Source organism: Solimonas fluminis (assembly GCF_002930645.1).
Lineage (GTDB): Bacteria > Pseudomonadota > Gammaproteobacteria > Nevskiales > Nevskiaceae > Solimonas_A > Solimonas_A fluminis.
In genome coordinates this window covers 1-108,255 of the sequence record NZ_PSNW01000012.1, presented here as the reverse complement: position 1 = coordinate 108,255, position 108,255 = coordinate 1, and the positions used below count along the sequence as shown (strand labels likewise).

Annotated in this window: 115 protein-coding genes (1 of these 115 only partly in view); 71 read left to right on the top strand and 44 right to left on the bottom strand. The window is 68.3% G+C overall.

What is annotated here, in order from left to right; all coding sequences use genetic code 11:
• The 5 genes in view from C3942_RS18425 to C3942_RS18405 are tightly spaced (at most 44 nt apart) and all read left to right on the top strand, a layout consistent with a single transcriptional unit that may run on beyond the window.
• Window positions 1-594, top strand: the 3' portion of a protein-coding gene (locus C3942_RS18425; protein ID WP_104231834.1) for a cytochrome P450. 588 nt of this gene lie to the left of the window's left edge; the window shows 594 of its 1,182 coding nt (coding positions 589-1,182); its start codon lies beyond the left edge, outside the window; the stop codon is at window positions 592-594.
• A gap of 44 nt (window positions 595-638) precedes the next feature.
• The gene (locus C3942_RS18420; RefSeq protein ID WP_104231833.1) at window positions 639-860 is read left to right on the top strand and encodes a DUF1161 domain-containing protein; all 222 of its coding nucleotides are present in this window, start codon (window positions 639-641) and stop codon (window positions 858-860) included.
• 32 nt (window positions 861-892) lie between these two features.
• A complete protein-coding gene (locus C3942_RS18415) occupies window positions 893-1,117 on the top strand; it encodes a DUF1161 domain-containing protein (RefSeq protein ID WP_104231832.1) in 225 nt (74 codons plus the stop codon).
• Between the two features lie 34 nt (window positions 1,118-1,151).
• Window positions 1,152-1,922 (top strand): ABC transporter ATP-binding protein, encoded by a 771-nt coding sequence (locus tag C3942_RS18410; protein WP_104231831.1) that lies wholly within the window; start codon window positions 1,152-1,154, stop codon window positions 1,920-1,922.
• Complete coding sequence (locus tag C3942_RS18405; protein ID WP_104231830.1) at window positions 1,919-2,722, top strand: ABC transporter permease; 804 nt, start codon at window positions 1,919-1,921, stop codon at window positions 2,720-2,722. The genes C3942_RS18410 and C3942_RS18405 overlap by 4 nt, the downstream gene beginning before the upstream one ends.
• A 149-nt stretch (window positions 2,723-2,871) precedes the next feature.
• Here C3942_RS18405 and C3942_RS18400 read toward each other — a convergent pair whose 3' ends face one another.
• The gene (locus C3942_RS18400) at window positions 2,872-3,393 is read right to left on the bottom strand and encodes a nuclear transport factor 2 family protein (protein ID WP_104231829.1); all 522 of its coding nucleotides are present in this window, start codon (window positions 3,391-3,393) and stop codon (window positions 2,872-2,874) included.
• A gap of 114 nt (window positions 3,394-3,507) precedes the next feature.
• On the opposite strand from C3942_RS18400, the gene C3942_RS18395 reads away from it, so the two are divergent.
• Together C3942_RS18395 and C3942_RS18390 are read left to right on the top strand one after the other, a co-directional pair.
• Window positions 3,508-3,972, top strand: a complete 465-nt coding sequence (locus C3942_RS18395) for a DUF1801 domain-containing protein (protein WP_207766144.1) — start codon at window positions 3,508-3,510, stop codon at window positions 3,970-3,972.
• Window positions 3,969-4,415, top strand: a complete 447-nt coding sequence (locus C3942_RS18390; RefSeq protein ID WP_104231828.1) for an HIT family protein — start codon at window positions 3,969-3,971, stop codon at window positions 4,413-4,415. Before C3942_RS18395 ends, C3942_RS18390 begins: the two co-directional genes overlap by 4 nt.
• Here C3942_RS18390 and C3942_RS18385 read toward each other — a convergent pair.
• Both C3942_RS18385 and C3942_RS18380 read right to left on the bottom strand, forming a co-directional pair.
• The gene (locus C3942_RS18385; protein WP_104231827.1) at window positions 4,410-4,625 is read right to left on the bottom strand and encodes a hypothetical protein; all 216 of its coding nucleotides are present in this window, start codon (window positions 4,623-4,625) and stop codon (window positions 4,410-4,412) included. The genes C3942_RS18390 and C3942_RS18385 overlap by 6 nt on opposite strands.
• 32 nt (window positions 4,626-4,657) lie before the next feature.
• Window positions 4,658-4,846, bottom strand: coding sequence for a DUF4169 family protein (locus C3942_RS18380; RefSeq protein WP_104231826.1), 189 nt, complete (start codon window positions 4,844-4,846; stop codon window positions 4,658-4,660).
• A gap of 112 nt (window positions 4,847-4,958) precedes the next feature.
• Between C3942_RS18380 and C3942_RS18375 the strand changes: the two genes are divergently transcribed.
• The 3 genes from C3942_RS18375 (at window position 4,959) to C3942_RS18365 (ending at window position 7,307) form a co-directional block, all read left to right on the top strand.
• The gene (locus tag C3942_RS18375; RefSeq protein ID WP_104231825.1) at window positions 4,959-6,071 is read left to right on the top strand and encodes an S-(hydroxymethyl)glutathione dehydrogenase/class III alcohol dehydrogenase; all 1,113 of its coding nucleotides are present in this window, start codon (window positions 4,959-4,961) and stop codon (window positions 6,069-6,071) included.
• A complete protein-coding gene (gene fghA / locus C3942_RS18370) occupies window positions 6,068-6,904 on the top strand; it encodes an S-formylglutathione hydrolase (protein ID WP_104231824.1) in 837 nt (278 codons plus the stop codon). Before C3942_RS18375 ends, fghA begins: the two co-directional genes overlap by 4 nt.
• A gap of 121 nt (window positions 6,905-7,025) precedes the next feature.
• The gene (locus C3942_RS18365) at window positions 7,026-7,307 is read left to right on the top strand and encodes a hypothetical protein (RefSeq protein ID WP_133164361.1); all 282 of its coding nucleotides are present in this window, start codon (window positions 7,026-7,028) and stop codon (window positions 7,305-7,307) included.
• A 272-nt stretch (window positions 7,308-7,579) separates the two neighbouring features.
• Here C3942_RS18365 and C3942_RS18360 read toward each other — a convergent pair whose 3' ends face one another.
• On the bottom strand, window positions 7,580-8,452 hold the full coding sequence (locus C3942_RS18360; protein WP_104231822.1) for a metal-dependent hydrolase: 873 nt from the start codon (window positions 8,450-8,452) through the stop codon (window positions 7,580-7,582).
• 133 nt (window positions 8,453-8,585) lie between these two features.
• Between C3942_RS18360 and C3942_RS18355 the strand changes: the two genes are divergently transcribed.
• On the top strand, window positions 8,586-9,311 hold the full coding sequence (locus C3942_RS18355) for a TetR family transcriptional regulator (protein WP_104231821.1): 726 nt from the start codon (window positions 8,586-8,588) through the stop codon (window positions 9,309-9,311).
• A gap of 72 nt (window positions 9,312-9,383) precedes the next feature.
• Here the strand turns inward: C3942_RS18355 and C3942_RS18350 are convergent, their stop codons facing one another.
• Window positions 9,384-9,647 (bottom strand): hypothetical protein, encoded by a 264-nt coding sequence (locus C3942_RS18350; protein ID WP_133164360.1) that lies wholly within the window; start codon window positions 9,645-9,647, stop codon window positions 9,384-9,386.
• A gap of 67 nt (window positions 9,648-9,714) precedes the next feature.
• On the opposite strand from C3942_RS18350, the gene lexA reads away from it, so the two are divergent.
• The 3 genes from lexA to C3942_RS18335 all read left to right on the top strand — a co-directional run bounded on the left by lexA (window position 9,715) and on the right by C3942_RS18335 (window position 12,009).
• A complete protein-coding gene (lexA, locus tag C3942_RS18345) occupies window positions 9,715-10,362 on the top strand; it encodes a transcriptional repressor LexA (protein ID WP_104231819.1) in 648 nt (215 codons plus the stop codon).
• Between the two features lie 136 nt (window positions 10,363-10,498).
• Window positions 10,499-11,410 carry an NTF2 fold immunity protein gene (locus tag C3942_RS18340; protein WP_165797532.1) on the top strand — a complete coding sequence of 304 codons (912 nt, stop codon included), beginning with the start codon at window positions 10,499-10,501 and terminating at the stop codon, window positions 11,408-11,410.
• A gap of 47 nt (window positions 11,411-11,457) precedes the next feature.
• Complete coding sequence (locus C3942_RS18335; protein WP_104231857.1) at window positions 11,458-12,009, top strand: DNA-3-methyladenine glycosylase; 552 nt, start codon at window positions 11,458-11,460, stop codon at window positions 12,007-12,009.
• Here C3942_RS18335 and C3942_RS18330 read toward each other — a convergent pair.
• The 3 genes from C3942_RS18330 to C3942_RS18320 all read right to left on the bottom strand — a co-directional run bounded on the left by C3942_RS18330 (window position 12,006) and on the right by C3942_RS18320 (window position 13,281).
• Window positions 12,006-12,410 (bottom strand): hypothetical protein, encoded by a 405-nt coding sequence (locus C3942_RS18330; protein WP_104231817.1) that lies wholly within the window; start codon window positions 12,408-12,410, stop codon window positions 12,006-12,008. The genes C3942_RS18335 and C3942_RS18330 overlap by 4 nt on opposite strands.
• Before the next feature lie 117 nt (window positions 12,411-12,527).
• A complete protein-coding gene (locus tag C3942_RS18325; RefSeq protein WP_104231816.1) occupies window positions 12,528-12,908 on the bottom strand; it encodes a hypothetical protein in 381 nt (126 codons plus the stop codon).
• Window positions 12,909-12,999: 91 nt separating this feature from the next.
• Window positions 13,000-13,281, bottom strand: coding sequence for a GIY-YIG nuclease family protein (locus tag C3942_RS18320; protein WP_104231856.1), 282 nt, complete (start codon window positions 13,279-13,281; stop codon window positions 13,000-13,002).
• Between the two features lie 119 nt (window positions 13,282-13,400).
• On the opposite strand from C3942_RS18320, the gene C3942_RS18315 reads away from it, so the two are divergent.
• Together C3942_RS18315 and C3942_RS18310 are read left to right on the top strand one after the other, a co-directional pair.
• Window positions 13,401-13,781, top strand: coding sequence for a glycine zipper 2TM domain-containing protein (locus tag C3942_RS18315; protein ID WP_104231815.1), 381 nt, complete (start codon window positions 13,401-13,403; stop codon window positions 13,779-13,781).
• A gap of 206 nt (window positions 13,782-13,987) precedes the next feature.
• Window positions 13,988-14,542 (top strand): C40 family peptidase, encoded by a 555-nt coding sequence (locus tag C3942_RS18310; protein WP_165797531.1) that lies wholly within the window; start codon window positions 13,988-13,990, stop codon window positions 14,540-14,542.
• Here C3942_RS18310 and C3942_RS18305 read toward each other — a convergent pair.
• Together C3942_RS18305 and C3942_RS18300 are read right to left on the bottom strand one after the other, a co-directional pair.
• On the bottom strand, window positions 14,539-15,780 hold the full coding sequence (locus C3942_RS18305; RefSeq protein ID WP_104231813.1) for a GGDEF domain-containing protein: 1,242 nt from the start codon (window positions 15,778-15,780) through the stop codon (window positions 14,539-14,541). The two genes, C3942_RS18310 and C3942_RS18305, sit on opposite strands and share 4 nt — an antisense overlap.
• A gap of 100 nt (window positions 15,781-15,880) precedes the next feature.
• The gene (locus C3942_RS18300) at window positions 15,881-16,270 is read right to left on the bottom strand and encodes a hypothetical protein (protein ID WP_104231812.1); all 390 of its coding nucleotides are present in this window, start codon (window positions 16,268-16,270) and stop codon (window positions 15,881-15,883) included.
• A 191-nt stretch (window positions 16,271-16,461) separates the two neighbouring features.
• Here C3942_RS18300 and C3942_RS22420 point away from each other — a divergent pair, with 191 nt between their 5' ends.
• Window positions 16,462-16,902 carry a hypothetical protein gene (locus C3942_RS22420; RefSeq protein WP_165797530.1) on the top strand — a complete coding sequence of 147 codons (441 nt, stop codon included), beginning with the start codon at window positions 16,462-16,464 and terminating at the stop codon, window positions 16,900-16,902.
• Between the two features lie 60 nt (window positions 16,903-16,962).
• Here C3942_RS22420 and C3942_RS18290 read toward each other — a convergent pair whose 3' ends face one another.
• Entirely contained in the window at window positions 16,963-18,501 is a 1,539-nt protein-coding gene (locus tag C3942_RS18290; RefSeq protein WP_104231811.1) for a lysyl oxidase family protein, read from the bottom strand.
• 317 nt (window positions 18,502-18,818) lie between these two features.
• Between C3942_RS18290 and C3942_RS18285 the strand changes: the two genes are divergently transcribed.
• The 8 genes from C3942_RS18285 (at window position 18,819) to C3942_RS18250 (ending at window position 28,501) form a co-directional block, all read left to right on the top strand.
• The gene (locus tag C3942_RS18285; protein WP_133164359.1) at window positions 18,819-19,598 is read left to right on the top strand and encodes a peptidyl-prolyl cis-trans isomerase; all 780 of its coding nucleotides are present in this window, start codon (window positions 18,819-18,821) and stop codon (window positions 19,596-19,598) included.
• On the top strand, window positions 19,598-20,569 hold the full coding sequence (locus C3942_RS18280; RefSeq protein WP_104231809.1) for a HupE/UreJ family protein: 972 nt from the start codon (window positions 19,598-19,600) through the stop codon (window positions 20,567-20,569). Before C3942_RS18285 ends, C3942_RS18280 begins: the two co-directional genes overlap by 1 nt.
• A gap of 8 nt (window positions 20,570-20,577) precedes the next feature.
• Window positions 20,578-22,854, top strand: coding sequence for a DUF3604 domain-containing protein (locus tag C3942_RS18275; RefSeq protein ID WP_165797529.1), 2,277 nt, complete (start codon window positions 20,578-20,580; stop codon window positions 22,852-22,854).
• A 91-nt stretch (window positions 22,855-22,945) separates the two neighbouring features.
• Window positions 22,946-23,803 carry an SDR family NAD(P)-dependent oxidoreductase gene (locus tag C3942_RS18270; protein WP_104231807.1) on the top strand — a complete coding sequence of 286 codons (858 nt, stop codon included), beginning with the start codon at window positions 22,946-22,948 and terminating at the stop codon, window positions 23,801-23,803.
• A gap of 63 nt (window positions 23,804-23,866) precedes the next feature.
• Window positions 23,867-24,928: an MBL fold metallo-hydrolase gene (locus C3942_RS18265; RefSeq protein WP_104231806.1), complete on the top strand. Its 1,062-nt coding sequence runs from the start codon at window positions 23,867-23,869 to the stop codon at window positions 24,926-24,928.
• 142 nt (window positions 24,929-25,070) lie between these two features.
• Window positions 25,071-26,132 carry a class I SAM-dependent methyltransferase gene (locus tag C3942_RS18260; protein ID WP_104231805.1) on the top strand — a complete coding sequence of 354 codons (1,062 nt, stop codon included), beginning with the start codon at window positions 25,071-25,073 and terminating at the stop codon, window positions 26,130-26,132.
• Window positions 26,129-26,857 carry a pseudouridine synthase gene (locus C3942_RS18255; RefSeq protein ID WP_104231804.1) on the top strand — a complete coding sequence of 243 codons (729 nt, stop codon included), beginning with the start codon at window positions 26,129-26,131 and terminating at the stop codon, window positions 26,855-26,857. The genes C3942_RS18260 and C3942_RS18255 overlap by 4 nt, the downstream gene beginning before the upstream one ends.
• A 273-nt stretch (window positions 26,858-27,130) precedes the next feature.
• Complete coding sequence (locus C3942_RS18250; protein WP_104231803.1) at window positions 27,131-28,501, top strand: cytochrome P450; 1,371 nt, start codon at window positions 27,131-27,133, stop codon at window positions 28,499-28,501.
• Here the strand turns inward: C3942_RS18250 and C3942_RS18245 are convergent.
• Both C3942_RS18245 and C3942_RS18240 read right to left on the bottom strand, forming a co-directional pair.
• Window positions 28,498-29,397, bottom strand: a complete 900-nt coding sequence (locus tag C3942_RS18245) for an NAD(P)/FAD-dependent oxidoreductase (RefSeq protein WP_104231802.1) — start codon at window positions 29,395-29,397, stop codon at window positions 28,498-28,500. The two genes, C3942_RS18250 and C3942_RS18245, sit on opposite strands and share 4 nt — an antisense overlap.
• Window positions 29,387-29,842, bottom strand: a complete 456-nt coding sequence (locus tag C3942_RS18240; protein ID WP_104231801.1) for an Rrf2 family transcriptional regulator — start codon at window positions 29,840-29,842, stop codon at window positions 29,387-29,389. Before C3942_RS18240 ends, C3942_RS18245 begins: the two co-directional genes overlap by 11 nt.
• Window positions 29,843-30,013: 171 nt before the next feature.
• Here C3942_RS18240 and C3942_RS18235 point away from each other — a divergent pair, with 171 nt between their 5' ends.
• From C3942_RS18235 to C3942_RS22750, 3 genes are all read left to right on the top strand, one after another.
• Window positions 30,014-30,364 carry a hypothetical protein gene (locus tag C3942_RS18235; RefSeq protein ID WP_104231800.1) on the top strand — a complete coding sequence of 117 codons (351 nt, stop codon included), beginning with the start codon at window positions 30,014-30,016 and terminating at the stop codon, window positions 30,362-30,364.
• 100 nt (window positions 30,365-30,464) lie between these two features.
• A complete protein-coding gene (locus C3942_RS18230) occupies window positions 30,465-31,523 on the top strand; it encodes an NAD(P)-dependent alcohol dehydrogenase (RefSeq protein WP_104231799.1) in 1,059 nt (352 codons plus the stop codon).
• On the top strand, window positions 31,406-32,089 hold the full coding sequence (locus tag C3942_RS22750; protein ID WP_114409777.1) for an NYN domain-containing protein: 684 nt from the start codon (window positions 31,406-31,408) through the stop codon (window positions 32,087-32,089). The genes C3942_RS18230 and C3942_RS22750 overlap by 118 nt, the downstream gene beginning before the upstream one ends.
• A gap of 22 nt (window positions 32,090-32,111) precedes the next feature.
• Here C3942_RS22750 and C3942_RS22130 read toward each other — a convergent pair whose 3' ends face one another.
• Entirely contained in the window at window positions 32,112-32,348 is a 237-nt protein-coding gene (locus C3942_RS22130) for a hypothetical protein (protein WP_133164358.1), read from the bottom strand.
• 32 nt (window positions 32,349-32,380) lie between these two features.
• Here C3942_RS22130 and C3942_RS18220 point away from each other — a divergent pair, with 32 nt between their 5' ends.
• The gene (locus C3942_RS18220; RefSeq protein ID WP_133164357.1) at window positions 32,381-35,080 is read left to right on the top strand and encodes a BACON domain-containing protein; all 2,700 of its coding nucleotides are present in this window, start codon (window positions 32,381-32,383) and stop codon (window positions 35,078-35,080) included.
• 64 nt (window positions 35,081-35,144) lie between these two features.
• Here C3942_RS18220 and C3942_RS18215 read toward each other — a convergent pair whose 3' ends face one another.
• The gene (locus C3942_RS18215) at window positions 35,145-36,398 is read right to left on the bottom strand and encodes a DsbA family protein (protein WP_104231796.1); all 1,254 of its coding nucleotides are present in this window, start codon (window positions 36,396-36,398) and stop codon (window positions 35,145-35,147) included.
• 113 nt (window positions 36,399-36,511) lie between these two features.
• On the opposite strand from C3942_RS18215, the gene C3942_RS18210 reads away from it, so the two are divergent.
• The 3 genes from C3942_RS18210 (at window position 36,512) to C3942_RS18200 (ending at window position 39,868) form a co-directional block, all read left to right on the top strand.
• Complete coding sequence (locus C3942_RS18210; protein WP_165797528.1) at window positions 36,512-37,615, top strand: glutathione S-transferase family protein; 1,104 nt, start codon at window positions 36,512-36,514, stop codon at window positions 37,613-37,615.
• 142 nt (window positions 37,616-37,757) lie between these two features.
• Complete coding sequence (locus tag C3942_RS18205; RefSeq protein WP_104231794.1) at window positions 37,758-38,879, top strand: glutathione S-transferase family protein; 1,122 nt, start codon at window positions 37,758-37,760, stop codon at window positions 38,877-38,879.
• Window positions 38,876-39,868, top strand: coding sequence for a glutathione S-transferase family protein (locus C3942_RS18200; protein ID WP_104231793.1), 993 nt, complete (start codon window positions 38,876-38,878; stop codon window positions 39,866-39,868). The genes C3942_RS18205 and C3942_RS18200 overlap by 4 nt, the downstream gene beginning before the upstream one ends.
• A gap of 71 nt (window positions 39,869-39,939) precedes the next feature.
• Here C3942_RS18200 and C3942_RS18195 read toward each other — a convergent pair whose 3' ends face one another.
• Window positions 39,940-42,084 (bottom strand): DUF1302 domain-containing protein, encoded by a 2,145-nt coding sequence (locus C3942_RS18195; protein WP_104231792.1) that lies wholly within the window; start codon window positions 42,082-42,084, stop codon window positions 39,940-39,942.
• 141 nt (window positions 42,085-42,225) lie between these two features.
• On the opposite strand from C3942_RS18195, the gene C3942_RS18190 reads away from it, so the two are divergent.
• Window positions 42,226-43,629 carry a DUF1329 domain-containing protein gene (locus C3942_RS18190; RefSeq protein WP_133164356.1) on the top strand — a complete coding sequence of 468 codons (1,404 nt, stop codon included), beginning with the start codon at window positions 42,226-42,228 and terminating at the stop codon, window positions 43,627-43,629.
• A 117-nt stretch (window positions 43,630-43,746) separates the two neighbouring features.
• Here C3942_RS18190 and C3942_RS18185 read toward each other — a convergent pair whose 3' ends face one another.
• The gene (locus C3942_RS18185) at window positions 43,747-44,379 is read right to left on the bottom strand and encodes a TetR/AcrR family transcriptional regulator (protein WP_165797527.1); all 633 of its coding nucleotides are present in this window, start codon (window positions 44,377-44,379) and stop codon (window positions 43,747-43,749) included.
• Window positions 44,380-44,564: 185 nt separating this feature from the next.
• Here C3942_RS18185 and C3942_RS18180 point away from each other — a divergent pair, with 185 nt between their 5' ends.
• Complete coding sequence (locus tag C3942_RS18180) at window positions 44,565-45,392, top strand: alpha/beta fold hydrolase (RefSeq protein WP_104231789.1); 828 nt, start codon at window positions 44,565-44,567, stop codon at window positions 45,390-45,392.
• Window positions 45,393-45,493: 101 nt separating this feature from the next.
• Window positions 45,494-45,865 carry a glutaredoxin domain-containing protein gene (locus tag C3942_RS18175; protein ID WP_104231788.1) on the top strand — a complete coding sequence of 124 codons (372 nt, stop codon included), beginning with the start codon at window positions 45,494-45,496 and terminating at the stop codon, window positions 45,863-45,865.
• Here the strand turns inward: C3942_RS18175 and C3942_RS18170 are convergent.
• Window positions 45,848-46,516 carry a hypothetical protein gene (locus tag C3942_RS18170; protein ID WP_104231787.1) on the bottom strand — a complete coding sequence of 223 codons (669 nt, stop codon included), beginning with the start codon at window positions 46,514-46,516 and terminating at the stop codon, window positions 45,848-45,850. The two genes, C3942_RS18175 and C3942_RS18170, sit on opposite strands and share 18 nt — an antisense overlap.
• 36 nt (window positions 46,517-46,552) lie before the next feature.
• On the bottom strand, window positions 46,553-47,356 hold the full coding sequence (locus C3942_RS18165; protein ID WP_104231786.1) for an enoyl-CoA hydratase/isomerase family protein: 804 nt from the start codon (window positions 47,354-47,356) through the stop codon (window positions 46,553-46,555).
• Between the two features lie 141 nt (window positions 47,357-47,497).
• Between C3942_RS18165 and C3942_RS18160 the strand changes: the two genes are divergently transcribed.
• The gene (locus C3942_RS18160; RefSeq protein WP_104231855.1) at window positions 47,498-48,103 is read left to right on the top strand and encodes a type 1 glutamine amidotransferase domain-containing protein; all 606 of its coding nucleotides are present in this window, start codon (window positions 47,498-47,500) and stop codon (window positions 48,101-48,103) included.
• A 45-nt stretch (window positions 48,104-48,148) separates the two neighbouring features.
• On the opposite strand, the gene C3942_RS18155 is transcribed toward C3942_RS18160, so the two are convergent.
• Entirely contained in the window at window positions 48,149-48,496 is a 348-nt protein-coding gene (locus C3942_RS18155) for a zinc ribbon domain-containing protein YjdM (RefSeq protein WP_104231785.1), read from the bottom strand.
• Window positions 48,497-48,578: 82 nt separating this feature from the next.
• Window positions 48,579-49,220: an FABP family protein gene (locus C3942_RS18150; RefSeq protein ID WP_104231784.1), complete on the bottom strand. Its 642-nt coding sequence runs from the start codon at window positions 49,218-49,220 to the stop codon at window positions 48,579-48,581.
• Window positions 49,221-49,374: 154 nt separating this feature from the next.
• On the opposite strand from C3942_RS18150, the gene C3942_RS18145 reads away from it, so the two are divergent.
• Window positions 49,375-52,200: a penicillin acylase family protein gene (locus C3942_RS18145; RefSeq protein ID WP_165797526.1), complete on the top strand. Its 2,826-nt coding sequence runs from the start codon at window positions 49,375-49,377 to the stop codon at window positions 52,198-52,200.
• A gap of 15 nt (window positions 52,201-52,215) precedes the next feature.
• On the opposite strand, the gene C3942_RS18140 is transcribed toward C3942_RS18145, so the two are convergent.
• On the bottom strand, window positions 52,216-52,932 hold the full coding sequence (locus C3942_RS18140) for a hypothetical protein (RefSeq protein WP_104231782.1): 717 nt from the start codon (window positions 52,930-52,932) through the stop codon (window positions 52,216-52,218).
• Window positions 52,933-53,078: 146 nt separating this feature from the next.
• Between C3942_RS18140 and C3942_RS18135 the strand changes: the two genes are divergently transcribed.
• The 3 genes from C3942_RS18135 to C3942_RS18125 all read left to right on the top strand — a co-directional run bounded on the left by C3942_RS18135 (window position 53,079) and on the right by C3942_RS18125 (window position 55,013).
• Window positions 53,079-53,276, top strand: a complete 198-nt coding sequence (locus tag C3942_RS18135; protein ID WP_104231781.1) for a hypothetical protein — start codon at window positions 53,079-53,081, stop codon at window positions 53,274-53,276.
• Window positions 53,277-53,524: 248 nt separating this feature from the next.
• Window positions 53,525-54,031, top strand: a complete 507-nt coding sequence (locus C3942_RS18130) for a hypothetical protein (protein ID WP_133164355.1) — start codon at window positions 53,525-53,527, stop codon at window positions 54,029-54,031.
• Between the two features lie 88 nt (window positions 54,032-54,119).
• Window positions 54,120-55,013 (top strand): class I SAM-dependent methyltransferase, encoded by an 894-nt coding sequence (locus C3942_RS18125; protein ID WP_165797525.1) that lies wholly within the window; start codon window positions 54,120-54,122, stop codon window positions 55,011-55,013.
• A gap of 12 nt (window positions 55,014-55,025) precedes the next feature.
• Here the strand turns inward: C3942_RS18125 and C3942_RS18120 are convergent, their stop codons facing one another.
• Together C3942_RS18120 and C3942_RS18115 are read right to left on the bottom strand one after the other, a co-directional pair.
• Window positions 55,026-55,442: a hypothetical protein gene (locus C3942_RS18120; protein WP_133164354.1), complete on the bottom strand. Its 417-nt coding sequence runs from the start codon at window positions 55,440-55,442 to the stop codon at window positions 55,026-55,028.
• A gap of 84 nt (window positions 55,443-55,526) precedes the next feature.
• Window positions 55,527-56,312: an aspartyl/asparaginyl beta-hydroxylase domain-containing protein gene (locus tag C3942_RS18115; RefSeq protein WP_104231777.1), complete on the bottom strand. Its 786-nt coding sequence runs from the start codon at window positions 56,310-56,312 to the stop codon at window positions 55,527-55,529.
• Between the two features lie 156 nt (window positions 56,313-56,468).
• Between C3942_RS18115 and C3942_RS18110 the strand changes: the two genes are divergently transcribed.
• Window positions 56,469-57,077, top strand: a complete 609-nt coding sequence (locus C3942_RS18110) for a cytochrome b family protein (RefSeq protein ID WP_104231776.1) — start codon at window positions 56,469-56,471, stop codon at window positions 57,075-57,077.
• 15 nt (window positions 57,078-57,092) lie between these two features.
• Here C3942_RS18110 and C3942_RS18105 read toward each other — a convergent pair whose 3' ends face one another.
• Window positions 57,093-58,085, bottom strand: a complete 993-nt coding sequence (locus C3942_RS18105; protein WP_104231775.1) for a sensor domain-containing diguanylate cyclase — start codon at window positions 58,083-58,085, stop codon at window positions 57,093-57,095.
• A 63-nt stretch (window positions 58,086-58,148) separates the two neighbouring features.
• Window positions 58,149-58,979: an HDOD domain-containing protein gene (locus C3942_RS22415; RefSeq protein WP_165797524.1), complete on the bottom strand. Its 831-nt coding sequence runs from the start codon at window positions 58,977-58,979 to the stop codon at window positions 58,149-58,151.
• A gap of 195 nt (window positions 58,980-59,174) precedes the next feature.
• On the opposite strand from C3942_RS22415, the gene C3942_RS22410 reads away from it, so the two are divergent.
• A complete protein-coding gene (locus tag C3942_RS22410; RefSeq protein WP_165797523.1) occupies window positions 59,175-59,789 on the top strand; it encodes a hypothetical protein in 615 nt (204 codons plus the stop codon).
• Here the strand turns inward: C3942_RS22410 and C3942_RS18095 are convergent.
• The gene (locus C3942_RS18095; RefSeq protein WP_104231773.1) at window positions 59,786-60,634 is read right to left on the bottom strand and encodes a YihY/virulence factor BrkB family protein; all 849 of its coding nucleotides are present in this window, start codon (window positions 60,632-60,634) and stop codon (window positions 59,786-59,788) included. The genes C3942_RS22410 and C3942_RS18095 overlap by 4 nt on opposite strands.
• 28 nt (window positions 60,635-60,662) lie before the next feature.
• Window positions 60,663-61,010 (bottom strand): hypothetical protein, encoded by a 348-nt coding sequence (locus tag C3942_RS18090; RefSeq protein WP_104231772.1) that lies wholly within the window; start codon window positions 61,008-61,010, stop codon window positions 60,663-60,665.
• Between the two features lie 137 nt (window positions 61,011-61,147).
• On the opposite strand from C3942_RS18090, the gene C3942_RS18085 reads away from it, so the two are divergent.
• Both C3942_RS18085 and C3942_RS18080 read left to right on the top strand, forming a co-directional pair.
• Window positions 61,148-61,597: an MOSC domain-containing protein gene (locus C3942_RS18085; protein WP_104231771.1), complete on the top strand. Its 450-nt coding sequence runs from the start codon at window positions 61,148-61,150 to the stop codon at window positions 61,595-61,597.
• The gene (locus C3942_RS18080) at window positions 61,594-62,019 is read left to right on the top strand and encodes a YqaA family protein (protein ID WP_104231770.1); all 426 of its coding nucleotides are present in this window, start codon (window positions 61,594-61,596) and stop codon (window positions 62,017-62,019) included. The genes C3942_RS18085 and C3942_RS18080 overlap by 4 nt, the downstream gene beginning before the upstream one ends.
• Before the next feature lie 186 nt (window positions 62,020-62,205).
• On the opposite strand, the gene C3942_RS18075 is transcribed toward C3942_RS18080, so the two are convergent.
• The gene (locus C3942_RS18075; protein ID WP_104231769.1) at window positions 62,206-62,553 is read right to left on the bottom strand and encodes a cupin domain-containing protein; all 348 of its coding nucleotides are present in this window, start codon (window positions 62,551-62,553) and stop codon (window positions 62,206-62,208) included.
• 56 nt (window positions 62,554-62,609) lie between these two features.
• Window positions 62,610-62,957: a hypothetical protein gene (locus C3942_RS18070; protein ID WP_104231768.1), complete on the bottom strand. Its 348-nt coding sequence runs from the start codon at window positions 62,955-62,957 to the stop codon at window positions 62,610-62,612.
• A 75-nt stretch (window positions 62,958-63,032) separates the two neighbouring features.
• On the opposite strand from C3942_RS18070, the gene C3942_RS18065 reads away from it, so the two are divergent.
• Both C3942_RS18065 and C3942_RS18060 read left to right on the top strand, forming a co-directional pair.
• Window positions 63,033-63,617, top strand: coding sequence for an L-2-amino-thiazoline-4-carboxylic acid hydrolase (locus C3942_RS18065; protein WP_104231767.1), 585 nt, complete (start codon window positions 63,033-63,035; stop codon window positions 63,615-63,617).
• 37 nt (window positions 63,618-63,654) lie between these two features.
• Window positions 63,655-63,999 (top strand): HopJ type III effector protein, encoded by a 345-nt coding sequence (locus C3942_RS18060; protein ID WP_104231766.1) that lies wholly within the window; start codon window positions 63,655-63,657, stop codon window positions 63,997-63,999.
• A gap of 53 nt (window positions 64,000-64,052) precedes the next feature.
• Here the strand turns inward: C3942_RS18060 and C3942_RS18055 are convergent, their stop codons facing one another.
• Window positions 64,053-64,832, bottom strand: coding sequence for an AraC family transcriptional regulator (locus C3942_RS18055; RefSeq protein WP_104231765.1), 780 nt, complete (start codon window positions 64,830-64,832; stop codon window positions 64,053-64,055).
• A 119-nt stretch (window positions 64,833-64,951) separates the two neighbouring features.
• Here C3942_RS18055 and C3942_RS18050 point away from each other — a divergent pair, with 119 nt between their 5' ends.
• Window positions 64,952-66,169 carry an MFS transporter gene (locus C3942_RS18050; protein ID WP_104231764.1) on the top strand — a complete coding sequence of 406 codons (1,218 nt, stop codon included), beginning with the start codon at window positions 64,952-64,954 and terminating at the stop codon, window positions 66,167-66,169.
• Between the two features lie 221 nt (window positions 66,170-66,390).
• Window positions 66,391-67,542 carry an acyl-CoA dehydrogenase family protein gene (locus tag C3942_RS18045; protein WP_104231763.1) on the top strand — a complete coding sequence of 384 codons (1,152 nt, stop codon included), beginning with the start codon at window positions 66,391-66,393 and terminating at the stop codon, window positions 67,540-67,542.
• A 53-nt stretch (window positions 67,543-67,595) separates the two neighbouring features.
• Here the strand turns inward: C3942_RS18045 and C3942_RS18040 are convergent, their stop codons facing one another.
• Window positions 67,596-67,997 (bottom strand): hypothetical protein, encoded by a 402-nt coding sequence (locus tag C3942_RS18040; protein ID WP_104231762.1) that lies wholly within the window; start codon window positions 67,995-67,997, stop codon window positions 67,596-67,598.
• A complete protein-coding gene (locus C3942_RS18035; protein WP_104231761.1) occupies window positions 67,994-68,827 on the bottom strand; it encodes a dienelactone hydrolase family protein in 834 nt (277 codons plus the stop codon). Before C3942_RS18035 ends, C3942_RS18040 begins: the two co-directional genes overlap by 4 nt.
• Window positions 68,828-68,931: 104 nt before the next feature.
• On the opposite strand from C3942_RS18035, the gene C3942_RS18030 reads away from it, so the two are divergent.
• Window positions 68,932-69,909 carry a GlxA family transcriptional regulator gene (locus tag C3942_RS18030; RefSeq protein WP_104231760.1) on the top strand — a complete coding sequence of 326 codons (978 nt, stop codon included), beginning with the start codon at window positions 68,932-68,934 and terminating at the stop codon, window positions 69,907-69,909.
• A 35-nt stretch (window positions 69,910-69,944) separates the two neighbouring features.
• The gene (locus C3942_RS18025) at window positions 69,945-70,484 is read left to right on the top strand and encodes a GNAT family N-acetyltransferase (protein ID WP_104231759.1); all 540 of its coding nucleotides are present in this window, start codon (window positions 69,945-69,947) and stop codon (window positions 70,482-70,484) included.
• Between the two features lie 4 nt (window positions 70,485-70,488).
• On the opposite strand, the gene C3942_RS18020 is transcribed toward C3942_RS18025, so the two are convergent.
• Window positions 70,489-71,388 (bottom strand): hypothetical protein, encoded by a 900-nt coding sequence (locus C3942_RS18020; protein WP_104231758.1) that lies wholly within the window; start codon window positions 71,386-71,388, stop codon window positions 70,489-70,491.
• A gap of 64 nt (window positions 71,389-71,452) precedes the next feature.
• The gene (locus C3942_RS18015) at window positions 71,453-73,072 is read right to left on the bottom strand and encodes an ABC-F family ATP-binding cassette domain-containing protein (RefSeq protein ID WP_104231757.1); all 1,620 of its coding nucleotides are present in this window, start codon (window positions 73,070-73,072) and stop codon (window positions 71,453-71,455) included.
• 344 nt (window positions 73,073-73,416) lie between these two features.
• On the opposite strand from C3942_RS18015, the gene C3942_RS18010 reads away from it, so the two are divergent.
• Window positions 73,417-74,220 (top strand): class I SAM-dependent methyltransferase, encoded by an 804-nt coding sequence (locus C3942_RS18010; RefSeq protein WP_165797521.1) that lies wholly within the window; start codon window positions 73,417-73,419, stop codon window positions 74,218-74,220.
• A 30-nt stretch (window positions 74,221-74,250) separates the two neighbouring features.
• Here C3942_RS18010 and C3942_RS18005 read toward each other — a convergent pair whose 3' ends face one another.
• From C3942_RS18005 to C3942_RS17990, 4 genes are all read right to left on the bottom strand, one after another.
• Entirely contained in the window at window positions 74,251-75,600 is a 1,350-nt protein-coding gene (locus C3942_RS18005; protein WP_104231755.1) for an APC family permease, read from the bottom strand.
• Window positions 75,601-75,661: 61 nt separating this feature from the next.
• A complete protein-coding gene (locus tag C3942_RS18000; protein WP_165797520.1) occupies window positions 75,662-77,443 on the bottom strand; it encodes a serine hydrolase domain-containing protein in 1,782 nt (593 codons plus the stop codon).
• A gap of 480 nt (window positions 77,444-77,923) precedes the next feature.
• A complete protein-coding gene (locus C3942_RS17995; RefSeq protein WP_133164353.1) occupies window positions 77,924-78,925 on the bottom strand; it encodes a LysR family transcriptional regulator in 1,002 nt (333 codons plus the stop codon).
• 99 nt (window positions 78,926-79,024) lie between these two features.
• Complete coding sequence (locus tag C3942_RS17990) at window positions 79,025-79,939, bottom strand: hypothetical protein (RefSeq protein WP_133164352.1); 915 nt, start codon at window positions 79,937-79,939, stop codon at window positions 79,025-79,027.
• Here C3942_RS17990 and C3942_RS17985 point away from each other — a divergent pair.
• Window positions 79,917-80,156, top strand: a complete 240-nt coding sequence (locus C3942_RS17985) for a hypothetical protein (RefSeq protein ID WP_104231751.1) — start codon at window positions 79,917-79,919, stop codon at window positions 80,154-80,156. The genes C3942_RS17990 and C3942_RS17985 overlap by 23 nt on opposite strands.
• A gap of 53 nt (window positions 80,157-80,209) precedes the next feature.
• Here C3942_RS17985 and C3942_RS17980 read toward each other — a convergent pair whose 3' ends face one another.
• Window positions 80,210-82,555 carry a DUF6351 family protein gene (locus tag C3942_RS17980; RefSeq protein WP_104231750.1) on the bottom strand — a complete coding sequence of 782 codons (2,346 nt, stop codon included), beginning with the start codon at window positions 82,553-82,555 and terminating at the stop codon, window positions 80,210-80,212.
• A gap of 267 nt (window positions 82,556-82,822) precedes the next feature.
• On the opposite strand from C3942_RS17980, the gene C3942_RS17975 reads away from it, so the two are divergent.
• The 6 genes from C3942_RS17975 (at window position 82,823) to C3942_RS17955 (ending at window position 89,078) form a co-directional block, all read left to right on the top strand.
• Window positions 82,823-83,458, top strand: a complete 636-nt coding sequence (locus C3942_RS17975; protein ID WP_104231749.1) for a DUF1326 domain-containing protein — start codon at window positions 82,823-82,825, stop codon at window positions 83,456-83,458.
• A gap of 15 nt (window positions 83,459-83,473) precedes the next feature.
• Window positions 83,474-84,268 carry a DUF2182 domain-containing protein gene (locus tag C3942_RS17970; RefSeq protein ID WP_104231854.1) on the top strand — a complete coding sequence of 265 codons (795 nt, stop codon included), beginning with the start codon at window positions 83,474-83,476 and terminating at the stop codon, window positions 84,266-84,268.
• Between the two features lie 181 nt (window positions 84,269-84,449).
• The gene (locus tag C3942_RS22405) at window positions 84,450-84,611 is read left to right on the top strand and encodes a hypothetical protein (RefSeq protein ID WP_165797519.1); all 162 of its coding nucleotides are present in this window, start codon (window positions 84,450-84,452) and stop codon (window positions 84,609-84,611) included.
• A gap of 279 nt (window positions 84,612-84,890) precedes the next feature.
• Entirely contained in the window at window positions 84,891-87,596 is a 2,706-nt protein-coding gene (locus C3942_RS17965) for a TonB-dependent receptor (protein ID WP_243393664.1), read from the top strand.
• 144 nt (window positions 87,597-87,740) lie between these two features.
• The gene (locus C3942_RS17960; RefSeq protein WP_104231748.1) at window positions 87,741-88,436 is read left to right on the top strand and encodes a hypothetical protein; all 696 of its coding nucleotides are present in this window, start codon (window positions 87,741-87,743) and stop codon (window positions 88,434-88,436) included.
• 261 nt (window positions 88,437-88,697) lie between these two features.
• Window positions 88,698-89,078, top strand: coding sequence for a VOC family protein (locus C3942_RS17955; RefSeq protein ID WP_104231747.1), 381 nt, complete (start codon window positions 88,698-88,700; stop codon window positions 89,076-89,078).
• A 498-nt stretch (window positions 89,079-89,576) separates the two neighbouring features.
• Here C3942_RS17955 and C3942_RS17950 read toward each other — a convergent pair whose 3' ends face one another.
• Window positions 89,577-90,023 (bottom strand): SRPBCC family protein, encoded by a 447-nt coding sequence (locus tag C3942_RS17950; protein ID WP_104231746.1) that lies wholly within the window; start codon window positions 90,021-90,023, stop codon window positions 89,577-89,579.
• A gap of 191 nt (window positions 90,024-90,214) precedes the next feature.
• Here C3942_RS17950 and C3942_RS17945 point away from each other — a divergent pair, with 191 nt between their 5' ends.
• Window positions 90,215-90,775: a cytochrome b gene (locus C3942_RS17945; RefSeq protein WP_104231745.1), complete on the top strand. Its 561-nt coding sequence runs from the start codon at window positions 90,215-90,217 to the stop codon at window positions 90,773-90,775.
• 80 nt (window positions 90,776-90,855) lie between these two features.
• Here C3942_RS17945 and C3942_RS17940 read toward each other — a convergent pair whose 3' ends face one another.
• Window positions 90,856-91,722 carry a dihydrodipicolinate synthase family protein gene (locus C3942_RS17940; RefSeq protein WP_165797518.1) on the bottom strand — a complete coding sequence of 289 codons (867 nt, stop codon included), beginning with the start codon at window positions 91,720-91,722 and terminating at the stop codon, window positions 90,856-90,858.
• A 193-nt stretch (window positions 91,723-91,915) separates the two neighbouring features.
• Here C3942_RS17940 and C3942_RS17935 point away from each other — a divergent pair, with 193 nt between their 5' ends.
• The 7 genes from C3942_RS17935 (at window position 91,916) to C3942_RS22115 (ending at window position 99,731) form a co-directional block, all read left to right on the top strand.
• Window positions 91,916-92,308: a DUF1905 domain-containing protein gene (locus C3942_RS17935; protein ID WP_207766141.1), complete on the top strand. Its 393-nt coding sequence runs from the start codon at window positions 91,916-91,918 to the stop codon at window positions 92,306-92,308.
• Window positions 92,309-92,418: 110 nt separating this feature from the next.
• Entirely contained in the window at window positions 92,419-93,264 is an 846-nt protein-coding gene (locus C3942_RS17930) for a nitroreductase family protein (protein WP_104231742.1), read from the top strand.
• A 341-nt stretch (window positions 93,265-93,605) separates the two neighbouring features.
• Window positions 93,606-93,815: a hypothetical protein gene (locus C3942_RS22125; RefSeq protein ID WP_133164351.1), complete on the top strand. Its 210-nt coding sequence runs from the start codon at window positions 93,606-93,608 to the stop codon at window positions 93,813-93,815.
• A complete protein-coding gene (locus tag C3942_RS17925) occupies window positions 93,815-95,509 on the top strand; it encodes an Eco57I restriction-modification methylase domain-containing protein (RefSeq protein WP_104231741.1) in 1,695 nt (564 codons plus the stop codon). Before C3942_RS22125 ends, C3942_RS17925 begins: the two co-directional genes overlap by 1 nt.
• Before the next feature lie 3 nt (window positions 95,510-95,512).
• Window positions 95,513-97,891, top strand: a complete 2,379-nt coding sequence (locus tag C3942_RS17920; protein ID WP_104231740.1) for an ATP-binding protein — start codon at window positions 95,513-95,515, stop codon at window positions 97,889-97,891.
• Window positions 97,878-99,005, top strand: a complete 1,128-nt coding sequence (locus C3942_RS22120) for a hypothetical protein (protein WP_133164350.1) — start codon at window positions 97,878-97,880, stop codon at window positions 99,003-99,005. The genes C3942_RS17920 and C3942_RS22120 overlap by 14 nt, the downstream gene beginning before the upstream one ends.
• Window positions 99,006-99,008: 3 nt before the next feature.
• A complete protein-coding gene (locus tag C3942_RS22115) occupies window positions 99,009-99,731 on the top strand; it encodes a hypothetical protein (protein ID WP_133164349.1) in 723 nt (240 codons plus the stop codon).
• 73 nt (window positions 99,732-99,804) lie between these two features.
• On the opposite strand, the gene C3942_RS17915 is transcribed toward C3942_RS22115, so the two are convergent.
• Window positions 99,805-101,043, bottom strand: coding sequence for a ribonucleotide-diphosphate reductase subunit beta (locus C3942_RS17915; protein WP_243393663.1), 1,239 nt, complete (start codon window positions 101,041-101,043; stop codon window positions 99,805-99,807).
• 767 nt (window positions 101,044-101,810) lie between these two features.
• On the opposite strand from C3942_RS17915, the gene panB reads away from it, so the two are divergent.
• Window positions 101,811-102,566, top strand: a complete 756-nt coding sequence (gene panB, locus C3942_RS17910) for a 3-methyl-2-oxobutanoate hydroxymethyltransferase (RefSeq protein WP_104231739.1) — start codon at window positions 101,811-101,813, stop codon at window positions 102,564-102,566.
• Window positions 102,567-102,796: 230 nt separating this feature from the next.
• The gene (locus C3942_RS17905; RefSeq protein WP_104231738.1) at window positions 102,797-103,102 is read left to right on the top strand and encodes a hypothetical protein; all 306 of its coding nucleotides are present in this window, start codon (window positions 102,797-102,799) and stop codon (window positions 103,100-103,102) included.
• A 30-nt stretch (window positions 103,103-103,132) separates the two neighbouring features.
• Here the strand turns inward: C3942_RS17905 and C3942_RS17900 are convergent, their stop codons facing one another.
• Window positions 103,133-104,143 (bottom strand): AraC family transcriptional regulator, encoded by a 1,011-nt coding sequence (locus C3942_RS17900; RefSeq protein ID WP_104231737.1) that lies wholly within the window; start codon window positions 104,141-104,143, stop codon window positions 103,133-103,135.
• A 175-nt stretch (window positions 104,144-104,318) separates the two neighbouring features.
• Here C3942_RS17900 and C3942_RS17895 point away from each other — a divergent pair, with 175 nt between their 5' ends.
• The 3 genes from C3942_RS17895 to C3942_RS17885 all read left to right on the top strand — a co-directional run.
• Window positions 104,319-105,797 carry a flavin-containing monooxygenase gene (locus tag C3942_RS17895; RefSeq protein WP_243393661.1) on the top strand — a complete coding sequence of 493 codons (1,479 nt, stop codon included), beginning with the start codon at window positions 104,319-104,321 and terminating at the stop codon, window positions 105,795-105,797.
• A 10-nt stretch (window positions 105,798-105,807) separates the two neighbouring features.
• Window positions 105,808-106,710 carry an alpha/beta hydrolase gene (locus C3942_RS17890; protein ID WP_207766140.1) on the top strand — a complete coding sequence of 301 codons (903 nt, stop codon included), beginning with the start codon at window positions 105,808-105,810 and terminating at the stop codon, window positions 106,708-106,710.
• A 714-nt stretch (window positions 106,711-107,424) separates the two neighbouring features.
• Window positions 107,425-108,255: RND transporter family protein (locus tag C3942_RS17885; protein WP_494546242.1), on the top strand; the 831-nt coding region annotated here is incomplete at its 3' end.

Genomic DNA, 108,255 nt, shown 5'->3' with positions numbered 1-108,255 from the left:
ACCGGAGACGCCTCAGGCATGGTGGAGATCATGCTGCGAGCCGAGAAGGCCGGCACCATGAACCGCAAGCAGACCGTGGGCACGCTGATCCTGCTGGCCATCGCCGGCAACGAGACCACCACCAAGCTGATCGGCAACATGGCCTACCGCCTGTGGCAGCACAAGGACCAGCGCGCGCTGCTGGCGCGCGATCCCTCGCTGATGGCCAACGCCGTGGAGGAGACCCTGCGCTTCGACGGCTCCTCGCAGATCATCGTGCGCCGCGCCGGCAAGGACGTGACCCTGCGCGGCAAGACCATCCCGGAGGGCGCGCGCGTGGGTCTCTGCATCATTTCCGCCAACCGCGACGCCGACAAGTACCCGGACCCGGACCGCTACGACATCACCCGCGGCGCCCGCGACCACATGGCCTTCGGCATGGGCATCCACGCCTGTCTCGGCTCCGCGCTGGCCCGCCTGGAGGCCAAGGTGGTTTTCGAGGAGATCCTCAAGCGCATCCCCGACTACGAGATCGATGAATCGGGGCTCAGGCGCGCCCACAATCCCAACGTCCGCGGCTTCACCCACGTACCCGCCAGCTTCCCGGTGCGCTAAGCTCCGCTCTGCGGGCGGGGGCCCGCGGAACATTGGGGCTGCACATGCGTCACATCCTGCTCGGGACCGTCCTCGCCACCATGGCGACGCCCGCTCTGCCGGCCAAGGCCTGCGAGGAACTGGGGGCGGAGATTTCCGCCAAGATCGAAGCCAAGGGCATTCGCGGCTATTCCCTGAGGCTGGTGCCGGCCGCGCAGGTCGGCGACCAGACCGTGGTGGGCAGCTGCGAGAGCGGCGCGATGAAGCTGGTCTACCGCCGGCAGTGAGCCGGCGCACAGGGAACAGGGAGCGTACTCACATGAAGCGGATCATCCTCGCGGCATTGCTGACCTTGCCGACCCTGGCCGCCGCGGCCAAGCCCTGCGACGAGCTCAAGGGCGAGATCGCCGCCAAGCTCGACGGCAAAGGGGTCAAGACCTACTCGCTCGACGTGGTGCCGGCCGCCGAGGCCAAGGGCAAGGTCGTCGGCAGCTGCGACGCCGGCGCCAAGCGCATCGTCTACCGGCGCGCTCAGAGCCTCTAGGCCCATCCCCGGGAGCCCGGGTTATGCTTCGCGCATGACCCTTGCCGAGCCGTCCCGCAAAACCTCCGTGCTGTCGGTCCGGGCGCTGCACAAGCGCTACGGCGAACTCGTGGCGGTCGAGGAGCTGTCCTTCGAGGTCGGCCGGGGCGAGATCGTCGGCCTGCTGGGGCCCAACGGCGCCGGCAAGACCACCACCATCAACATGGTGCTCGGCGTGCTGCAGCCCAGTGCGGGACAGGTGCTGGTGGACGGCATCGACGTGGCGCGGCGGCGCGAGGCCGCGCTGGCGCGCACCAACTTCGCCGCGGTCTACGCGCCGCTGCCGGGCAATCTCACGGTCTGGCAGAACCTGCGCTACTTCGGCCTGATCTACGGTGTGCGCGGGCTGCCGGCACGCATCGAGGCGCTGCTGCGGCAGTTCTCGCTGGAGCGCTTCCGCGACACCCGCTGTGGCCTGCTGTCCTCTGGCGAACAGACTCGCGTCTGCCTGGCCAAGGCCATGCTCAACCGCCCGCCGCTGCTGCTGCTGGACGAGCCCACCGCCTCGCTGGACCCGGCCACCGCGCAGGACATCCGCCAGCTGATCCGCCGGCTGGCGCGGGAGGAAGGCGGCGGCATCCTCTGGACCTCGCACAACATGGGCGAGGTGGAAGAGGTCTGCGACCGCGTGCTGCTGATGTCGCGCGGCCGCCTGCTGCTGCAGGGCGACCCGCGCACGCTGCCGCGGGAGCACGGCGCCGGCTCGCTGGAGGAATTGTTCATCCGCGTGGCGCGCGAGCCGCTGCAGTTCGGAGCCGGCCGATGAAATGGCGCGCCGTCGCCGGCGTGGTGCTGCGCCAGGTGTACCTGATGCGCAGCAGCCCCACGCGCGTGCTGCCGCTGTTCGCCTGGGTGGCGGTGGACATCGTGCTCTGGGGCTTCTTCACGCGCTGGCTCAACCAGGCCGGTCCGTCGGGAATCGACTTCGTGCCGCAGCTGCTGGGCGCCGTGCTGCTATGGGATTTCTTCGGCCGCGTGATGCAGGGCGTGACCACGGCCTTTTTCGAGGACCTGTGGTCGCGCAACTTCCTCAATGTCTTCGCCACGCCGCTGACCATCTCCGAGTATGTCAGTGGCCTGGTGGTCACCAGCACCGCCGCGAGCCTGGTGGGCCTGCTGGCGATGCTGCTGCTGGCCAGCGCCGGCTTCGGCCTGTCGTTCTTCGCCTACGGCATCCTGCTGCTGCCTTTCCTGCTGGTGCTGTTCCTGTTCGGCATCGCGCTCGGCATCGTCGCCAGCGCCATCGTGCTGCGCTACGGCCCCGCCTCGGAGTGGCTGGTGTGGCCGCTGCCCGCCGTGCTGTCGCCCTTCGCCGCCGTGTTCTATCCGCTGGCGACGCTGCCGGAATGGATGCAGGCAGTGAGCCGGCTGATGCCGCCGTCCTACGTCTTCGAGGGGATGCGTGCGGTGGTGGCGGGACGGGGGGTGTCCTGGCCGATGCTGATGGGCGGCCTGGCGCTGGCGCTGCTGCAGGTCTTCCTGGCCGGCTGGTTGTTCGCGCGGGTGCATCGCCATGCGGTGAACAGCGGCTTGCTGGCGCGCTACAGCGCGGAGAGCTTGAACTGAAGCAGCGCTCTCTGCCGCTGGCGGGAGAGGATAGTGGAGCGGGTTTCCGCAGGGCGCGGATGTGTTGGCCCAATCATTCGCCCCGAGCGCGTCGGAGGGTGAACGCGTTCGAGTCGCCATCCCCGGCAAGCACGACCGCGCTGCAGCGCTCAAAGCCCCTTCTGCAGCATCCCGATCAACCGCTGCTTCGTCGGCACCACCCACTGCTGCTTCAACTGCGCCGACAGCAGCCCCGCCTGCTCCAGCTCATCGCAGAGATGCATCTGGTGCGCCAGGTCGAAGAGATCGAGCTGGTAGGTGAACAGGCCGTCGTCACCCACGGTGATGAACGACACGCCCGGCGTCTGGTACCAGCTGCCGTCGGCACGCCGTCCCGGGCCGCGGTTCCACCAGTGGGTGATGATCTGGTTGCCGTGGGTGGTGTAGCGTTCGATGGGAAAGCTCCAGCCTTCCCAGCCCACCATCATGTCGCGGCCGTAGTGCGTGGCACGGATCTCGTCGCGGCTCCTGGCATGCACGCGCATCGTCCCGGCGTACTCGCAGAGGTACTCGCAGTCCGGCGCGTAGAACTCGTCGGCGATCCAGGCCCATTGGTTGCGGCGGGCGGCCTCGACGAAGGCATCCTGCATCGCGCGGGCGCGGGCTTCCACCTGCTGGGGGCTGATGGCCATCGGCTGTCTCCTCGTGGTTGTGCGGCCATCCTGCGCGCCGCGACGGGGCATGACCTCACCCGATCGGGCGAGTGCGGCTGGCCGCGGCCCGGGGCGGGAGGTAAAGTCCGCGCCATGCCGATGCAGAAAACCCCTCCCGCTGCGAATCCGGACGCCTACGTCGCCGCCCTGGACGGCTGGCAGCGGGCGCAGGTGGTGAAGCTGCGCAAGGCCGTGCGCGGCGCGGCGGAACTGGAGGAAGTGGTGAAGTGGGGTCACCTGGTCTACTTCTCCGACGGTCCGGTGCTGCTGATCCGCGCCGAGCCGGCGCGCGTGCTGTTCGGCTTCTGGCGCGGCAAGCGTCTCGGAGCCATCGAGCCGCGCCTCAAGCCCGGCGGCCAGTACGAGCTGGCGACGATGGAACTGCGCGAGGACACGGTGATCAGCCCGGCGAAAGCGAGCGAACTGGTGCGCGAGGCGGTGGCACTGAACCGGTCGCTCGGCAACCCGGCCGTGCCGGCGAAGAAGACCGCGGCAGGCAAGGCACTGGCGAAGAAGCCTGCCGCGAAGAAGACCACGACGAAATCCAAGACCCCATGACCACGATCTTCGAACGCATCATCTCCGGCGAGCTGGCGGCCAGCTTCGTGCACCAGGACTCGCGCTGCGTCGCCTTCATGGACATCAACCCGATCACGCGCGGCCACGTGCTGGTGGTGCCGCGCCGCGCGGTGGCGACGCTGGACCGGCTCGACGCGATCACGCGCGCGCACCTCTGGGAGACGGCCAACCGCATCGGCCGCGCGCAGCGCCAGGGCCTGGGCAGCCTCGCGCAGCACCTGCTGGTCAATGACGGCAAGGACGCGAGCCAGAGCGTGCCGCACGTGCACATCCACGTCATTCCGCGCTACGGCGGCGATACGCTGCACACCCTGGCGCGGCTGGCCTGGCACATCACCACGCTGACCGTGCCACGGCGCGAGACGCCGGCGCGGCGCGGCAGGCTGGAGGCCGCGGCAGCGGCGATCCGCGACGCCCTATAGCGGCTCGCCGGGGATCGACTGGGCGGTCTGCCGGCGCAGCGCGGTCGCCAGCTTCTCGGCAGCGGGATCGGCGTCCAGCACCCGCAGCACGTCGGCGACGTGCTCGCGCGCCACGGCGTGGATGAACTCGGGCTCGCGGCTCTGGGCCATCAGGCCCATGATGAGGCCTTCGAGCACGGTGAGGCGGGCGTGAATCTGGTCGGTCAGCATCGGGTTCTCGGGGGGATTGCGTAACGCAGCCGTCAGTCTTCCGGCGGCTGCTCTCGGCGCAGGCCGTCCATGCGGCGGCGCGCTTCTTCCTCGGCGGCGGCGTCACGTTCCTTCTGCTCGCGCGTGCGGCCGAAGCGCACGCGGTTCTCGGCCGCCTGCCGCTCCGCATCCTCGCGGGCCTTGCGCTTGCGCGCCTTGTTCAGGTTGATGATTTCGGCCATGACGTTTCTCCGCCGGGGTGCCGATAATAGGCCGCCCTCGCGGGCGAGGCGAGCCTGAACCCTGCTTCCTTGCGATTGCGGTAGTGTTGGCAACCCCCTAGGAGAACCCAGAATGAAAACCCGCGCCGCCGTGGCCTTCGAGGCCGGCAAGCCCCTGAGCCTGGAGATGGTGGACCTGGAAGGTCCGCGCGAGGGCGAGGTACTGGTGGAGATCAAGGCCACCGGTATCTGCCACACCGACAAGTACACGCTCTCCGGCGCCGATCCCGAGGGCCTGTTCCCGGCGATCCTCGGCCACGAGGGCGCCGGCGTGGTGGTGGATGTGGGGCCGGGCGTGAAGTCGCTGAAGAAGGGCGACCATGTGATCCCGCTGTACACGCCGGAATGCCGCGAGTGCGAGTACTGCACTTCGCAGAAGACCAACCTCTGCCAGAAGATCCGCGGCACGCAGGGCCGTGGCCTGATGCCCGACGGCAGCAGCCGCTTCTCGCTCGGCGGCAAGCCGATCCTGCACTACATGGGCTGCTCCACCTTCTCCAACTACACCGTGCTGCCGGAGATCGCGCTGGCCAAGGTGCGCGAGGACGCGCCCTTCGACAAGATCTGCTACATCGGCTGCGGTGTCACCACCGGCATCGGCGCGGTGATCTTCACCGCCAAGGTGGAGGCGGGTGCCAACTGCGTGGTCTTCGGCCTCGGCGGCATCGGCCTCAACGTGATCCAGGGCCTGAAGATGGTCGGCGCCAACATGATCGTCGGCGTGGACATGAACCCGGAGCGCGAGGCCATCGCGCGGCGCTTCGGCATGACGCACTTCGTCAATCCCAAGGACGTGCAGGGCGACCTGGTTTCGCACCTGGTGGAGCTGACCCGCGGCGGCGCCGACTACAGCTTCGAGTGCATCGGCAGCGTACAGGTCATGCGCCAGGCCCTGGAGTGCTGCCACAAGGGCTGGGGCGTCTCCACCATCATCGGCGTGGCGCCGGCCGGCGCGGAGATTTCCACGCGGCCGTTCCAGCTCGTCACCGGCCGCCGCTGGATCGGCTCGGCCTTCGGCGGCGCCCGCGGCCGCACCGACGTGCCGAAGATCGTCGACTGGTACATGGACAAGCGCATCAACATCGACGACCTCATCACGCACGTCCTGCCCTTCGAGAAGATCAACGAAGGCTTCGACCTGATGACGCGCGGCGAGTCGATCCGCAGCGTGGTGGTGTACGGATGAAGGAACTCTCGCGCCAGCGCTGCCATGGCGGCTGGCAATGCGTCTACAGCCATGCCTCGGAGTCCACCGGCACCGAGATGCGCTTCTCCGCCTACCTGCCGCCGCAGGCCGGCCACGCGAAGGTGCCGGCGCTGTACTTCCTGGCGGGGCTGACCTGCACGGAAGAGACCTTCATGATCAAGGCCGGCGCGCAGCGCCTGGCTGCCGAGCTGGGCCTGATGCTGGTGGCCTGCGACACCTCGCCGCGCGGGCTCGACCTGCCGGGTGACGCGGAGCACTGGGACTTCGGCGTCGGCGCCGGCTTCTATCTCGACGCCACCGAAGCCCCCTGGGCGCCGCACTACCGCATGGGCCGCTACATCGGCGAGGAACTGCCCGCGCTGGTGGAGGCGCAGCTGCCCGCCGCCGCCGACCGCCGCGGCATCTTCGGGCATTCCATGGGCGGGCACGGCGCGCTGGTCACGGCGCTGCGCCAGCCACAGCGCTGGCAGTCGGTGTCGGCCTTCGCGCCCATCGCCAACCCCGTCGCCGTGCCCTGGGGACAGAAGGCCTTCAGCCGCTACCTCGGTGCCGACACGTCGCGCTGGGGCGAATGGGACGCGAGCCTGCTGATGGAACGCCGGCCCTATCCGGGCACGATCCTGGTCGACCAGGGCCTGGCCGACGCCTTCCTGGAACGGGAACTGCATCCGCGGGCCTTGCAGGATGCGGCAGGGCGCTCGGGGCAGTCGCTGCAGCTGCGCCTGCACGAGGGCTACGATCACTCCTACTGGTTCATCCAGAGCTTCATCGCCGACCACCTGCGGCATCACGCCGGGCAGCTGGCAGCCTGAGAGCCCCCTGTGTCCTACGCGCGCTGTCGGCAGCGTCTGACACGTGGGAGGGGGCTGGCTCCGATTTGGCAGCCGGCCCGGCTGCCGGACAATCGTTCCAAGCATTGGAGATTCGTCCGCCATGTCCGATATGAGCACCGTCATCGTTCCCTCGCGTCCCGCCAGCCAGTGGCCGGTCGGTGCGCGCCTGCGCTTCCTGCCCGACGCGGAGCTGAACCCGCGCCACGAGCAGCTGCGCGGCACGATGGCCCTGGTGCTTGGCGAGATGCAGCTGATCGGACCCTCGAACGGACGGTATTCCTGGCGGCAGCAGATCCTGTCGCTCAGTACCTGCAGGGTGGGTTGGGCGCGGCCGGACCAGTTGGGCCTGCCGCTGGACGGGGAGGACGCGGAGGCGGGCTAGGATTCGGCCAGACCTTCGCGGGCGTCAAAAAAGGGCCAACTTGGGTTGGCCCTTTTTCTTTTGCCTCCTCTCCAGCCTGCGGGCCCCGCTAGCCACGCTCCCCGCTCCCTTCGGGAGAGGGGTTGGGGGAGGGACTCCGTGCGCCGACCTCTACCGCGGGGAGCGGCAGGACGGCGAGCCGAATCCTGGAGCGTCACGGCAAATCGGCGAAGTGCGCCTTGCCGGCATCGTTCCCGATTCCGGCACGTGGCGTCGCGACCGCCCGCAAGGGATCAGGCGGCGGCTTCCACCTTCGCGGCGAAGCCCTCGATGCCTTCCAGGAAGTGGCGGTTGTCGTCGTCCCAGGGATGGAAGCCCGGACGGAAGTAGTCGAACCAGGCGCCGATGCGCTTGCGCAGGAAGCCCACGCGGCCGAAGCCGTGCTGGTAGAACTCGCCCCAGCCCTTCAGGTCCGCCAGGCGGCCTTCCGAGCGCAGCACCGCCAGGTAGGCGGGGAAGATCATGCTCCAGAAGATCACCGTGGCCAGCACCAGGCCGCCGGCGCGCTCGACATAGGCGCGCGGGCCGCGGCCCATCACGGTTTCCCAGACGTCGAAGGCCACCGCCTTGTGCTCGGTCTCCTCCAGCGCATGCCAGTTCCACAGCGCGGCGAAGCGCGGATCGGCCTTCTCCAGCACCTCCGGCTGCTTCAGCAGGCCGTCGGCCAGGATCGCCGTGAAGTGCTCCAGCGCGATGGTGGCGGACAGCTGCGAGGACTTGGGGGCATAGCGCTGGATCGCGCCCAGCAGGCCGGCCACGATCTTCTCGAAGCGCGCGGCGGCGGGCACCCGGGCGAACAGGGCCTCGTTGTACTCCTCGTGTTCGCGGCCGTGCATGGCCTCCTGGCCGATGAAGGCGGTGACGGCCTTCTTCAGCTCGGGATCGGTGATGCGGTCGCGGTAGTTGCGCACGCTCTGGATGAAGAAGCGCTCGCCCACCGGAAACACGATCGACAGCGTGTTCATGAACTGCGAGATGTGGACGCTGCCGCCGTTCCAGTCGGAGATCTTCCCGGCCGGCAGCCGGAACCGAAGGTCGCGGCGGGTCGGCAGGATCGGCGTCTTGGTCTTGCTGCGGCGGCGGGTGGTCTTCGGCTTGCTGCTCATCTTCGATGCTCCGTCGGGGCGACGAACCCCGGAAGAGGTATACAATCGTCTACGGCCAAGGTAGACGACTGTAGACATCAATGTCAACGCGCGATGATACAGTTCTGCTTGTATAGATAGGCAAGGGACTGATATGAAAAAGGATTCTGGCGAAGAAAAGCCGCGGGCAAGGGCGCCGTCGCCGCTTGCCAGCGGTCGCCAGCGCCTGATGGAAGCGGCCCTGCAACTGGCCGCGACCACCCGCAGCCTGGCCTCGCTGGGACTGCGAGAAGTAGCGCGGCAGGCCGGCCTGAATCCCAATACCTTCTACCGGCACTTCGCCGATTTCGACGAACTGGGCCTGGCGGTCATCGACCAGCTCAGCGGCCAGCTGCGCGAGGGGCTGCGCGAGCGGCGCCGGCGGCCGGCGGAAGCGGGGCTGAAGCTGGACGATCCGGCGGACCCGGTCGAGGCCTGGCGCAAGGCGCAGGACGTGGTGCGCGAGTCGGTCGCGCTGGTGCTGGATTTCGTCACCGAGCACCGCACCGCCTACGTGGTGGGCATCCGCGAGATGCATGGCAGCTCGCCGGTGCTGCGCAAGGCCCTGCGCCAGGTGCTGGATGACATCGGCCAGGACATGACCGAGGACGTGCTCGGCGCGCTGCAGTTGCCGTTGCTGCAGAGGGAGGACGTGGCGGAGATCTCGCAGCTGGTGATCCGGCAGATGACCTTCTTCTCGCTGGACTACCTGGAGCATCCCGAGCAGCGCGAGCAGATCCGACGGCAGGCGGAGCGCTTCGTGCTGCTGCTGTTCTGGGGCGCCATCGCGGCCAAGGCGCCGCAGGAGCTGGCGGCTTCGGGGCTCAGGTTCCCCGGATAGGGCGATCGGGGCGGAACCTGCTCATGGCTGCGGAGGAATCAGCCACCAGCAGGCTCGCCCGTACGCGAAAACTCAGGCGAACAGCGAGAACAGCGCGTCCAGCAGCGTGCGGTGGTGCAGGGCGACGATGCCGGCCATGGCCAGGATCATGCCTGTGTTCACGAAGCCGTCCGGCAGGCCATAGTGCATCGCCGGGTTCTCCACCGGCGCCTGTGCGGCCTTGCGCCGGGCGGCACTGCGCCGGTGGCGGCTGTCCACGCCCATCGTGGCCTCGGCGGCGAGGCGGGTGCGGCGGCGGGCCGGGGACTGGGTTGCTGCGGCAGTTGCGAGGCTCATATACTGTTTACCTGACAAGTACTGTTCAAACGAACAGTAGTCCTTTCCGGAACAGGATGCAAGCCCCATGGCCAATCTGACGCCCCGCCAGACCGAGATCCTGCAGTTCATCGAGCAGCGCCTGCGCCAGGAGGGTTATCCGCCGTCGCAGCGCGATATCGCCGAGCACTTCGGCTTTGCCCAGAACGCCGCCCGCGACCACCTGCAGGCCCTGGCGCGCAAGGGGGAGATCGAGATTTCGCCCAACGATGCCCGCGGCATCCGCCTGCTGCGCGAGCAGACCCCGCCGGGCCTGCCGCTGCTGGGCCGCATCGCCGCCGGTGCGCCCGTCACCGCGCCCTCCAATGCCGAGCACTGGCTGGAGATCGACCCCGGGCTGTTCCAGCCGCGCGCCGACTTCCTGCACCGGGTGGACGGCGACTCGATGATCGACGCCGGCATCCTGCCGGGCGACTTGGTGGGCATCCACGCGCAGTCCGGGGCCGAGAACGGCCAGATCATCGCCGCCTGCCTCTACGAGCCGCGCGGCGGCTTCGAGCGCATCACGCTCAAGCGTTACCGCCGCAAGGGCAGCGTGGTCACGCTGCATGCCGAGAACCCGCGCTACGAGCCGATCGTGATCGACCTGTCGCAGCCGGCGGAAGACCAGGAGGCCGCGCCGTTCCGCATCGCCGGCATCATGGGCGGGCTGTTGAGGACCGGCGCGCCGCGCTAGCGCAGGGGCCGTCACCCGTACCCCCGCCATGCCGGCTTCCGCCGGCATGACGAAAAGGACGATCCGCCGATCCGCGATGCGGCGACGCACATCTGATCTATCCTTGCCGGAAGCCTCGTTCCGGAAGGATTCGTCCATGAAGCTGTTCCGCGCACTGTTCTGCGCCCTGACCCTTTCCCTGGCTGCGCCGGCGCAGGCCGAACCCGCTCAGGCGCCGCCCTGGTCGCTGAAGACCCCGGAGGGCAAGACGGTGAACTACCCGGCGGATGCCGGGGGGCGGCCCACGGTGCTGCTGTTCTGGCCATCCTGGTGTCCCTTCAGCCGCGCGCTGCAGCCCTACGTGGACGACATCTGGAAGGACTACCGCGGCGCCGGCGTGAACGTCTGGACCATCAATATCCTGGAGAACCGCGGCGGCGATCCGGTGCAGGCCATGAAGGATCGCGGCCTGGGGTTTCCGCTGCTGCTCGATGGCGATCCGCTGATCGGCCCCTATGGCATCTCGCGCACGCCCTGGTTCCTGGTGATCGACGGCAAGGGCCGCATCGTCTACTCGCGTCCGGACAACGTGCCCTCGCCGGTCGACGTGGCGAAGAAGGCGCGCGAGACCCTCAACGGCCTGCTCGGCGCGCGGGCGGTGCCGCTGCCCGCGAGCTATCCGCCGCCCTACGACCTGCACCTGCGCAAGCCCGGCGGGCCGCAGTCCTCGCGGCTGGAATCCGCCGCCGCGCCGGATGCGGACTGGCGGCCCTGGGCGCAGCGCTACCTCGACTCCGTGCCGGCGGACGAAAGCGCGGCGGGCATCGCCCCGCAGGGACCGGTGGACGACGGCAAGGCGGCGATCCGCATCGCGCGCGAGCTGTGGACCCAGCGCTGGGGCGCGGAGCAGACCTCGATCCAGGCGCCGTACCGCTCCTACCGCCGGAACAACCGCTGGCTGGTGCTGGGCAGCGCCAAGTCGGGCCAACTCGGCCAGGGCTGGGTGCTGGTGCTGGAGGCCGACAGCGGCAGGGTGATCCGCCTGTCGCAGGGCGACACGGTGCCTTGAAGCGCCGGCCCGCTTCCGCCGCGCCGCTGGAAATTCCGGCGTCGCCGCTGCGCAAGCTGGACCGCGCGTTCTACGACCGCGATGCCCAGCTCGTGGCGCGCGACCTGCTGGGCCGCTACCTCGTGCACCGCGTCGGCGGCCTCGAGCGCGTGGGCCGCATCGTCGAAGTGGAGGCCTATCTGGGGCCGCACGACCTCGCCGCGCATTCCTCCAAGGGCCTCACGCCCCGCACACGCGTCATGTTCGGTGCTCCCGGGCATGCCTACGTGTACCTGATCTACGGCATGCACCACTGCGTCAACGTCGTCACCGAGGCCGAGGGCAGGGCATCGGCGGTGCTGCTGCGGGCGCTGGAACCGGTGAGCCACCTGGAGGGCCGCACCCAGGGGCCGGGCCTGCTGTGCAAGGCGATGGGACTGGACCTGCGCCACAACGGCGCCGACCTGCTGGGCGATGACCTGTACGTGGCAGAAGCATTGCCGATGCCGCCCCTGCGCATCGTGCGGCGCCCGCGCATCGGCGTGGACTACGCCGGCCATTGGGCGCGGCGCCTGCTGCGCTTCTACATCAGGGACAACCGCTGGGTGTCGAAACCCTAGTTGAGGTAGCGCGGTGCGTTCTGGTGCATGGCCCGGCTTTCGTAGCTGCGCCGGCCGTTGCCGCCGGGTGCGGCGGGCAACTGCCGCTGGCGGATGCGCGGCAGCAGCACGCCGTGCAGGTACTGGCCCCAGGGCATGCCTTCCGGCCCGCTGAGCGAGCGGGCGCCGGATTCGCCGGCCGGAGTCAGCGACAGCAGGGTATCGCCGTCCTGGTCGTCGATGCCCAGCTGCCCGGTGGCGGACAGGCGCACGATGGCATCGAGCAGGTCGCCGCGGCGCAGCGTGGTGATGCTCCAGAGCTGCTCCACCTGCAGCAGCGGAAGCCGGCGTCCGGCCGTCAGGCCACGGGCGTGGAACAGGTGCAGCAGCGTGTTCTGCAGGTCGGTGACGGCGGGGCTCATGGCGGGCTCCTGGAGCGGTTTTCCGAGACTGCGGCGGCGCCGGTACGGCGTCCAGCAGACAAGATCTACCGGGGGCTGTGGCTAACCCTGTTCCAGCCGGGTGACGCGAAGCGCCGCCTATCGCGCCCGGCCGGTCTCGTAGCCGCGGCGGCCGCGCCCGCCCTCGGACGCAGGGACCTGGCGCTGCCGCTGGCCCGGCAGCAGCGTCTTGTGCAGATGCTCGCCCCAAGCCAGGTCGCCGGGAGCACGCGCCGCGCGCGCCGCGATGACGCCGGGCACGGTGAGCGACAGCCGCGTATCGCCGTCATGGTCCGCGATGCTCAGGTGGCCAATGGCCGACAGGCGCACGATGGCGTCGAGCAGGTCGCCGCGGCGCAGCGTGGTCTCCGCCCAGACTTCCGCCACCAGGTTCAGCGAGATGTTGCGTGCGCCGACGGGGCCGCGTTCGAAGAGCAGTTGCAGCAGGGTGTTCTGCGTTTCTTCCGGGGTCAGCTTCACGGCGGCGCTCCTTGCGTGGTGTCCCGGAAGAATGAGGCCGGGGCCGGCCCGCGCACAGCCGCGAGGACATCCCCGGGGCTGTGAATAAGTTTCAGCCCGCCGCCATCCAGGCATGCCGCCGCGCCCAATCCAGCTTGGCCGGCCGCTTCAGCTTCTTCAGGGCGCTCTCCGCCTTGAGGGCGGCGCTGCGGCTGTCGCAGGCCGCGGCGGCCAGGATGCGGCGCGGCGGATTGATGCGGGTAAAGGCGGCACCGCGGCCGCTGCAGTGCTTGCCGAAGCGCTGCTCCACGTCCGGCGTGATGCCCGTATAGAGACGGTCGCCCGCGCATTCGAGCATGTAGACGTACCAGCAGGAGGTCGCGGAGTCGGCCATGCCCATCATGGTAACGCTGAACGGCGACTGAGCGGCCCGCTCAGGAGCGGTTCAGCGCGCCGCGCTAGGTTGGCCTCACCGGGCGCTGATCGCGCTCAACGCGAAGAGGACAGGACGTCATGAACAATCTCACTGCGGGTATCGTCGGCGGCGTCGCCGCGGCGGTGGTCGGCATGTCGGCGATGGTGTTCGCCACCCGTTCCGAGCAAGGCGATGCCGCCGACAAGGACCAGGTGGCGGCCACGCGCACCGAGTGCCGTACCGAGCGCGTGGTGACACGCAAGGAGTGGGGTGCCAAGTCGGTCGGCGGCACCGTGCTGGGCGCGGCCGCCGGCGGCGCCATCGGCCACCAGTTCGGCAGCGGCCGCGGCCAGGACGCGGCCACGGTCGCCGGCGCCCTGGGCGGGGCCTACGTCGGCAACAAGGTGGCCAAGGAAAACTTCCCGGACCAGGAAGTGAGCTACCGCGAGCGCTGCCGCGAGGTGCCGGCGAACTCTTGAGCGCTGTGCTGCAGCTTGCACGAGGCGGGCCCCCGGGCCCGCCTTTTCCATGATCGGGGGGCATGGCACCCCGTTTCATTCCGCCCGGGCATGACCGGTCGGCGGCGCATCGCGACCACTCGTGCGGAGCGGTACATTTTGTCTACTTACGCTGGATAACCTCGCCGTTACGGTGCTCCCATTGGCACCCCCATGAGCCCCCGATCATGCGCTTGAAGACTCGCGGCCCCCGCGCCGCCAGCCTGCTGCTGTCCCTTTGCGCCGCCCTGGGCAGCGCTCCGGCCTCGGCCCTCGATCTCAGCACCCGGCTGGGCGCCCTCGCGCCGGCCGACCAGGCGATCGACGACAGCGTGCAGACCCCGGTGGCCCTGGAAGCGTCCACGCAGCTGGACGGCGAATTCGTGGTCGACCTGGTGATCAGCGACGCCCTGTCGATGCTGGGCACCGACTACCAGCTGGGCGCCACCGACGACGGCAAGGTGGACTGCTCCTCGCTGGTACAGCGCATCTTCCGCGTGATCGGCCTGGACGTGCCGCGCACCACGCGCCAGCAGGTGGGCTACGGCGAGCCGGTGGAACTGTCGGACCTGCGCAAGGGCGACCTGCTGTTCTACCGCTGGCAGCCGCGCAACCTGCACGTGGCGGTCTACATGGACGACGGCTACATCCTGCATGCCTCGCCCGGCCAGGGCCGCGTGGTGGTCACGCGCCTGACGCCGAGCTGGGAGCGCCGCCTGGTGGCGGCGCGCCGGGTGATCTAGAGCCTGACCAGCTCGTAGCTGTTGCGCCCCGCGTCCTTGACCCGGTACAGCGCCTCGTCGGCGGCGCGGTAGGCCTCCGACAGCCGCGCCTCCGCCGGCACCGCGGCCGCGCCGATGCTGACGGTGATGATGCCCAGCGTCGCGCCGCGGTTCTCGATCTGCAGCCCCGACACCGTTTCCAGCAGCGCCGCCAGGCGCTCGCGTCCCGCCGCCTCGTCGCAGTCGTACAGCAGCAGGGCGAATTCCTCGCCGCCCATGCGCGCGGCCATGTCCAGCGGGCGGCGCGCGAAGCCGGACAGCGCCACCGCGATCTCGATCAGCACGCCGTCGCCGTACTCGTGGCCATGGAGGTCGTTGACCTTCTTGAAATGGTCCAGGTCGATCACCGCCAGCACCATGCGGCCACTGCGGCTGCCGCGCGCCATCGCGCGGCTCATGGCCTCGTAGTGCTTTTCCAGCGCGCGCCGGTTGGGCAGGCCGGTGAGCGGGTCGCGGTGCGCCATCACCCGCAGCAGCAGGGCGGCGGCCCACTGGCGGCGCAGCGCCAGCTTGCTGGAGGCGGAGGCCAGCACCACCAGGGCCGGCAGCAGCCACTTGATGATCCAGGAACTGGCGGCATGCGGATTCGGCGCTTCCTGCCAGATCCAGGCCTGGCTGAGCGTGATGCCGGCGAAGGCTCCCAGCAGCATCAGCGTGCGGCTGAAGCGCGGGCGTGCCATCAGGATCACCGCGATCGGCACCAGCACGCCCACCGACGGATCCACCGGGAAGCCGCTGGCATCGCTGTGGTGCCGCATGGTCTCGATCACCAGCATCTCGATGCAGTACGCGGCCAGCATCAGCCACTCGGTGCTGTCGCGCTCGCCGCGCTTCCACAGCAGCCACAACACCACCGCGAACAGCGGCGTCACCACCAGCAGTTCCATCGCCAGCACGAAGCCGCTGCTGGACGGCGCCGAGCCGAGCAGTGCCGGTGCCCACAGCGCCGCGGAGGCAAAGGACAGCAGCGTGATGACCGCCAGGATGATGCGTGCGTTGCGGCTGGAAGCGCGGTTGAAGGCCTGGAAATCCTCTTCCAGGCGCGGCGGGAAGCGGAAGCGGCGCGTCCGCGCGGCGACGATGTCCGCCACGTCCTGGGCCTCCTGCGGCGTCAGGTCGTACTCCGGCAGGTCGCGCAGGGCCGCGATGGCCTTGCGCGGGGCCAGCACTTCCTCCTGTGCACTGCGGTCGCTGGACATGCGGCGGCTCTGGATGGCGGGCTTCCGACCCTTGTTGTACCCGGCAGCCTAGCAGGCCGTGGCCGGGGTGCCGACCCCGCAAGGCAACTGCTACGGCGATTCAGTGCGGCCAGAACAGCAGGGTGAGCAGCAGCAGGCCGCTGTACATGCCGATCTCCAGCGTCTCACTGATCGGCTGGATGCCCTGCACCGCGCCGCGCACGTGCACCGCCACCATCAGCACGCCCACCAGCGCCAGCACCTCGAAGGTGAATTGCAGGCCGACGCCGGTGAGCCCCGCGCGCAGCATCAGGCACTCCACGATCAGGATGAAGGCGCCCAGGCAGCGGCCGAAGTAGATCGCCAGGTCCGTATCGGCCGGGATGCGCCAGCCGAAGCGCCGCGCCCAGTGCAACGGGGCCAGGAAGATCGGCAGCGCGAAGACCAGCGTGGTGGTGGCGGCGATGACCAGCAGAAAGAGGCGGGCGTGCTCGCCCCAGAGTCCCAGCATGGTGTTCTCCCGGAAAGGGGCAAGCCTAGGCCGGCTCGCCTCCCGGTCGCAACGGGAGTAATGGAATCAGTTACTTGAGCACCGCTTCCGGCTTTGCAGGCATCGGATTATCCACAGGGGGCACGGGGTTTTCGCCACTGTTGCAGTGCAGCAAGAAACTTGAAGATGCCGTCATCCATTCAGGGGCGCACATGAAAACCTCGATGACGGCGATGCTGCTCGCGATGGCGCTGATCGCGACCCCGGCGGCGCAGGCGGCCAAGGCCGCACCGTCCGCGCCGAAGCTCCGCCAGGCCGCGCCGCTGCGTCACTACGCCTACAGCCCGCAGCAGGCGACTGCCATCGTGCTGCCGCGCCCGGCCATCGCCGGCATTCCACCCGCCCCGGCCACGGCATCCGGGGCCGAACTCGAACGCATCGCCGCGCTGATGCAGCGGTGCGAGTCGGCGATGCCCGGCGCGCATCCCTGGCGCGCGGCACAGGCCCAGCGCGAGCTGTTCCAGCTCAAGGTCAGCATGTCCTATCGCGCCGCGGCGGACCGTCTCAGCCCGCAGGAGGTCGCGAGCGCGGCCGCCATCGAGGCGCGCGCCTACGGCAATCTCGCCGCTACCTGCGCGCCGCTGCTGGTCTGATCCCTCCCCCTGTCCCGACCCGGGACATTCCATGGCCCCGCTCCGCGGGGCCATTTTTTTTCAGTGCCGGCGCGGATGGGGCCGGAGCTGCCCCAGGGTCGACCGGGGCGGCTCCAGACGCAGCAGCGCGATCAGCGTCAACAGCGCCAGCAGCCACTCCGACGGAGCCCCGCCACCGCTGCCGCCGGAGGGAACGCTGTCGCCACGGCGGGTGGCCGGAGCGGCCCGCTGGGCCGGACCCGGCCCGTCGAAGACGGTCTTGGCCGGGTCCCAGGGGCTCTCGCCCCAGCCGCGCTCCAGCAACTGGATGTTGTCGCCCTGCACCTCGATGTAGGCATAGGACAGGTTGTCGTCGTCGTGCGCCTCGAGCACGTGGTTGTTGGCATCGACGCGGGACTGCACCACGTAGCGGCCGTTGGGCATGCCGTCGAACTCCACGTACATGCCCGGGCGCTGCCAGCGGTAGACGTCACCCCAGCCGATCGACAGGCCGATCACGCCGTCGTTGGGCGAGAAGCAGCTGCCCAGCGCGGTGTCGCCGCCCGGCACTTCATAGCCCTGGTTGAACTGCGTCCAGTCGGCGAACAACTGGTCGGCCGGGCAGAAGCCCGACTTGGTGCCCTCGCCGACGCGTGCCATCGTGCCGCGCGCCGCATCGCTGACGGCGAACAGTTCGAAGGACAGCACGTAGTCGTCGTGGAAATGCGCGTGGATCGGGTGGAAGCTGTAGGTGCCCGCCGTGATCTCCTGGGTGCTGCCGTCGGAGTAGTGGATCACCTGCTGCATCGGGCCCACCACGATGCGCGACAGTGCCTCCTGCAGGTTGAGCTGCGCGTTGCCCGCGATGAAATCCTCGATCAGGCGGAAGCGCATGTCGTAGATGCCCGGCCCGAGGTTCATCGGGCCGGAGGTGAAGCGCAGGCATCGCCTGGCGCCGCCGCCGCCCAGCGCCACCGGCGCGGCCTCGTCCACCGTGCAGGAGATCGGATGGATGTCGCCGACGGCCAGCGGCGGATTGATGGTGTCAGGCGGGTAGACGCCATTGAGCGGATTGGCCGGCGCGATGAAGGTGAACTCGTAGGGTGGCACCGTGCGCAGGTTGGGCAGCAGAGCGCGCTTCGCGCCCTGGGCCAACAGGTCTTCCGGCAACACCGACTCCAGCTTGGCGCGCAGGCGGAACGAAGCCTGGGTGACGCTTTCAGGACGCACGCGGACGGTCCATTCGCCGGGTTCCGGATCTGTCACCAGGGCTTCGGAATTGAACTGGTTGGAGTTGCTGTCGCTGGCCGCGACCGCGCCATGCGGGTCGATCAGGTCCAGCGCGAAGGTATCGCTGCGCTCCGGCGTGTCCAGGCCCACGCGTAGGCGGCGTCCGCCCGGAGCGATGACGATCTTCCAGCTCGGGCATGGGCCGAGCCGGTCGCAAAGTGCGGCGTTGCCGACGCGTCCGGAGGCAATGGTTCCGCCATCCCAGAATGTCGACTCGTCCAGGCCCAGCGCGGCGGCGGGTCCCGTGGCCTTGGCGCCATGCGCGAACGCGCAGGCCGGTGACAGCAGCAGAGCGGCCAGCAGGGCACGCGAGGAAGGCAGCATCGGCATGTATGGATTCCCCCGGATGGCGGCGTTGCACCACGCCGGCGCGGCGGGGCTTGCGGCGGCGCCATCCAGGGTGGCAGGAGCAACGGCCGTGCCAGGGCCGCCGGCGCGCCGCAGGGGGTGTGGATTTACCAGTGCCGTCCAGGGTGGCGGCTCACAATATTGACATGGTGTAAACAAAGCGCCTTTAATGTGCCGCGGGCCGTGTTCCGTCACGGCCGGGGAGAGCGCATGAACGACAGCCTGAGGATCCTGGTGGCGATGCCCTGCGCGGCGGATGCGCCGCGCCCGGCTGCGGTTGTCGAACAGTGCGCGCGGCCGTGATCTCCCGCTTCCTCGATGCCCTCAGCCGCCTGCAGCAGCGCCATGCCCTGCTGCTGTTCCTGGCCCTGGGCGCAGTGCTGTTCGCGGCGGATTCCCTGCGTCTCCGGCAGGCGCCGCTGTCGCCACCCGAGGTGGCGGCAGAGGGACAGAGCGCGGAGCAATGGCTGGAGGACGAGGTGCTGTATCGCGAGGCGCTGGCGCGCGGGCTGGGCGAGGGCGACCTGATCGTGCGCCGTCGCCTGGTGCAGAAGATGCGACTGATGCTGGAGACCGGCGTCGATGTCGCAGAGCCCTCGCCGGCGGAGCTGCGCCAATGGATCGATCGCCACGCCAGCCGCTACGGCGGCCTGGAGCGCCTCAGTTTCGACCATGTCTTCCTGTCGCGCGGCCTGCGCGATGCGCATCTGGCGGCGGATGCCGCCCGGATGGCCGCCATCCTGCAGCAGCCGCCGCCCGGGCTGGCCGCGCTGAGCGATCCGCATCCGGGCGGCACCCAGGTGGTGGCCTTGAGCCAGCGCCAGATCGTGGGCCTGTTCGGATCGGCCTTCGTGGCCCAGCTCGCCGAGCTGCCGCTGGAGAGCTGGCAGGGTCCCCTGCCTTCGGCCACCGGCCTGCACTTCGTGCGCCTCCACGAGCGACGCAGCGGGCGGCCGGACTACGAGGCCGTGCGCGAGCGCGCCCAGCGTGACTATCTGCTGGAACACCGCCGCGAGCAGACCCGGCTGGCGCTGGCCCAGCTCAAGGCCCGCTATGGCCTGGACGCCGGCACGCCCTGATGCGCGCGCTCCTCGCCGCCCTGGTCCTGCTGCTCGCCGCGCCCGCCGCCTGGGCGCATGCGATGAGCAGTGCCCAATGGCGCGTGACGCAGGCCGATGCCCAGACCTGGGACAGCCGCCTGCGCCTGCCGGAGGATTTCGAGGGCAAGCTGCTGTCGCTGCAGCCGCAGTGGCCGGCGAGCTGCACCCAGGACGGCGCAACCCGCAGCCAGCCGGCCGACGAGGGCGTGGTGCTGCATTGGCGCCTGCATTGTCCGCAGGGGCTGGACGGCCGCCTCGGACTGAGCGGCTTCAGCGTGCAACTGCCGGACGCCGTGCTGCTGGTGCAGCCGCTGCAGGGAGAAGGGCAGTACAGCGTGCTGTCCGCCGCGCGGCCGCATTGGCAGCCGGGCCTGCAGGCCGGCACGCCGCCGGTGGCCCATTACTTCGTGCTGGGCGTGGACCACATCCTGCTTGGCCTCGATCACCTGCTGTTCGTGGTCGGCCTGTTCGCGCTGTGGCAGCGCGGCGGCCGCGGCATCGCTGCGCTGGTGGGCACGCTCACCGCGTTCACGCTGGCGCACTCGATCACGCTGGCCGGGGCGATGCTGCGCGGCTGGACGCTGCCCTCCGGCGCCGTGGAAGCCTGCATCGCCGCTTCGATCCTGCTGCTGGCGGTGGAGCTGGCGACCGGCGCGCAGGGCCTGGCGCAGCGGCGTCCGGCATCGGTGGCCTTCGCCTTCGGGCTGCTGCACGGCTTCGGCTTTGCCGGGGCGCTGGCCGAGACCGGCCTGCCCGAGCAGGCGCGGGGCTGGGCCCTGGCGGCCTTCAACCTCGGCGTGGAAGCGGGACAACTGCTGTTCGTAGTGGGCCTGCTGGCCCTGCTGCGCCTGTTGCAGCCGCAGCGGCGCTGGGCGCCGCTGGCCTTGTGTGCGTATGGCGCGCTGTCGGCGTACTGGCTGATCGGGCGCAGCGCGGCGGTACTGGGATGAGGAGACACATGAAAGCAGCGATGCGGCATACGATGTGCGGGCTGGTTCTCGCCCTTGCCGCCTGCGGCCGCTCCGAGGCGCCGCAGGTCGCCGAACCGCCGGTGGAGAACCCGCCGGGCACCATCCAGGGCGAGTGCGGGCCGATCCTGCCCGGGCGCAAGCAGGCCCTGTACGGCGACCTGCACGTGCATACCAGCTTTTCCTTCGACACCTACTTCTTCAACTCCATCAACGGGCCGCGCGAGGCGATCCGTTTCGCCAAGGGCGAGCCCGCGGGCTACCCGGCGGGCGACGACGACCCCGACACCCCGGTGACCTACGAGACGCTGGACCGGCCGCTGGACTTCGTGGCGCTCACCGACCACGCCGAATTCCTCGGCGCCTTCGAGCTGATCTGCGAGGCCGGCGGCACGCTGCCGCCGGGCACCAACCCGGTCTGCAACATCATCGGCAACAACATCCGCGGCAACATTCGCGCCTTCGTCGAAGGCACGACCACGCCGTTCCAGATCCTGATCCAGACCCTGCTGGCCGAGAGCCCCACCGACCGTACCGCCTGGGCGCAGGAGCGCGCCATCACCGACGAGGAGTACCAGCCCTGCAGCTTCACCACGATGCACGGCTACGAGTTCAGCTCCAACAAGCGCGGCCAGATGCTGCACCGGAACATCATCTTCCGCGGCCCCGCCGGCGAGGTGCCGGACACGGTGTTCTCCTCGGTATCGCTGACCAGCGGCATCGACGACCGCAACGTCAACGACGAGTGGATGCTGTTCGACCACCTGCAGGCCGAGTGCGGCGGCGTGCCCGGCTGCAAGGCCCTGACGATTCCCCACAGCGCCAATCTGTCCGACGGCCGCTTCTTCATGCCACGCGACTTCGCCACCGGCCTGCCGCCGGGCCGCGACGGCGTGGCACTGACGCGCGGCGATGCCGAGCTGCGCCGCAGCTACGACCGCGTGTTCGAGATCTACCAGCACAAGGGCGGTTCCGAGTGCGCCGTGGGCCTGGAGGGCAACTACCTGAGCGGCGAGGAGGGCAGCTGCGACTTCGAGCTGGCCAAGAACGTCTGCGCCGGCCTGCCGGACGACCCGCCGTCCTGCGCCCGGTACTGCACCGGCGATCCCTCGCGCGATCCCAGCTTCTGCTCGCTGCGGCAGGAGCCCACCTATCTCACGCGCGTCTGCGAGACCGCCGGCCCCAACGGCGCTTCCGGTCCCGCGGCCAACTGCACCACGCCGCTGGACTACTTCCGCAACATCATGGCCGAGGGCCTGAGCCTGCGCAGCGTGCTGGGCATCAATCCCTACCGCCAGGGCATCATCGCCTCCTCCGACACGCACAACGGCACGCCCGGCATGGTGCGCGAGAAGATGTACCCCGGCCACGGCGGCGTGCTGGAGGACGAGCCCAAGGATCACCTCGGTGTCTGGGCCTGCGACAACAACAATGAAGACCCCAATGACCCGGAGAACTGCACCAACCGCGTCTTCACCGACCGCGCGCGCGGCTTCGGCAGCGGCGGCCTGGCCGGCGTCTGGTCCGCCGAGAACACCCGCGGCCAGGTCTGGGACGCCCTGCACCGCGGCGAGACCTTCGGCACCTCCGGGCCGCGCATCCGCATCCGCATGCAGGCCAGCTGGACCCCGCCACCCGCCGACATCTGCGCCCGGCTGGCGCAGGGCGGGGAGAGTGTCACTGCCGCCACCGGCGCGGTCATGGGCGGCGACCTGCCGCCGAAGCCGCAGGGCGCCACTGCGCCCTGGATCACCGTCTGGGCCATGCAGGATCCGGGCGGCAGCGAGCCCAGCCTGCCCCTGCAGGCGATCGACATCGTCAAGGGTACGCTGGACGCCGGCGGCGCACCGAAGGTGCAGGCCTACGACAACGTGGTGAAGACCACGCACCCCGTGGATCGCCCGGCGCCGGACTGCTCGGTGCATGCCGGCCGGCACCCGGACCAGCTCTGCGTCACCTGGCAGGACCCGGATTTCCACGGCGAGCGCGATGCCTACTGGTATGCGCGCACCCGCGAGATTCCCAGCTGCCGCTGGAGCACGCAGCTCTGCGTCAGCCGGGGCGTGGACTGTGCGGCGCTGAGCGCTGCCAACGGCACCTTTCCCGCGGAAACCGGCTGGCAGGGCTACGAAGGCTGCTGCCGCATGGAAGGCGGCCCCGGCACGTTCCGCGGCCGCAACATCTTCGCCACCCTCGAGGAGCGCGCCTGGGCCTCGCCGGTCTGGTACGAGTCGCCGGCCGCGACGCTCAGGGCCAGGGTGAAATGAACCGCGCCATCCGTTCGTGCTGAGCCTGTCGCAGCATGAACGGACGCGCCACGCCTACCGACCATCAAACCGCTGCAGCCAGGATGCACCCATGATCAAGGATTTCAGGAACAAGCTCTGCGTCATCACCGGCGGCTCCAGCGGCATCGGCCTGGCCGTGGCCGAGGAACTGGCGCGCCGCGGCGCGCGCCTTCTGCTGGTGGCGCGCGGCGCCGAGCAGCTTGAGAAGGCCGCCGCATCGCTGCGCGCGCTCGGCGCCGCCGAGGTGCAGACCCTCAGCGCCGACGTGGCGCGAGACGAGGACGTGGCGCGCCTGCCCGCGGCCATCGCCGCGATGGCCCCGGCCGCGGACGTGGTGGTGAACAGCGCCGGCATCGTCAGCGGCGGCCTGTTGCATGAACTGCCGATGGACGAGTGGCGCCGCCTGCACGAGGTCAACGTGCTGGGCGTGGTGCGCGTGCTCAATGCCGTGCTGCCGGCCATGCTGCTGCGCTCCGCGCGCGGCGAGGGCGGCGGCCATGTCGTCAACATCGCGTCCGGCGCCGGCCTGGTGGGTTTCACCGGCCTGGGCGGCTACGTCGCCACCAAGGCGGCCGTGGTCGGCTTCACCGAGAGCCTGCGCAGCGAACTGGCGGCCTCCGGCATCGGCGTCACCGCCGTCTGCCCCGGCTTCGTGCAGACGCCCATCGCCTCCAAGGTGCAGCTGTTCGGGCGCATGGACACGCCGCGCACGCAGGCCTTCATCCAGAACTGGTTCAAGACCAACAACCTCCAGGCGGAGACGGTGGCGCGGCGCACGCTCGACGGCATCCGCCGCAACCGCGCCATCGTGGTGGTGGGCCGCGACGCCGTGTCCGGCTACTGGACCAAGCGCGTGGCGCCCTGGCTGCTGGACCGTTTCCTGAAGCAGTCGGCGCGTCCGCTGACGGCGCGCAAGAAGGCGGCCTAGATCGCTGCTTATTTTCCCCCTTCCCGGTGGGAGAGGGGCTTTGCCGATGCCGGAGCACAGACCGTGAAAAAACTCCTCCTTCTCATTGTCGTCCTGCTCGCGGCCGCGTTCGCTGCCTTCCAGGTGCCCGCCGTGCAGGACCGCCTGGTCGGCGCCGTCATGAAGCGCAACATGGACAACCGCGACCGCCAGGCGCTGTTCGCCGACGACGCCCTGCGCCTGCTGGTCTGCGGCAGTTCCTCGCCGTTTCCCTCCGAGGATCGCGCGCGCCCCTGCCTTGCGGTGATCGCCGGAGGCAAGTACTACGTGGTGGATACCGGCCCCGGCTCCTGGAACCGCATGGCCCTGCTGCGCATGCCCGGCGAGCGCATCGGCGCCGTGCTGCTGACGCATTTCCACTCCGATCACATCGGCGACCTCGGCGAGTTCGACATGCAGACCTGGGTCGCCGGCCGCCCCGGCCCCCTGCCGGTCTACGGACCGCAGGGCGTGGAGAAGGTGGTGGCCGGCTTCAACCAGGCCTACGGGCTGGATCACGGCTACCGCGTGGCTCACCACGGCGCGGAGATGCTGAAACCCGAAAGCGGCGTCATGAAGCCCATCACCGCCGGGATCGGGGAAGGACTTCAGCCGCTGTTCACGGACGGTGACCTGCGCGTAAGCATCTTTGCCGTGTCGCACGCGCCGATCCATCCCGCCGTCGGCTACCGCTTCGACTACAAGGGCCGTTCCATCGTCATCAGCGGCGATACGGTGAAGGACGCTCGCGTGATCGCCGCCTCCAGGGGCGTGGACCTGCTGGCGCACGAAGCCCAGAACCAGGACATGGTCGCGCGCCTGGCCGCCACCGCCGGGTCGCTGGACCGCCCCCGCCTGCGCAAGATCTTCCACGACATCCCCGACTACCACACCAGCCCGGTCGAAGCCGCCGAGGTCGCCAACGAGGCCGGCGTGAAGCTGCTGCTGATGTACCACCTGACCCCGCCGCCGCCCAAGGCCCTGGAGCGCCGCTTCCTCGCCGGCGTCAGCGACATCCGCCCCAGGGGCGTCGCCCTGGCGCGCGATGGCATGCTCGTGGAGTTGCCGCTGGCCGGCGGCGAGCCGGTGGTGAGCCGGTTGCGCTGACGCGCCCCTGTTCCCTGTCCCCGCACGCGTCGGGCAGGCTTGGGGTGAGGGGCGCGGCTCCCGCGCCCGGGCTGGGTAAAGGACGCATCCGCGCCCGCTTTCTGGAAGAATTCGCGCGACGTCCTCCACCTCGCCTGCCGCGATGCGCCTTCACCGCTCCTCCGACGACACCCTGGCCACCCTGTTCCAGCCCCTGGCCGACGGCCTGCTGGACTGGCCGGCCGAGGGCGGCGCGCTGTTCCTGCGCGCGCGCGACGGTGCCGAGCTGCGCCAGGCGCCGCGTCCGGGCCTGATCTGCGAGCAGGAGTTCAAGCCTGCCGCCGACGCCCTGGCGCAGGCGGGCTGGCATACGGTGGACCTCGCATCCCTGGACCCCGCGCGCCGCTTCGCCCTGGTGCTGCTGCTGCCGCCACGCCAGCGCCAGGAAGCGCGCGCGCTGTTTGCGCAGGCGGTCGCGCGCTGCGCACCGGGCGGGCGGGTGCTGGCCAGCATGCGCAACGACGAGGGCGCCCGCAGCGGCGAGGATGACCTCGCCCGCCTCGCCGGCGGGGTCAGCAACCTGTCCAGGCGCAAATGCCGCGTCTTCTGGACCGAGCCGCTGCAGGGCCCGGCCGACGCGGCGCTGGCTGGTGAGTGGGCGGACCTGGATGCGCCGCGCCCGATCCTGGGCGGCCGCTTCACCAGCCGCCCCGGCGTGTTCGCCTGGGACCGCGCCGACCCGGCCTCGGCGCTGCTCGCGGCCCATCTGCCATCGGACCTTTCGGGCCGCGCCGCCGATCTCGGGGCCGGCTACGGCTATCTCAGCGCCGAACTGCTGGCGCGCTGCCCGCAGGTCACCGCGCTCGATCTCTACGAGGCCCAGTCGCGCGCACTGGCCATGGCGAGGATCAACCTGCGGTCCGCGCGCCTGCCGCCGGAGTTCTTCTGGCACGACGTCACCGCCGGCTTGCCGCGACGCTACGACAGCATCGTCAGCAATCCGCCCTTCCATGCCCAGGGCGGCGAAGACCGCCCCGACATCGGCCGCCGCTTCATCGCCGTGGCCGCGCAGTCGCTGAACCCCGGCGGCCGCTTCTGGATGGTCGCCAACCGCCACCTGCCTTACGAGCAGGCGCTGGACGAATGCTTCGGCGAGGTCCGCAGCGTTGCCCAGGACGGCGGATTCAAGGTGGTCGAGGCCCGCAAGCCGAGGCTGCGCGCATGAGGCTGGTCCGGTTGATCGCCAACCTCGGCTACGGCAGCCGCAAGGACGTCATGGCCCTGTTCCGCCAGGGCCGCATCACCGACGCCGACGGCGAGGTGCTGTATGCCGACGACCAGGCCGCGCATGCCGTGATCCGCATCGACGGCGAGCCGCTGGACCCGCCCGCCGGCCTGACCCTGATGCTGCACAAGCCCACCGGCTACACCTGCTCCACCAAGGACCCCGGCCGCCTGGTCTACGACCTGCTGCCGCCGCGCTTCCGCCAGCGCTCGCCGCTGCTGTCGACGGTGGGCCGCCTGGACCGCGACACCAGCGGCCTGCTGCTGATGACCGACGATGGTGCCCTGCTGCACCGCATCGTCTCGCCCAAGTCCGGACTCCACAAGATCTACGAGGCGAGCCTGGCCCGGGACCTGCGCGGCGACGAGGCCGCGACCTTCGCCAGCGGCGGACTGATGCTGGAATCCGAGCAGACCCCGCTGGCCCCGGCGCGGATGGAAGCGCTGGGGCTGCGCCACGCGCGCCTGATCCTCACCGAGGGCCGCTACCACCAGGTCCGCCGCATGTTCGCCGCCGTCGGCAACCACGTGAACAGCCTCCATCGCCCGCAGATCGGAGGCCTGTCCCTGCAGGACCTGCCCAGCGGCCAGTGGCGCCCGCTGGGCTCCGCCGACCTGGAGATGCTGTTCGGGCGCCGAGACGGCGGTAGCTCCGAGGGACCATGAGCGGAGAAGCCTCTGGTCTGCTTCCCCCGCGGGCGGGGGGAGGGCCGGGGGCGGTCACGCGCGCGGCCGAAGGCGGAAGAGTCCCCTGCCTCAGCCTTCCTCCTCGCGGGAGGAGGCCGAAGGGCGGAGACGGGGAGCTGGAAGCCATGGACCCGTCCCAATCCGGCTCCGCTCGTAAATGAGCGCATCAAGCTGAGACACCCGCCTCAACATCCTGCAGCCCGCAGGCCTAGAATCGCCCGACACCCCGACACCCGAGCGGCGCCTCGAGACATGCCCGATTCCCCGCCGCCCCCGAAACCCCTCGACGCATTGCCCGGTCCCCGCGGCTGGCCGCTGCTCGGCAACCTGCCGCAGCTCGGGCAGGGGCGCATGCACCAGGTGCTGGAGCGCTGGGTGCATGAGCACGGCCCGCTGTACCGGCTGCGCTTCGTCAACAAGCCGGTCATGGTGATCGCCGACATCGAACTCTGCCGCCGCGTGCTGCGCGAGCGCCCCGAGAACTTCGGACGCTTCCCCGCCTTCCACCGCATCATCTCCGACATGGGCCTCACCTCGCTGTTCTCCTCCGAGGGCGAGACCTGGCGGCGCCAGCGCCGCGTGTTCATGCGTGCGCTCAACATCCACCAGATGGCACCCTTCATGCCCCGGCTGGACGCGATCACCGCGCGCCTGCAGGGCTTGTGGGTGCGCGCCGCCGGGGCCGGCCAGCCTGTGGCGGTGCTGGACGACATCATGCGCTACACGCTGGACGTCACCACGCGCTTCGCCTTTGGCTACGACGCCAACGCCCTGGAGACGCACGAGGACCCGATCCAGAAGCACCTGAGCCGCATCCTGCCGCAGGTCAGCCGCCGTGCCCGCATCCCCGTGCCCTACTGGCGCTGGTTCAAGCTCAAGGCAGACCGCCAGCTCGACGCCGATCTCGCCGGCGTGCGCGGCTACATCGAGGGCCTGATCGCCGAGGCGCGCGCCCGCATCGCCGCCGATCCGGCGCTGGCCGAAAGGCCCACCAACCTGATCGAGGCCCTGCTCGCCACGCGCGACGAGGACGGCTCCGTGTTCAGCGACCATGACATCTTCAGCAACGCCCTGGGCACGCTGGTGGCCGGCGAGGACACCACTGCCATGACCCTGGCCTGGATGATGTATTTCCTCGCGCAGAATCCCGGCGCACAGGAGCGCTTGCATGCGGAGGCCATGCAGGGCGGGGCGGAGCGCCCCTATCTGGATGCGGTCATGAGCGAGACCTTCCGCCTCAAGCCCGTCGCCCCGGTGTTCTTCCTGCACGCGAACGTCGACGTGGAACTGGGCGGGTACGCCGTGCCTGCCGGCACCGACCTCGTGCTGGTCACGCGGCCCGCCGCCAACGACACCGCCGAATTCCCGGGCGAGCCGGGCTTCCATCCGGAACGCTGGCTTTCACCCCAGCCCAGCTATATCACCAGGGCCCCGCTTGCCTTCGGCCACGGCCCGCGCCTCTGTCCCGGCCGCAACCTGGCGCAACTGGAGATCCGTGCCGTGGCCACCATGCTCGCGCGCGAGTTCCGGATATCGCTGCCCGATCAGCGGCCGGTGGAGGAGTACTTCGCGTTCACGATGGCGCCGAAGGAACTGAGGCTGAGGTTCGATCGGCGCAACTAGCCGAACAGCATCGCCCGGTGCGCCGAAGCTCCCGCCTGCGCGCCATCCCCCACCGCCAGCGCCACGTTGCCCGCCATGCGCGCGGCGTCGCCGCAGGCGAAGACGCCGGGCACCGTGGTCTGCTTCAGCGCGTCGGTGCGGATGTAGCGCCCCATCGGGCTTTCGTCGAGCTCGCAGCCCAGCTGTTCCGCCAGCGGACTCGCCATCGTCATGTGCGTGGCGGTGAACAGTCCGTCCAGCACCACGCGCGTGCCGTCCTCCAGTTCCACCGTCGCGGTATCGGCCAGGCGCAGCACGCGCCGTGGCTCGATGCGGACACCGCGCGCCCGCAGTTCCGCGCGCTGTGCGTCATCAGGTTCGAGGGCACCATTGGTGAAGAAGGTCACCTGTCCCCAATGCGGCAGCATCAGCGCGTGATGCAGCGAATGCGGACCCGCCGCCAGCACGCCGATGCGGCCCTCGTTCAGCTCGTAGCCGTGGCAATAGGGGCAGTGGAACACGCTGCGGCCCCAGCGCTGCGCCAGCCCCTCGATAGAGGGGAGTTCGTCCTTCACGCCGGTGGCCAGCACCAGATATGGGGCTGCAAGGCGGGTATCCGCCAGCGACACGCTGAAGCCCCTGTCATCGTGACGGGCGTCCGTGGCCATGCCGTCCCGCCATTGCACGTTGGGGTAGGCCAGCAACTGCTCGCGGGCCTCCGCCACGATGGCGCCCGGCTCGCGGCCGTCCTGGCCCAGGAAACCGTGGGAGGCGAGGGCAAAGCGGTTGCGGCGGATGCCGGCATCGATCACCAGCAGCCGGCGTCGCGCGCGGGCCAGCTGCAGGGCGGCGGAAAGGCCGGCGTAGCTGCCGCCGATCACGATGGCGTCGTAGCGGGCAGGGCATTCAGTGTGCATGGGGAGCCTTCCTGCGCGGATGCGCCTGGTAGCGCCGGTTGAAGTCGGCGGAGAGATCGGCCAGCGTGACGCCGGACAATCGCCTGATCAGCAGCGCCTCGGCTTCCCGGAAGGCCTGGTCCAGCGCCCCGTTGACGGCCTGCTCCACCAGGCATTGCGGGTTCTCCTCGCGATGGCCCATGGCGAAGACGCCGGGCGAGCCCACGGCGTCGTAGATGTCGCGCAGCGTCACCTGCGCCAGGTCGCAGTCCAGCGTCCAGCCGCCGCCGGGGCCTTTCACGGCCTCGACATAGCCCAGCTCGCGCAGGCCGGCCAGCGTGCGCCGCACGACCACCGGATTGGTCTGCAGGTAGCCGGAGAGTTCGTCCGAGGTGAGCGGCCGGTCGCTGTGCGCCATGTGCAGCAGCACGTGCAGGACCGAGGAGAGCTTGCTGTCCTTTTTCATGTAACAAACAATGATACATATTGGCCCGCCTGTCGAGGGCGGCAGGCGGGCAGGGCAGCGATCCTGCTGATTTCCGGCGGAATATGGCCTCCCTGAACTCGGCCGGGGAGCGCCGGTCTATACGCTGGGCCTGCAATCGGCAGGTACTTCCCATTCACCAGGAGTTCAAGGATGAGCGCCAACAAGATCGTCGAAACCGTCAAGGATGCTGTCGTCGAGGCCAAGGGGAAGGTGGAGCTGATCGGCGCCCATGGCAAGGACGTGATCCAGACCGGCGCGCAGACCCTCCAGGCCGCCAGGAGCGTCGTCGTGGAGGGTGGGCACCAGACCGCCCAGGTGCTGGCCAACACCAAGGAGGAATTGCAGCGCACGCTGAAGGACGGCGTGGCTCAGATCGGCCACAAGCTCTCGAACCTGACCACGCCCACGCACAAGGAGCAGGCCGCCGCGCGCAAGGCCGAGGTCAAGGACAAGAAGCAGCGCCGCCGCGGCAACGGCGCCGCCACGCAGGTCGGCGCCTAGCCGCAGGAGCGCCTGCAAGGGCCTGAATTTCTGCGATAAGCTCTCGAAGCTGGCCGCCCCGCGGCCGGCATCCCGATCCTGCACAGAACAGAGTCCGCCCATGAAGACCATCGGATACGCGGCCCAGGCCGCCACCACGCCCCTGGCCCCGTTCAGCTTCGAGCGCCGCGAACTGCGGTCCAACGATGTGGCGATGGAAGTCCTCTACTGCGGCGTCTGCCACTCCGACCTGCATACGGCGCGTAACGACTGGGGCTGGAGCACCTATCCGTCGGTGCCGGGGCACGAGATCGTCGGCCGCGTGACCGCGGTGGGCAGCGGCGTCACGCGCTACAAGCCCGGCGACTCCGTGGCGGTGGGCTGCATGGTGGACAGCTGCCAGAAATGCGACCAGTGCCAGAAGGGGGAGGAGCAGCTCTGCCGCCTGGGCAACACCCAGACCTACAACGGCAAGGACCGCGTCACCGGCGAGCCCACTTTCGGCGGCTACGCCAAGCATCTGGTCGTGCGCGAGGAGTTCGTGCTGCGCGTGCCGGCGGGCCTGGACCCGGCGCGCACCGGTCCGCTGCTCTGTGCCGGCATCACCACCTATGCGCCGCTGCGCCACTGGAACGTCGGTCCGGGTACCCGCGTGGGCGTGCTGGGGCTCGGCGGTCTCGGGCACATGGCGGTGAAGCTCGCCGTGGGGCTGGGGGCGGATGTGACGGTGCTGAGCCGCAGGCCCGACAAGCAGGCCGATGCGCTGGCGCTGGGCGCGCACCGCCTGCTGGTGTCCGCGGACAAGGACGCCATGAAGAAGGCCAAGGCCAGCTTCGACGTCATCATCGACACCGTGCCGGTGAAGCATGACGTCACGCCCTACATGCCGCTGCTCGACATCGACGGCACCTTCGTCATCGTCGGCCAGCTCGGCCCGCTGGCCGAGATTTCCAGCATGCCGATGGTCTCCGGCCGCCGCCGCATCACCGGTTCGCTGATCGGGGGCATCGCGCAGACCCAGGAGCTGCTGGATTTCTGCGCGGCCAAGAACATCCTGCCGGACTGCGAGATGATCCGCATGGACCAGATCAACGAGGCCTTCGAGCGCATGGAGAAGGCCGACGTGCGCTATCGCTTCGTGATCGACATGGCCTCGCTGTCGCCGGCAGGCGCCGGCTGAAGGCCCTGCTGGCCCGTCTGGCCGCCTGGTGGCGCGGGCGGGTCCTGCGCCTGCCCGCGGCCGGGGCCGCCGCGCTGGCGCCGCCCGGTCCGCCGCGGATCTTCATCGACGCGCTCAACCTGGCCTACTGGAACGGCCATCCGCCGTCCCTGCGCGCGCCGCTGGCGCTGCTGGCGCAACTGCTGGCCCAGGGGCGCGAGGTGCAGCTGTACTTCGACGCCAACACGCGCTACCGGCTGGGTGACGAGAGGGCGCTGTACGAGCGCCTGCTGGAACATTCCCGTTTCTGCGTGGAGGTGCCCTCGGGCAAGCGCGCCGACGGCCTGATGCTGCGCGCGGCCACCGCTGCCGGCGGCCTCGTGGTGAGCCGCGACAAGTACCGCGACTTCCGCAAGCGCTATCGCCGCCTCATCGACGATCCGGCGCGGTTGCTGGCCGGCAGCGCCGGTGGAGGGCGGCTGCGGGTGCCCGGCCTCGGGCTGGACCTGCCGTTGCCCGTTTCCGCGGAAACGGCCTGGGCGGAACTTGCGCCCCTGCTGGGGACCGGCACCACGCCGCTCCGATAGGGCCGCCAAACTGCCGACCCGGTCACGCTTTCGGGCGTCCTGCATCGCCATTCGTGAAGATGAAACCTGATTCATCCGTCTTGTTTTCTTTTCTCTTTTCAGTCGCTTGCGGTTCTGGAACACTGCTCATGAAGATGCGGTGCGGAACCTGCGCCGCATCGCGGATTCGTCGGGGCACGGGCAGGAGCGGGGCCGACCAGGGAACGGCGCCGTGTCCGGCCAACAGGGAAGCGTGCCGCGCCGGCTTCGCCGACATCATCCGTCCGTAGCGTTTTCCTTTGGGGGAAGTCCGTGTCTCAATCTTTCGGCGTGCTCGGCTGGCGCGCGGTGCTGTGCAGCCTGATGCTCCTGGTGCTCTCGGCCTGCGGCGGTGGCGGCGGCGGCGGTTCCAAGACGTCCATCTCGCTGTCCACCAAGTCGATGAGTTTCGATGTCGGTACCGGCCAGGGTGAAACGAGCAAGCCTGTCCTGGTGCAGTTCGAGGGCTCGGGTGTCGTGGTGGGCTATGCCCCCAATGTCGCTCCGGTGAGCTGGGCGACGGCAGTGCAGACCGGGATGCCCAGTGGCGACCGGATGTCTTTCGAAATCCGAGTCGATCCCTCGGGCATGGCACCGGGCACCTATCGCACGTCCCTGCGCTTCCTCACCGGCATCGTGCCGTCCGGCGGATACCTGGAAGACGCCCGAGACATCAGCTACACGGACCTGTCGATCACCATGGTGGTGGTCAGGTTCGACACCTCGCCCGTCGCGGTCACCGTCAACATGGTGCAGGGGGCGCCGCCGTCGAGCGGCAGCTTCTCGCTGAACACGTCGAACAATGCGCAGTGGACCGCGGCGTCCGGCTACTCCTGGCTGAGCCTGGACAAGACCAGCGGCACGGGATCGCAGCTGATCGGCTACTCGGTTTCCACGGCCGGGCTGGCCGAGGGCTTTCACTACGGCAGCATCACGCTGACCGACAGCGAAGGGCGCCGGGCGATCTTCGGCGTGAACCTGTTCATTTCGGCGCCGCAGCTTTCGGTGACTCCCTACTCGACGACCGTGCGGTCCGTCGCCGGTTCGACCGCGTCCGTCAGCGGCAGCTTCTCGGTGGACACGTCCTCCTTCGTGGAATGGACGGCTTCGTCCGGCGAGTCCTGGCTCAGCACTTCCAGCAGCGGCAGCGGAGCGGGCACCGTCGGCTATTCGGTTTCGGCCGCCGGCCTGTCGCCGGGTGGCTACTACGGTACGGTCCTGGTCACCTACACCGGAGGGCGCCAGCAGGGACACACGGTGTATTTCGAGGTGACGCGCCCGCAGCTGACGCTGACGCCCGAGTCGCTGCAGTTCGATATCGGCAGCGACCTCTCCGCGGCGGCGCGCACGCGCAAGCTGATCGTGTCCGACGATCTCGGCGGCACGATGCCGTCGAGCGCCATCTCATGGAGAGTCGGTTACATCAATGCATTCTGGCTCACGGCCTCGCCGGGCAGCGGCACCACCGCTCCGCCCAAGGAAATCTCGGTGGTCATTCCCGCCGAATCGCTGGCGAGCATGCCCAATGGCACGCACCAGGCCAGCATCGTCCTGTACCAGGACACCGACTACTATCCCTACAGCAACAGCTGGACGATTCCGGTGACGCTGAACCTGAACTCGCCGGTCACCGCGCTGACGGTGCGGCGCGACGACGGCGGACAGGCGCCGATCGCCGGCGGTCCGATGCTGCGCTTCAACAGCTTTGCCACCTACGCGCACGGCTACGAGGAGACCGTCACTTCCGAGGTCACCTGGAGCTCGCCGGATCCGGCTGTGCTGGAATTCAGCAGCGACGACGCGGGTCTCGCGCGGCCGCTCGCACCGGGCAACACCAGCGTTCGCGCGGTTTTGGCCCGTGCCAGCAAGCAGGCGGCCCTGGAGGTCCGGGTGGGAGCGGCCACGGCGGTCGCCTATGCGGTCCGCGACTACGATTTCCCGGGCATCTACCAGTTCATCGCCGGAGAAGATGGCCGCCTGCAGCCGATGTCCACCCCGCTGGTCCAGACGGCCTTCCGTCCCAGCGACCTCACTTTCACTCCGGATGGGAAATTCGCCTACCTGGTTCACCAGGATTCCGTGGGGTCGGGGCAGTACGCCATCTCCCAGTTCAAGGTCGATTCCGGCGGATCGCTGGTGCCGCTGGAGCCCAACTACGTGACGATCGGCAGCTACTATCCGCAAGGTGCAGCTGTGGAACCGCAGGGGCGGCAGCTCTATGTGGCGACCGGCTATCCCACCCGGGTGGTGCGCCTGGCCATCGGTACCGACGGCAAGCTGACGCTGGATGCCAAGCCCCCGACGGACGTTGGCAACTCCTCCTCCTCGGCCTATTCCATACTGGCTCACCCGACTGAGCCCTATCTCTACGTCCCCGACTTCAACGCGAATCTGGTACGTAGCCTGGAGATCAACGCGGATGCTTCGCTGACGGTGCAACCGAGCACTCCGGCCACGGGTGAAAACCCCCAGTACGCGGTGGCGCATCCCTCGGGACAGTACGTGTACGTCACCAACGCCGGCTATGGTTACTCCTCCACGGCGGCCGTGTCGCAGTACATCGTGAGCGCCGACGGTCAGCTCGTGCCGATGGCGACGCCGATGGCGCTGGAAGGCAAGCGTGGCCGCGGCCTGTCGCTGGCTCCCTCCGGAAAGTCGGCGTTCCTGAGCTTCGTGGCGCCGAACGGCTACAGCTCCTATGACGGCGAGCCGGGCATCGCCACCTTTGCCATCGACGAGACCGGCTCCCTGGTGCATCAGTACAGCTATGCCGTCGCTGCGCTGGGCGATGTCGCCGTGAACCCGAACGAAGCCTGGCTCTATGCCGCCACGGGCTTTAATACCATCCTGCAGTACAAGATCGGTGCCGACGGCACGCTGGTGCGGGACAGCTATGAGGTTGGCGTTCCGACGCCGAGGAAGCTCATCGTGCGGCAGCCGCCCTCCACCATGACGGCACCGAAGAAGCGGTAGGGCGGGGCGCGGGTGGCGGCGGGGCCGCCGCCTGCGCAACCACGGTGCGGACAACGGGGGCCTCTCAGGCCCCCGTTACCTTTTGCAGCATCCAGAGCCGGTCCTGGCCCCAGGTGGTGAAGCCGCCGGCACGGAAGCTCGGCACGCCCCAGAGCCCCGCCGCGAACAGTGCGTCGCGGTTGTCCTCGGCGTATTTCGTGTCGATGCCGCGCGCCAGCTTCTGCTGCGCGGGCGCCCAGTCCAGCCCGCAGCGCTGGTAGATGCTCCGCAGCACTTCGTCGCGGCCTGCATCCAGGCCCTCGGCCCAGACGCTCTGGCCGGCAATGGCGCAGTAGCGCAGCTGCGTGTCCGCGTCCGCCTGCGCCGGGAACACGGTCAGCAGGCGCAGCGCCGGATCGCCCACCGGATCGTGGATGCGGCCGAAGGGGATGCCCTGCGCATCGGCGCAGCGCTTCACGTCGCGCACGATGTACAGGCGCTTGATCGAGGGCACCGGCAGGCCCCGCATCACCATGGGCAGCACCGGGCGCACCTGCAGCGGCGTCCGGTGGCCGGCCTCGCGCCGGCGCAGCAGCTCCACGGCGGCCAGATAGGAATACGGGCTGCGGAAGCTGAACCAGAATTCCAGCGGCGTGCCGTCGTCCGCAGGGGCATCCGGCAACTGCGAGGGGTCCGCCCGCGACAACGGCGCGGCGTCGCGCAGCACCCCGTCGGCTTGCAATCTCGCCTGGAGGAATCCCAGGCGGTCCAGCGCCCAGAACCACTCGCCGCGGTACTGCCACATCGCCGGCAGGTAGTGCGCCAGCTTGCGGCGCCGCTCCGCGTTGGCCCGCAGCAGTCCGGCGACGGCCGCAGGGCTCGCCGCAGGGCCGGAAGGCGGCCTGCCGCCTCCCATCTCGCGCAGCGCGGCCTGCTCGGCGGCGAGGAAGTCCGCGCCCTCCCCGGCGGCCGCCAGGCGTGCCTGCAGCAGATGGGCTTGTTCGGCAGAGAGCGGCAGCGGCGCGGGCAGTCCGTGGCAGGGCGCCAGGCGCGCCGCGTCGGCGGCGGCGAAGGCGCGCTGGCGCGCTTCCTCGGGGTAGGTTTCGGCGCTGGGGGTGGGCACCAGCCGTATGCGCAGGGGGACGTCCAGGCGCGGCAGCAGGCGACGGGCCAGGGCGGCGCAGAGCTGCGAGTGCGGATCGCCCGCCTCGTAGTACAGCTCCAGCTCGCGGCCGGCGCGCAGCCTGGCCAGCAGGTCCTGCGAGCCGGCGATGCGCTCGGTGACCCGCGATTTGAGGCTGGGCGGCAGCCCGGCATGCGGCAGGTGGGTGCTGTTCATGGGGCCGATGGTCTCCAGGGTCCTTGACCGTGTCCAGTCGTGTAGTTTACATAGTGTAAATATCAATGGAAGGCCGCCCGAGCGGCCTCGACCGGATCCGGGAGAGCGGGGACATGAACAAGCCCTATGTGCTGCATGGCTGGCACCTGTCGTACTTCAGCGGGAAGACCCGCGCCTACCTGCGCTACAAGGGCGTGCCGTTCGAGGACCGCCCGGTCGATGCGCTGACGCTGATGTGGAAGATCCCGCGCAAGACCGGCGCGGCGGTGATGCCGGTGGTGGTGACGCCTGACGGGCAGTGGCTGCAGGACACCAAGGACATCGCCGCGGCCATCGAGCAGCGTTTTCCGGAGGCGCCGGTCACGCCGGCCACGCCGCGCCAGCGCATCGCGGCGCTGCTGCTGGAGGCCTGGGCGGACGAATGGTGGATTCCCCATGCGATGCACTACCGCTGGATCTATCCGGAGAACTACCGGCTGTTCCAGGCCGACAGCGGCGACGGCCTGCTGCCCTGGTTCCCGCGCCCGGTGAAGAACCGCCTGGCCGCCTATGTCGCCGACAAGATGCGCGGCTACCTGCCGGCGGTGGGCGTGATTCCGGAGCAGCGCGCCGTGATGGAAAGCTGGACCGAGGCCATGCTCGACGCGCTGGAGCGGCACTTCGCCGCCATGCCCTTCCTGTTCGGCACGCGGCCCTCGGTGGCGGACTTCGGCCTGATCGGCCCGCTGTACGGACACCTGGGCCGCGACCCCTGGCCGAAGAAGCACCTGGTGGAGCCGCGCCCGCATCTCAAGGCCTGGATCGCGCGCATGAACGCACCTCGGGTGCGCGGCGGAGACTTCCTGCCGGACGACGCGATCCCGGAGACCCTGGCGCCGCTGCTGCATGCCGTGTTCCACGAGTTCTATCCGATGCTGGAAGGCATCCGTGACGAGGTCCGTGCCTCGCTCAAGACGCTGAAGCCGGGCCGCGCACGCCTGCCGCGCGCCCTGGGCATGATCGAATTCCCGATGGCGCAGGGGCGCTTCCGCCGCGCGGCGATGCCCTACACGCTGTGGATGATGCAGCGGGTGCTCGATGCCTATGGCGCGCTGGATGCCGCCGGCCGTGCCAGCGTCGATGCCTGGACCGCCGCGCAGGGCGCGCCGGAGGCCATGCGCTTCGACATCGGCGTCAGGTTGAAGCGGGTGGGGCTGCATGTGAAGGTGGAGGGGTGAGGTCCCGGCAGGTCGCAGAGTTGCCGTTCGCCCTGAGCCTGTCGAAAGGTGGGCGGCAACCAGGTGACTGCGGGCGGGGCAGCACGCCCGGGCTTCGACAGGCTCAGCGCGAACGGACTTTCCGCGCAGCCTCTGCAAGCTCATGACCCGCTATCGCGTCTACCTCTCCGACGTCTCCTACTTCAGCGGCAAGCTGGAATGCGCGCTGCGTGCCAAGCGCATCGCCTACGGGCGCGTGCCGGTGTCCACCGACACTCTGCTGAACGAGGTGTTGCCGAACACCGGCTGGATGAAGGTGCCGGCGCTGTGCCGCGACGACGGCCTGTGGCTCTACGACAGCACGCCGCTGCTGCGCTGGCTCGATGCCGAGCACCCGCAGCGTCCGCTGTTGCCGGCGGACCCCTGTCGGGCCTTCCTCTCCGCCCTGGTGGAGGACTACTGCGACGAATGGCAGTGGCGCCCGGCCATGTTCTGGCGCTGGGCCTGGCCGGACAACGCGCGCTACCTCGGTAGCCGCCTGGGCGAGGAACTGTCGCGCGGGACCGTCCATCCTGCCGCCGGCATGGCCCTGTACTTCCGCATGCGCCAGCAGCGCATCTTCCTGCGCGGCGACGGCGTGCGGCGCGGCAACTTCGACGCTATCGCCGCGCTGTATCCGCAGGCGCTGGGCTGGCTGGAGGCCCTTCTGGAGAAGCGACGCTACCTGCTCGGCGACCGGCCCAGCCTGGTCGATATCGCCTGGTGCGGGCCGATGCTGCGGCACTACGCGCAGGACCCGCGACCCGCCGCGCTGATGGCAGCCCAGGCGCCGAGGGTCTGGGCCTGGGTTTCGCGTGTCTGGAATTCGGGGAGTGAGGACTGGAGTTCCGCGGAACTCGACGATTTCTCCGACCCCGCCTGGGATGGCGTTTTCGCCGATATCGGCACCGCCTACCTGCCCTACCTGCATGACAACGCCGCCGCCGTCGCGGCGGGCCGCAGGCGCTTCTCGGGCGAGTACGGCGGCATCGCCTACCCGGAGTTGCCGGCGGTGCGCTACCGCGCGCGCTGCCTGGCCACGCTGCAGCGCGACTACGCGGCGCTGGCGCCCGAGGCCCGGCAGCGGGTGGACCGCCGCCTGGGCCCCGCCATCGGCGGCCTGCTGCGGCGCCGCAGCGCGTCGGACCTGCCGCCCATCGACTCCGCCCTGGCCCGGCCGCGAACGGTGACGGCGGCACAGCGCCTGCGCTACTACTTCAGCGGAACACCCTGGGACTCCGAATGACCTACACGATCTACGGCGGCAATCCTTCGCCCTATTCGCGCAAGCTGCGCGCCATCCTGCGCTACCGCCGCCTGCCGCACATCTGGAAAGCCGGCACGCCGGAAACCCTGCCGGAGATCGCGCAGGTCAAGCCCCGGCTGATCCCGGTGCTGAAGCTGCCGGAGACCGGCGAGTTCCGTGTGGACTCCACGCCCACCGCCCACCTGCTGGAGCAGCGCCACGCCGGGCGCTCCATCCTCCCGCCGGACGCAGCCGATGCCTTCGTCTGCCACCTGATCGAGGACATGGCCGACGAGTGGCTGACCAAGCTGATGTTCCATTACCGCTGGCACGAGGATGCCACCGCCCTCTGGGCCAGCCACTGGATCGTGCGCGACGCGCTGCCCGCCGCCACGGGCAAGGCCCATGACCAGGCCGCCAGGATGTTCCACGATCGCCAGCGCGGCCGCATGGCCATGGTCGGCTGCACGCCGCAGAACGCCCCGGTGATCGAATCCAGCTACGCGCGACTGCTCGACATTCTCGGTCCCCATGTCGGCGGCCAGCAGTATCTGTTCGGCAGCCGTCCCTCGCTGGCGGACTTCGGCCTCTACGGCCAGCTCTCGCAGCTCACTACCGACCCCTGGCCGCAGCGAATCTGCCGCGAGCGCGCACCGGCAGTGGAGTCCTGGGTGATCACGATGGACGATGCCTCCGGCGTGGAGGGCGAATGGAAGCCGGAGCGCGGTGCCGCCGTGCGCGAGGCCCTGCTGGAGATGGCCGGCGCCGAATACCTGCCGTTCCTGCGCGCCAACGCCGCGGCGCTGGAGAAGGGCGAGCCGGAACTGCGGGTTTCGATCCGCGGGCGCGAGTACGCGCAGCAGCCCTTCGCCTACCAGGCCAAGTGCTACGGCCAGGTCCGCAGCCTGTGGGCGGCACTGCCGGCGGAGGCGCGGGCGGAGCTGGAGCCGGTGATGCAGCGCACCGGGTGCATCGAATATCTCAGCTGAGCGTTGTCCCCTCTCCCGCGAGAGGGGAGCAAACCACGGTTGCAGGCTCAATCCGGTAGCGCCGGCAAGCCTCAGAAAACCTTCGCCACATACACCGACACGTTGTCGCGGTCCCGCAGCCGGTGATGCGTACCGCCGCCGGTGAAGACCTGGTAGCTGATGCCCGCGGTCCAGTCGTCCTCGAACTCCGCCATCAGGCTGCTGACCAGCACCTTGCGTCCCTCGATGAAATTGATGATCGGTGCCGGCGAGATGCCCTTCACGTCGTGCAGCCACAGGAAGGTCGGGTAGAGCGCGACGTTGCCCGGCAGCTCGTTGTAGGTAAAGCGCAGCAGGCTGCGGTAGCCCCAGGCGAAGTCGTCGCCGAAGCCGCTGCGCATCTGCGTCGGGTTGATGTGCCGGGTATCGGGCTGCCCGTCCGGCGTGCCGCTGCCGTCGGCACCCGCGGAGGGATGCGTACGGTCGCCCGCTCCCTCGAAGTACAGCTCCCCCCGCTCCGGCATGTCGTGCACCATCAGCGCGGCGCCCTCGATCACCCAGAACACCTGCGCGGCGCCGAAGGGGTTGTCGGCAAAGCTGCGGATGCCGGTCAGGGAGAGCTGCGAGACCTTCTGTCGCTCGTAGCCGGCCACGTAGTCGCCGGGCTCGATGCTGACGCCGCGGTAGCGCGAGAGATAGTCCGGCACGGCATTGTCCTCGCCGGGGAGCGTGAACAGCGCCCCGGCCGGCAGCAGGGCGCCCAGGCCCGCCTGCAGTCCCTGCAGCGCCGGTGCCAGCGCCGACGGCAGCCCGGCCAGCAGGCTGGGGTCCGACAGCGTCGCGGCGCCGATGGGAATGTCCTCAGCCGGGAAGGCGGTGCCCAGCACCGTGAACAGCACGTCGGACTGCAGTACCTGCAACGGCTGGTTGGGGCGGAAGCTGTACTCGCCCGAGAAGGCCCAGTCGCCGACATTGGTATTGAAGCTGATGCCGAACAGGTCGATGTCCTCGGGGTAGTCCAGGAACAGGCGCGCGGTATCCACCGGCAGCGGCTCGCGGCCCAGCGGATTGATCGGCGCATTGAAGCCCAGGCAGGCCAGGAAGGCCCCGGCGAAGCCGCCGCCCGGCGAATCGCGCGTGCAGCTCGCGTCGGCGGCGTAGCCGCTCAGCAAGGGATAGCGGCTGTGGTAGCGCAGGTAGTGGAAGGCCAGTTCGGTGCCGTTGTTGAGCCAGTCGGCGAGATAGTTCAGGCGCAGGCCGTACTGCCCGTCGTCGCGCGGCGCGCCGAAGTCGGCATCGGGGATGCGGATGGTGCGGGTGGACTGCGACACCAGCGATACCAGGCCGGCGGGGGAGAACTGCTTGTCCGGGTCCTCGCTGAAGTTGCCGAAGCCGGTGATGGCGTAATCGCCGCCGCCGGCGATGTCGCTGAAGGACAGCAGGCTGCCGCTGGCCGGCAGCTTGGCGCCGCGCCAGCGCAGCTGGTACACCGCCTCCAGCGCCAGCGACTCGGTCAGCGTGAGAGAGGCCACCGCCAGCGGCACCGCCAGCTGCAGCTGGCTGGGCTCCGAGCCCGGCATGCCCAGCACCGGCGCATCCAGCGGGCTGATCTCCGCCAGCGTATTGAACTGTACCAGGTTGGCCTCGCCCCAGTTCAGCACCTGGTTGCCGATCTTGACCAGCAGCTCCTGCTCTCCCAGCTCGAAGCTGCGCGACACGAACAGGTTGCCCAGGCGGTAGCCGCTGGCAAAGAGCTCCTCCACGTCGCCGTTGCGCCGCGAGTGGCGCGGCTGGAAGCGCGTGTCGTTGTGGGTTTCATCGAAGCCGCTGTTGACGGCATCGTGGAAGAACAGCGCCGAGGCCTGGAACTGCCAGTCGTCCCAGACCACCTCCAGCTTGGGACGCAGCTGGAAGATGGCGGCGGTGAAGTCGCCCTGGTCGTAGTTGAGGTTGCCGTTGTCCTCGTTGACGCCGGAGAAGCTGCCGCGCGCGTCCACCAGGCGCTGGTTGGGCGCGGGGTCGCCGCTGGCGGACTGGCAGTCGTCCGCCACGCAGAGGTCCTGCTGGCCGGGCACGTTGAGCTTGCCCAGGACGCGCTCGTCGCGGTCCTGCACGCGCAGGGCGGCGCCGAAGGACAGGCGGGTGTTGAGCGCGCCGCTGACCGGCCCCCACTCGAAGTCCACCGCCTGCGCGGGCAGCGCCAGGCACAGCGCCGCCAGGAATGCCGTTTGCCTCATCCGTCTCCTCCCTCGGGCGCCGGCGGCAGGTCTGCCGCAGCCCCGGTGGACCGGGGTCTTGACGCGAGATTTACACGGTGTAAAGTTTACACCATGTCAATACAGGCGCAAGCCATGCGCCGCGGCGGGCTTGGGGGAGACATGCGGCGAATCCGTACGACGTTGGGGGCGGGAATGCTGGCGCTGTGGCCGGCGCTGGCGGGGGCGGGCGTACCGGAGGCGGAGGCGGCGAAGCTGGGGAGCGTGCTGACCCCCGCAGGGGCGGAAGCCGCCGCCAATGCCTCCGGCACGATCCCGGCCTGGGAGGGCAGCAAGCGCTTCCGTCCCGAGCAGCTCAAGCTCACCTACGACGACCTGCAGCGCCTGCGCCGGACCGATCCGGCGGCGCTGGCCCGCGCGCTGGCACCCAACGGCGCGGCCGACAAGCCCAGCTTCGTCATCACCAAGGCCAACCTCGCGCAGCACGCCGACAAGCTCAGTGCCGGACACAAGGCGATGTTCGAGCGCTACCCCACCTGGCAGATGCGCGTGTTCCCCAGCGTCCGCGGGGCCTTCCTGCCGGCGGCGGTGGAGGCCGCGACGAAGCTCAATGCCGTGCAGGCCAGGCTGGAGGGCAGCGACAAGGTCAGCGGCGCGAAGCTGGGCGTGCCCTTCCCGCTCCCGCGCAGCGGCGCCGAGGTGATCTGGAACCACAAGCTGAAGTTCCGCGGCTCCGCGGTGCGGCGCTTCAACAACGAGGTCATCGTCGCCCAGGACGGCAGCTACCAGCTGGCGCGCATCGTCGAGGACGTGAAGTTCAAGTACGGCGATCCCAAGGCCCCGAGCCCGATCGAGGACGGCATCATCCTGTACTACCTGCAGGAAGTGCTGACGCCCAAGCGCATCGCCGGACAGATGCTGCTGGTGCACGAGACCACCGACCAGACCGAGGGCGGCCGCAGCGCCTGGATCTTCAATCCGGGTCTCGGCCGCACGCGGCGCGCGCCCAACGTCGGCTACGACAACCCCAAGGCTTCCGCCGATGGCCTGATGTTCAACGACCAGACCGACATGTACAACGGCGCACTGGATCGCTACAACTGGAAGCTGCTGGGCAAGCGCGAGGCCTACATCCCCTACAACTCCACGCCGGTGCTCGGTGCCGGCGTCAGCTACGACAAGCTGATCCGCAAGGGGCATATCAACCCGGAGCTGGCGCACTACGAGCTGCACCGCGTCTGGGTGGTGGAAGCCACGCTCAAGCCCGGACTGCGCCACGCCTTCCGCCGCCGCGTGTTCTACCTCGACGAGGACAGCTGGAGCGTGTCGATGGTGGACTGCTACGACGACCGCGACCAGCTCTGGCGCTTCCAGGAAGCGCATCTCACCAGCTTCCCGTTCGTGCCCGTCACCAGCGGCAGCCCCGAGGTGCACCATGACCTGCAGAGCGGCCGCTACTTCGTCACCGCCAGCTTCTCGGGCGATGACTACCCGGACTTCAGCCTGCAGCTGGAGGACAACTACTTCCGTCCGCAGACCCTGGCGAGCCGCAAGCTGCGGAAGTAAGCCCGGCAAGCACAGCGAGAGTGGCAGGGGTTCCGGGGAGAGCGGCGCCGGGAGCGGCGCGCGGCCCTCATCCGGCGCTTCGCGCCACCTTCTCCCGGAGGGAGAAGGAGAAGAATCTCAGCTCTTCACCACGCGTTCCATGAAGCCGTTGAACAGCTTCACGCCGCGTGCCCGGCTGAGTTCACCGTCGCGCACCAGCTGCCGCATGCCCCAGAACGCCAGGATCGACATCCAGGCATAGGCCCTGGCGTCCGCCTCGTTCATGCCCAGCTCCTTGCGCACCACCGGCGTCCAGATGCCGCTGATCAGCTTGCGGATGCCCTGGCGGATCTCCTCCAGCTCCGGCGTGCTGCCGGCAGTGCCGGCGATCAGCTGCCACAGCGCATCGCCGCGGCCCGTCGGCAGGTCCAGCGAGAAGGCCTCGGCGGACTTGATCGCCTCGGTCAGGTTGCCGGGATTGGCGGCCACCGAATCGGTCGTGCCCTTGGCCACTTCCATGAAGATGTGCCAGGCGGTGTCGGCCAGCAGTTTCTCCATGCTGGGGAAATGCTGGTAGATCAGCTGGCGGCTGGTGCCGCCGCGCTCGGCGAGCGCGCTCATGTTCAGCGCGGCCCAGCCCTGCGTCTCCACGATCCCGGCGGCCACCTCCAGCAGCGTCTGGCGGCGCAGGTCGCGGCTGAGATAGGGCCGCTTGGTCTCCGCGGTCTTGGCGGTGGAGCGCTTGCGTGGCCTGGCCGGCGGCTTGGTCACCATTCTCATCCCTGAAATGTTACGGAGTGACAATATTTTCCGTTACGCACACCCTTGGTGTCGATAGGCATCAGCCTACAAGCCCGCCTGGGGCGGGGTGTCACCGGAACCATGCAGCAAACGAATGGCCTCCCATCGAAAACGCGCATTTCCCGCCTTGTCCGCGAGCCGCTAGCCTGCGCGGCATGAACGACCTGACGCTGCAGGACCGCTACATCCCCACCGTGCTGGGCCGCCTGCGCCTGCGCGTGGCCGGGCAGGGGCCGGCGATCCTGTTCTGGCCCAGCCTGCTGATGGACGGCTCCATGTGGCTGGCCCAGGCACGGCACTTCGCGCCGAGCCACACCGTCATCCTGGTGGATTCGCCGGGCCACGGCGGCAGCGAGCCCTTGACGCGCCTGTTCACGTTCGAGGAATGCGCGCAATGCATCGTCCAGGTGCTGGACGCCCTGGGCATCGACCGGACCCATCTGGTCGGCAATTCCTGGGGCGGCATGATCGGCGGCACCTTCGCCGCGCTGTACCCGCAGCGCATCGGTGCCGCCGTGCTGATGAACGCCACGGCCTCTCGCGCGCCGCTGCGCCAGCGCCTGGAGTTCCGCCTCCTCACGGAGATCGTCCGCCTGCTGGGCAGCTTCCGGGGTCCCTTCGTGGGCAAGGCGATCAAGGCCTTCGTCGGCCCCACCACCGCGCGCGAGCGGCCGCAGGTGGCCGAGCAGATCCGTGCCGCGCTGCGCCGCATCGATGCGCAATCGGTCTACTGGGCGGTGAACAGCGTCGTGCCGGCGCGTCCGGACCAGCGCGCCCTGTTCGGTCGCATCCGCACGCCGGTGCTGGTGCTGGCCGGCATCGAGGACCCCACCTTCCCCGTGCCGGAGACCACCGAGATGGCCCAGGCCATCCCGGGCGCCGAATTCCTGGTGATGGACGGCACCGGCCATCTCGCCGGCCTGGAGCGGCCGGAAGAGGTCAACGCCATCGTCGAGTCCTTCCTGCAGCGCAGCGGCGCCTGAGCGGCGCGAACGGCGGCTCACGGTTTCGTGCCGGCGTTGGAGCATTGCAGCCGGCATGCAGCCCTCCGATACTGCGCGCCATCACGCATCCGGAGTCACCCATGCCGCGCCATATCCTCGACGAATCCCGCATTCACCCCGCCGTGCGCGAGGCCGTCGCGCAGAACCATCGCGACATCGTGGAAGAGGTCTCCGCCGCGGTGGATGCCCATGACATCGTCGTGGTCGGCATGGCGCAGAATCCGAGCCCGAAGAAGGCGCGCAAGCTGCTCGACGCCGCGGGGCTGAAGTACCAGTACCTGGAGTACGGCAGCTACTTCAACACCTGGCGCCGCCGCAACGCGCTGAAGCTGTGGACCGGCTGGCCCACCTTCCCCATGGTCTTCGTCAAGCGCCAGCTCGTCGGCGGTGCCAGCGACCTGGAAAAGCTCGTGGCGTCCGGTGAGCTCAAGAAGCTACTTGGTCGGGGGTAAGTAAACGGGTGTCGGCGTAAAGCTGTAGCCGCCGGCTCCGCCGATGGCCGAGACCGGAGGGCTGAATTCGTTCACATCCACGGATTCGCTCTGCAGCCGTGCATACTTCTTCTGTGCCAGTGCCCAGTCCCTTTCGAAAGGCTGGGAGTAGTCGACGCTCGCTGAGGTGACGACGAGTCCTCGGTTGGCAAGCTCCGTGAAGTGAAAGTTGCCGATGTAGGTGATCCTGCCGGGCTGGATACTGAACCTCAACGAGAAATGCGATGCGGGTCCTGCATGAGCAGAGCCCCCCACCACGTTCCAACTGAAAAATTCATACTCGCCTGGGGGCAGTTCCACCGCGAAGAGATCGCCCTTCATGCCGAGCGAGGTGAAGTCCTGATGGGCATAGCAACTCGGCTCCATTATCGAATCGCAGCCGGTCTCAACGAATTCGAATCCCTTCTCCTGCCCCAAAGGTCGATATAGCACCCGGTAGGCAGACAACCGCCCATCACGCGTGATGGAGCCGAGCATCAAACCCTTGTCCGTCGTCTGCTCATAGTCCGCCCGGATGTTCCTTGCAGCGCAGCCGGAAATCAGTAGGCAGCAGGCCAGTAGCGCCAGCCAAAGCGTCGGGGAGAGCCTCATTGAAGTTGCGTCCAGGATCATGGCTTTGGAGCTTAGCGCAACGGAAACGAACGCCGCCTACCGCTCCTCGTACCGCGGCTCCCGCCGCTCCCGGAACGCCGCCACCGCCTCCCGGTGATCCGCCGTCTCCGTCAGGATGATCTGCTGGCGGTTCTCGATCATCAGCGCGGCCTCCAGGCTCGGCGCGTCGATCAGGACATTGAGCGTTTCCTTGGTCATGCGCAGTCCCAGCGGCGAGGCGCGCAGCATGTCGGCGGCCATCGCCAGCGCGGTGTCCAGCAACTGCTCTGCCGGCACCACCTCGCCGACCAGGCCCATGCGCAGGGCGCGCGGCGCATCGATGAAGCGGCCGCTGAGCAGGAACTCCGAGGCGGCGGCCAGGCCTACCAGGCGCGGCAGCAGGTAGCCGGAGCCCAGGTCGCAGCCGCCCAGGCCGATGCGCAGGTAGGCCGCGTTCATCTTCGCCTCCGGCGAGGCATAGCGGATGTCCGCGGCCAGCAGCAGCGAGAAGCCCGCGCCGCAGGCGGCCCCCTGCACCAGGCAGATCACCGGCTGCGGGCAGCTGCGCATCAGGCGGATCACGCGGGCATAGCGCTGCTGGATCTCCGTCTGCCGGTGCGCCCGTCCGCTGCCGCCCTCGGCGAAGGCCTGGGAGCCCAGGTCGGCACCGGCGCAGAAGGCGCGGCCGTTCGCGCGCAGGATCGTCACGCGCACCGCGCTGCGGCGATGCAGGCCGTTGTAATAGTCCGCCAGTTCGTCGATCGCCTCGGGGGTGAGGACATTGAGTGCCTCCGGCCGGTCCAGGCTCAGGATCTCGACGGCGCCGCGCGCCTCCACGGTGATCGTGCGGTACTCGCTCATGGTTCTCCCCGCAAACTGCATGGTCCCGGGCCGATTACAGCACGGTTGCGAACGGGCCAACTCCTGCATACCGGGTAGGGGAACTTCGCCGTTCGCGGCCGGGTCGCAATCACCCCTGCGACACAAGCCATGGAGGGCATCATGTCCGCAAGACTGGAAGGCAAGCGTGTGGCCATTCTCGCCACAGACGGGTTCGAGCAATCGGAACTGCTGGAACCGCTCAAGGCGCTGCGCGAGGCCGGTGCCCGCGCCGACGTCATCTCGCCGAAATCGGGAAGGATCCGCGGCTGGCAGCACACCGACTGGGGCCAGGAGATCGACGTCGACATCGAGCTGGCGTCTGCCGACGCCGACGACTACGACGCCCTGGTGCTGCCGGGCGGCGTCATGAATCCCGACCACCTGCGCGCCAACCGTAGCGCCGTGCAGTTCGTGAAGGACTTCGCCGACGCCAGGAAGCCCATCGCCGCGATCTGCCATGGCCCCTGGACGCTGATCGAGGCCGGCGCGGTGAAAGGCCGCCAGCTCACGTCCTGGCCCTCGCTGCGCACCGACCTGATCAACGCCGGCGCACGCTGGGTGGACGAGGCCGTGGTGACCGACCAGGGCCTGGTCACCAGCCGCAAGCCGGACGACCTGCCGGCGTTCTGCCGCAAGATGATCGAGGAGATCGCCGAGGGGCCGCACGAACGCGACCCGGCGAAGATCAGGGCCGGCAAGCAGGAGCCGCGCGCGGCGCGCCACTGACCGCGTGGAAGGGCAGGCGCCGCCCGCCCTTTCCGCCGGCGGGCCTCAGGCCTTCTTCAGGTACTGCGCCTTCAGCATGATGCTCATGCCGTCGACCTTGCAGTCCACCTCGTGGTCACCCGACACCAGGCGGATGCCGCGGATCTTGGTGCCGCCCTTGATCACGGTGGAGGAGCCCTTGAGCCGCAGGTCCTTGACCAGCACCACGCTGTCGCCGTCGGCCAGAAGGTTGCCGTGCGCGTCCTTCACCACCAGGCGATCATCGTCGTCCACCACGGCCTGGGCGGGCGCATCGGCAGACCACTCGTGCCCGCAGTCCGGGCAGATCAGCAGCCCGCCATCGGGATAGGTGTTCTCCTGCCGGCAGGCAGGGCAGGGCGGCAGCTCGGTCATGGCAGTCCTCCGGGTGGGGGCGCGATTCTAAGGCAGCTCGAGCGGAAAGGGGCCCCGGCGGCCCCTTCCTGCATCCGCGGGTTCAGCCGCGCGCCGCCAGTGCCAGCGGGTTGGGCGTGGGCTCGGCGATGCGGGCCAGCGTGTTGCGGTCGGTGTGGTGGAAGGGCTCGGACTGGCCCTTGATCATCATCACCGTATCCTCGTCGTAGGACCAGCTGCCGTCGTCGTTGATCGTCACCTTCATGCGGAACTCCACCGTGCGGAAGGCGTGCTCCAGGAAGGGAGCGGAGCGGATGCCGAAGGACACCGAGTCCGCCGTGGCCACCACCTCGAAGCTCTTCGCGTCGGCGCTGGCCTGGCCATACGCCATCACCACCTGGCCGCGCGGGATCGTCAGCGTATGGATGATGCCGCCGGTGGCCGGCTCCCACAGCCAGTAGCCGACCTGGTCATGGTAGGTCTTCACGTTGTTCGGCTTGGTGATGAAGGTGTGGTAGCGCAGGCCGTACATCAGCTGGGGGCCATTGGTGGCCGGGTCGATGGGCTGCAGCTCGATGCGCTCGACATAGGCCTGCTTGCGCGGGCCGTCGGCCTTGGGTTTCACGTCGAGCCCGCGCGTGCCCTCCCAGATGCCGGCGAGGCCGGCCAGGGGGCCGAGGTTCTTCAGGGTGTCGACATCGATATCGGAGGGTTCGGTGTAGATGTCGGACGGGAAATCACTCATGGATGCGCTCTGGGTCGTTCTGGATGGCGGGCGCGATTATGCCTGCTGCCGCTGGCCCGCCGCTGTAGGTGAATCTTCCCGGCAGGCAGCCTCCGCGGGCTTCGCTACACTGACCCCAGAACGATAAGCGCCCCAGGGCGCCATGGAGGAGACCATGAAGACCCCCCTGCTGGTGGCCGCAGCGGCCGTGCTCCTGCTGGCCGGCTGCAGCCGGTCCGACGAGCGCAGCGACGGCGGCGGCCCGGCCACCCCGCCGGCCGATCTGGTGCTCAAGGCCGAGACGGCCCTGCCGCCCGGCCAGTCCGGCTTCGTCTCCCTGGCCGGCCAGTTGCGCGGCCTGCTCACCGGCAACCCCGGCGACTACGGCGAACATGTCGACGACCAGCGCCTGCTGTACTGGAGCTTCGACGCCAAGCCCGGGGTTCTCGGCACCCGGCCGGGCACCCCGTTGGTGCCCAGGCAGGGCGTGGAGATCTATCGCGATGCCTACGGCGTGCCGATCGTCTACGCCGGCAACGTGCGCGACGGCTGGTATGGCGTGGGCTACGCCGTGGCGCAGGACCGCCTGTTCCTGATGGACGCCGTGCGCCGCATGGGCGTGGGCAACTTCTCCGAGCTGACCGGCTGCGGCAGCGTGCCGGCCGACATCCAGCAGCGCACCCTCACCTACACCGATGCCGAGTACCAGGCGATGTTCGAGGCCGGCTCGCAGGATTCGAAGGACGCGGTGCTGGGCTACGTCGACGGAGCCAACGCCTGGCGCGAGCAGGCCCTGGCCAACCCGGCACTGCTGCCGGCCGAGTACGCACTGCTGACCACGCTGCCGGCCGAGTTCACCGTGCGCGACGTGCTGGCCGCCGGCGTCTACATCACGCGCTTCGTCGCCAGCGAGGGCGGCAACGAGTTCCTCAACATCCGCATGCTGCGGCAGCTGGAAGCCGAGTACGGCTCCCGCGACGAGGCCTACAAGGCCTTCCAGGACATGACCTGGCTGGAAGATCCCAAGGCCGTCACCACCGTGCCGCGCGGCTCGGGCACCTTCTCCAACCAGGCCGAACCCGCCGCCGGCCGCGAGGCCGTGTTCCGCCAGATGGCCGACTGGGCGCTGACGCTGCCCGAGACGCTGTGGAAGGGGCCGGGCACCGGGCATGCCGCCACGCCCTTTCCCTGCGCGCTGCCGCTGGCGCCGCCGAGCCTGCCCGGCGGCCTCGGCGCCTCCGGCAAGGTGGTGTATCCGAAGGCCGGCGCCAGGCCGGCGAAGCTCACGGCGGCGCAGAAGAACAAGGCCGCCGCCGCCCGTGCCGTCACCCGCAAGGTGATCGCCTCCCTGCAGGAGCTGCGCGCCCACCTGCACGGCGGCAGCATGGCCTACGCGCTGGCGCCCTCGCGCACCCGCGACGGCGGCACGCTGATGGTCAGCGGCCCGCAGCTCGGCTACACCTACCCGACGCTGCTGGTGGAATTCGAGCTGCATGCCGGCGACTACCACTCGCGCGGCTCCTCGGTGCCGCTGCTGCCGGCGGTGGGCATCGGCTACAGCGAGCATGCCGCCTGGGGCCTGACTACCGGCTACAGCAAGACCATCGACTCCTTCATCGAGACCACCTGCTCCACCGCGCAGCAGGCCGCCGGCACCTGCAAGGCCGACCAGTACTTCCACGACGGCCAGTGGAAGGACCTGAGTTGCCGCGACGAAACCGTGCGCTACCGCGCCGCGGCGCAGGGCATTCCCGCGGGTCCGGCGATCCTCAGCGCGCCGGCCCGCATCTGCCGCAGCGTCCATGGTCCCATCGTGGCGCGCGACGACGCGGCGGGGCTGGCGCGCAGCGTCCAGTACGCCATGGCCGGCCGCGAGATCGAGACCATCGAGGGAGTCACCCAATGGTCCCGCGCCAGGAGCTTCGCCGAGTTCAAGGCCGCCACCGCCAAGGTCACCTGGAACGAAAACGTCACCGTCGCCACGCGCGACGGCCACATCGCCTACTTCCATCCCGGCCTGTTCCCGCGCCGCCATCCGGACACCGACATGCGCCTGCCGACGCCCGGCACCGGCGCCTACGACTTCGGCGCCAACCTCGCCTTCTCCGAACTGCCCCAGGTGGTGGACCCGCCCCAGGGCTATCTCGCCAACTGGAACAACAAGCCCGCCTTCGGCTGGCTCGACGGCGAGGGCCTGGGCAGCACCTCGCGCCCTGGCGGCGCCGGCCAGCGCGTCACCAGCATCCTGGAACTGCTCGCCACGCGCAGCGACTGGAGCTACGCGGACCTGCGCGGCATCGACCGTCACCACGGCATCCGCGACCACCGCGCGCGCGAGTACCTGCCGCTGCTGGCCAGCTTCCGCAGCACCGCCGCCGCGCAGCTCAGCGACGCGCAGAAGGCCGTACTCGACCAGGTGCTGGCCTGGAACGGCGACGCCTTCGGTCCGACGCAGGACGTGGAGTCGGCGGACGCGCGCGACGGCGTGCCGCAGACCCTGTTCGGCGAGATCGTCACCGGTCTGCGCGACGAGCTGTTCGGCGGCCTGCGCGACAACATCCTCGACACCGGCGTGCCGGACCCCGATCCGAACAACCCGGATGCCGAGGCCGGCCTGACGGTCTACGGCCGCGTCGCCGGCGTCGGCAGCCACGTCTTCGACCAGAGCGTGATGGACAACCTCGTGCTGCGCGTGCTGAAGCCGGAAAGCTCGGGGCTTGCGCTGCGCCGCGACTACACCGGCGGCCGCGGGCGCGATGCGGTGATGCTGGCGGCGCTGGACCGCGCCATGGCGGCGCTGGCCGCGCAGTACAACGGCGGCATGCCGCTGGCCGTGGCCGACCTGCCCAAGTGCACGCGCATCCATCCGCGCTCGGAAATCTGTTCGCTGTCCGGCGTGATCGGGCCGGGCTCCGACACGATCCCGGGTACGAGCTGCGTGACCATGCCTTACGAGGATCGCGGTTCCTGGGTGCACCGCGTGGGCTACGAGAAGCCCTAGAAGGGCGGCCGAGGCCTAAAGGCCGATCCGCCCGAAGGCTTCGTCCAGCCGCTCCTGCAGGCGCTGCGAGAACTTGCCGCGCAGGATTTCGCGCTCACTGGGCGAATAGCGGAGATAGTCCTGCTGGAACTCCGGCATGCCGGATTCCCAGCCTTTGCAGGGCAGCAGGCCACGCCTGACGACTTCGCCGCTGGCCACGTCGATGCGCAGCACATCGGCGAGCGTATAGGTACAGGAGAACTTGGCGCCGAACACGCTGCGGCGATAGATGCCGTAGCCGGGGATCATATGGCTGGCATGCGGATCGCCGGCGCCCGGCGTGGCGCGGCTGAGCACGACCAGCATGGTGTAGCCCTGCTGCCGCCCCATCTCCCGCAGCGCTGCGACGTCGAGGCCGGCATATTCGGCCCGCGGGCCGGAGTCCCGCTGGTAGCGCGCCTCCACGCCGCCAGCGCCCAGCTTGATCGGGCCGGCGGTGTATCCGCGCTGGCGCAGGGCGGACAGCAGATGCTCGCGACCCTGATCATCCAGACCCCAGTCGGGAACCGGCGCATCGCGGTTTTCGTTGGTGAACACGGTGGCGCCGACGAACACCGTGTGGAGCGTGTCGCCGAGCAGGGAAACCACGCCGACCCGGCTGGCGGAAGGGACGGGTGCTTCCGGTGTGCTGGCGCAGCTGGCCAGCGTGACGACGAGAAGCAGGGTGGCAATCCTGAACCGGCGAGAGATCATGCGAACCTCCAGGGATGGCGGTGGCGGAAGGGCATCCCGCCATCTTAGCGCGCTCGACGGGACCGCCGGCCTCGTATTCGCTGGGGCGGAGCTTGCTCTGCGTGGTCTTTCCAAAGCTCGGAGCTGGCCGGATCGAGCAGGATCGCATGTCCGGATTCCATCCAAGTTCCGCTGCCATCGGCGCCGCCACGCTGCGCGCAACGCATCTGTTGCTGGATGAGGCCCCCTGGGCGCTGGAGGATCGTTTCGCGCTGCGGCTGCCTGGCCTGCCTGGAGGAGGCGCCCTGCGTGGTGCACTGTCCCGCCTGCAGCAGGAGTTCGCGTGGCGCCGGGACAAGGACTAGCAGGTGGGCATCGCCTCGCCGGCCGGTCTGCATTTCATGCCCGCCGACTTCGCGCGGCGGCGGACCGATGCCTGAACCACCGATGATTGTCGGCGACGTCCTACACCGTCTCCGCCATTCCCCGAGCCGGCAGTGTTGTCCTGAGAACTGACGCACACTGCCGCAGGCGGGAAGTAGTTTTTGTCTACTACAAGAACGCGAGCCATTCTCAGCACACTTCCCCATCGACAGGGAACAGGGAGTTCGCCGTGCCAGAGCGTTTGCAGGCCAGCAACGGGATGCAGCACATCGAAGCCGATCTGGAACTGCCGGCGCGTTTGCGCATCCAGGCCTGGCGACGCCTGCTGCTGACGGGCGTCAGCCTGGTTCCACCGCTGCTGATCCTGGCCGGATTGCTGAGCCAGTTCGACCGCCTCGGCTGGAGCCACGGCTTCGCCGTCGCCAGTGGCCTGATCCTGGCCGCGGCCTTCTTCGCCCTGTCGGCGCAGATCCGCAGCCTCGCCTCCATCGAGATCGACGGCGAGGGCCTGTCGCAATCCTTCCTGGGCCTGACGGGTTTCCGCCGCCGGCAGCTGCGCTGGGAAAACGTCCGGCAGGTGTCCTACGAGCGCGGCTGGTACCGCTTCCACGGCAGTGACGGACGGCCGCTGCTGCTCGCCGCGATGCTGCTGCCCGACGCCCAGGTGGCGGTCCATGCCCTGCGCCTGTTCATGCCGCAGCGCCTGCTCGCGCAACTGGGCCTGCACCGGCGCTGAGGGCGGCGGCAACGGTCACCGCTTCGGACGATACCGCAGCGGTGGCGCGGGCCCTAGGCTGTGCGGGAGCACCCGCCCGGGAAACCTCATGTCCGACACCCGCCCGAGTTCCACCGCCCTCGGCGCCGCCATGATGCGTGCCGCGCACCTGCTGCTGGACCAGGCGCCCTGGCTGCTGGAGGACCCGCTGGCGCTGCCCCTGTCCGGCCTGTCCGGCGAGGGGGCCCTGCGCGGTGCCGTGGCCAGGCTGCAGGCGGAGTTCGCCCAGCGCAGCGACGAGGACTTCGCCGCGGTGATCCTGCGCGACCTGCGCGCCACCATCCTGCTGCGCAACCGCTATGCCGAGGACGAACTCGAACGCGCCATGGCGCAGGGCTTGCGCCAGTACGTGATGCTCGGCGCCGGCCTGGATTCCTTCGCGCTGCGCCGGCCCGACCTCGCCGCGCGGCTCGACATCTTCGAGCTGGACCTGCCGGCGACGCAGGATTGGAAGCGCCAGCGCCTGCAGCAGCTCGGCCTCGCGCTGCCGCGCTCGCTGCACTTCGTCCCGGCCGACCTCGAGCGCCGGACGCCGCTGCAGGCCCTGGCCGGCAGCGCCTTCCGTCCGGGTGAACGTGCCTTCTTCTCCTGGCTTGGCGTCACCAGCTACCTGAGCGAAGCCGCCGTGTACGGAACACTGCGCGGCCTGGCTGCCCTCGCGCCGGGCAGCGCCGTGGTCTTCAGCTATGGGCTGCAGGAATCGCTGGTGGGCGAGACCGGGCGACGCATCGGCGCGGTGCTGAAGGCTGGCGTCGCGGCACGCCACGAGTCCGCTGCCCACGACGGCTTCGATCCCGCCGCGCTGTCGGAGCGCCTGCGCGGCCTGGGCTACTCCAGCCTGGAGAGCCTGGACGTCGCGGCGGCCCAGGCGCGCTACTTCAGCCAGCGCCGCGACGGGCTGCAGTCGCCGCCGATGACGCAGATGATGCGGGGCGTGGTGTAGGCCTGCGCGAAATCAGGCCGCCGCGGCGCGCACCAGCGCCCGGGTGTCGATCCACTCCAGGACCGGTCCCATGCAGCGGAGATAGACGTACCCGCCGAGCGAGATGCCCAGCGATGCGTGGAGATGGAAGGCTCCCACCGAATGCCCGAGCGCCAGCGGCAGCGCGATGATTCCGATGCTGCAGTAGAGGAGGAGCACGAGAACCTTGTTGGGCAGGGAGCCCGGCACGGCCGCAGGCCCCTGATGGCGCAGCTGCCGCCAGCAGGTCGCGCTGCAGCCGATGACCAGCGAGCAGAACAGGCCGACGCCGAAGCGCTCGAGGGCCGAAGGGGCTCCCGCGCCCGCCACCGCCAGGGCAATGATGCAGAGAGTGACGTACACCGCGGCGGCGGTGTACTGGAGGATGTTGGGGGCAGGATCGTGGTTCACGTAGGGCTCCGGCAGGCGCATCCGCGCAGCGACATACTGCGCGCGAAACCGGCGGCATGCCAGTGCGCCGCGGGGTCGCCGCCGTCAGCGCTGCTGCGATTTTTGCCAGGCCCGCTGCCGCCGCGCCGCGCGCCGCATGAACGGCGTGAACGCCGCCAGGTCCAGCAGGCGTTCGTTGAGCCAGTGCCAGGGCGGATGGAGCGGGCGCGCGAAGTCCACGAACAGCACCGCGCGCTGGCCGCCGGTGTCGTTCCAGACCTCGTGATTGAAGCTGTCGTCGAAGATCAGCGCCTCGCCTTCGCGCCAATGGCAGATGCGATCCCCGACCCGGATCGAGCAGCGCTCGGCGGGCTCCGGCACCTGCAGCGCCAGGTGCAGGCGCAGCACGCCGTTGTAGGCGCCGCGATGCGGCGGGATGTGCTTGCCCGGGGCCAGGATGCTGAAGAAGGCCGTGCGCAGGCCCGGCACCCCGCGGAGCGCCGCCATCGTCGCCGGGCAGCGCGCGGCGTTCCGGCGGCAGTCCATGCCGGGCGCGGCGAGGAAGAAGGTCTTCCAGCGGCAGTCCCGCTGGATGGTGCGCACTTCCTCCAGGATATCCTGGAAGTTCGGCAGCTCCTGCGCCCCCGACATCACCGCCTCCAGCTCCCGGCGGATGCCGGGCGCCCGTGCCTGCAGGGCCGCCACCCAGGGAAAGTCCGCGTTGTCGTAGACCGCCGGATCACCCTGCCGCGAGACGCGCGCCACGCCGCTTTCCAGCCAGGCCTGAAGCCGGTAGCCGAACGCTCCCAGCCGCGTGCGGGGCGGCACGAGGGTCTGCGCCCGCGTACGCAGCGCGGGATCGGCGGAGTGCCGGACCTGGGTGTCATCCATGACGGTTCCTTCGCGGCTCGAGGGGCCAGCTTCGGCGCCGGCGCCTGAATCGCGGCTGAAGGCCGGCGCGGTGGAGAACTTTGACCCATCCGCTTCTGGCGAACCCGCTCCGGCGCTAACCTGTGGCGGCTGCTGCGAGTCCGGGGAGGGACCGTCATGGGCGAGGCTTCGGGGGGAAGGCTGCAGGGCTGGCCGCTGTTCTGGCTGATCACGGCGGCGTTGACGGCGATGAGCGCCGCCATGCTGGCATTGCAGCCGGGAGAGGAAGGCGTGCGCATGGTGATCCGCGCCACGGCCCGCAGCTCGCTGCTGCTGTTCGCGCTGGCCTTCTCGGCTTCCGCGCTGCGGCGGCTGTGGCCGGGCGGCTTCACCGCCTGGCTGCTGCGCAACCGCCGCTACCTCGGCGTGTCCTTCGCCGCTTCGCATGCCATCCACCTGGCCGCCATCGTCGCCTTCGCGCGCATCGATCCGTCGGAGTTCGGCGAGATCTCGCCGCTGGCCAACCGTATCGTCGCCGGCCTGGCCTACGTCTTCATCCTCGCCATGGCCGCCACCTCCTTCGACCGCATGGTGGCCTGGCTGGGTGCGCGCCGCTGGAAGCTGCTGCACACGGTGGGCGCACACTACGTGTGGCTGATCTTCCTGCTGTCCTTCGCCAAGCGCGTACCACAGGGCAGCGCTTATGCGCTGGGCGCGGCGCTGCTGCTGGGCGTGATGGGCCTGCGCCTGTGGGCGCGCCGCGGCGGCGGGGCCGCGGCCGCCTAGGAACATGGCGCCGGTTCAGTGCCGGGTCGCCCGGCGTTCCCGCTTGACCTCGTACATCTTCGCGTCGGCGCGCTTCAGCAAACCCTCGGGATCGGACTCGCCCGGCTGAGAGCCCACCACGCCGATGCTGGCGCCCGCGTAGTCGATCGGCACGCCGGCGCTGACGTAGCGTCCGCGGATCAGCTCCTGCAACCGTCCCTGCAGGTCGCCGCCGGCCGCCGTGGGCGCCACCACCACGAACTCGTCGCCGCCGTAGCGGGCCACCAGGTCGCTGACGCGGATGCCGTCGGCCAGCCGCCTCGCGACCTGCGACAGGAAGCGGTCGCCCGTCTCGTGGCCGTGCCGGTCGTTGATCGTCTTGAAGCCGTCCAGGTCGATGAAGGCCACCTGCAGCGTCGTGCCCTCGCGCTGGGCCTGTCCCAGGCGGCGCTGCAGCTCCTGCACCAGGGCGCGCCGGTTGGCCACGCCCGTCAGCGGGTCCACCAGCGCGTGGCTGGCCAGCTCCGCGTTGCTGCGGCGCAGCCTGTCCACCAGCCGCTCGCGTTCCATCTGGTGCGAGATCAGCCGCGCGAACATGCCCAGCACCTTCACCGTCTCCGGTGCCACCGCCACCGTGGAGGCGCTGGCGGCGCAGAGCGTGCCGTAGAGCTGCCCGTCGAGCTGGCGCACCGGCTGGCTCAGGTAGGTGCGGATACCCAGGGCGCGCGCCGCATCCGAGTCGCCCCAGCACTCCGCGACGTTGTCGGTGTAGCAGCGCCCCTCGTCGAGCGCGCGCTTGCACAGCGTGTCGCCCCAGGGCACATCCAGGCCCTCCGGAATCTGCATCTGGCGCGTGTTGCGCGCGTAGAGCACATGCTGCACGCCATGGGCTTCATCGACCGTGGTCAGGTAGGTCGACTCCATGCCGGTGATGGTTTCGAGCAGTTCCAGCAGCGGGCGGGTCAGGCTTTCCAGGTCGTTGGCGCCGGAAACCGATTCCGCCAGGCGGTTGAGCAGTTGTTCTTCCATGTCTTCTTGGATTTATGGCACAGCCGCGGACCCGCGGGCAACGGCTGCCGCCGCTCCCCGCCCTCAGTGCACCAGGGCTTCCAGGCCCGCCGCCATATGCGGCAGCGAGGGCATGTCGTGCAGGGCGGCATCCTCCAGGTCCAGCGAGCGCAGGCGCGCCGCCACCACCACCGGCAGCTGCGAAGGCGGGCTGCGGCGCCATTCGAATTCGCCGGCCACCCAGGCTCCCAGCGCCACCAGCGGGCCCAGTTTCGCCTCCCGGCCTTCCGGAGCGCCCTGGGACTCGCGCAGCGCCGCCACCATGGGCGGCGGGAAGTTCCAGCGTTCGGCCAGCGCCGCCGTCACGTCCACGTAGGTGAAGCCCAGCCGGCTGCGCTCGGTGCCGGTGCGCCCCTCGTCGTAGAACGGACAGAGCGAGTCCAGCGCCGCCATTTCCTCGCGCATCACGCTGGCTGCCAGCGGCTCGCCCAGGGCCCGCATCAGGCCCACGGCGAAGGCCGTCTCGGCGTCGGCGCGCGTGGCCCGCGCCAGGTGCCTGGCCGCCACGGCCGAATGCAGGCTGTAGCGCCAGAAGGCCTGCGCCGGAAACTGCGCGGGAAAGCGGATGGCGCCGGACAGGCCCACCGACATCACCAGGTTGCGTGTCGCATGGCTGCCCACGAAGACCACCGCGTCCTGCAGCCGCGTGACCGTCGCCGGCCGGTGGTAGAAGGCGGAATTCGCCAGGCGCAGCAGCTTGGCCGACAGCACCGGGTCCGCGCCCACCAGCCGAGCCACGCGATCCACGTCCGTTTCCGGCTTGTCGAACTCCACCATCAGGTCCCGGATCGCCTTGGGCACGGTGGGCAGGTTGTTGACGTGGTCCAGCAGGCTTTGCGCGTCGGCAATGGCCATGGGCATCTCCGGATTCAGGGCTATCCGGAGGGATAGCGGCGGTTTCTGCCGCGGCTTGAGGGACCGGGGGTTTTTTATCCAGGGCCTGTGCATCCAGACAGCGTCGGCCCATCTTGACGGTATCGCCGCGGCGATGGAGCCTATGGGCGCCTTTCCGGCCGCAAGACAACAACAAGAGTTTCGGGGAGATGGATCATGCGTGGACTGTTCGCCGCGGCAGCCCTGCTGCTGGCGTGGCCCTGCCATGCCGCCTGGGACGACCAGGTGGTGCTCGTGTCCCCCGATCCCGGACAGTGCCGTTTCTGGCAGCTGTCCCGGGCGGCGGACTTCAGCCGCAACGACCTTTCCCTGGACTGGGCCCTGGTCGACGAACTGGCCCTGGACGCGGGCGGCGAGCAGGCCATGGCGATCGCCGTGGACCAGTGGGACCCGGCCCGGGGCGCTCCCACCGCGGGAAGCCGGAACCAGGCGACCGCCGTCTACTGCAGCATCGCCACGCGAGAGCCCGCGCCGCCCGCCAGGCCCAAGGGTGGCCGGAAGGGCAGGGCGGAGGCGGTGCTCCAGGGCGCCCACATCTCCGGGATCGCCTGCTACCGCCGCCAGGGGGCCGGGAAGATCGAGACCGTGTTCGGGCGGCGCAGCCAGCAGGCCGTGCGTGACGGCGCCGTGCGCTACACCCATGAGTGCAGCGAGGGCTGCGGGCAGGCGCCACTCCCGCGCATCCACGAGCTGAGCATGGACGACGGCCCGGAGAACCCGGCCCACGAGAAGGACCTCAACGCCTTCTACCAGGCCTGCCGGCGCCGCTAGCGCGTAGTCCCGCGCTCCAGCGCCGCCGCCATCTGCGCGCCGAACAGGAACACCGCGGCCGAGAAGTACAGCCACATCAGGATCACGGCCAGCGAGCCGGCGGCGCCGAAGGAGTCGGCCGTGCCGGCCCGGGCCAGGTAGAGGCCGAACACCCGCTTGCCCAACGAGAACAGCAGCGCCGCAACGAAGGCGCCGCGCAGCACGCCGTGCCAGGACGGCCGGATGTCCGGCAGTTCCCGCATCAGCACGGCGAAGGCGAGCGTCATCAGGGCCAGCGCGACCAGCGTGCGCAGGACGGCCAGCGCCCCGTAGGAGCCGCCGGCCCGGAGCAGGTCCAGCACAATGCCCAGCGCGGCATCCGCCACCAGCAGCACCAGCAGCAGGAAGCCCAGTCCCATCACCAGGCCGAAGGACAGCAGCCGGGCGCGCAGCAGCGACAACAGGTCCTGCAGCAGCGGGGCATCCGGCTCGCGGATGCTCCAGACCTGGTTCAGCGCCATGCGCAGCTGCGAGAACGTGGCGGAGGCTCCCAGCACGATGGCGCCGAGCGAGGCCAGCGCCACGGCGCCGGAGTTGCCGGTCCTCCAGGCATTGGAGACCATGGTCTGGATGATCGAGGCGCCATCACGGCCCATCAGTCCCGCGATCTCCGCGTACAGCCGGCCTTCGGCCGCCTCCCGCCCGAGCACCGCGCCGGCCACGGCGATGACGATCACCAGGGTCGGAGCCAGCGAGAACGCGGTATAGAAAGCCAAGGCCGCCGCCTGGGTGGCGCTGCGGTCCGCGCTCCAGCGGCCGCCGGCCTCCTTGAGGGCGCCAAGCCATCGCCGCGCCGGTTCCCGCATGGGACTGGCCGGCGCTGCCGGATGCCGTCTAACGGTGCAGCGCGCCGCCTACCGCGACCGGACGCTGCAGCGTCGGCACCGCAGGCGCACGCCGCGGACCGGCCGCTTCGGCGATGACGGAAATCGTCTCCACCAGCTCGCCGCGCAGCACGATGGGTCCATGGCCGTAGTTCATCCAGCCTTCCGCCGCCGTCCAGTCCGCCATCAGCGCCTGCAGCCGCCGCAGGTGCTTGAGCAGGGCCAGGTTCGGCTGGCGCTCGTAGATCTGCCGGCAGATCGCCGCCGCACGCAGCAAGGTCGGCGCTCCCGCGCCCGGCTCGGCCTTGGCGAAGCGGTAGAGTTCCTGGCACAGCGCGAGGGTCGGGTTTTCGTCCATGAAAAACTCCCAGGGGTCAGGCGGGCGGCCCGGATCACCGCCATCCCTGGCGCCGGTGCCGCAGGCCTGCACTGTCGGCCGGTTCCGCTGAACTCCAACTTAACGACCGCGGGTCGGGGCGCTAGGATGCCGGCTTCATGGGAACCCTCCGGCATATCTTCATCGCCCCGGCGCCTGGCGCGCCGATGGTGGAACTGGCGCAGGCCGAGGCCATCGCGGGACGCGGCCTGCGTGGCGACCGCTATGCCGACGAAGCCCACCGGCAGGCGCCGGACGGCCAGCTCACGCTGATCGAGCTGGAAAGCATCGAGGCCTATGCCGAGGCCAGCGGCCAGGCCATGGCCCCGCACGAACCGCGCCGCAACCTCGTCACCCGCGGGGTGCGGCTCAACGAACTCCGCGGCCGGCGGTTCCGCGTCGGCGAACTGGAGCTGGAAGGGGTGGAACTCTGCGAGCCCTGTGCGCTGTTCGGCCAGCGCACGCAGGTCGAGGCCGTCCGCTTCTTCGTGCATCGCGGTGGCCTGCGCTGCCGCATCGTCAAGGGTGGCGTCCTGAAGCGGGGCGATGCGGTGGTGGCCTTGTCGTGAGCGCCGGCCTTGCCGCGCACGCCGGCCTCTTTCTCTCCGCGTTCCTCGCCGCCACGATCCTGCCGGCGCAGTCCGAGGCTGTGCTGGTGGGCCTGCTGCTGGCCGGCTATGCGCCCTGGACACTGCTGCTGGTGGCCACGGCCGGCAACGTGCTGGGTTCGGGCGTCAACTGGCTGCTGGGCCGCGGCCTGGCTGGGGCCTCCTCGCGCTGGGCGCCGCGGCAGGGGCCGATGCTGGAGCGCGCGCAAGGCTGGTACCGCCGTTACGGACGCTGGTCCCTGCTGCTGAGCTGGGTGCCCGTCATCGGGGATCCGCTCACCGTGGCGGCGGGCATGCTGCGCGAGCCGCTGCCGGTGTTCCTGCTGCTGGTCACGGTGGCCAAGCTGGGGCGCTATCTGGTGCTGGCGGCGCTGACGCTCTAGGGCCTGTTAACACTACGGCCGTCGCAGCGACGGCCGTAGTGTTAACAGGCCCTAGGGAAGCTCTGAAAAAGTTGCCGTTCGCCCTGAGCCCGTCGAAGGGTATGCGGTAACGAATGGACTGGCCTTTGGAGAAGGTCCGCCCATGCTTCGACAGGCTCGGCAGGAACGGACTTTTTCAGAAGTTCCCTAGCGCTTGCCGGGCGGCAGCGTCCGGCCCTTCGGGCCGTAAGCGGGCGGCGCGTAGAAATTCAGGGTCCGCAGCAGCGTGCGTCCGGTATTGCGGATCTCGTGCGTATCGCCGTGCTCGATCAGCAGCAGCGATCCGGCCTTGAGCCGCAGGGTCCGCTCACCCACCCGCGCCTTGCCGCTGCCGCTGACCACGTAGAGCCATTGGTCGGCGCCGCGATGGCGGTTGTTCTCGTCGCCTTCGGCATCTCCCGGCGGAATCACCATCTCCGCCGCTTCCGCACGGGCATTGCGGATGGCGACACGGAATCCCTTCCTGAAACGCAGTACCTTGTGCTGGCTGGGCATGGCGTCGTGCTCCTTGAACCCGGAGCTTGATAGCGCAGCGCGCCTGAATCGCGGATTTACGGAGCAGGCCCCCGCGTCTGCGCCGTGATCCTGCGCTCGTCGTAGAACACGAAGAGCCGCGAACTGCCCTCCGTCAGCCGCACGCCGTTGACCACCATTTCCTTGCGTCCGGGCATCCGCAGCGGGTAGAACTCCATCTGTCCGCTGGTGCCGAAGCTGGCCTCCTGCAGCAGTGCCAGTGCAAAGTCCCTCAGGGCCTCGCGCGAGGAGAAGTCCAGGTTGATGCAGTGCCGGTCCGCATCGAAGTGCGCGTGCATGCAGTGCGTCTCGTCCTGCAGCACCGCGGCGGAAGGCGTGGCGCTGTCCCCTTCGCGGAGCACGATGGTTTCGGACTTCCGGGGCATGGCAGCGACCTCCGCGCGTGAACGGGGGGCAGCATACCCGAGTGCCGTCCGCCGGGATCGTCATAGAATTGCCGCATGCTGCTGATCCTCCTTCCCGGGCTGGCCTACCGCCGCGCGGTCCTTTCCGGCCCCGCCGCCGCACACTGGCCCCGGACAGCCGCGATCCATCGCGGCCTGGCATCGCCGCCGCGCGTGGGCCTGCCGGGCCTGGCGCTGATGCTGCGCTACATGGCCTGGAGCCGCGCGCTGTACCAGGCGCTCCGCGAGTCCGGCATGGAGCCGCAGGCCGCGGGGCAGGCCGTGCGCGACGTCAACTGGAGCATCTTCGGCCCGGGCATCGGCGTGGCCTTCAGCATCTCGCGCCTGCGCGGCATCGAGCCCCTGCCGCGCGTGCGCCTGGTGACCGACCTTCTGTTCGCGCTGCTGTTCACGCGTCCCTTCCGGCGCCGTCGGGTGGCCGACGGCGCGAACGTCAGCTTCGAGGTCACCTCGTGTCCGCTGGCGGATTACTTCAAGGCCCAGGGCCTGCCGCAGCTCACGCACCATGCCGCCTGCAGCCTGGATTTCCTGATGGCGCGCGACTGGGGCGTGACGCTGAGCCGCGAGCGCACCATCGCCGGCGGCCATCCGCTCTGTGACTTCCGCTTCCACCCGCCTTAGAGCTTAGAATCCGCCGCTTTTCCACCCGAAGCCCGACATGAGCCTGCCGTCCTTCCTGCAGAAACTGCGCGAATCCCCCGACACCCTGGAGTTCGCCGACACCATCGCCGCCATCGAGGCGACGTATGCCTACACGCCCACCGCCTTCCGCAACGGCGAGGTGGAGAATGCCGCCGGCCAGAACGGCGGCTCCTGCAAGATCTTCTCCTTCGCCAGGCTGCAGGGTTTCAGCGAGGCCGAGACGCTGGCCTGCTTCGGGCGCTACTACCGCGAGGACGTGCTGCAGCACCCGGACGCCGCGGACCACCAGAACATCCGCAACTTCATGCGCAGCGGCTGGGCCGGCGTGTCCTTCGCCGGCGAGGCCCTGAAGCCGCTCTGAGCGGGCCGGGAATCCGTTCGTGCCGGGCCTGCCCAGGCACGGCTGGATTCCCTTCAGCTCCGCAGACCGAAATACCGGCTCGGCGGCGCGCCCAGCGCGCGGCGGAACATGCTGGTGAAGGCGGCCGGGCTGTCGTAGCCCAGGTCCAGCGCCACGGTCGTCACCGCCTCTCCCGCCGCCAGCCGCGGCAGTGCCGCGAACAGGCAGGCCTGCTGCCGCCACGCCGCGAAGCTCATGCCGGTCTGCTCGCGGAACAGCCGCGTGAAGGCGCGGCGGCTCATGTCCATCGACTCCGCCCACTGGTCGATGCTGTCGTGCGGCGTCGGCTGGTCCAGCAGTTGCCGGCAGCGCTTCGCCAGGCGCTGGTCGCGCGGGAAGGGCAGGGACAGCGGCAGCACCGGCAGCCGCGTCATCTCCTGCTGCAGCAAGGCCATCAGCAGTCCGTCGCGGCCCTGCGGATCGTATTCCAGCGGTATGTCGATGGACTCGCGCAGCAGCTCGCGCAAGAGCGGCGACATGCCCAGCACCTGGCAGCGGTCCGGCAGGCCCGGAATCGCATCCGGCCAGACGAAGGCGCTGTGCGTCTCCATCGGGCCCATGGTCATGTGCACGCTGTGCACCTCGCCGGCGGGCAGCCACACCGCCTGCTCCGGCGGCACCACCCAGGCGCCATGCTCGGTCACCACCATCATCACCCCGGTGGCGCCGTACAGCAGCTGCGAGCGCCGGTGCGAATGCGGCTGCACCACGTGGCCCGCCGCGTAGCGGTTGCCGATCGCCACCACGGCGCTGGCCACCTTGTCGTACAGCGGCAGGTAATGGACATCCCACATCTGTTGGCCCGATCTCGATGAAAGCGTGCCCATGCACGCAAGCGGGACAGATCATAGCGCGTAATCTGCCGCGCCATCGTCGGGAGTGCTCCTGCTTCCGGCCCGATACGGAGTTTTCCATGCGTGACATCGCCGCCGCGCCGCCGGCGCAGCCCTCTGCCGAAGGCACCGCCTTCGGCATCATCGCCGCGATCAGCTTCTGCCATCTGCTCAACGACATGATGCAGTCGCTGCTGCCCTCGATCTATCCGATCCTGAAGGACTCGCACGGTCTCACGTTCGGCCAGATCGGCATGCTCACCTTCGTCTACCAGGTCACCGCCTCGCTGCTGCAGCCGATGATCGGCCACTACACCGACCGCAAGCCGCAGCCCTACTCGCTGGTAGTGGGCATGGGCTTCACGCTGGTGGGCCTGCTGGGCCTGGCCTACGCCAGCGGCTTCGCCGCGCTGCTGGTGGCGGCGGCGCTGGTGGGGACCGGCTCCTCGGTGTTCCATCCGGAATCCTCGCGCGTGGCGCGCATGGCCTCGGGCGGCAAGCACGGCCTGGCGCAGTCGCTGTTCCAGGTGGGCGGCAATGCCGGCTCGGCCATCGGCCCGCTGCTGGCCGCCTTCATCGTGCTGCCCTGGGGCCAGCACAGCGTTGCCTGGTTCTCGCTGTTCGCGCTGCTGGGCATGCTGCTGCTGTGGAACGTGGGCCTGTGGACCGTCCGCCACGGCTATGCGCGCCTGAAGCCGCGCGCCGCCCAGGCCGCCGTGGCCCTGGCGCCGCTGCCGCCCGGCCGCGTGATCCTGGCCGTGGGCGTGCTGCTGGCGCTGATCTTCTCCAAGTTCTTCTACATGGCCAGCATCACCAGCTACTACACCTTCTACCTGATCGAGCGTTTCGGCGTGTCGGTGCAGGCGGCGCAGCTGCACTTGTTCCTGTTCCTGGGCGCGGTGGCCGCCGGCACGCTGGCGGGCGGCCCGCTGGGCGACCGCTTCGGCCGCAAGCCGATCATCTGGGTGTCGATCCTGGGCGTGCTGCCCTTCAGCCTGCTGCTGCCGCATGCCAGCCTGTTCTGGACCAGCGTGCTGAGCGTGCCCATCGGCTTCGTGCTGGCCTCCGCCTTCCCGGCCATCGTGGTCTACGCGCAGGAGCTGCTGCCGGGCCGCACCGGCACCGTGGCCGGCCTGTTCTTCGGCTTCGCCTTCGGCATGGGTGGCGTCGGCGCCGCCGTGCTGGGCCTGCTGGCCGACGCCACCAGCATCGGCTTCGTCTACCAGGTCTGCGCGTTCCTGCCGGCCATCGGCCTGCTGACGGTGCTGCTGCCGGACACGCGGGAGGCTCGCGGCTGAGCAGCATCCGGGCGAGCGGGAATTCACTGCCGGGTCCGGTTGCCGCTCGCACGGAGCCTGCCGAAGTGCGGGCGGCAATCCCTGCTGGCCGCCCGTGATCCGGCACAGGCGACGCCATCGGGCAGCGCCAAGGCCTGCCGAGTCACCCGAAACGGTGAGGCAGGCTCACCAGCCGCGCCCTAGGATGCCGGTCATTCATTGACCATCCCCCCGCTCCGACCATGGCCTTCGCAGACTCCAACAGCGCCGAGCTCGCCTCCTGGCGCGACACCGTCACCCGCTTCCTCGCCGACGAGGTGGAGCCCCACTACGAGAAGTGGGAGAAGGCCGGCATCGTGCCGCGCGAGCTCTACGACAAGCTCGGTGCCGCCGGGCTGCTCTGCGTGGACCTGCCGGAGGAGTACGGCGGCAGCGCCGCGCCGCTGGCCTTCTCCTTCGCCATCGCCGAGGAGAGCGCGCGGCTGGGCTACATGTCGCTGACCTCCAACATGATGATGCACTCCGACATCGTCGCGCCCTACATCCTGCACCTGGGCACGGAGGCGCAGAAGCAGAAGTACCTGCCGCGCATGGCCCGCGGCCAATGCTTCGGCGCGCTGGCCATGACCGAGCCCGGCACCGGCTCCGACCTGCAGGCCATCCGCACCAGCGCCGTGCCCGATGGCGACGGCTGGCGCCTCAACGGTTCCAAGACCTTCATCACCAACGGACAGCATGCCGGCGTGGTGATCGTCGCCGCCAAGACCGATGCGAAGGCCGGCGCCAAGGGCATGACCCTGTTCCTGGTGGACACCGGCCAGCCCGGCTTCCGCCGCGGCCGCAACCTGGAAAAGATCGGCATGCATGCCGCCGACACCTCCGAGCTGTTCTTCGACGACGTCCGCCTCGGGCCCGACGCCGTGCTGGGCCGCCTGGGCGGCGGCTTCGGCCACCTGATCGACGAACTGCCGCGCGAGCGCCTGATGCTGGCCGTGGCCGCCGTGGCGCATGCCGAGGGCGCCCTGCAGCGCACCATCGAGTACGTCACCAGCCGCAAGGCCTTCGGCCAGACGGTGGCCAGCTTCCAGAACACCCGCTTCGAGCTGGCGAAGGTCAAGACCGACATCGAGACCACGCGCGCCTTCTACGAGAAGTGCTGCCGCCTGTACGAAGAGGGCAAGCTCGACGTGCCCACCGCCGCCGTGCTCAAGCTCGCCAGCAGCGAGATGGAAGGCCGCGTGGTGGATGCCTGCCTGCAGCTCTTCGGCGGCTACGGCTACATGGCCGAGTACCCGATCTCGCGCTACTGGACCGACGCGCGCGTGCAGCGCATCTATGGCGGCACCAACGAGATCATGAAGGAAGTGATCGCGCGCTCGCTGGTCGGGCGCTGAGCGTCCGGGCGGCAAAGAATGAAGGGGCGGAGCGATCCGCCCCTTTTCTTGTCCTACCCCCGGGGCCGTCGCAGCAGCAGTGCGATCGCCAGCGCGATGCCCAGGATGAACAGGCAAAGGCCCCACATCAGCGCCTGCGCCAGGCCACCCCAACTGGCATAGGTGCCGGCGATGCCGGCGGCCCCCAGCATCAGGCCCTGGCCGCCGTTGCTCACCAGCCCCATTCGCAGCACGCCGCGCGGAAGCTCCCCGCGCCGTGCCTGTTCGATCCCTCCGTAGTAGCCCGCCAGCAGCGCCAGCGTGGAGAGCCCGTACAGCCGCAGGAACAGCATCGTCGGCTGTGGCGGAAAGCCCAGCCACTCGTACACGCTGGCGGGCGTCAGCAGCATCGGCAGCGCCGCCGCCAGGGCCGTGCCGATGATCTTGACCCACAGCAGGCGGATCACGGTGCTCACGCGCGGGCTCCGGCCCGCTGCAGGCGCAGGCGGAAGAAGTCCAGGATCTCGTCACGGGCGGCCACGGTGGGTTGCCCGGCTTCATCGATCAGGTGTGCCGTCACCACGCTGTGCGGGCTGGCCACGATCCTGGCGAAGAAGGGCGGCGGCTCGGGGTGCGCGGCGCCGTCCGGCAGCACGCGGGGCACGAAGCGCGGTCCCAGCGCCTCGCCCAGGGCCGCGAAGCGCTCGGCGCGGCAATGCCGGTCGCCGGCGAAGCGATAGGCCATCACCGTCAGGTCCTCGCGTTCCAGCCGCTCCCGCACCTGCGCCAGGTCCTCCGCCGGGATGTCGAGCGCGGCGGGCGTGTCCATCGGCATCGAGGGCTGGCAGACCACCGGCGCCACGGTGGCCGGTTCCAGCATCAGCGACAGTGCGAAGTTGCCGGTGAAGCACATGCCGATGGCGCCGACACCCGGTCCGCCGCATTCGCCGTGCGCCAGCCGCGCCAGTGCACGCAGCCAGCGCGTCACCGGGCTGCCGCCCGCCGCCAGGCCGCGGAACTCGGCGCTGATGCAGGTGCGGCGGAACACCGCCACGCCTTCCTCGGCGCCGGGCACCGCGCCGTCGCGTCCGAACAGCGAGGGCATGTACACCGTGAAGCCGGCGTCGCACACCCAGCGGGCGAAGCGCGCCACCTGCGGGCTGATCCCCGGCATCTCCGTCATCACGATCACCGCCGGACCGCTGCCGGCGACATGCACGGCCTTCTCCACGCCCTCCAGCGTGACCGGACGGCGCTCGAAGTCGTCCAGCGGATCGTCCACGTCCATCCTGCGTGCCTGGCTCATCCGGTCTCCCTGTGCGGCCGGGGCTGGTCGGCCGGTTTGTATTGCAGCGCCGGCGGGGCCAGAATGACAGTGTCCGATAAGACTCTTTTAAGGCCGAATCCGCCATGCATGATTTCACCGTCCTGGTGCTGGAAGGCGCTTACGCCAGCAGCGTGGCGCTGACGCGGGACATCCTGGCGACCGCGGACGCCGTCGCGGCCCGCGCCCGCGTGCCAGCGCCCCGCTGGCGCTTCTGCTCGCTGGAAGGCGGCATCGTGCGGCTGCAGGGCGGTCTCAGCATCGAGACCGCGCGCCTGCCGCCGCGCGCCCGCGACGACCGCTCCACCTGGGTGCTGCCCGGCCTGGGCATGGATGCTCCGCGCCTCCTGGAGGAGCGCCTGGCCCAGGGCGACGTGCGGCGGATCGCCGATGCCCTCTGGAGGCACGCCGGGTCCGGCGGCGCGGTGGCGGCATCCTGCTCGTCGGTCTTCGTGCTGCAGGCCGCGGGCCTGCTGGACGGGCGCCGCGCGACCACCACCTGGTGGCTGGCGCCGCTGCTGCAGGAACTGGAGCCGCGCTGTACCGTGGATGCGGACCGCATGGTCTGCGCGGACGGCCCCGTCACCACCGCCGGCGCCGCCTTCGCGCAGACCGACCTGATGCTGCACCTGCTGCGCCAGCGCTGCGGCGCCGCGCTGGCGGATGCCGTCTGCCGCGCCCTGCTGATCGACGGCCGCCAGGCGCAGGCGCCCTTCATCGTGCCGGAACTGCTGGCCAGTGGCGACGGCCTGGTCGCCCGGCTGGCCGCGCGCGTCGAGAAGGCCCTGCCGCATCCGCCCAGCGTCGCCGAGCTGGCGGGCGAGTTCTGCATGTCGGAACGCTCGCTGTCGCGCCACGTCCGCCGCGCCACCGGCAAGAGCACCCTGGCGCTGGTGCAGGGCGTGCGCCTGCGCCGCGCCCGCGCGCTGCTGGAAGGCAGCCGCATGAGCGTGGAGCAGGTCGCCGAGGCGGTGGGCTACCAGGACGCCACGGCCCTGCGCCGCTTGATGAAGAAGATCGCCGGTGCCAATCCCAGCCGCTACCGCAACCTGGTGGCGGCCTGACGCGAACTTCCGGCGAGCGCGCGGTCCAAGCGGACATGACAGCAGAACCCGTCCTCGAGGTCATCGCCAGCGGCGAACTCGGCCCGGTGCAGCGCCGGCAGATCCTGGCCCTGTGTTCCGCCGCCTACGATGAAGATTTCTCCGCCTACCTCGAGATGCTGGGGCCTGCCACGCACCTGCTGCTCCACGCCGGCGGCGAACTCGTAAGCCACGGTGCCTGGGTGGAGCGCGAACTGCGTGCCGGGGGATTCGACACGCTGCGCAGCGCCTACGTCGAGGCCATTGCCACCTTGCCCGCGCGGCAGGGCAGGGGCCACGGCAGCCGGGTGCTTTCGCGGATGATCCCGCTGCTCGCCGGCTACGACATCGCGGTGCTGTCGCCGTCGGTGGAGGGGTTCTACCGCCGTCTCGGCTGGGAAGCCTGGCAGGGTCCGCTGTCCTTCCGCAGCCCGGAGGGCGTGGAGGTCGCCACGCCGGAGGAGCGCGTGATGATCCACCGCCTGCCGCGTACTCCGGCGGCGCTGGACCTGCATGCTTCGCTCAGCGTGGACTGGCGGCCGCTGGAAGTCTGGTGAGCCCTCAGCGCCCCACCGGGATGCGCGCCGCCGGCGTCGGGCTGCCTTCGGAGCTGATCAGCAGCGCCTTGCCGTCCGCGGTCCAGGTCACTGCCTCGATCTGCGGATAGTCCGGCAGGTCCAGCGCACGCGGCGATTGCTGCAGCGCCTCGGCCCAGGCCTGGCCGGTGCGGCGCTCGTAGACATAGGCACGGGTCAGCGTCACCAGCGCCAGGCGGGTACCGGAGGGGTCGAAGTCCATCCCCGTCACCCAGTTGATGGCCTCCGGGTTCTGGGCTCCGGCCGGCGCGCGCGGGATCGCGATCTCGCCCAGTGCCTCGGCGATCACCAGCGGCAGCACCGGTTGCAACGGCACGCGGTACAGGCGCGGCACCGCGTCGCGCTTGCTCAGCAGGTAGATGAAGCCTTCCTGCGCATCCACCGTCACGGACTCGCAGTCGCGCGGACCATCCGGGTAAGCCATCAGAATCGTGCGCAGCGCTGCCGCGCGCAGCTCCGCGGTCGCACCGGCCGGCAGAGCGGGCTCCTCGGCGACATGGAGCGTCAGCAGCGGGCGGATGGCGCCGTTGTCGCCCACGTCCGCCAGCAGCAGTCGCGGCGCGCCATCCTCGCTGAAGGAACTCATGTCCTCCCAGTCGAGATTGATCGCGCCGCTGAGTACCAGGCTGCCGCGCAGGCGGCCGCTCTCGTCGAAGGCATAGGCTGCGGCGGGGCCGCCGCTGTCGTTGTGGCTCCAATACAGGCCTGCCTCCCGCTGCGAGCGCGCCAGCCCCGAGGATTCGGTCAGCGCCGGCGCGTCGATCCGGAATTCCCGCAGGGCGCCGCCATCCGCTTCGCTGCCACTCGAGCAGGCGGCGAGGGTGAGCAGCAGAGCCAGGCTGGACAGGCGCAGCGACAGAGTCATGGAGGTTCCCCGACGGAAAGCCCCCCAGGCTAGCGGCGGCGCTTGAATCCCTCGTGACGAACGCCTATTCCGCCCAGTCCGACAAGCTCCAGCCGCAGGCCGTGGCCTCCAGCCGCTGCGTCAGCCCCAGTCTCCGCAGGAAAGCCTCGTCGTGCGAGACCACCACCAGGGTGCCGGGATACTGGCGCAGCATCGCTTCCAGCGCCTGCAGCGCGGGCAGGTCCAGGTGGTTGCCGGGCTCGTCCAGCAACAGCAGGCGGCTGGGGCGCTCGGCATAGAGCAGGCGTGCCAGCGAGGCCTTCATGCGCTCGCCGCCGCTGAGCGAGGCGCTGGGCTGCCGCACCCGGTCCGCGTCGAGGCCCAGCAGGGCCAGGCGCGTCCGCAACTCGCCCTCGGATTGCCGCGGATTGTCGGCCAGCATCTGTTCCAGCAGGGAGGCGCGTGCATCCAGCGTGGAAAAATGCTGGTCCAGGTAGGCCGCCTCCACCTGCAGGACGCGCCGCCCGGCCTGCGTTGGCCGGTGGCCGGCCAAGACCTTCAGCAGCGTGGATTTTCCGCAGCCGTTGGGTCCTGTCAGCGCGACGCGCTGGCCGCGCAGCAGCTTGAGCGACACCTCCCGCAGCGGGCCGCGCAGATGGGGCAGCCGGATGTCGTCCAGCTCCGCCACGCAGGCCGGGGCGGCAAAGGCGTCGGGGGCGAACAGCACGACCGGGACCTCCTCCGCCACCTGCGCTGCGGCTTCGCGCACGCGTTGCGACAGTGCCTCGCGCGCCTCTTCCTGGCGGGCGCGCAGGCGCCCGCTGCTGGCCTGGCTGCGATCCCTCTGCCGGCCCAGCAGGATCGGCGCCTGGTTGGCTTGCGCGGCCTGCTGCGCGCCGCGCGCCAGCCGGTGTTCCAGGCGCTCGCGCTGTTCGGCCAGCGCGCGCTCCTGGCGCCGCCGCTGCGCCTTGCGCTGCTCCAGCAGCGCCTGCGCCTGTTCACGCTCGCGCGCCCGCGCCTCCGCATGGAGGGAGTAGCCTCCGCCGTAGCCCCGCAGGCCCAGGGAAGACAACTCCACGATGCGTTCCATGGGTTCCAGCAACTCGCGGTCATGGCTGACCACGATCAGGCCGCCGCCCCAGCCCTGCAACTGCGCCAGCAGGCCGCGCCGCTGCTCGCGGTCCAGGTGGTTGCTGGGCTCGTCCAGGATCAGCATCTCCGCACCGCTGAGGAAGGCTCCGGCCAGGGCCACGCGCATCGCCTCGCCGCCGCTGAGACGTGCGGCCGGCGTATCCTGCCTCAGGTGTTCCAGGCCAGCGGCGGACAGCGCCCGATGCAGGCGCTCGCGCACATCCCAGCGCTCGCCCACGGCATCGAAATCCTCCTCGCGCGCGCTGCCGCCCTCGATGCGCTCCAGGGCCGCGATGATCCGGTCCAGGCCTGCGAGGCTGCCCACGGACTGGCCCGGCAGCGCTGCGGGCTGCTGTCCCAGGTAGTGCACGCGGCCGCTGCGCAGGCAGCGGCCGGCGCTGGGCTCCAGTCCGCCGGCCAGGATGCGCGCCAGCACGCTCTTGCCGACGCCATTGCGACCGACCAGGCCCGTGCGTCGCCCATCGAAGCTTTCGTTGAGGTTGGAGAACAGCGCCCGGCCGTCGGGCAGATGAAAGCAAACGCCTTGCAGCGTCAGGGAGACGGGATTCGTCATGCGCACTCCAGGAATAACGCCTGAGACTTCCCCGCGATACCTTGCGGGACGGAAGCAGGCCGTCGCGGGGACGGCGGGCGTTACTGGCGCATCGGACGAAAGCTCCGGCGGATGGAAGAAGGCGAAATTCTAGGGCAGGCGCCCTGGACCTGACAGTGGTATCCGACCGGCGGCGGATGACGGCGCGGGCTGCCGGCGCCGTAGCGGGCCGCGCAGAGCAAAGCGCCCTTTTTTGTGACGCCTGCCCTGTGGCCCCCTGCACGGCCGCTGCCGGAGGCGCACACTGCGCCAGGGGATGCCTGCGGCAGGCATCGCGGTCCAGGGAGCATCGGGGAGGCAAGGCCATGGATTACAGCGAACTCAAGAAGAAGCAGCGCGCCACCTGGGCGCTGGGCGAGTACGACCGCATCGCGGACGGACTCACGGTCTCCACCGACCAGACGCTGCGCGTGGCCCGCATCCGGCCGGGGGAACGCGTGCTGGACCTGGCTACCGGCACCGGCATCACCGCCATCGCCGCACGCGAACGCGGCGCCCAGGTGACCGCGGTGGACCTGACGCCGGAACTCCTCGATATCGCCCGTGACAAGGCACGGGCAGAGGGCTACGGGGACATCGACTTTCGCGAGGGCGATGCGGAATCGCTGCCGCTGCCGGACGGAGCCATCGACGTCGTGCTGTCCACCTGCGGCCACATGTTCGCGCCGGACCAGCCCCGGGTGGCCGCGGAACTGGCGCGCGTCACCCGGCCCGGCGGACGCGTGGTGTTCCTGGCCTGGACGCCCGAGGGCGGCCTGGCGGGATGGTTCCGCATCACCAACCGGCACGTGCCGCCGCCGCCGGGAGTCGCCAGCCCTTTCAACTGGGGCGACCCGGCAAAGGTGCGGGAGTTGCTGGGCAGTGCTTTCGGCGAGCCCGCCTTCGTCCATGGCGATTGCCCGCAGTTCGGCGATTCGCCGGAGGACATCTGGAATCTGTTCTCCACGCGATACGGCCCGACGGTGCGTGCCGTCTCCGCGCTGCAGGGGGACGCGCTGCAGGCTTTCCGGCGCGACATGCTCGACTACCTCGCCGGGTACCGCGCCGCGGCCGACGGCAAGATCCGCTGGGGCCGCGAGTACCTGATCACGCGGGCGCTGCGGGCCTGAACGCCGCGCGCCCGGCGCGCGGAAGCACTCCTACCCGCCGGCCTTTTTCCAGGACGGCCGCATCGCGTAGAACACCGGCACTCCCGCCGCGATCAGGGCCAGCCCGATGGCGCTGTCCGCCGGCATGGTCCACAGCGTGTTGGCGATCAGCAGCACCGACACCGCCACGAACAGCAGCGGGACCCAGGGATAGCCCAGCACGCGGTAGGGGCGCGCTAGGTCCGGGCGCCGCCGCCGCATGACGATCACCGCGGCGCAGACCAGGGCGTAGAAGATCCAGGAGGAGAACACCACGTAGTTGGTGAGCTGGTCGAAGCTGCCCAGCGCCGCCATCACGCAGGCGATCACGGCCTGCACCAGGATCGACACCACCGGCACGCGCGTGCGCGCGCTCAGCCGCCCCAGCGGGCGGAAGAACAGTCCGTCCTGCGCCATCGCGTAGGGCACGCGCGCGTTGCTGAGCACCGAGCCGTTCATGGCGCCCAGCGCGGAGATGACGAAGGCGATGGAGACGACGCCCACCGCGGCCGCGCCCATGAAGGTCATCGCCGCCTTGGTGGCCACCGGCAGGGCACCGGGGTTCATGCTGGAATTGGCGCCGAGAACCTCCTGCAGCGGCAGCGCCAGGAAGTAGCCGAGGTTGATCAGGCAATACACCACCATCACCAGCAGCACGCCCAGGATCAGGGACAGCGGCACGTTCCTTTCCGGCTGCTTCACCTCGCCTGCGGCCATCGGCAGGTTGTTCCAGCCGTCATAGGCCCAGAGCGCGGCGAGCATCGCCAGGCCCAGCCCGGAGAGCGTGAAGGCGTGCGCGGAACTGCCCTGGCCGAGGTGGGCGGTGTCCGCCTGCGGGCTGAAGAACAGCACGCCCACGATCAGGCCCAGCATCAGCAGCAGCTTCACGCCGGTGACGAAGGACTGGACACGCCCGCCCACGGTCACCTGCAGGCAGTTGAGCGCGGTGAAGAACAGCACGAAGGCGATCCCCGTTCCGGCCTTGCCGCCGATGAAATGCAGCGGCAGCGCCCCTTCCAGGAAGGTGGCGGCGCCCACGCCGTAGGCGGCGATGGTGCCGGGGCCGGCGATCCAGAAGCGCGTCCAGCCGTTGAGGAAGGCGGTGAGGTCGCCATAGGCCTCGCGCAGGTAGACGTACTCGCCGCCGGCGCGCGGGAACATGGCGCCCAGCTCGGCATAGCTCAGCGCGCCGGCCAGCGACAGCAGCCCCGCCAGCACCCAGGCCAGCAGCACCCAGGGCGGCGAGCCGACCTGCTGGGCCATGATGGCGCTCTTCAGGAACACGCCGGTGCCGATCATGGAGCCCACCACGATGGCGGCGGCATCGACGAAACCCAGGCCGCGGATCAGGCGGTCGCTCATGGCAGTGGCGGCAGTGGAGACGGGCCCATGTTAACCCGGTGCCCGCCCGCGGCGGCGAGTCCTACTGGTCGATCTGCTCCAGGATCAGCGGGCGGATCGCCCGCCACATGTCCACGCCGGTGTCGGTGCCTTCCACCATCCACAGCGCGGCGCTGTAGTCCTTGTCGAAGTCCATCCACGGCGTGGCGCCGAACAGGCCGGGATCGCTCAGTTCCGGCCCGGCGCTGCCCGGATGCGCATCCGCCGCGGAAATCCACCAGCCGTTGCTGTAGCCGTCCAGCCCGCTGTCCGGCGCCACCGGCTTGAACAGCACCGGCCGGGCGCCGATCTGGCTGCCGGTGACGCTGGCCGCGCTCTGTTCGGACAGCACGGTGGCGTCGCCCGCGCGGCCGCCGTCGAGGAACATGCGCGTGATGCGCAGGTAGTCGGACGTGTCCGACAGCGCGCCGCCGCCGATGCGGGGATTGTCGTTGCCCACGTAGCTGAAGCCGGCGAGGCCCAGCGGCGTGCCGATGCGCTGCTGGAAGAGCTGCGTCCAGGGAATGCCCGCGGCCTGCTGGGCGACGAAGCCGGCGAGCTGGTAACCGGCACCGCTGTAGAAGAAGGCCGCGCCCGGCGGGAAGTTGAGCGGCAGGTTCGCGATCTCCTGCGCACAGGCCTGCAGCGTGGTGGTGTCGTCTTCCAGGCAGGCCGAGCCGAAGGGCAGTCCGGAGCTGTGGTTGAGCAGCATGCGCGTCGTGATCGTCGCCTTGTCCAACGGCCACGAGATGGCGCTGCCGATGTAGGTGGAGACCGGCGCGTCCAGGTCCAGCAGGCCCTGGTCGGCCAGCGCCAGGATGGCGGCGGCCGAGGGGGCCTTGCTGGCCGAGGCGATGGGGATCCTCATGCCCTTGCGCAGGTTGCCGCCGGCGCGCTCGAACACCGTGCGCCCACGGATCTCCAGCGCGAAGATGTAGCCGTCCACCTGGCCTTCGCCGCTGCCCAGGTAACTGTCCAGCGCGGCCGACAGCTCCGTCCAATCGTAGCTGACCACCTTCAGCGTGGCTTCCGCCGTGCGCACGCCGCCGGGGCCGGTCGCGGTCAGCCGATAGGTGGTGGTCGCCGTCGGCGACACGCTGAGGCTGCCGCTGGCGGGCTGTGCGCCCAGGCCGGGTTCGATGCGGACCTCCGTCGTCTCGCGGGTGGCCCAGCTCAGCGTGGCCGGTTCGCCCGCCTGCACCGAGGCCAGGCTGAGGCCGAAGCTCGTGATCGCCGGCGGCGGCAGCACGGTCACCGTCACCTCGCGGCTGTCGCTGCCGCCCAGGCCGGTGGCCGTGAGGCGGTAGGTGGTGGTGGTGGCCGGGCTCAGTGTCAGGCTGCCGTCAGCGGGGACCGGCCCTACGCCGTTGTCGATGCTGACCAGCGTTGCGTCGGAGGTGGTCCATTGCAACTCGCTGCTGCCGCCTTCCGCGACCGCCGCGGGATTGGCCGTGAAACTGTCGACGCGAGCGGCCGGCAGCACCGTGACCGTCACCTGCGCGCTCGCGCTGCGCGTGCCGGCACTGTTGGTGGCGGTGAGGGTGTAGGTGGTGGTCAGCAGCGGCCGGACCGTGGCGCTGCCCTGTGCTGCCCGCTCACCGAGGCCGGGTTCGATGCGGACTGAAGTGACGTTGGCGGCGTCCCAGCTCAGCGTTGCGGCGGTTCCAGGTAGCACGCTGGTGGGATTGGCGGCGAAGCTGCGCACCACCGGGGCGGCCGTTGCGGCGCGATCTTCTCCACCGCCGCCGCCCCCGCCTCCACAGGCGCTGATGGTCGTCAGCAGGGCCAGCGCGGCGGCGAAACGGACAGCGGGAATGAGCGGCATCGGGACATCCTTGTTCGATCGGCAGGACGCCGCAGGGCGGCGTTCGTTCGGCCCCGTAGCGGCCGACCGCTGCATGGTGAACGTCCCTGGGGTGCCAGGGATAGGCCGGCTGGACGAGCGGCGGGGATGGCGTGGCTGGCGGTGGGCGGGAGGATGTTTAGTTTTTCTAAACGATCCCACGAGAACATATCAATTGTTGCGCTGCACCAGCTTCCGTAAATTGCACCCATCGGAAGTTTCTTGGAGCGCAAAAGGAGGTACCCATGTTTGCAACGATCATCGTCGCCAGTGTCGCCGCCAGCCTGATGTCGGTCGCCGTCCTGGAAGTCACGGATACCGTTGTGGACCTCCGCCGCGCTGAGGCAAGCAACTGAACTGAAAACCTTTTTCATGCCGCGGTGCGCGGCGCCCGCCCTTCCCCCCAAGGCTCCGCGCACCCCGGCAACGATCTCCTCCAGATCCCGCCATGGGATCTATTCTTCAAGGCCGCAGTCCCCCTCGCGGCCTTTTCTTTTTTTCCGTCGCGCCCTGGGCATTCTTCGCGTCCAGGGCGGCTTCCTCCAGCAGCCATTTGCGGAAGGCCACCACCTCTGGCCGGCTGACCGATGCCGCGGCCGTGATCGCGTAGTACGCCCGGTCCAGGCGGATCGCCTGCGGGATCGCCACCACCAGGTCTCCGCGCGCCAGCTCGTCCGAAGCGAACAGCGGCGTGGCCAGGGTCACGCCCAGGCCGTCCGTGGCCGCGTCCAGCGCCAGCGTGGAGTGGTCGAACTGCAGGCCGCGCCGCGGGTCCACGTCCGTCACCCCGGCATGGCGCAGCCACTGCGCCCAGCCCGAGCGCGTGCGGTCCTCGATATGCGTGTCGCCATGCAGCAGCGCGTGGTAGCGCAGGTCCGCGGCCGTTTTCAGCGGGTGCTCGCCCTGCCTGGTCAGGCGCGGGTGGCACATGGGCACGATATCCACGGCGAACAGCAGGTCCACGTGCTCGCCGGCCGGTCGGCCGTTGCTGAAGCGGATGTCCAGGTCCGGCTCGGACTCCGGCGCTTCCTCCGCACCCGGCGGACGCTCCGTGGGCCGGATCATGTTGCCGCTGGCCAGCACGCGCACGTCGATTCCCTGGTACACCGCCAGGAAGCGATGCAGGCGCGGCATGATCCAGCGCGAGGCGAAGGTCGGCGTGGTCTTCACCGTCAGGTGCGGCGTGCGGCCGTAGTCGCGCAGCTCGCCCACGCCTCGCGTCAGCAGCTCGAAGGCGCGCTGGAACAGGGGCAGCGCCGCCGCCGCGGCCGGCGTCAGCTCCACGCCGCGCGGCAGCCGGCGGAACAGCTCCACGCCCAGTTGCTCCTCCAGAGCCTTGATCTGGTGCGTGACCGCCGCCGGCGTCACGAACAGTTCGTCGGCGGCCTTGCGGAAACTGCGATGGCGCGCCACGGCCTCGAAGGCACGCAGGGCATTGAGCGGGGGAAGGCGGGAAGTGGTCACGGGAGCGGCCGCCGAAGTCAGGGCGGTCTGGATCGGGCCTACAGTGTAGCCGGGAACCGGTGAATGCTGACCCACCCCGGCGTGTAGGGTTTTGCTGATTCAGGAACCGGATTCCTGGTACAGCGCTTCTTCGAGCAATGATTCGTAGACATGCAGTCTCAGCTTGAGTGACTGTGCGAGCAGGCCGCCGACGTACAGGACGAGGATGACGAAGCCAAGCAGCGCTTCGGTGAAATTGATGCCCGGAGGCCATCCCAACTCGAAGTCGCGGAACTGAAGGAAGAGAGCCACAAGCACGGGTAGTGCACCCAGCTTCTCCATGCCGCCCAACAGCAGGCCGGATCGTCTTGAAAATGTTCCCAGTCGGTTCTTTACGAACCGTAGACCGTTGGAAATATCCTGACGGCCGTGGCTGCGTATCCAGCCAACGACCCGTGTCTGGGCCTGGTAATCGGCATCGAGTTCCGCCGCAAAGTCCTGCTTCATTTTCTCCCGATCCATGGAGCGAACCTGGGACAGTACGATGAACACGCCTGCCAGGGTTTCCAGCGCCAAGCCCGACAATGCGACAATTTTCGCCAGCGACGCGGGAAAGAATGGCAATGACGCCAGTGTTATTGCGAACCCAAGCACAAAGGCGAGCCAGGCTTTCGTCTGTGCCGGACTGTCGCGCTCATCAGGGTGCTTTGGGTAATGCTGAGAAATCTGCCGGTTCAGATCCGACAGGTAGAGAGGCCTGAGCTTCGGCGAGTCATCGGTAAAAGGGCAGTCCATGGTGACGTGCTGCAAGGCTTTCGGGCGGTGACGAGACCTTTGCAGCCCTCGACGCGGCACGCAACGTGACGACCGAATCAGGCGGATCCAGGCGGCGCGGGCGGCCGCGACCCTCGCGAGCTTGCCTATCGGACGCCACGAGCCGCAGGCTTCCAGCAATGAACGACCGGCAACCCATCGATCCCCGAGGACGCGTTTCATCCATGGCATGATCTCGATGACCGCCATCGGATTCATCATGGGCGTGGTCCTGGTGAAGACGCAGTCGCGCGTGGTGGCAGGCCTGATGCTGGCCTGGCTGGTCCTCGGCTCCATCCGCCTCTCCCGCATCCGCTGCCCGCAATGCCGCACGCAGGTGGGCGAGCAGGGCAGGGTCTCCGGCATTCCGGTCCTCGGAGCCTTTCCCCGGCGCCATTGCTCGCGCTGCGGAGCCGACCTCGCGCGGCCGGGACCTTAGCGGCTGCAGCGCGGCCGGTTCCAGGCCAGCCGCGCTGCATTGCCGCAGCAGGCCTACCGCGCGAACACCTGGAAGGCCGGAGAAGCCCAGCCCAGGCCCGAGTTCGCGGGCGGTGCGGACATCGGCTTGCCGCCGTAGATCACCGTGTCCGCGGTGCCGTACTGCTGCCAGGGGATCGTCGGCTGCTGGCTGACGCCGGGCTTGCTGTAGTCGCAGACGCCCTCCGGGAACACGGCCTGCAGCTGCGCCCACTGCTCGTCGGTGAAGCCGAAGAGGCCGTAGTTGTCGTTGCGGTCCATCGGCTTGAGCTGGCACTTGTTGGTGTCGGTGGTGATGGCGTCGCCGGCACCGGTGCGCGGCGTGCCGTAGATGCCCACCACCAGTGGACCGCAGACCTGGTCCAGCAGCTTCTGGCCGACGCCGTCGAAGCAGGCGTCCTTCAGGTCCGCCGGCTTGTTGGTGACGATCTTCTGCGCCAGCGGCGCATTGCCGCTGTCCTGCTCCACCGCGGCCAGCCAGCGGTCCATGGCGGCGAAGCTGTTCTGGGCGCAGGAGTTGTCGCCCATGATCAGCACCGGGCCTTCCCAGATCAGCTGGTTGCCGTGGTGGCCGTGGGCGCGGTCCAGGCGCGCGCGCATGGCGTAGGCGCGATAGGCGTCGTGGAAGGCGCCGGGGTCCGGGCCGCGGCAGTCGATGATCGCCACCTGGTCCATGTTGTTGCCCTGGTTGATCATGCCGCTGCGGTAGGCGTTGGCCAGGGCCGGCTGCACGGCGGCCACGCGCTCGGGGATCACGTTGGCGTCCTGGTCGGCGGCGCCGATCTTCACGTTCAGGTCCACGAACTGCGCCGGCAGGATCAAGCCCTGCTGCAGCGCCTTGAGGCCGTACTGCACGCCGATATTGTCGAGCGGGAAGCCGGCGAAGCCGCGGCCGATCTGCTTTTCCATCGGGCTCCACAGCGCCGGCGGGCGCGGGCCCAGCAGGTTGATGGCGGCGTCCTGCACGCTGCAGCGCACGCCGCCAGGGTTGGTTTCCGGATGGTAGCGCTGCTCCTCGCTGACGCCCGCGCAGGCATGCGTGGGCACCGCCACGTGGAACTGCGCGCTGTCGCTCACCTGCGAGTTCACGATGGCCAGATGATCCTGCACATTGGCCATCTGCGTGGGCAGCCAGACCACGCCGGGTGCCCACTTCGAGGGATCGAAGAAGTAGGCCAGCGTCAGGTGGTAGTCCAGGAACTGCGTCGCCGTGCTCCAGGCGTCGGGGAAGGAGCAGGTGGGCAGGATGCCCTGGTAGATGCCGGGATAGGCGTTGGCCACCTGCTGCTGCGTCAGCGAGCCGCCCGAGCAGCCCTGGCCGATGGTGTAGCGCAGCTCGCCGTACTGCTCGATCACGCGTTCCTTGGCCATCACCAGCGATTCGGCCTGCAGGGCGACGTTGCAGTTGTGGCCGGCATGGTCAAGCGCCGTGGACATCACCGCGAAGCCCTTGCCCAGCGCCAGTTCCGTGGCGTCCTTGAGCACCTCCACCGGCAGGCCGAAGGGCAGCAGCTGGCCGCCGACCACGGGAATGTCGGTGCCGCTGCCCGGGATCACCGAGGGGGCCGAGCCGGTCTGGTAGTCGATGCCGCAGGCGAAGCCGTGATTGATCACGAGCTTGTGGTTGAACTGCGGCTGCGGCGCCGTGGCAGTCCAGGGCTGGTCCGGCTGGTAGAGCGTGGCGATCTTGTACTGGTCGCGGTCCTGGTAGCCGGTCTCCACGCGCACGATGAAGGGCACGGTGACGCCCTGGTCCGTGGTGGTGCTGGCCACGTCGTCCGGCGGATTCTCCGGATCATAGGGCTGCAGGCCGTTCATCAACGGCGTGCTGGACTTGTAGAAGAAGGCGTACTCGGGCGGCTGGTTGCACTGCGCGTCCACCGCACCCGGGTTGGTGCAGGTCCAGGGCTGCAGCTGCGGCCCGGCGAACACCGGCCCGCCGTGCGGGTGGTTGGTCAGCGTGAGGCGGGCCGTGCCCAGCCCGGGCAGGCTTGCGCTCACCGTGTTGCGGCCGATGGCCATGCCGCTGACCAACCCGATCACGCGGCCGTCTGCGCGCCGCGCGAAGGCGCTGCTGGCGTCGGTGCCCGCCACCGTCACCTTCAGCTGGCTGGCGTCGGCGTCCGCGGGCAGCTTCACTTCCAGCAGTGCATCGCCGCTGGAGATCAGGTCCGGGCGGTTGGACAGCACGCGCAGTTCCATCGCGCCGCTGTTGTTGCCGCCGCCTTCGCGGGTGTCGCCGGAAGCGGGATCGGAGCGGCTGCAGGAGGCCAGCGAGGCGGCCAGCAGCAGGGTGGCGAAGGACAAGGTCCATGCAGCGGACACGCCGCGGCGGACCTGGCGACAGGCGGAACGGATCAAGACAGCTCTCCCCCGGGGTGATACCCCAGCACATTGCCGGCGTTCTTTGGCGCGCGGCGGTTTCGTTATGCGCTGAGTCTATGCCGGGCCGGAGGGCGCGCCAATGATTGTTTTTATTTATTTAAAATAAGAGAAAAATTATATTAATAAAAATACCAGCAGGCGGATTTCGGCGGTCGCGCTGCAGGGGGGATTCGCTAGCAGCCACATTGAAATGCCCCGGCTTTCGGCGCAGTCTGGAGGCAGCGTCGCTACGGGGAGCAAGCCATGGCCTTCATCGATTGGCGTATGCAGGGGATGCAGATATCCAATTGCAACTGCAATCTCGGATGTCCCTGCCAGTTCAACGCGCTGCCTTCGCACGGCCACTGCCGCGCCTTCGTCTTCATCCAGATCGACAAGGGCCACTTCGGCGACGTGTCGCTGGATGGCCTGCGCTGGGGCGGCTTCTACGAGTGGCCCGGGCCGATCCACCTGGGCAACGGCCGGGCGATGCCGATCATCGACGAGCGTGCCGACGGCCGGCAGCGTGCGGCGCTGGAGGCCATCGCGCATGGCAAGGAGACCGAGCCCGGATCGCTGATCACCCAGGTCTTCAGCACCACGTTGAGCAGCGCCCTGCCCACGCAGTACAGGCCCATCGACCTGAAGATCGACCAGAAGGCCGGCACGGCGCAGGTCAGCATCCAGGGACTGATCGACGCGCATGCCGAGCCGATCCGCAATCCCATCACCGGTGCGCCGCACCGGGCCACCGTGAGCCTGCCCACCGGCTTCGAGTACAGCGAGGCGGAGTTCCTCTCGGGCACGGCCAGGACCCAGGGAGAGATCCGGCTGGAGTTCAACGGCACGCATGCGCACATCGCCAAGGTCCATTGGAGCACGAACGGACTGGTGCGCTGACCGGCGCGCCGCGTGATGCAGGCCAGCCCGGCGGTCGACTCCCCGCTCGAAGTCCTGCTGAAGCGTGACCGCGTCATCGTGCTTGCCGGGCTGGCCGGCGCCTCGGCGCTCTGCTGGCTCTACCTGGCCCTGGCGTCCCGCGACATGTATGGCGCCATGGACGGCTTGTCCGCCTGGATGATGACCGCGGAATGGGACCTGCGGTATGCCCTGCTGATCTTCGGCATGTGGGTGGTGATGATGATCGGCATGATGCTGCCGAGCGCCGCGCCCACGATCCTGCTGTATGTCCGCATCCTGCGCGGCAGCGATCCGGCCGGCGCGCCGCTGGCACGCGCCTATGCCTTCATGGGGGGCTACCTGCTGGCCTGGGCGGCCTTCAGCCTGCTGGCCACCCTGCTGCAGGGCCTGCTGGCGCGGGCCGCGCTGCTGTCGCCGATGATGGATAGCGCGCATGCGCCGTTCAGCGCGGCGCTGCTGTTCGTGGCGGCGCTCTACCAGCTCACGCCGCTGAAACAGACCTGCCTCGACAGTTGCCGCTCGCCGGCCGAGTTCCTGACCCGCCACTGGCGCCCCGGCCTGGGCGGCGCGCTGCGCCTGGGCGCCCATCACGGCCTCTACTGCGTGGGCTGCTGCTGGGCGCTGATGCTGCTGCTGTTTGCCGGCGGCGTGATGAGCCTGCTGTGGATCGGCGGCATCACGCTCTACGTGCTGGCGGAGAAGCTGGCGCCGCTGGGCGCGCGGGGCAGCCGCTACAGCGGCGTGCTGCTGCTCCTGGGCGGGGCCTGGCTGCTGCTGGGCGCCGGCTGAGCGTCGAGGGCTCCGCTACGCGGCGCGGGTAAGGAGCAGCCGGCTCTTCCGGCTGGGACTGCCTGCCACACGGCGGCGTCACCCCGAGGCGTGAATGCTGACGTTTTCCGGCAGCATTCGGGGCTTGGTCGCCGGATCGCGGCGCTAGCCTGTGCGGGTATCCCCGATCCACGGAGCCCGCATGCAGAAGCAACCCCCAACAGTACACATCCACATCGGCAGCCTGACGATCATTCACCCGCAGGCTGGCGAAGCGCCGCGCAAGGCATCGGGCGAACGGATCCTGTCCGCCCTCGTGGCCCTGCTGGAACTGGCGAAGCGGGTCTGGCCGTGGGCCAGCTGAGGTGCTGCGCCGGGCCAGGCCAGACCCATTGCCGCTGCAGACAAAAGCCTGCCGGGCGGTCGTCTGTTCGGACGAGCATGGGCAGGGGGCCAACCCTTTAGGCTCGGCTGAAGAGCCCGCCAAGTCCTGCCCCCCGGAGGATGCGCGCGGAGCCCGGGGGACACCAGAGTCCCCAGCTGCCACACCGCGGAGCATGGCCCGACAGAGGCCGGCCGGCGGCGTCGGCTTCATCCCCGGCGAACACGCCGGGACCGGTGCATGGAGAACAGAGGGGAAAGCATGGCAAGTCGCAGGCGGGCACTCGCGGTCGGGTTGCTGGCGGGGTTTCTTGGTTCCGCAGCGGCCCAGGACAACAACGACGACCTGTGGGAGGCGCTGGAGCAGCTCGACGAGCCCGCGCCGGCCGCGGCGCCCGCCAGCGCCGAGCCTGCCGCGCCGGCAGAGACGCCGCCCCAGGCCGAGGCTCCGGCAAGCCCCGCCGATGCCGCACCGCAGGTCATCGTGGAGCCGGAAGCGCCGCTGCCGACCATCGCGGTGGAGCCGCTGCGCCCCGAGGCGCCGCCGCCCGAAGCGCCGCGCAAGCGCGGCGGCGGGATGCAGCTGGAGGAGATCGTGGTCACGGCGCAGCGCAAGGAAGCCTCGCTGCAGGACACGCCGATCTCGATCGAGGCCTTCGGCGCCGAGAAGCTGGAGCTGCGCGGCATCGGCAGCCTGGAGGACCTGGGCTCCAACGTGCCGAGCATGGTGATCGAGCCGCATCCGCTGTCCAACACCACGCTGCGCATCACCATCCGCGGCGTGGGCATCACCGACTCGCAGGTCACGCAGGACCCCGCCGTGGGCATCTACCTGGACGGCGTCTACCTGGCGCGCTCCGTGGGCCTGGCGCTGGACCTGGCGGACATCGAGCGCATGGAAGTGCTGCGCGGCCCGCAGGGCGTGCTCTACGGGCGCAACTCCACCGGCGGCGCCGTCAACGTCATCACCAGGCGGCCCGATCCGTCCGCCTTCAGCATGAACCACAAGCTGACCATCGGCGACCGCAACCTGCTGGTGGGCAAGAGCTCCTTCAACCTGCCGCTGTCCGACGACTTCGCGGTGAAGCTGGCGCTGCTGGCGCGCCAGAGCGACGGCTTCGTGGAGAACACCGGAGAGGGCGAGGACTTCGGCGACAGCCGCTCGCTGGGCCTGCGCTTCGACGCGCGCTGGCTGGCCAGCGACGGCCTCACGGTGGACTACGGCTACGACTTCACCGACCTGAAGTACGTGAACTACATGTTCCAGAGCGTGCTCAAGCCCGAGACCAACCACGGCCTGGCGGAGTTCTTCAAGCCCTACGCGGTGGCCAACACGGTGTATTCCAGCAGCCGCCTGGAGCGCATGGCGTCCGGCGCGCCCATGGAGGCTTCCACGGCCGAGGTCAGCGGGCACACGCTGACGCTGACGCAGAAGTTCGACAGCTTCGACCTGAAGTACATCGGCGCCTACCGCAAGCTGGAGGACTCGCAGTATCCCGACCTCAGCGGCGGCAAGGGCGACACCGGATACCGCATCGACACCAATGCCTACGACAGCGCCGCGGCGCGCATGGTCAACGGCGGGCAGCCGACGCCGCTGGTGATTCCCACCACCTTCCAGGACCAGTGGTCGCACGAGTTGCAGATCAGCGGCAACGCCTGGGACGAGCGCCTGTCCTATATCGCCGGCCTGTACTACTTCACGGAGGAGGGCGGCGAGGATGGCGGGCCGATGCACCACATCCAGAGCGCCACGGTGGATCCGCAGCAGACGGATTTCATCTTCAGCCTGCTGCCGGCGCCGCTGCGCGCGCTGCTGCAGAACAACGCCCTGCCGAGGCTCTCCGCCTACTGGGACTACCTCTACGGCATCAAGAACAAGGCCTATGCGGCCTACGGGCAGATCAGCTTCCGGCCCGACATGATGGATCGGCGCCTGAACTTCACCGTGGGCCTGCGCGCCTCGCGCGACGAGCGCTACGCCATCAAGGACTTCATCCAGCGCCAGTACCTGGAACTGCGCCTGGCCGACGCCAGCCTGGTGGCGGTGCCGGTGCCGGCGGCGATCGCCGGCAGCTCCGACGACTTCAACGGCGTGGAGGCCAGCGTGGAGTACGACGACCTGTCGCCCTCCGCCAATGTCCAGTTCAACCTCACCGACATGGCCACCGCCTACCTGTCCTACTCCACGGCCTACAAGAGCGGCGGCTTCAATACGCGCGATCCGCAGGTCTCGGCCGCTTCCGGCGCCGCGTCGGACGGCACCAACTACGGCTTCGGCTTCGTGGAGGGATTCAAGCCGGAGCGGGTCAAGTCCTGGGAGCTGGGCCTGAAGAGCGAATGGCTGGAGCGCGCGCTGCGCATCAACGGCGCGGCGTTCTACAGCGACTACACCGACATGCAGACCAACTTCCTGATCTCCGGCACGATCTCCGACACCAAGTCGCGCAATGCCGGCCGGGCGCGCATGACGGGCCTGGAACTGGAGACGGCCTTCATCCCGGCGCAGAACCTGATGCTGGGCCTGCAGTACGCCTACCTGGATGCGCGCGTGCTGGAGGTGATGGACATCGACGGCAACAACGTGGCCCACCTCTATCCCTTCATCTCCGCGCCGCGGCATTCCGGCGTGGTCTTCGCGGACTGGACCGTGGCGCAGCCGTCCTGGGGCGAGCTGCGGGCCTACGCGAGCTGGAACTACATCGGCGACCGCACCGGCTTCGTCATCACCGAAGAGCGCCGCGGCCTGACCGCGATCGACGGCTACGGCCTGTTCAATCTGCGCCTGATGGCCAACAACATCCGCTTCGGCGAGCGCGGCACGCTGGACGTGGCGCTCTGGGGCAAGAACCTGCTGGACAAGGAATACGAGCTGACCGCCATCGACAACCTGCCGCAGGCCGACCGCGCCGTGCTCTGGGGCGATCCGCGCAGCATCGGCATGGACTTCGTCTACCGCTTCGAGTGAGGGGTGGTGCGGCGGGCCTCCCGGCGGGGGAGGCCTGCTTTCCCCGGGGCCGCCATCCACCGGCGCCGGTATCTTTGCTCCATGCAGCACCGCGCGGCCGCGCCGCTAGCCCTGCCGGAATCGATGTTTTCCGGGCGGTGGGTCATGTCGGGATCGGGTGCGGGCCGCGAACGGCGGCGGACGGGGTGGGTCAACCTGCTGCGGCGCGGCCTGTACGGCCTGCTGCTGTGGATCAGCCAGCCGCTCAATGCCATGGCGGCCGGCGACCACCCGGCCGCGGCGGCGGAACCCAAGGCGCGCCGCGCCACGATCGACATCCAGCTGCAGCCGGCCGAAAGCCCCGGCGAGATGCCCGGCTGGCGCGTGGGCTACAGCACCGCGGATCCGCGCATCGCGCCGGCCCTGTCGCCACTGGCCGAGCGCCTGCGCCGGCAGCGCTGGAGCTTTGACCGCAGCCTGCCCAACCTGCGCGCGGGCGTGGGCCTGGATATCGACCTGCCCGAGGCCGGCAATCTCCACCTGAACCTGCTGCCGCCCCGGAGCCAGGCCCCCAACGCGGCCCAGGGGCTGCGCTGGCAGCTCTCCGCCGACGACAGCGGCGACACCGCGCGGATCTGGTCGCTGGGCGGCACGCTGGACCGCGTGAGCAGCGGCGACAAGCCCGGCGAGACGGGCGAGCAGAGGCTGACGGTGACGCCGCAACTGGTGCTCGACGTGGATGCGCTGGCCGGCATGAAGGGCGACGCCCGGATGATGATCCAGCGCGCCCAGTGGCGCGACAGCCAGAGCGGCGAAGACCTGGGCCAGGTATGGCAGGTGAACCTGCGCTGGCGCTTCTAGGGAAGCCCTGAAAAAGTCCGTTCGTGCTGGGCCTGTCGAAGCATGGGCGGGCTTTCCGCCCTGCGGGTCAACGAGTTTCCGTCAGGCCTTCGATCCTTCGACGGGCTCAGGACTTCGGGGCGGACGGCAGCTTCTTCAGAGTTTCCCCGAGGCGCCGCCGGCAGGGCCACCATCGGCCTTTGCCGCCAACCCTTCCGGGAATCCCGGCGCGCAGCGGCTGTCGAAGCGGAAACGGAATGATTCCGCGCCAAGGAGATGCCCATGCACAAGAGCCGCCTGGGGAACATCGTCATCGACGTACAGGGGACGGACCTCTGGGAACACGCCGTGTTCTGGAGCGCGGCCCTGGGCTGCCCCCTGCCCGGCAGGCCAGAGAAAGCGGAGAAGTTCATCCAGCTCCAGACCCGGCCGGGCGAGGTTCAGGTGATCCTCCAGGCGGTGGAGCATCCGCCGCGCGTGCACCTGGATATCGAGACCGACGACATCGTGAAAGAAGTGGCCCGCCTGCAGCGGGCCGGCGCCACAGTGTTCGCGGAGCGCGAGAAATGGGTGGTGATGCAGGCGCCCAGCGGGCATCGCTTCTGCGTGGGCCGGCCATTCCGCGCGGGCTTCGATGCGGGAGCGTCGGCCTGGCGCGACTAGCGCGCAGCAGGGGGGGCGAAGCCGGCATGCTTGCGTTCCACAAAAACCTGCTCCGCCGGGCCGTGTCCGGAGGAATGGCGCAGCGCAGCGTGCCGGACTCGAGAGCCTTCAGCACTGCGCGGGCTCCCCTGGTGGAGACGGCCCGGCGGGCAGCAATACCGTGTTGTTAAGGAGCACCGGCAGCAGGGCATGACCCGGGACTCGTTCGCGGATGCGTCGGCAGAGCCCTACTGGGTTAGCCCGGCAATCCTGACCTGCTGCCGGAAAGGCGGAAGAGCGGAGGGCATGTGCCGGGTGGATGCACTCGATCCCGGTACGCCCTGGGCCCCGGTCGCCGGTGGTTCCGGCGTGAGGCCAGGCTCGATGGAAATAGGCTACGCCTGCAGGAGCGGAACTCATAACGGAGTTCCGTTTTTCTTGAAGCAGAGGGGGATGCTTCCGCGGGGCGCTCGCGAGGGAAGGCGGGTCAAGGCCCGCCCTCCCTGCGCAGGCCGCGCTTCACGCGTCGGGGATTTCCGGGTCGGCGAGCTGCGCGAGCTGGGCCAGCGACTCCTGCCAGCCGAGGTAGCAGCCTTCTTCCGGGATCACGTCCGGGACGCCTGCCTGCACGATGCTGATCTCCGTGCCGCAGGACACCTTCTTGAGAATGATGGTCACGGTCATCTTGCCCGGCAGGTTGGGGTCTTCGAACTGGTCGGTGTGGACGATGCGCTCGTTGGGCACCAGCTCGAGGTATTCGGCGCGGAAGAAGTGGGCGCCGCCGGTGGTGAAGTTGGTGAAGGACATGCGGTAGCCGCCGCCGACCTTGGCCGAGAACTCGTGGATCCGGGCGGTAAAACCGTTGGGCGGCAGCCACTTGCAGAGGGCGTCGGCGTCGGTGAAGGCGCGGTAGACGCGCTCCGGCGGGGCCTTGAGGACGCGGTGCAGGCGGATGGTGCTGGGCATGGTGGGCTCCTGATTCGGGGATAAAGCCGTTGTTGGCATCTATACGTCGAACGGGCGGGGCGGATTTCGACAGGTGGCGGAAAAAGGTCCGCCGGTTTCCTGTACACCAAGGCGGCCTGCGGGCCGGCGGTGGACATGCACCATCCCCGCGCGCCTACACTGCTGCACGGGCCTCACGGAGTACACGACACATGAGCTGGCGGAACACCTCCCTGCGTTATGGCTACCTGCCGGTGGCCCTGCACTGGCTGATGCTGCTGCTGATCGCGGCGACCTATGCCTGCATCGAGCTGCGCGAGATCTACGAGAAGGGCAGCGAGCCGCGCGAGGCGCTCAAGGCTTGGCACTTCAGCCTGGGTTTGGCGGTGTTCGGGCTGGTGTGGCTGCGCCTGCTGCTTCGCGTGGGGGCGCCGACACCGGCAATCGTGCCGCCGCCGCCGCGCTGGCAGCAGCGCCTGGGCGGCCTGATGCACCTGGCGCTGTACGCGTTGATGATCGGCATGCCGCTGGGCGGCTGGCTGGCGCTGAGCGCGGCCGGCAAGCCGGTGCCGTTCTTCGGCCTGGAGCTGCCGCCACTGCTGGGAGAGAACAAGGAGCTGGGCAAGACCGTGAAGGAGATTCACGAGACCGTGGGCCAGGTGGGCTACTGGCTGATCGGCCTGCATGCGGCGGCGGCGCTGGCGCATCACTACCTGCTCCGCGACAACACGCTGCGTCGGATGCTGCCGGGGTCAGGCTCAGCGGCTGGCTGATGTCCCCGCCGCTCTGAGGGCGGTGCCCGGTGGCGGGCGGCAGGAAAACGGCGCCGCTGCCGGATGCGGAATTGCCCTCCTCAGATCGCGCAGCCGGCCGACCGCAGGGCGCGGCGCAGGCTGGCGTAGTCCTTGGCTTGTGACAGCGCGAGCGGCGGCGTGCTCTCCGCCACGCGGCCCATCTCGATCAGCGCCCATTGCACGGCGCGCGGCAGGTTGTCTTCCGGCTGTGCCTGCAGCAGCGACTGCAGGGGCTTCTGCAGGGCCTCCGCCTCTGCGCGGTCCCCCGACAGCGCCGCATCGTGCAGCTTGCGGACCATGCGCGGCACCAGGTTGGCGGTGGTGGAGACGCCGCCGGCAAAGCCTTCCAGCACGAAGGGCATGGCGGCAAGGTCATTGCCGGCATACAGCGCGAAGCCCACCGGCAGGTGCAGCGCCAGCAGCTCGCGCGCCCGGGTGATGTCCGAGGCGCCGTCCACGAAGCCGCTGACCCCTTCGATCCGCGCGAGCGCATCGACGGTGGACGGCGCGATCCGCTCCGCGCGGGAGCGCAGCAGCAGGGGCTGCTTCACGGCCTTGGCGACGGCTTCCACGTAACGCAGCAGCTTGTCCTTGGAGGGAAAGGGCGTAGCCGGCAGCGTGAGCAGCACGGCATCGACCCCCGCCTCGTCGGCGGCCCGTGCGAACTCCAGCGAGGTTTCGAGTTGGTCGGCACTCAGGCCGGCGATGACGGCGATGCGCCCCTCGGCCTGCCAGACCACGCGGCGCCAGAGCTCCAGGCGCTCCTCGGCATCCAGGTCCAGCGCGGCATCGAGCGTGTCGCCCACCAGCAGTGCGGCGCTGCCCTCCACCACATGCCAGTCCACCAGGGCTTCCAGGCTTTCGAACTTGATGGCGCCGTTGGAATCGGCGGGAGTGACCAGCTCGACGATGCTGCCCTTGATCATGGGGAGGTTCCTGGCAGAAGCGAAGGCGCCAGTATAACCACGTGCCGGACACTTTCTGCCCAGGTGCGACCCTGCGGCGGGGAGGCTGGAGATCGAACCCCGGATTGCACAAGAATGGTGCGCCGCCGGCAGGTGGAAAGGCGGCTTTGGCGGAGTAGCTTGTCCGCCCTTGAACCAGGAGAGCCGTGTTCCGATGGCGCGCGCCAGCCAAGCAAAGCGAAATGTCGTGCTGATGTACGGCGAGCCGGACCGGTTCCCGCCGCTGCTGGATGCGGAGCCGGCAGTGCCCGATGCAGGCATCGTGGTAAAGGCCAAGGTCTGGCGCTGGAAGGAGGACTCCGGCTGGCACTTCGCGACGGTGCCCAAGGCGCAGTCCGAACAGATCCGCAGCAAGGCCGCAGGCGCGAAGCGCGGCTGGGGATCGGTGCCGGTGCGGATCCGGATCGGCGAGACGGAATGGGAGACCTCGCTCTTCCCGCAGGGCAAGACCGGCACTTACCTGTTCGCGCTCAAGGCGAGCGTGCGCAAGGCGGAAGGGATCGAGGAGGGGAGGGTGGTGACGGCGACGGTGGTGCTGAGGAAGTAGGGAGCCCGGCATCCGCCCCGCTTACTGCCCGCCCCGGCGCAGCGGCCAAGGATTTGGCCTGCCAGGGTGGCTACATTGGGGTAAACCCACTTCCGGACCGACTCACGCCCATGGCCACCCAGACCAAGACCCGCAAGAAGACCGCCAAGCCCGCCGCCAAGGCCGCGGCTCCAAGGAAGGCCGTTAAGGCTGCGGCGCCGAACACCGTCACCGTGGACGGCAAGCAGCGCTACTACGAGCCGGCGCCCCAGGGTATCGACGTGGAGTCCTTCCGCCAGGTGGTGAGCAGCCGCCGCTCCGTCCGCAAGTTCACCAACAAGCCGATCCCCCAGGCCGTGCTGGATGATTGCCTGGACATGGCGCTGCTGGCGCCCTGTTCCTCCGGGCTGCAGCCCTGGGAGTTCTACGTGGTGAAGTCCGCCGACAAGAAGGCGCGGCTGGTGAAGGCCTGCATGAGCCAGTTGGCCGCCAAGACCGCCGCCGAGCTGATCGTCTGCGTGGCGCGCACGGACCGCGTGCAGGAGTTCTCCCGCAAGATGCTGCGCGAGTGGCCGATGCCGGACGTGCCGGTGCTGGTGAAGCGCTACTACCAGCTGATCCCCTACAACTACGCGCCGGGCCCGCTGAACAGCTTTGCCATGGTGAAGAAGGCCGCCACCGCCGCCGGAGGCCTGCTGGCCGCCGTGCCGCGCGGCCCCTACACCAGCGCGGAGGTGAAGCTCTGGGCCGCCAAGAGCACGGCGCTGGCCTGCGAGAACCTGGTGCTGGCACTACGCGCGCACGGCTACGACAGCTGCATGATGGAAGGCTTTGACGAGGTGCGGGTGCGCAAGCTGCTGAAGCTCGACGATGCGGCGTTCCCGATCATGGTGGTGGGGGCCGGTGAGCGTGCAGCGGATGGGGTGTTTTGGCAGCAATTGCGGTTTGAGCGGGAGCTGTTTGTGCACGAAGTGTAGCGGACAGACTACCGCTGGGCTCTCATGCATTTAGTTCCACCGAAGGGGTTGGAGTAATTTGCTCCGACCCTTAAATCCGCAGGAACAACTGCGGGCCGAGCCGGATAGGGCTGGAGGCGGCTTACCTGGAACTGGGGTTGGCGCTGATGGCGGCTGGGGCGAGGGGGGGCTGAAGGGGGGGCGGCCGGTGGCCGGTAGGGCTGGGTAAATCAATCCGTTCTATTTTCCGGACCTAGGGGCGGTGCTGCTGAGCGGATCATATGGCCCTCAAGGTTCTTTTTTTGTAATGTCTCTGGTAAGGTCAACAGAGCCCTGATATCTGTTCCATGGAGTACTTCTGCATGTCTAAGCCAATACTTTCTGAAGTATCTTTTGGACCTGCAACCATACAAAAACTCAGGCGAATATCGCTGGACTCCAATCTCCTTAGAACGCTTGGCCTGACGGAGGGGGATAGCCTGGAAGTCGCCCTGCTGGTGGAAACGGGCGAAATTCGATTGCGAAAGATGGCCGCCTCGAAGGGGGCAGCGAAGAAAGGCGAGGGCAAATAATGGGACGGCCTTTGCACCCACAACTAGGTTCCGCAGCCAATGAATTGGCACCTATTTCCATAGCGCGCAAACGCGAGTTAGGCGCTTTCTATACTCCCCCTGAAATTGCCAGGGTCCTATGCGATTGGGCTATTCGAGACTCATCCGAGAAAGTACTCGAACCGAGCTTCGGAGGCTGCACGTTTCTGGAGGCTTCCGCGAATCGCATGAAAGCTTTGGGGGCCAGTCCGGGTGAATGTCTATATGGGTGTGACATTGACCCGAATGCATTTAGCTTTCTTCGTGAACGTCTTCCGACGGTAAGTTTGAAGAAGTTCTATCTATGCGACTTCCTTGAGCTAGGATTTGACCGTGTGCCATCCGGTGGGATGTCGGCGGTTATTGGAAATCCTCCGTATGTGAGGTTTAGCAAACTATCAGCGCTTCAAAAAAAAGCAGTCTCCGATTGGGAAAAAAAATACGAGATTAGTCTCAATAGGCGCGCAAGTCTGTGGGCGTATTTCTCATTTCACGCACTCCACTTTCTACAGGAAGGGGGACGGCTAGCATGGGTCCTTCCGGTGAGTTTCTTCACGGCCCAGTACGCAGCGCCACTCAGAAAGAAGCTGTCGCGGAGCTTTCATAAGATTGCATACATAACGCTAACCGAAAGAATTTTCTTGTCTGAGGGGACTGAAGAGCGTGCTGTGATCATCTTGGCAGATGGCTTTGGACAACATCAAGATGAAGCTCACACGACGTTTCAGTGTTTAGAGAAGGCCTCAGATTTGGGAGCAGTAGTTTCTCAATGGCAGCACCACAACATAGAGACAACGGAAAGTGATGGGCTTAATGGGCACGGATTGGTGCCCAAAGAGATTGGACAGATTTTGACCGATCTTCAAGACAGCATTGGCGTTACTCTGTTTGGAGATTTAGCGCATATTGCTATAGGCGTGGTCTCTGGAGACGCTAAGTTCTTTATCCGCACCTCGGAAGATTGGCGCTTAAGCGGTATTTCTGAGACACATTTAAGTTACGTTGCACCTCCGAGCCGCTGGATGCCGGGGATTAGCCTTAGTAAGGCAGATCGTGTGTTGCATGAGAGACAGGGAATTGCTTGCGTGGCTTTAAGCCCTCAGGGAAATCCACGCAGTCTTGCGCTCAAAAACTACCTCGAGTCTTATGATCAGGCAAAGCTGAAAAGAAACGCGACCTTTAAAAAGCGCTCTGAATGGTTTCGCTTCTTGGACGACAACGAACCTGATGCATTCCTGGTCTTTATGACTCATCTTGGACCGCGGCTTGTCGTGAATGCAGCGGCGGCGAACGCGACGAATGCACTGTATCGAGTGAATTTCAAGCGTTCTGGAAAAACGAGAGCGAAGCTCGTTGCGATTGCCATGCAGACAACTTTTACGCAGCTTTCCGCAGAAAAGCTGGGGACCGCCAGAGGCTCTGGAGCGCTGAAACTGGAGCCAAGCGATGTCAAGAAACTGCCCCTTTTCTTGCCGAAGAGGAGCGCCCTTCAGGTTCGCAAGGCCTTTGCAGTGATTGACCAGTACCTGCGGGGAGGGGAAACGGCACTGGCGAGAAGACACGCCGATCAGTTTATCTTTTCGCGCTCGAAGAAGTTCAGGAGTGTGATGGATAGGCTGGAGTCAAGTTTAGAGACTGCCCGCCGGCGTAGGATTCGAAACGGCTTCGAGGGTTAAAGAATGACGAAATCAATAAGAGGTTCGCTTGAGGAAGCTCTGCAAGAAGAGTCCCTCGACTACGCCCGTATCTTAAGTCTTGCGCATGACCTTTCGAAGGAGGACTCCTCGAGGGTGCGATTCTCCGTCGACGCCAGCCACATATCCCGACTAGGCCTTGAGCTTGTTTCAAAGCAAGAAACTGCAATTTCTGAGCTCATAAAGAACGCTTATGACGCGGATGCGGTTACGGTAGACGTTGTATTCAAGGACTCGGACGAGCCAGGTGGAATTCTGGAGATTATAGACTCTGGGAATGGAATGTCCCGCGAGCAGTTGTTAAATGGGTTTATGCGTATCTCCACCACTGACAAGATGTCTGAGCCCAGGTCCCCTGGTTTTGGGCGTCAACGCGCCGGGCGAAAGGGGATTGGTAGATTTGCCGCGCAGCGTCTGGGAAGGCGTCTTCATATCTCTACGCAACAAGCAGGCGCTGGAGATTCCTTGGAGGTAGAGATTGACTGGGACAGATTCTCTGCAGGCGTCGATTTGTACTCTGTATCGAATGAGATACGCGTTTGCCCGGCAAAGGCTTCTGCGGGAACAACGGTAAAAATATTCGACCTCCGCGACTCTTGGTCAGAAGCGCAGATTCGGCGAGCGTACCGATATGTCTCTGACCTGCTTCATCCCTTTCCTATCGAGCGCCGAAAGCGCTTGGTGGATGCCGGCATTCAGATCCCATCTAGTACGGATCCTGGATTTAAGGCTACCTTCTACAAGGAGCAGGAGGGGGACATAGTTTCCATCGCAAGTGATGAGCAGGATATTTTGGGAAATGCTGCCGCCAAATTGACGGCGTATGTCGACGGCAGTGGACGTGTGATGTACGACCTTTCGTCGGGGCGCTACAAGATTGACAAGAAAGCCGTTCCTCTCAGGTTCGAATCAAAGCTTCGCCCGAAAGGAAGTCAGACCTTTGATGCATACAGTCGACTATCTGGCGTCCATTTAACCGCACATTATTTCATCCAAGAGGAGTTACCAGCAGGCACGAGAGGTATGGTTCGTGAGATTTTGAACAGAACTGGGGGCATTCGCGTCTATCGGAATGGTTTTCGGGTTCTTCCTTACGGAGAGAGTTTTGATGATTGGCTTGGGTTGCAGCGATCCAGTGCGCTACGTGAATTGCTTCCGCCGCACTCAAACACCAATTTCATTGGCCTTGTTGAAGTAGATGACATTGATGGAACTAGGTTTCAGGAAACGGCGAGTCGAGAAGGACTTATCGAGAATGAAGCCTTTTTGCAGCTTCAGGACTTTTCTTATAGGGCCCTGATGGCTGCCGTTATAGAAATTGCACGCGCGAGGAATAGAAAGGTTTTCGCGTCTGATGAGAAGCCGACAAAGAAACCATCAGGGGAGCAGAAAGGTGATGGAGAAAGTGTCTCAGAGAAGGCAAAAAATGTAGCGACTAAGTTGCGGTATTTGGCAAAAAATGCCGACTCGGCAGCAGTGGTTGACCCACCGTCTTCATCCCCTGCTCCTGAAGGGCTGGAGTCACCGGACGAGCAGTCAGCTGATACCGCGCAGGCCCTAAAAGCTTTGGCAGATGAAGTTGAGGAGATTGGAGCGGCCTCTCGTGAGGCTCTAGAAGAAATTGGAATGTTGCGCGTGCTGGCCAGCCTCGGTCTCACCATAGGGGAATTTACCCACGAGGTTCGCCATACACTGGCAGCCTTAGCCATTGCGATAGAGGGAATCGGGTCCGGCTCCTCGGTCAATGAAGCTCTTTCGAAAGAATTGACCGAGCACGTGCTACTCCTGCGTGGGTACCTGCGCTACTTCGACGACGCAGTTACACAAAATGCACATCGTCGGCTAGAGGTCCATGAGCTTCGGGATATTGTTAACGAGTTCGTTGAAGTTCTTCGTCCTACGTTAAAGCGTCAGAATGTCAGCGTTGAGGCGAAGTTCAATGGGTATGACCTCTTTACGAAGCCGATGCATAAGTCCGAATGGGCTTCTACCCTTTTAAATCTACTCACAAACTCTCTGAAGGCGATTCAACGTGCGGGAGTTGAAGGCAGGATATTCATCGCCGCTGGAGCAGTGGACGGGAATCTTCAGATTGATTTCTCTGACAATGGAGATGGCATCCCCAAGGAGAATTGGGGGGCAGTCTTTGATGCGTTCTTTACAACGAGCGCTCCTCCGGGAGCCTTGGCGTCGCATTCGGAGCAGCTAGTGGGCACCGGATTGGGGCTGAAAATTGTTAAAGACATTTTTGATGGGGTAGGAGGCGATATCGAGGTGGTTTCCCCTCCGGACGGTTTTTCCACGTGCATGCGCCTTACCATTCCGAGAGCGACTAAGGACCAGATCGGCGATGAGCAATATTGAATACCTCTGCATTGATGATCAGCAAGGCATAACCATCGATCCATTGCTGGGACGTTTATCGGAAAGCGGGACGGTAACATTCCAACGCTCCACTCCACGGGGGCTGGAGGAGCAGCTCCCAGCTATTGAGGCCTTTATTAGGTCAAAGCAGGGTGGGCTGACAGGAATTCTTTTAGATTTGAGGTTGGATGTTGACGCGGATGAAAGCGGAAAGAGGGTTGCATATCGCGGTCCTACGTTGGCTCAGGAGCTAAGAACCCGCATGGCAGAGGGAGGATTGCCGCCATTCCCAATTGTTCTTTGGAGTGTTAACGCAAAGTTCAGGCAATCTTATACAGGTGACGAGTCTTCGCATGATCTTTTCGATGATATTTATGAGAAAGATCGTGAGATTGCTGAGAACCCGGCTCTGGTCTCTAAGAAGCTTGCCGCGCTCGCACACGGATACGCGGCGTTGCGAGGGATTTCTCGCGAAAATGCAATTTCAGTGCTAGGCCTCGATGCAGAGAAAGAGTCTCCGCTCTACCTTCAATTTCTCGCGGAGTACTTGGATGCCGTAACTCGTTCCCCGAGTGAGGTTGGTCACTTCTTACTGAATGATCTGGTCAGGCCGAGCGGTTTGCTTATTACCGAGGAAATGCTTGCGGCGCGCTTGGGAGTCGATATTAGTGCGTCCGGCGATCAATGGGGACAGATTAAGTCTGCGCTTGGACAAGCAAGATATTCAGGCCCGTTTTCAGATGGGTGGCCCCGCTGGTGGTGGTTCAGAGTTGAAGATTGGTGGGCGAGTCTAGGAAAGCAATCGCCGGAAATTCGGCGTCTAGCAGCCGAGGAGCGCGTAGCGTACTTGGGAAAAATGCTTGGTCTAAGTTTGACATCGGCGAAGCCAATTGAAGGCGCGGCGAGCACCAAATATTTCACCCTCTGTGCTGGACTAGGCTTACCTTTGGATCCGTTAGACGGCCTTAAAACTTTTAAACGCACCACGCATGCATGGCATGACGCTTCGTATGTCTCCATTTATGCTGCCTTGGAAAGGATTGCGCGATCGCAGTGGCAGTTGGACCCGCTGGAGCGAGACCGTTTGGCGAGGATCAAGGAAAGCCGGGGCTGAGCCGTGGCGAAAAAGGTAAATCCCGAAGTTGTGCGGCGTACTATCTCAAGCGATCTTATTCAGCTGTCACAGGTTCTAGAGCGGAAGGCCTCTGGAGTAATTCTAAATCCAGAGGTTTTGAAGTCTTCCGCCAACGCAGTGACTCGAAATACGAGTGGATATGTATGGCGCTATGAGATAGCAGGGTTGCAGCTCAGGGTTCAGGTGCCCAGGAATAGTTTGCCGACAAGTTGTGCAGGCACGCTTACCATCGAAGCTGATCTAACTCTGGCTGGGGATTGTAGTGAAGAGTTGCCCGACCAGGTGACCCACTTAATTCTTCAAATACTTATTCGGTCTGATGCGGGTGAGCATGTATGCGCTTGGCATTTTGATCGACATATCGAGGAAGGAAACCCTCCTTTAGAAGCGCATCCTTTGTTCCACTTCCAACATGGTGGTCATGCGATGCACCCGCATGCAGAGAGCCTTGGAAAATCATTGCTTCTGCCCGCTCCAAGGCTGGCATTTCCTCCGATGGATGCAGTAATGACGATTGATTTCATCCTTTCAAACTTTGCTGGAGAATGTTGGAAAGTCCTACGAGAGGAACCTCTCTATGTGCGACTGCTCCGTGAATCGCAAGAGCTTTTCCTTCGGCCATATGTAGAGCGAATAGCGAGCTGGTGGACTCTAGGCCCCAAGCCGGATGAAAAAATTCGTGCCCTTATGCCTCATTTGATATAGCTGAAAGAAAAACTAAAAGGCCGGCGCAGAAGCCGGCCTTTTAGTTTCATTCACTTCTAAGACGAGCGCGCACTCAATCCCAGCTCAGCGCACCACCCGTCTGATACTCCGTCACGCGCGTCTCGAAGAAGTTCTTCTCCTTCTTGAGGTCCAGCACCTCGCTCATCCACGGGAACGGGTTCTCGGCGGCCGGGTAGAGCGGCTTGAGACCGATCTGGGCGCAGCGGCGGTTGGCGATGAACTTCATGTACTCGTTGAACATGCTGGCGTTGAGGCCGAGCACGCCGCGGGGCATGGTGTCATGCGCGTACTTGATCTCCAGCTCAGTGGCCTCGCGGATCATTTCGAGGGCGCTGGCCTGGAACTCGGCGGTCCACAGGTGCGGGTTCTCGACCTTGATCTGGTTGATCACGTCGATGCCGAAGTTCATGTGCATGGCTTCGTCACGCATGATGTACTGGATCTGCTCGGAGACGCCCACCATCTTGTTGCGGCGGCCGAAGCTGAGCAGTTGCACGAAGCCCACGTAGAAGAAGATGCCCTCGAACACGACGTAGAAGGCGATCATGTCGCGCAGGAAGCGCTGGTCGGTCTCCGGGGTGCCGGTGTGGAATTCCTGGTCGGCCAGGGACTGGGTGTACGGCAGGGCCCAGGCGGCCTTGTCGTGGATGCTGGGCACCTCACGGTACATGTTGAAGACCTCGGCCTCGTCCAGGCCCAGGCTCTCGATGCAGTACTGGTAGGCGTGGGTGTGGATCGCTTCTTCAAACGCCTGGCGCAGCAGGTACTGGCGGCACTCAGGATTCGTGAGGTGGCGGTACACGGCCAGCACGAGGTTGTTGGCCACCAGGGAGTCGGCGGTGCTGAAGAAGCCGAGCGAGCGCTTGATGATCATGCGCTCGTCTTCCGTCAGGCCGTTGGGATCCTGCCAGAGCGCGATGTCGGCGCTCATGTTGATCTCCTGCGGCATCCAGTGGTTGTTGCAGGCGTCCAGGTACTTCTTCCAGGCCCATTCGTACTTGAAGGGGACGAGCTGGTTGAGGTCGGCGCGGCAGTTGATGATCTTCTTGTCGTCCACCTGGATGCGGCGGGCGCCCATCTGCAGGTCTTCAAGACCCGTGGCGCCGGCTTCGACATGAGCCTGGGTGGTGGTCAGCTTGAAGTCGCCGGCGGCCGGGATCGGCGGCACCGGGCTGGGGTGCACGTCGGCCACGGCGCCCATGACGACGGCGGCGTGGGCGGCGGAGCGCGGCGCCTGCGGGGCGGCGGGCTTCGGGGTGGGGATGGTCGGTTCGTCGTCCCAGGTCAGCATGATGGATTCGCTCCTTGAGTCTCCGGGTGCCTGGCCCGGGTGCGTGTTTATTCGTCGCGCTTGGCTGCGTTCTTTGGGCCGCTGGTGGCCCCTCCCCCGGTCGCTGTGCGGCATGACTCGCGACATGCTCTGCTTGGACAGCGCCCGGGGAGAAAGATTGCGCCCGGGCGGGGGAGACGTCAAGTGAAAAATACTACAGCTTGTGGCTGTTTTGTGGCCGGGCGCCTATATCTAGTAAACCGCATGGGGTTTATGCCCCGCTTATGGGCGAGTTGCTGACGGCTTATGCACAGGTTTCGGGCGGGTTTGTGCAGTGTTGGGGCCGATTCCGGGCTCCGGGTGGAGCGGGGGCCTCTTTTCGGGCGCGGGAACCGCTTGTCGGGTGGGGGATGGCCAGGATTGTTTAATCTTTTGTCACAGTCCGGGCTTGGAGTCCCGAAACTGCGGGGTTGTGAATTTATATTGTATTTTGAATCTAAAATTAGTTGACGCACACAGATCGGCCCCGGATGTGCCCTGCGCGGCGCCGGGGATCAGACGGGGCCGCCGGTCCCGAGTGCCGGGGGGGCGGTACGAGGTATCGCGGGCGCCGGCAGGCACGGGGCGGTGTGATGAAACATCGAATGAATTGTTTGTGATATTAAATTGGTTATAAATGTCAATTAAAAATAAAAAAACACAGTGAAGGTTCATCAGCGCCGTGCATTGAATCGCCTATGCCCAGCGGCCAGACTGGCGCCCCCAAACCGAGCGGGCAGGTGAACCGGATGAGCACGGCGAAGCACACGGCGGCGAGCTTGCGGGCCATGAAGGCGGTGGCGCGGATCCCGATGCTGACGGCCTACACCACGCCGGTGGCGCGGGCGCTGGAGAAGGCCCGCGTGCCGGTGCTGCTGGTGGGCGACACGGTGGGCATGGTGGAGATGGGTTTCGACAGCACGCGCCAGGTGACGCTGGACCACATGTGCTACCACGTGGGCGCGGTGCGCCGCGGCGCGCCGGCCACGCACATCATTGGCGACCTGCCCTACGAGACCGACGGTGATCCGGAGACGGCGCTGCGCAGCGCGCGTGCGCTGATCACCGCCGGTGCGGACAGCGTGAAGCTGGAGGGGCCGAAGCTGGAGGTCATCCGCCATCTGGTGGCGCAGGGCATCGACGTGGTGGGGCACACGGGGCTGACGCCGCAGACTTCCACGAACTTCAAGCAGGTAGGGCGCGAGGCGCCGGATGCGCAGCGCATCCTGGACGAGGCTCGCGCCATCGCGGGCGCGGGGGCCTTCCTGGTGGTGCTGGAGCACATCCCCGCCGCGCTGGGCGAGGCGGTGACGCGGGCCATCGCGGTGCCGACCATCGGCATTGGCGCGGGCTCCGGCTGCGATGGCCAGGTGCTGGTGATCAACGACGCGATGGGCCTGGGCGAGCGCTGGCCGCCGTTCTCGCGGCAGTACGCGTTCATGGGACAGGCGATCGTGGACGCGGCGGCGACGTACGTGGGACAGGTGACGGGCGGGACGTATTGAGGGGCGCAGCGCGGCCGTTCGCCCTGTGCAGGTTCACCTGGAGGCGTCTGTTTTTGGCGGGGCGACCGGCGGCAACGTCCAGCGCGCGAAGACATACGGCCTATCGATGCGAATCGTCATTGCAGGACGCCGATGCGCCACCGCATTTCCGGCCCAGAACATGCAGGAGCGAATCAATCCGAACTCTGCTGGTCTGAATCCGGATTGATGTGAACTGTCTTGGAGCAAGAATGAGCCTGGCGATAGCGACGCGGAAGTTTCATAAGGAATTTTTGGATATCGACAGCAGAGGGGCGCTTCGAAAGTTCATTCGAGGGCGCGGGCTGCAGAAAACCACCCGTCGTTGCGGTGAAACGCACGATTGGGTCGATACCTATTTCCTGGACGACGGATACCACTCCGTTACCTTGGTGCACAAGCATGATCGAATCAACCGCAAGACATTTCTGAAGAGGAATGCGGCGGCGGTTTCGGTGAAGTCCCGAACGGGCGAGGCCGAGTGGAACAGCCTCGTTTTCATGGAGAAGACGCAGTAGCTGTGCGGAACCCGGAAAAGGCAGAAGAGCCTAGCCCGCGCTCCTCCTGAGCGCCGACGGTGCCTGCCCGAACCAGCGGCGGCAGGAGCGCGTGAAGGCGCTCTGCTCGGAGAAGCCGAGCATGCCGGCGAGCTGGCCCAGGGGGATGCGCGTCTCGCGCAGGTAGCGCAGCGCGGCTTCCTGGCGCAGTTCTTCGCGGATGGCGTCGAAGCCGCTGCCCTCGGCGTCCAGGCGGCGCTGCAGGGTGCGCGGGTGCATGCCCAGCAGTTCCGCGACGGCGTCCTTGCTGCCCTGCGGGGTGCCCAGGGTGCGGCGCAGCACCTGGCGCACGCGCTCGCCCAGGGCCTGGTCCGGCGAGCCGAAATGCGTGGCGAGGTAGTCCACGGCGATCTGGCGCAGCGTGTGGTCCACGGTCTTGAGGTTGCTCTCCAGGGTGCGGCGGCTGACATGCAGTCCGGCGCGCGGCTGGCCGGGGAGCACCGGGGCCCTGAAGACCTGGCGGTAGGTGGACAGCGGCGCGAGCGGACTGTGCGCCAGGGTGACGGCGCGCAGCTCGTAGTGCGGGCCGGCCAGCAGTTGCGAGATATGGTGCAGGTCCGCCAGGCAGAGGTCTTCGGTCTGGCGCCGCACGGCGCCGCCTTCCACCCGCACTTCAATGGAGATTTCGGCGCCGTCGCGGATCACGGGGCTGTTGTCGTGCACGCTGAGCACGATGCCGGTGCTGTGCACGAAGAGGTAGCGGCTGGCGTAGTCCAGGGCGCTTTTCACGGTGGGGGCGTTGCGCAGGACGATGGCCAGCGGGCCGAGCACGCTGATGTCCTGGCTGCGGGACATGCGCAGGCCGAAGTCGGGGGTGCGGGTTTCCGCGGCGCTCAGTTCCAGCAACTGCACGGTGGAGCGCAGCGGCAGCAGGGCGTCGTCGTCATCCAGGGACCTGGCGGGGATGCGGCAGCGGCGCAGCAGGCGCGCGGGGTCGTGCCCCAGCGAGCGCATCAGCTCCCGGTATCCCCTCGCACCGCTGGCCCGCACCAGGGTTCCCATGTCCCGTAATGTCAAATCTCTGTCTCGTGGAGTCAAGTCTTTGGCCGGGAGCGGGGGCAAGATGCCGATGGGTTGCCGAGGGCCGCTCGGTTGCCACGGCAGGGCTTTGCCCCTCACCCCGACCCTCTCCCCGCCAGCGGGGAGAGGGGGTCAGAAAATTTCGAGGAGATTCCCGGTGCAGGACAACCATTACGACGTGCTCATCATCGGCGCCGGCCTGTCCGGCATCGGCGCCGCCTGCCACCTGGCGCGGGAGCTGCCGCAGAAGCGGGTGGGCATCCTGGAGCGGCGGCAGGCCATCGGCGGGACCTGGGACCTGTTCCGCTACCCGGGCATCCGCTCGGACTCGGACATGTGCAGCTTCGGCTACCAGTTCCGCCCCTGGAACGATACGCGCGTGCTGGCGGACGGACCTTCGATCCGCCGCTATGTCACGGAGACGGCGCGCGAGTACGACGTGGAGAGGAAGGTGCGCTTCGGCCTGAAGACCACGCGCGCGGAGTGGAACGGTGCGGCGGGGCTGTGGACGGTGACGGCGCTGGAGGAGGGCAGCGGGCAGGCGCTGGCCTTCACGGCGAAGTTCCTGCTGAACTGCACGGGCTACTACAACTACGACCAGGGCTACCTGCCGGTCTTCCCGGGGGTGGAGACGTTCCGCGGCCTGCGCATCCATCCGCAGCACTGGCCGGAGGGGCTGGACTACCGCGGCAAGCGCGTGGTGGTGATCGGCAGCGGTGCCACGGCGGTGACGCTGGTGCCGAGCATGGCGGCCGAGGCAGGGCACATCACGATGCTGCAGCGCTCGCCGGGCTATGTGTTCTCGCTGCCGGGCGTGGACAAGATGACCGGCGTTCTGCAGAAGCTGATGCCGGTGCAGTGGGCCTACCGGCTGGCGCGCCAGCGCAACATCTTCACGCAGCAGCTGGCGTACAAGGCCTGCCGGCGCTGGCCGGGGCTGATGCGCGGGGTGCTGCTGCGCCGCGTGGCCAGGAGCCTGGGGCCGGGAGCGGACATGAGCCACTTCACGCCGAAGTACCAGCCCTGGGACGAGCGGCTCTGCGCGGTGCCGGACGAGGATCTGTTCAAGGTGATCCGCGAGGGCAAGGCCAGCGTGGTGACGGGGCATATCGAGACCTTCACCGAGCGGGGCATCCGGCTGCAGTCGGGCCAGGAGCTGGAGGCGGACATCGTCATCACGGCCACGGGGCTGCAGGTGCAGGTGGGCGGCGGCATGGAGATCCGCGTGGACGGCAAGCCCCTGCGCATCGGCGACCAGATGACCTACAAGGGCGTGCTGATCGAGGGGGTGCCGAACCTGGGCTGGATCTTCGGCTATACCAATGCGTCGTGGACGCTGAAGTCGGACATCGCGTCGCGTTATCTCTGCCGCCTGCTGAAGCATATGGATGAGAGGGGCGTGGACGTGGCGACGCCGCATGCGCCGGCGGGGCAGAAGCTGGCGGAGTCGGTGTTCGGTGCGCTGCAGGCGGGCTATGTGAAGCGTGACGTCAACGCGATGCCGCGCCAGGGCCGCGACTATCCCTGGCGGGTGCTGCACGACTACAAGCGGGACCGGGTGATGCTGCTGCAGCAGCCGGTGGATGACAGCCTGCTGGAGCTGCGCAAGACTGCGGCCCTCGCACGCGCGGCCTGAGGACAAGGACATGGGCAAGCTGGATATGCAGTCGGTGGATTCTCCCTTTCACAGCCAGGGTACGCGCTGCGCCGGCACGCTGCTGCTGCCGCCGCGGGCGAAGCGGCCGCCGGTGATCGTGATGGCGCATGGCTTCGGGGCGATACGGGCCGCCGGCCTGTATGCGTTCGCGGAGCGCTTCGTGAAGGCGGGCTATGCGGTGTTCCTGTTCGACTATCGCGGCTTCGGCGACAGCGAGGGTGAGCCGCGGCACTGGGTGAGCCCGCGCCGCCACCTGCAGGACTGGAAGGCGGCCCTGGTGCATGTGCGGAAGCTGCCGCAGGTGGATGCCTCGCGCCTGGTCCTGTGGGGCAGTTCGTTCTCCGGCGGGCATGTGCTGCAGACGGCGGCGGAGGACGGCAGCGTGGCGGCGGTGATCGCGCAGGTGCCGCATGTCAGCGGGCTGGCCAGCGTTTCGAAGGTGCCGCTGGCGTCGCTGGTGAAGCTGTCGGTGGCGGCGCTGCGCGACGTGGCGGGCAGCCTGGTGGGCCGGCCCCACTACAGCCGCATCGTCGGCAAGCCCGGCGAACTGGCGGCCATGAGCAGCGCCGAATCCTGGGACGGCTACATGGCGCTGTTCCCGGAGGGGGCGCGCTGGGAGAACAAGGTGCTGTCGCGCATCTTCCTGGAGCTGCCGCTGTACAGCCCGGGGCGCTTCGCCTCGCGGGTGAAGGCGCCGACGCTGGTGGTGGCGGGGCGGCAGGACTCGGTGACGCCGCCCAAGGCGGCGCAGCGCGCGGCGGCCCGGCTGCCGCAGGGCGAGTTCGAACTGCTGGACAGCAACCACTTCCAGCCCTACGTGGATGCGATGTTCGAGAAGAACATCGGGCTGCAGCTGTCGTTCCTGCAGCGCAAGGTGCCGGTCGGGGCGTAGCCGGCCGGCGGGAGTCCGCCCGTGCCGGGCCTGGTGCGGCCTGGGCGGGCTTTCGCGCGGCGCTGGCGGCCGGCTCCCCGTTCGCACTTCGACAGGCCCCGTGCGAACGGGAGCGGAAGGTCCCGCCGGTGGCCGCCGCGCCTTTCCCCTTCGCCGCAAGGGGAAGGGGAAAGCAAAAATGACGCTTGCTGCACTGCGGCGAGCGCGTCGCTTCTTCTGTCTTCATTCGTCCGTTGCACCGCGCTTGCGCATGCGCCGCGCGCATCGCGGCGCACATCTCCCGCGTTATCACATCGCGCGATTCGCGCTGTCCGTCACGTCCTACAAAGCACGCAGTGCAGCAAAGAAGCGCTCATGAAAGATGACGCTTGCTGCATTGCGGTATGTCGTTGATTCGCTGAAGGCAGACGCACGACCCGACGGGTCACTACCCATCGCACGTAGAGAAAACTACCCATTCGTGTAGTGCGGCACTTTCGGCGCGGGCCGTACTTTCCTCCCCGCTGCAAGAAGGACTTCGCGCGCCGTCACCGGTCGACGCGGGGCCAATGAACATAAGAATGAGGAGAGACATGGTGAACGACACCGACCACGGTGCCCGCGCCCCGGGACTTCACACCCCCGCCTTCGATACGGCGTCCCGCGCCGCACGTCCCCTGTACAACTAGAGACGGTGCCGCCGGCGCTGCCGGCGAGTCCGTCCGTGGAGCCCTCATGGACAACCTGCGCTTCCGCATCGCCAAGGCCGTGATCCGCAACAGCGGCATCTCGTGGGCGATCTTCATCGCCATCACGGTGTTCTTCGCCATCGGCATGAAGGACATCGAGCTGAAGACGATCTTCTCGGACCTGCTGCCGAAGGACGATCCCTTCGTGCAGGTCTACAAGGACCACCCGAACTTCGGCAACCCGCTGACCGTGACGCTGATGGTCAAGCGCAAGGACGGCGACATCTACAACCCGGAGACGCTGCAGAAGGTCTGGGACCTGACGCGCGACATCGACCTGGCGCCGGGCGTGGACCACGACCAGATCCTGTCGATCTCCACCGAGAAGGCGCGGTATGCGGAGGCCACGCCCTACGGCATCGACGTCAAGCCGCTGATGGAAGACCACGTGCCCAAGACGCCGGAGGAGATCGCCGAGTTCCGCGGCCGCGTCGACAAGAGCCCGGCGGCGCGCAACTTCCTGATCTCCGGCGACCAGTCGGCCACGCTGATCAACGCCACCTTCATCGAGCAGCGCCTGGACTACGGCGAGGTCTTCAAGTACGCGCAGGGCCTGGTGGAGAAGGCGCGGGACGCCAACCACGAGGTCTACATGGCCGGCCAGCCGGCGCTGACCGGCTGGGTCTACCAGTACCAGAAGCAGATGGTCTGGATCGCCGTCATGACCGTGGGCGCGCTGATCCTGTCGCTGGTCCTGTACATGCGCAACGTCGTGGGCGTGGTCACGCCCATCGTCACCAGCGCCGTGGCTGCGATCTGGGGCTTCGGCTTCGTCGGCTGGCTCAAGTCGCCGATCGAGCCGCTGCTGATGGTGGTG

Bases quoted from the DNA above. Each gene is read 5' to 3' on its own strand.
- C3942_RS17975 (WP_104231749.1), top strand. From the start codon at position 82,823: ATGGCCTTCATCGATTGGCGTATGCAGGGGATGCAGATATCCAATTGC.
- C3942_RS18010 (WP_165797521.1), top strand. From the start codon at position 73,417: ATGGATTACAGCGAACTCAAGAAGAAGCAGCGCGCCACCTGGGCGCTG.
- C3942_RS18280 (WP_104231809.1), top strand. From the start codon at position 19,598: ATGCGCGCGCTCCTCGCCGCCCTGGTCCTGCTGCTCGCCGCGCCCGCC.
- C3942_RS18190 (WP_133164356.1), top strand. From the start codon at position 42,226: ATGCGGCGAATCCGTACGACGTTGGGGGCGGGAATGCTGGCGCTGTGG.
- C3942_RS17935 (WP_207766141.1), top strand. From the start codon at position 91,916: ATGGCGCGCGCCAGCCAAGCAAAGCGAAATGTCGTGCTGATGTACGGC.
- C3942_RS18155 (WP_104231785.1), bottom strand. From the start codon at position 48,496: ATGACCGAGCTGCCGCCCTGCCCTGCCTGCCGGCAGGAGAACACCTAT.
- C3942_RS18125 (WP_165797525.1), top strand. From the start codon at position 54,120: ATGTCCGACACCCGCCCGAGTTCCACCGCCCTCGGCGCCGCCATGATG.
- C3942_RS18050 (WP_104231764.1), top strand. From the start codon at position 64,952: ATGCGTGACATCGCCGCCGCGCCGCCGGCGCAGCCCTCTGCCGAAGGC.
- C3942_RS18145 (WP_165797526.1), top strand. From the start codon at position 49,375: ATGAAGACCCCCCTGCTGGTGGCCGCAGCGGCCGTGCTCCTGCTGGCC.
- C3942_RS18375 (WP_104231825.1), top strand. From the start codon at position 4,959: ATGAAAACCCGCGCCGCCGTGGCCTTCGAGGCCGGCAAGCCCCTGAGC.
- C3942_RS18260 (WP_104231805.1), top strand. From the start codon at position 25,071: ATGCGCCTTCACCGCTCCTCCGACGACACCCTGGCCACCCTGTTCCAG.
- C3942_RS18150 (WP_104231784.1), bottom strand. From the start codon at position 49,220: ATGAGTGATTTCCCGTCCGACATCTACACCGAACCCTCCGATATCGAT.
- C3942_RS18055 (WP_104231765.1), bottom strand. From the start codon at position 64,832: ATGTGGGATGTCCATTACCTGCCGCTGTACGACAAGGTGGCCAGCGCC.
- C3942_RS17950 (WP_104231746.1), bottom strand. From the start codon at position 90,023: ATGCCCAGCACCATCCGCCTGCACCGCGTCCTCAAGGCCCCGCCGGAG.
- C3942_RS18405 (WP_104231830.1), top strand. From the start codon at position 1,919: ATGAAATGGCGCGCCGTCGCCGGCGTGGTGCTGCGCCAGGTGTACCTG.
- C3942_RS18305 (WP_104231813.1), bottom strand. From the start codon at position 15,780: ATGTCCAGCGACCGCAGTGCACAGGAGGAAGTGCTGGCCCCGCGCAAG.
- C3942_RS17920 (WP_104231740.1), top strand. From the start codon at position 95,513: ATGACGAAATCAATAAGAGGTTCGCTTGAGGAAGCTCTGCAAGAAGAG.
- C3942_RS18140 (WP_104231782.1), bottom strand. From the start codon at position 52,932: ATGATCTCTCGCCGGTTCAGGATTGCCACCCTGCTTCTCGTCGTCACG.
- C3942_RS18070 (WP_104231768.1), bottom strand. From the start codon at position 62,957: ATGCCCCGGAAGTCCGAAACCATCGTGCTCCGCGAAGGGGACAGCGCC.
- C3942_RS22415 (WP_165797524.1), bottom strand. From the start codon at position 58,979: ATGGCCATTGCCGACGCGCAAAGCCTGCTGGACCACGTCAACAACCTG.
- C3942_RS18165 (WP_104231786.1), bottom strand. From the start codon at position 47,356: ATGAGCGAGTACCGCACGATCACCGTGGAGGCGCGCGGCGCCGTCGAG.
- C3942_RS17955 (WP_104231747.1), top strand. From the start codon at position 88,698: ATGCACAAGAGCCGCCTGGGGAACATCGTCATCGACGTACAGGGGACG.
- C3942_RS22120 (WP_133164350.1), top strand. From the start codon at position 97,878: ATGAGCAATATTGAATACCTCTGCATTGATGATCAGCAAGGCATAACC.
- C3942_RS18410 (WP_104231831.1), top strand. From the start codon at position 1,152: ATGACCCTTGCCGAGCCGTCCCGCAAAACCTCCGTGCTGTCGGTCCGG.
- C3942_RS18015 (WP_104231757.1), bottom strand. From the start codon at position 73,072: ATGACGAATCCCGTCTCCCTGACGCTGCAAGGCGTTTGCTTTCATCTG.
- C3942_RS18240 (WP_104231801.1), bottom strand. From the start codon at position 29,842: ATGAAAAAGGACAGCAAGCTCTCCTCGGTCCTGCACGTGCTGCTGCAC.
- C3942_RS18380 (WP_104231826.1), bottom strand. From the start codon at position 4,846: ATGGCCGAAATCATCAACCTGAACAAGGCGCGCAAGCGCAAGGCCCGC.
- C3942_RS18200 (WP_104231793.1), top strand. From the start codon at position 38,876: ATGACCTACACGATCTACGGCGGCAATCCTTCGCCCTATTCGCGCAAG.
- C3942_RS18385 (WP_104231827.1), bottom strand. From the start codon at position 4,625: ATGCTGACCGACCAGATTCACGCCCGCCTCACCGTGCTCGAAGGCCTC.
- lexA (WP_104231819.1), top strand. From the start codon at position 9,715: ATGGCCAATCTGACGCCCCGCCAGACCGAGATCCTGCAGTTCATCGAG.
- C3942_RS18255 (WP_104231804.1), top strand. From the start codon at position 26,129: ATGAGGCTGGTCCGGTTGATCGCCAACCTCGGCTACGGCAGCCGCAAG.
- C3942_RS18415 (WP_104231832.1), top strand. From the start codon at position 893: ATGAAGCGGATCATCCTCGCGGCATTGCTGACCTTGCCGACCCTGGCC.
- C3942_RS18030 (WP_104231760.1), top strand. From the start codon at position 68,932: ATGCATGATTTCACCGTCCTGGTGCTGGAAGGCGCTTACGCCAGCAGC.
- C3942_RS18170 (WP_104231787.1), bottom strand. From the start codon at position 46,516: ATGATCCTGGACGCAACTTCAATGAGGCTCTCCCCGACGCTTTGGCTG.
- C3942_RS18330 (WP_104231817.1), bottom strand. From the start codon at position 12,410: ATGAGCCCCGCCGTCACCGACCTGCAGAACACGCTGCTGCACCTGTTC.
- C3942_RS18420 (WP_104231833.1), top strand. From the start codon at position 639: ATGCGTCACATCCTGCTCGGGACCGTCCTCGCCACCATGGCGACGCCC.
- C3942_RS18245 (WP_104231802.1), bottom strand. From the start codon at position 29,397: ATGCACACTGAATGCCCTGCCCGCTACGACGCCATCGTGATCGGCGGC.
- C3942_RS18365 (WP_133164361.1), top strand. From the start codon at position 7,026: ATGTCCGATATGAGCACCGTCATCGTTCCCTCGCGTCCCGCCAGCCAG.
- C3942_RS18400 (WP_104231829.1), bottom strand. From the start codon at position 3,393: ATGGCCATCAGCCCCCAGCAGGTGGAAGCCCGCGCCCGCGCGATGCAG.
- C3942_RS18025 (WP_104231759.1), top strand. From the start codon at position 69,945: ATGACAGCAGAACCCGTCCTCGAGGTCATCGCCAGCGGCGAACTCGGC.
- C3942_RS18115 (WP_104231777.1), bottom strand. From the start codon at position 56,312: ATGGATGACACCCAGGTCCGGCACTCCGCCGATCCCGCGCTGCGTACG.
- C3942_RS18270 (WP_104231807.1), top strand. From the start codon at position 22,946: ATGATCAAGGATTTCAGGAACAAGCTCTGCGTCATCACCGGCGGCTCC.
- C3942_RS22405 (WP_165797519.1), top strand. From the start codon at position 84,450: ATGCAGAAGCAACCCCCAACAGTACACATCCACATCGGCAGCCTGACG.
- C3942_RS17990 (WP_133164352.1), bottom strand. From the start codon at position 79,939: ATGATGAATCCGATGGCGGTCATCGAGATCATGCCATGGATGAAACGC.
- C3942_RS18315 (WP_104231815.1), top strand. From the start codon at position 13,401: ATGAACAATCTCACTGCGGGTATCGTCGGCGGCGTCGCCGCGGCGGTG.
- C3942_RS18090 (WP_104231772.1), bottom strand. From the start codon at position 61,010: ATGGACGAAAACCCGACCCTCGCGCTGTGCCAGGAACTCTACCGCTTC.
- C3942_RS18235 (WP_104231800.1), top strand. From the start codon at position 30,014: ATGAGCGCCAACAAGATCGTCGAAACCGTCAAGGATGCTGTCGTCGAG.
- C3942_RS18230 (WP_104231799.1), top strand. From the start codon at position 30,465: ATGAAGACCATCGGATACGCGGCCCAGGCCGCCACCACGCCCCTGGCC.
- C3942_RS17960 (WP_104231748.1), top strand. From the start codon at position 87,741: ATGTCGGGATCGGGTGCGGGCCGCGAACGGCGGCGGACGGGGTGGGTC.
- C3942_RS18175 (WP_104231788.1), top strand. From the start codon at position 45,494: ATGCCGCGCCATATCCTCGACGAATCCCGCATTCACCCCGCCGTGCGC.
- C3942_RS22130 (WP_133164358.1), bottom strand. From the start codon at position 32,348: ATGATGTCGGCGAAGCCGGCGCGGCACGCTTCCCTGTTGGCCGGACAC.
- C3942_RS18390 (WP_104231828.1), top strand. From the start codon at position 3,969: ATGACCACGATCTTCGAACGCATCATCTCCGGCGAGCTGGCGGCCAGC.
- C3942_RS18250 (WP_104231803.1), top strand. From the start codon at position 27,131: ATGCCCGATTCCCCGCCGCCCCCGAAACCCCTCGACGCATTGCCCGGT.
- C3942_RS18060 (WP_104231766.1), top strand. From the start codon at position 63,655: ATGAGCCTGCCGTCCTTCCTGCAGAAACTGCGCGAATCCCCCGACACC.
- C3942_RS18105 (WP_104231775.1), bottom strand. From the start codon at position 58,085: ATGGAAGAACAACTGCTCAACCGCCTGGCGGAATCGGTTTCCGGCGCC.
- C3942_RS18310 (WP_165797531.1), top strand. From the start codon at position 13,988: ATGCGCTTGAAGACTCGCGGCCCCCGCGCCGCCAGCCTGCTGCTGTCC.
- C3942_RS18290 (WP_104231811.1), bottom strand. From the start codon at position 18,501: ATGCCGATGCTGCCTTCCTCGCGTGCCCTGCTGGCCGCTCTGCTGCTG.
- C3942_RS18360 (WP_104231822.1), bottom strand. From the start codon at position 8,452: ATGAGCAGCAAGCCGAAGACCACCCGCCGCCGCAGCAAGACCAAGACG.
- C3942_RS22420 (WP_165797530.1), top strand. From the start codon at position 16,462: ATGAAAACCTCGATGACGGCGATGCTGCTCGCGATGGCGCTGATCGCG.
- C3942_RS22125 (WP_133164351.1), top strand. From the start codon at position 93,606: ATGTCTAAGCCAATACTTTCTGAAGTATCTTTTGGACCTGCAACCATA.
- C3942_RS18135 (WP_104231781.1), top strand. From the start codon at position 53,079: ATGTCCGGATTCCATCCAAGTTCCGCTGCCATCGGCGCCGCCACGCTG.
- C3942_RS18085 (WP_104231771.1), top strand. From the start codon at position 61,148: ATGGGAACCCTCCGGCATATCTTCATCGCCCCGGCGCCTGGCGCGCCG.
- C3942_RS18340 (WP_165797532.1), top strand. From the start codon at position 10,499: ATGAAGCTGTTCCGCGCACTGTTCTGCGCCCTGACCCTTTCCCTGGCT.
- C3942_RS18205 (WP_104231794.1), top strand. From the start codon at position 37,758: ATGACCCGCTATCGCGTCTACCTCTCCGACGTCTCCTACTTCAGCGGC.
- C3942_RS17970 (WP_104231854.1), top strand. From the start codon at position 83,474: ATGCAGGCCAGCCCGGCGGTCGACTCCCCGCTCGAAGTCCTGCTGAAG.
- C3942_RS18350 (WP_133164360.1), bottom strand. From the start codon at position 9,647: ATGAGCCTCGCAACTGCCGCAGCAACCCAGTCCCCGGCCCGCCGCCGC.
- C3942_RS17890 (WP_207766140.1), top strand. From the start codon at position 105,808: ATGGGCAAGCTGGATATGCAGTCGGTGGATTCTCCCTTTCACAGCCAG.
- C3942_RS18075 (WP_104231769.1), bottom strand. From the start codon at position 62,553: ATGCCCAGCCAGCACAAGGTACTGCGTTTCAGGAAGGGATTCCGTGTC.
- C3942_RS18180 (WP_104231789.1), top strand. From the start codon at position 44,565: ATGAACGACCTGACGCTGCAGGACCGCTACATCCCCACCGTGCTGGGC.
- C3942_RS17945 (WP_104231745.1), top strand. From the start codon at position 90,215: ATGAGCTGGCGGAACACCTCCCTGCGTTATGGCTACCTGCCGGTGGCC.
- C3942_RS18160 (WP_104231855.1), top strand. From the start codon at position 47,498: ATGTCCGCAAGACTGGAAGGCAAGCGTGTGGCCATTCTCGCCACAGAC.
- C3942_RS18110 (WP_104231776.1), top strand. From the start codon at position 56,469: ATGGGCGAGGCTTCGGGGGGAAGGCTGCAGGGCTGGCCGCTGTTCTGG.
- C3942_RS22410 (WP_165797523.1), top strand. From the start codon at position 59,175: ATGCGTGGACTGTTCGCCGCGGCAGCCCTGCTGCTGGCGTGGCCCTGC.
- C3942_RS18195 (WP_104231792.1), bottom strand. From the start codon at position 42,084: ATGAGGCAAACGGCATTCCTGGCGGCGCTGTGCCTGGCGCTGCCCGCG.
- C3942_RS18210 (WP_165797528.1), top strand. From the start codon at position 36,512: ATGAACAAGCCCTATGTGCTGCATGGCTGGCACCTGTCGTACTTCAGC.
- C3942_RS18065 (WP_104231767.1), top strand. From the start codon at position 63,033: ATGCTGCTGATCCTCCTTCCCGGGCTGGCCTACCGCCGCGCGGTCCTT.
- C3942_RS18005 (WP_104231755.1), bottom strand. From the start codon at position 75,600: ATGAGCGACCGCCTGATCCGCGGCCTGGGTTTCGTCGATGCCGCCGCC.
- C3942_RS18275 (WP_165797529.1), top strand. From the start codon at position 20,578: ATGAAAGCAGCGATGCGGCATACGATGTGCGGGCTGGTTCTCGCCCTT.
- C3942_RS17965 (WP_243393664.1), top strand. From the start codon at position 84,891: ATGGCAAGTCGCAGGCGGGCACTCGCGGTCGGGTTGCTGGCGGGGTTT.
- C3942_RS17940 (WP_165797518.1), bottom strand. From the start codon at position 91,722: ATGATCAAGGGCAGCATCGTCGAGCTGGTCACTCCCGCCGATTCCAAC.
- C3942_RS17985 (WP_104231751.1), top strand. From the start codon at position 79,917: ATGACCGCCATCGGATTCATCATGGGCGTGGTCCTGGTGAAGACGCAG.
- C3942_RS17930 (WP_104231742.1), top strand. From the start codon at position 92,419: ATGGCCACCCAGACCAAGACCCGCAAGAAGACCGCCAAGCCCGCCGCC.
- C3942_RS18215 (WP_104231796.1), bottom strand. From the start codon at position 36,398: ATGAACAGCACCCACCTGCCGCATGCCGGGCTGCCGCCCAGCCTCAAA.
- C3942_RS18355 (WP_104231821.1), top strand. From the start codon at position 8,586: ATGAAAAAGGATTCTGGCGAAGAAAAGCCGCGGGCAAGGGCGCCGTCG.
- C3942_RS17925 (WP_104231741.1), top strand. From the start codon at position 93,815: ATGGGACGGCCTTTGCACCCACAACTAGGTTCCGCAGCCAATGAATTG.
- C3942_RS17900 (WP_104231737.1), bottom strand. From the start codon at position 104,143: ATGGGAACCCTGGTGCGGGCCAGCGGTGCGAGGGGATACCGGGAGCTG.
- C3942_RS18045 (WP_104231763.1), top strand. From the start codon at position 66,391: ATGGCCTTCGCAGACTCCAACAGCGCCGAGCTCGCCTCCTGGCGCGAC.
- C3942_RS18095 (WP_104231773.1), bottom strand. From the start codon at position 60,634: ATGCGGGAACCGGCGCGGCGATGGCTTGGCGCCCTCAAGGAGGCCGGC.
- C3942_RS18035 (WP_104231761.1), bottom strand. From the start codon at position 68,827: ATGAGCCAGGCACGCAGGATGGACGTGGACGATCCGCTGGACGACTTC.
- C3942_RS17905 (WP_104231738.1), top strand. From the start codon at position 102,797: ATGAGCCTGGCGATAGCGACGCGGAAGTTTCATAAGGAATTTTTGGAT.
- fghA (WP_104231824.1), top strand. From the start codon at position 6,068: ATGAAGGAACTCTCGCGCCAGCGCTGCCATGGCGGCTGGCAATGCGTC.
- C3942_RS18000 (WP_165797520.1), bottom strand. From the start codon at position 77,443: ATGCCGCTCATTCCCGCTGTCCGTTTCGCCGCCGCGCTGGCCCTGCTG.
- C3942_RS18020 (WP_104231758.1), bottom strand. From the start codon at position 71,388: ATGACTCTGTCGCTGCGCCTGTCCAGCCTGGCTCTGCTGCTCACCCTC.
- C3942_RS18395 (WP_207766144.1), top strand. From the start codon at position 3,508: ATGCCGATGCAGAAAACCCCTCCCGCTGCGAATCCGGACGCCTACGTC.
- panB (WP_104231739.1), top strand. From the start codon at position 101,811: ATGAGCACGGCGAAGCACACGGCGGCGAGCTTGCGGGCCATGAAGGCG.
- C3942_RS18300 (WP_104231812.1), bottom strand. From the start codon at position 16,270: ATGCTGGGACTCTGGGGCGAGCACGCCCGCCTCTTTCTGCTGGTCATC.
- C3942_RS18320 (WP_104231856.1), bottom strand. From the start codon at position 13,281: ATGGCCGACTCCGCGACCTCCTGCTGGTACGTCTACATGCTCGAATGC.
- C3942_RS17915 (WP_243393663.1), bottom strand. From the start codon at position 101,043: ATGCTGACCTGGGACGACGAACCGACCATCCCCACCCCGAAGCCCGCC.